General features: G+C 60.8%; 121 protein-coding genes, 2 pseudogenes and 1 other annotated feature (1 of these 124 cut by a window edge). Of the genes and pseudogenes, 88 read left to right on the plus strand and 35 right to left on the minus strand.

Features of this window, described 5'->3' with window-relative positions; genetic code table 11:
• From BM267_RS12745 to BM267_RS16610, 3 genes and pseudogenes are all read right to left on the minus strand, one after another.
• Positions 1–355, minus strand: a 355-nt coding sequence (locus tag BM267_RS12745) for a hypothetical protein (protein ID WP_459562113.1), incomplete at its 3' end; no start/stop codon positions are given.
• A gap of 11 nt (positions 356–366) precedes the next feature.
• Positions 367–675 carry a DUF1153 domain-containing protein gene (locus BM267_RS12750; RefSeq protein WP_036989911.1) on the minus strand — a complete coding sequence of 103 codons (309 nt, stop codon included), beginning with the start codon at positions 673–675 and terminating at the stop codon, positions 367–369.
• Between the two features lie 59 nt (positions 676–734).
• A pseudogene (locus BM267_RS16610) lies at positions 735–1,507 on the minus strand (IS3 family transposase); the annotation flags it as partial.
• Positions 1,098–1,229, minus strand: a sequence feature (AL1L pseudoknot). Its footprint overlaps the pseudogene before it by 132 nt.
• 41 nt (positions 1,508–1,548) lie before the next feature.
• On the opposite strand from BM267_RS16610, the gene BM267_RS12765 reads away from it, so the two are divergent.
• From BM267_RS12765 to BM267_RS12775, 3 genes are all read left to right on the plus strand, one after another.
• Positions 1,549–2,001 carry an MFS transporter gene (locus BM267_RS12765; RefSeq protein ID WP_051611112.1) on the plus strand — a complete coding sequence of 151 codons (453 nt, stop codon included), beginning with the start codon at positions 1,549–1,551 and terminating at the stop codon, positions 1,999–2,001.
• 123 nt (positions 2,002–2,124) lie between these two features.
• Complete coding sequence (locus BM267_RS12770; RefSeq protein WP_036991079.1) at positions 2,125–2,433, plus strand: putative quinol monooxygenase; 309 nt, start codon at positions 2,125–2,127, stop codon at positions 2,431–2,433.
• A gap of 134 nt (positions 2,434–2,567) precedes the next feature.
• On the plus strand, positions 2,568–3,281 hold the full coding sequence (locus BM267_RS12775) for a class I SAM-dependent methyltransferase (protein ID WP_036991077.1): 714 nt from the start codon (positions 2,568–2,570) through the stop codon (positions 3,279–3,281).
• A gap of 92 nt (positions 3,282–3,373) precedes the next feature.
• Here BM267_RS12775 and BM267_RS12780 read toward each other — a convergent pair whose 3' ends face one another.
• From BM267_RS12780 to queC, 5 genes are all read right to left on the minus strand, one after another.
• A complete protein-coding gene (locus BM267_RS12780) occupies positions 3,374–4,132 on the minus strand; it encodes a slipin family protein (RefSeq protein WP_036991076.1) in 759 nt (252 codons plus the stop codon).
• Positions 4,133–4,149: 17 nt separating this feature from the next.
• Entirely contained in the window at positions 4,150–5,583 is a 1,434-nt protein-coding gene (locus tag BM267_RS12785; RefSeq protein WP_083392526.1) for an NfeD family protein, read from the minus strand.
• Between the two features lie 99 nt (positions 5,584–5,682).
• Positions 5,683–6,399, minus strand: a complete 717-nt coding sequence (gene queE / locus BM267_RS12790) for a 7-carboxy-7-deazaguanine synthase QueE (RefSeq protein ID WP_074781105.1) — start codon at positions 6,397–6,399, stop codon at positions 5,683–5,685.
• On the minus strand, positions 6,396–6,752 hold the full coding sequence (locus BM267_RS12795) for a 6-pyruvoyl trahydropterin synthase family protein (RefSeq protein ID WP_036991070.1): 357 nt from the start codon (positions 6,750–6,752) through the stop codon (positions 6,396–6,398). The genes queE and BM267_RS12795 overlap by 4 nt, the downstream gene beginning before the upstream one ends.
• A complete protein-coding gene (queC, locus tag BM267_RS12800; protein WP_074781103.1) occupies positions 6,740–7,447 on the minus strand; it encodes a 7-cyano-7-deazaguanine synthase QueC in 708 nt (235 codons plus the stop codon). The genes BM267_RS12795 and queC overlap by 13 nt, the downstream gene beginning before the upstream one ends.
• Positions 7,448–7,652: 205 nt before the next feature.
• Between queC and BM267_RS12805 the strand changes: the two genes are divergently transcribed.
• The 5 genes from BM267_RS12805 to BM267_RS12825 are packed head-to-tail and all read left to right on the plus strand — an operon-like array spanning position 7,653 to position 10,461.
• Entirely contained in the window at positions 7,653–8,078 is a 426-nt protein-coding gene (locus BM267_RS12805; RefSeq protein WP_074781101.1) for a VOC family protein, read from the plus strand.
• A gap of 59 nt (positions 8,079–8,137) precedes the next feature.
• Positions 8,138–8,530 (plus strand): VOC family protein, encoded by a 393-nt coding sequence (locus tag BM267_RS12810; protein WP_036991064.1) that lies wholly within the window; start codon positions 8,138–8,140, stop codon positions 8,528–8,530.
• A gap of 38 nt (positions 8,531–8,568) precedes the next feature.
• Positions 8,569–8,964: a DUF1801 domain-containing protein gene (locus BM267_RS12815; protein ID WP_074781099.1), complete on the plus strand. Its 396-nt coding sequence runs from the start codon at positions 8,569–8,571 to the stop codon at positions 8,962–8,964.
• Positions 8,965–8,995: 31 nt separating this feature from the next.
• On the plus strand, positions 8,996–9,637 hold the full coding sequence (locus BM267_RS12820) for a Vat family streptogramin A O-acetyltransferase (RefSeq protein ID WP_074781097.1): 642 nt from the start codon (positions 8,996–8,998) through the stop codon (positions 9,635–9,637).
• Positions 9,634–10,461 (plus strand): AadA family aminoglycoside 3''-O-nucleotidyltransferase, encoded by an 828-nt coding sequence (locus BM267_RS12825; protein ID WP_074781095.1) that lies wholly within the window; start codon positions 9,634–9,636, stop codon positions 10,459–10,461. Before BM267_RS12820 ends, BM267_RS12825 begins: the two co-directional genes overlap by 4 nt.
• 141 nt (positions 10,462–10,602) lie before the next feature.
• Here BM267_RS12825 and BM267_RS12830 read toward each other — a convergent pair whose 3' ends face one another.
• Positions 10,603–12,462 (minus strand): carboxylesterase/lipase family protein, encoded by a 1,860-nt coding sequence (locus BM267_RS12830; RefSeq protein WP_083392525.1) that lies wholly within the window; start codon positions 12,460–12,462, stop codon positions 10,603–10,605.
• Between the two features lie 573 nt (positions 12,463–13,035).
• Between BM267_RS12830 and BM267_RS12840 the strand changes: the two are divergent.
• The 4 genes and pseudogenes from BM267_RS12840 to BM267_RS12855 form a co-directional block, all read left to right on the plus strand.
• Positions 13,036–14,745: pseudogene (locus BM267_RS12840) on the plus strand (ribonucleoside triphosphate reductase); the annotation flags it as partial.
• Positions 14,742–14,915: an anaerobic ribonucleoside-triphosphate reductase gene (gene nrdD, locus BM267_RS16935; protein ID WP_074781088.1), complete on the plus strand. Its 174-nt coding sequence runs from the start codon at positions 14,742–14,744 to the stop codon at positions 14,913–14,915. The pseudogene BM267_RS12840 and the gene nrdD, both read left to right, overlap by 4 nt.
• A complete protein-coding gene (locus tag BM267_RS12850; protein WP_235818286.1) occupies positions 14,905–15,510 on the plus strand; it encodes an anaerobic ribonucleoside-triphosphate reductase activating protein in 606 nt (201 codons plus the stop codon). Before nrdD ends, BM267_RS12850 begins: the two co-directional genes overlap by 11 nt.
• A 309-nt stretch (positions 15,511–15,819) precedes the next feature.
• Positions 15,820–16,410 (plus strand): anti-virulence regulator CigR family protein, encoded by a 591-nt coding sequence (locus BM267_RS12855; protein ID WP_074781084.1) that lies wholly within the window; start codon positions 15,820–15,822, stop codon positions 16,408–16,410.
• Positions 16,411–16,425: 15 nt separating this feature from the next.
• On the opposite strand, the gene BM267_RS16815 is transcribed toward BM267_RS12855, so the two are convergent.
• Positions 16,426–16,599, minus strand: a complete 174-nt coding sequence (locus BM267_RS16815; protein ID WP_169304580.1) for a hypothetical protein — start codon at positions 16,597–16,599, stop codon at positions 16,426–16,428.
• Between the two features lie 280 nt (positions 16,600–16,879).
• Complete coding sequence (locus tag BM267_RS12860; RefSeq protein ID WP_074781082.1) at positions 16,880–17,806, minus strand: 5'-nucleotidase; 927 nt, start codon at positions 17,804–17,806, stop codon at positions 16,880–16,882.
• A gap of 154 nt (positions 17,807–17,960) precedes the next feature.
• Here BM267_RS12860 and BM267_RS12865 point away from each other — a divergent pair, with 154 nt between their 5' ends.
• Together BM267_RS12865 and BM267_RS12870 are read left to right on the plus strand one after the other, a co-directional pair.
• Positions 17,961–18,692 carry a glucose 1-dehydrogenase gene (locus BM267_RS12865; protein WP_074781080.1) on the plus strand — a complete coding sequence of 244 codons (732 nt, stop codon included), beginning with the start codon at positions 17,961–17,963 and terminating at the stop codon, positions 18,690–18,692.
• 43 nt (positions 18,693–18,735) lie between these two features.
• Positions 18,736–19,230 (plus strand): GNAT family N-acetyltransferase, encoded by a 495-nt coding sequence (locus BM267_RS12870; protein WP_074781078.1) that lies wholly within the window; start codon positions 18,736–18,738, stop codon positions 19,228–19,230.
• Between the two features lie 50 nt (positions 19,231–19,280).
• Here BM267_RS12870 and BM267_RS12875 read toward each other — a convergent pair whose 3' ends face one another.
• Positions 19,281–19,829, minus strand: a complete 549-nt coding sequence (locus BM267_RS12875; protein WP_036991048.1) for a glutathione peroxidase — start codon at positions 19,827–19,829, stop codon at positions 19,281–19,283.
• A gap of 131 nt (positions 19,830–19,960) precedes the next feature.
• Here BM267_RS12875 and BM267_RS12880 point away from each other — a divergent pair, with 131 nt between their 5' ends.
• A complete protein-coding gene (locus BM267_RS12880; protein ID WP_074781076.1) occupies positions 19,961–20,359 on the plus strand; it encodes a GFA family protein in 399 nt (132 codons plus the stop codon).
• A 75-nt stretch (positions 20,360–20,434) separates the two neighbouring features.
• Positions 20,435–20,767, plus strand: a complete 333-nt coding sequence (locus BM267_RS12885; protein WP_036991265.1) for a DMT family transporter — start codon at positions 20,435–20,437, stop codon at positions 20,765–20,767.
• Between the two features lie 17 nt (positions 20,768–20,784).
• On the opposite strand, the gene BM267_RS12890 is transcribed toward BM267_RS12885, so the two are convergent.
• A complete protein-coding gene (locus BM267_RS12890) occupies positions 20,785–21,009 on the minus strand; it encodes a DUF2798 domain-containing protein (protein WP_036991045.1) in 225 nt (74 codons plus the stop codon).
• 130 nt (positions 21,010–21,139) lie between these two features.
• Between BM267_RS12890 and BM267_RS12895 the strand changes: the two genes are divergently transcribed.
• The 5 genes from BM267_RS12895 (at position 21,140) to BM267_RS12915 (ending at position 25,151) form a co-directional block, all read left to right on the plus strand.
• Positions 21,140–21,730, plus strand: coding sequence for a PadR family transcriptional regulator (locus BM267_RS12895; protein WP_074781074.1), 591 nt, complete (start codon positions 21,140–21,142; stop codon positions 21,728–21,730).
• Entirely contained in the window at positions 21,720–22,532 is an 813-nt protein-coding gene (locus BM267_RS12900; protein WP_074781072.1) for a siderophore-interacting protein, read from the plus strand. Before BM267_RS12895 ends, BM267_RS12900 begins: the two co-directional genes overlap by 11 nt.
• A 12-nt stretch (positions 22,533–22,544) precedes the next feature.
• On the plus strand, positions 22,545–23,870 hold the full coding sequence (locus tag BM267_RS12905) for an MATE family efflux transporter (RefSeq protein ID WP_074781070.1): 1,326 nt from the start codon (positions 22,545–22,547) through the stop codon (positions 23,868–23,870).
• 176 nt (positions 23,871–24,046) lie between these two features.
• On the plus strand, positions 24,047–24,364 hold the full coding sequence (sugE, locus tag BM267_RS12910) for a quaternary ammonium compound efflux SMR transporter SugE (protein ID WP_036991038.1): 318 nt from the start codon (positions 24,047–24,049) through the stop codon (positions 24,362–24,364).
• A gap of 37 nt (positions 24,365–24,401) precedes the next feature.
• Entirely contained in the window at positions 24,402–25,151 is a 750-nt protein-coding gene (locus tag BM267_RS12915) for a pseudouridine synthase (RefSeq protein WP_218144729.1), read from the plus strand.
• On the opposite strand, the gene BM267_RS12920 is transcribed toward BM267_RS12915, so the two are convergent.
• On the minus strand, positions 25,148–26,251 hold the full coding sequence (locus tag BM267_RS12920; RefSeq protein ID WP_074781068.1) for a DUF2855 family protein: 1,104 nt from the start codon (positions 26,249–26,251) through the stop codon (positions 25,148–25,150). The two genes, BM267_RS12915 and BM267_RS12920, sit on opposite strands and share 4 nt — an antisense overlap.
• Positions 26,252–26,324: 73 nt before the next feature.
• Between BM267_RS12920 and BM267_RS12925 the strand changes: the two genes are divergently transcribed.
• Positions 26,325–26,978, plus strand: coding sequence for a TetR/AcrR family transcriptional regulator (locus tag BM267_RS12925; RefSeq protein ID WP_074781067.1), 654 nt, complete (start codon positions 26,325–26,327; stop codon positions 26,976–26,978).
• On the opposite strand, the gene BM267_RS12930 is transcribed toward BM267_RS12925, so the two are convergent.
• The gene (locus BM267_RS12930; protein ID WP_074781066.1) at positions 26,957–27,544 is read right to left on the minus strand and encodes a DUF488 domain-containing protein; all 588 of its coding nucleotides are present in this window, start codon (positions 27,542–27,544) and stop codon (positions 26,957–26,959) included. The two genes, BM267_RS12925 and BM267_RS12930, sit on opposite strands and share 22 nt — an antisense overlap.
• A gap of 1 nt (position 27,545) precedes the next feature.
• The gene (locus BM267_RS12935; RefSeq protein WP_074781064.1) at positions 27,546–27,758 is read right to left on the minus strand and encodes a hypervirulence associated TUDOR domain-containing protein; all 213 of its coding nucleotides are present in this window, start codon (positions 27,756–27,758) and stop codon (positions 27,546–27,548) included.
• 148 nt (positions 27,759–27,906) lie between these two features.
• Between BM267_RS12935 and BM267_RS12940 the strand changes: the two genes are divergently transcribed.
• From BM267_RS12940 to BM267_RS12970, 7 genes are all read left to right on the plus strand, one after another.
• Positions 27,907–28,344 carry a VOC family protein gene (locus tag BM267_RS12940; RefSeq protein WP_074781062.1) on the plus strand — a complete coding sequence of 146 codons (438 nt, stop codon included), beginning with the start codon at positions 27,907–27,909 and terminating at the stop codon, positions 28,342–28,344.
• 15 nt (positions 28,345–28,359) lie between these two features.
• Complete coding sequence (locus tag BM267_RS12945) at positions 28,360–28,764, plus strand: putative signal transducing protein (RefSeq protein ID WP_036991031.1); 405 nt, start codon at positions 28,360–28,362, stop codon at positions 28,762–28,764.
• Between the two features lie 42 nt (positions 28,765–28,806).
• Positions 28,807–29,985, plus strand: coding sequence for an efflux RND transporter periplasmic adaptor subunit (locus BM267_RS12950; protein ID WP_074781060.1), 1,179 nt, complete (start codon positions 28,807–28,809; stop codon positions 29,983–29,985).
• A gap of 5 nt (positions 29,986–29,990) precedes the next feature.
• Positions 29,991–31,214 (plus strand): ABC transporter permease, encoded by a 1,224-nt coding sequence (locus tag BM267_RS12955; protein WP_036991026.1) that lies wholly within the window; start codon positions 29,991–29,993, stop codon positions 31,212–31,214.
• The gene (locus BM267_RS12960; RefSeq protein WP_407920285.1) at positions 31,183–31,917 is read left to right on the plus strand and encodes an ABC transporter ATP-binding protein; all 735 of its coding nucleotides are present in this window, start codon (positions 31,183–31,185) and stop codon (positions 31,915–31,917) included. The genes BM267_RS12955 and BM267_RS12960 overlap by 32 nt, the downstream gene beginning before the upstream one ends.
• Positions 31,918–32,007: 90 nt before the next feature.
• Positions 32,008–34,026: a TonB-dependent receptor gene (locus BM267_RS12965; RefSeq protein WP_074781057.1), complete on the plus strand. Its 2,019-nt coding sequence runs from the start codon at positions 32,008–32,010 to the stop codon at positions 34,024–34,026.
• Between the two features lie 66 nt (positions 34,027–34,092).
• A complete protein-coding gene (locus tag BM267_RS12970) occupies positions 34,093–34,404 on the plus strand; it encodes a YqfO family protein (RefSeq protein WP_036991022.1) in 312 nt (103 codons plus the stop codon).
• 57 nt (positions 34,405–34,461) lie between these two features.
• Here BM267_RS12970 and BM267_RS12975 read toward each other — a convergent pair whose 3' ends face one another.
• The 3 genes from BM267_RS12975 to BM267_RS12985 form a co-directional block, all read right to left on the minus strand.
• Entirely contained in the window at positions 34,462–35,421 is a 960-nt protein-coding gene (locus tag BM267_RS12975; RefSeq protein ID WP_051611137.1) for a cytochrome-c peroxidase, read from the minus strand.
• A gap of 150 nt (positions 35,422–35,571) precedes the next feature.
• The gene (locus BM267_RS12980; protein ID WP_074781055.1) at positions 35,572–36,060 is read right to left on the minus strand and encodes a L,D-transpeptidase family protein; all 489 of its coding nucleotides are present in this window, start codon (positions 36,058–36,060) and stop codon (positions 35,572–35,574) included.
• Positions 36,057–36,617 (minus strand): NUDIX hydrolase, encoded by a 561-nt coding sequence (locus BM267_RS12985; protein WP_051611098.1) that lies wholly within the window; start codon positions 36,615–36,617, stop codon positions 36,057–36,059. Before BM267_RS12985 ends, BM267_RS12980 begins: the two co-directional genes overlap by 4 nt.
• Positions 36,618–36,794: 177 nt before the next feature.
• Here BM267_RS12985 and BM267_RS12990 point away from each other — a divergent pair, with 177 nt between their 5' ends.
• Genes BM267_RS12990 through purT form a run of 4 tightly spaced genes read left to right on the plus strand, consistent with a single transcriptional unit; the run spans position 36,795 to position 39,326 of the window.
• Positions 36,795–37,403, plus strand: coding sequence for an NUDIX hydrolase (locus BM267_RS12990; RefSeq protein WP_036991258.1), 609 nt, complete (start codon positions 36,795–36,797; stop codon positions 37,401–37,403).
• On the plus strand, positions 37,403–37,927 hold the full coding sequence (locus BM267_RS12995) for a gamma carbonic anhydrase family protein (protein ID WP_074781053.1): 525 nt from the start codon (positions 37,403–37,405) through the stop codon (positions 37,925–37,927). Before BM267_RS12990 ends, BM267_RS12995 begins: the two co-directional genes overlap by 1 nt.
• Positions 37,927–38,139, plus strand: a complete 213-nt coding sequence (locus BM267_RS13000) for a DUF1289 domain-containing protein (protein ID WP_074781051.1) — start codon at positions 37,927–37,929, stop codon at positions 38,137–38,139. The genes BM267_RS12995 and BM267_RS13000 overlap by 1 nt, the downstream gene beginning before the upstream one ends.
• A gap of 5 nt (positions 38,140–38,144) precedes the next feature.
• Positions 38,145–39,326 carry a formate-dependent phosphoribosylglycinamide formyltransferase gene (purT, locus tag BM267_RS13005; protein WP_074781049.1) on the plus strand — a complete coding sequence of 394 codons (1,182 nt, stop codon included), beginning with the start codon at positions 38,145–38,147 and terminating at the stop codon, positions 39,324–39,326.
• Between the two features lie 99 nt (positions 39,327–39,425).
• Here purT and BM267_RS13010 read toward each other — a convergent pair whose 3' ends face one another.
• Both BM267_RS13010 and BM267_RS13015 read right to left on the minus strand, forming a co-directional pair.
• Positions 39,426–40,709 carry an HlyC/CorC family transporter gene (locus tag BM267_RS13010; protein WP_036991015.1) on the minus strand — a complete coding sequence of 428 codons (1,284 nt, stop codon included), beginning with the start codon at positions 40,707–40,709 and terminating at the stop codon, positions 39,426–39,428.
• A 33-nt stretch (positions 40,710–40,742) separates the two neighbouring features.
• A complete protein-coding gene (locus tag BM267_RS13015) occupies positions 40,743–41,543 on the minus strand; it encodes a cytochrome C assembly family protein (protein ID WP_036991014.1) in 801 nt (266 codons plus the stop codon).
• 156 nt (positions 41,544–41,699) lie between these two features.
• Here BM267_RS13015 and ffh point away from each other — a divergent pair, with 156 nt between their 5' ends.
• The 5 genes from ffh to rplS all read left to right on the plus strand — a co-directional run bounded on the left by ffh (position 41,700) and on the right by rplS (position 45,207).
• A complete protein-coding gene (ffh, locus tag BM267_RS13020) occupies positions 41,700–43,109 on the plus strand; it encodes a signal recognition particle protein (protein ID WP_074781048.1) in 1,410 nt (469 codons plus the stop codon).
• Positions 43,110–43,281: 172 nt separating this feature from the next.
• On the plus strand, positions 43,282–43,530 hold the full coding sequence (gene rpsP / locus BM267_RS13025; RefSeq protein WP_036991011.1) for a 30S ribosomal protein S16: 249 nt from the start codon (positions 43,282–43,284) through the stop codon (positions 43,528–43,530).
• Between the two features lies 1 nt (position 43,531).
• Positions 43,532–44,074, plus strand: a complete 543-nt coding sequence (gene rimM, locus BM267_RS13030) for a ribosome maturation factor RimM (RefSeq protein WP_036991010.1) — start codon at positions 43,532–43,534, stop codon at positions 44,072–44,074.
• A gap of 3 nt (positions 44,075–44,077) precedes the next feature.
• Positions 44,078–44,827, plus strand: coding sequence for a tRNA (guanosine(37)-N1)-methyltransferase TrmD (gene trmD, locus BM267_RS13035; RefSeq protein ID WP_074781046.1), 750 nt, complete (start codon positions 44,078–44,080; stop codon positions 44,825–44,827).
• Between the two features lie 32 nt (positions 44,828–44,859).
• Positions 44,860–45,207, plus strand: coding sequence for a 50S ribosomal protein L19 (rplS, locus tag BM267_RS13040; RefSeq protein ID WP_036991008.1), 348 nt, complete (start codon positions 44,860–44,862; stop codon positions 45,205–45,207).
• A gap of 75 nt (positions 45,208–45,282) precedes the next feature.
• Here rplS and BM267_RS13045 read toward each other — a convergent pair whose 3' ends face one another.
• The 7 genes from BM267_RS13045 to BM267_RS13075 all read right to left on the minus strand — a co-directional run bounded on the left by BM267_RS13045 (position 45,283) and on the right by BM267_RS13075 (position 53,846).
• Positions 45,283–46,626, minus strand: a complete 1,344-nt coding sequence (locus BM267_RS13045) for an ATP-binding protein (RefSeq protein ID WP_074781044.1) — start codon at positions 46,624–46,626, stop codon at positions 45,283–45,285.
• Positions 46,623–47,291 (minus strand): response regulator, encoded by a 669-nt coding sequence (locus BM267_RS13050; protein ID WP_074781042.1) that lies wholly within the window; start codon positions 47,289–47,291, stop codon positions 46,623–46,625. Before BM267_RS13050 ends, BM267_RS13045 begins: the two co-directional genes overlap by 4 nt.
• A 66-nt stretch (positions 47,292–47,357) precedes the next feature.
• Positions 47,358–49,646, minus strand: a complete 2,289-nt coding sequence (locus BM267_RS13055; RefSeq protein WP_083392524.1) for a heavy metal translocating P-type ATPase — start codon at positions 49,644–49,646, stop codon at positions 47,358–47,360.
• 3 nt (positions 49,647–49,649) lie between these two features.
• Positions 49,650–50,558 carry a c-type cytochrome gene (locus BM267_RS13060; RefSeq protein ID WP_456236216.1) on the minus strand — a complete coding sequence of 303 codons (909 nt, stop codon included), beginning with the start codon at positions 50,556–50,558 and terminating at the stop codon, positions 49,650–49,652.
• A gap of 233 nt (positions 50,559–50,791) precedes the next feature.
• On the minus strand, positions 50,792–51,613 hold the full coding sequence (locus BM267_RS13065) for a c-type cytochrome (RefSeq protein WP_074781032.1): 822 nt from the start codon (positions 51,611–51,613) through the stop codon (positions 50,792–50,794).
• Positions 51,614–52,246 carry a cbb3-type cytochrome c oxidase subunit II gene (locus tag BM267_RS13070; RefSeq protein ID WP_235818285.1) on the minus strand — a complete coding sequence of 211 codons (633 nt, stop codon included), beginning with the start codon at positions 52,244–52,246 and terminating at the stop codon, positions 51,614–51,616.
• Between the two features lies 1 nt (position 52,247).
• A complete protein-coding gene (locus BM267_RS13075; RefSeq protein ID WP_074781030.1) occupies positions 52,248–53,846 on the minus strand; it encodes a cbb3-type cytochrome c oxidase subunit I in 1,599 nt (532 codons plus the stop codon).
• A 237-nt stretch (positions 53,847–54,083) separates the two neighbouring features.
• Here BM267_RS13075 and dsbD point away from each other — a divergent pair, with 237 nt between their 5' ends.
• The 3 genes from dsbD to dsbG are packed head-to-tail and all read left to right on the plus strand — an operon-like array spanning position 54,084 to position 57,513.
• Entirely contained in the window at positions 54,084–55,895 is a 1,812-nt protein-coding gene (dsbD, locus tag BM267_RS13080; protein ID WP_235818288.1) for a protein-disulfide reductase DsbD, read from the plus strand.
• On the plus strand, positions 55,892–56,722 hold the full coding sequence (locus BM267_RS13085) for a TlpA disulfide reductase family protein (protein ID WP_074781024.1): 831 nt from the start codon (positions 55,892–55,894) through the stop codon (positions 56,720–56,722). Before dsbD ends, BM267_RS13085 begins: the two co-directional genes overlap by 4 nt.
• A gap of 2 nt (positions 56,723–56,724) precedes the next feature.
• The gene (gene dsbG, locus BM267_RS13090) at positions 56,725–57,513 is read left to right on the plus strand and encodes a thiol:disulfide interchange protein DsbG (protein WP_074781021.1); all 789 of its coding nucleotides are present in this window, start codon (positions 56,725–56,727) and stop codon (positions 57,511–57,513) included.
• A 45-nt stretch (positions 57,514–57,558) separates the two neighbouring features.
• On the opposite strand, the gene BM267_RS13095 is transcribed toward dsbG, so the two are convergent.
• Entirely contained in the window at positions 57,559–58,071 is a 513-nt protein-coding gene (locus tag BM267_RS13095; RefSeq protein ID WP_074781018.1) for a rhodanese family protein, read from the minus strand.
• Between the two features lie 13 nt (positions 58,072–58,084).
• Positions 58,085–58,399, minus strand: coding sequence for an ArsR/SmtB family transcription factor (locus tag BM267_RS13100; protein ID WP_218144728.1), 315 nt, complete (start codon positions 58,397–58,399; stop codon positions 58,085–58,087).
• A gap of 106 nt (positions 58,400–58,505) precedes the next feature.
• Between BM267_RS13100 and BM267_RS13105 the strand changes: the two genes are divergently transcribed.
• The 6 genes from BM267_RS13105 to BM267_RS13130 all read left to right on the plus strand — a co-directional run bounded on the left by BM267_RS13105 (position 58,506) and on the right by BM267_RS13130 (position 64,745).
• Positions 58,506–59,255 (plus strand): MBL fold metallo-hydrolase, encoded by a 750-nt coding sequence (locus BM267_RS13105; protein WP_074781012.1) that lies wholly within the window; start codon positions 58,506–58,508, stop codon positions 59,253–59,255.
• Between the two features lie 101 nt (positions 59,256–59,356).
• A complete protein-coding gene (xerD, locus tag BM267_RS13110; RefSeq protein WP_074781009.1) occupies positions 59,357–60,274 on the plus strand; it encodes a site-specific tyrosine recombinase XerD in 918 nt (305 codons plus the stop codon).
• Between the two features lie 47 nt (positions 60,275–60,321).
• Positions 60,322–61,041 carry a bifunctional protein-disulfide isomerase/oxidoreductase DsbC gene (gene dsbC / locus BM267_RS13115; RefSeq protein WP_074781006.1) on the plus strand — a complete coding sequence of 240 codons (720 nt, stop codon included), beginning with the start codon at positions 60,322–60,324 and terminating at the stop codon, positions 61,039–61,041.
• A 64-nt stretch (positions 61,042–61,105) separates the two neighbouring features.
• On the plus strand, positions 61,106–62,413 hold the full coding sequence (locus BM267_RS13120) for a homoserine dehydrogenase (protein ID WP_074781004.1): 1,308 nt from the start codon (positions 61,106–61,108) through the stop codon (positions 62,411–62,413).
• Positions 62,414–62,490: 77 nt separating this feature from the next.
• A complete protein-coding gene (gene thrC / locus BM267_RS13125; RefSeq protein WP_074781001.1) occupies positions 62,491–63,897 on the plus strand; it encodes a threonine synthase in 1,407 nt (468 codons plus the stop codon).
• Positions 63,898–64,310: 413 nt separating this feature from the next.
• On the plus strand, positions 64,311–64,745 hold the full coding sequence (locus BM267_RS13130) for a CopD family protein (RefSeq protein WP_074780998.1): 435 nt from the start codon (positions 64,311–64,313) through the stop codon (positions 64,743–64,745).
• A 26-nt stretch (positions 64,746–64,771) separates the two neighbouring features.
• Here the strand turns inward: BM267_RS13130 and BM267_RS13135 are convergent, their stop codons facing one another.
• Positions 64,772–65,251, minus strand: a complete 480-nt coding sequence (locus BM267_RS13135; protein WP_074780995.1) for a DUF2231 domain-containing protein — start codon at positions 65,249–65,251, stop codon at positions 64,772–64,774.
• 168 nt (positions 65,252–65,419) lie between these two features.
• Between BM267_RS13135 and coxB the strand changes: the two genes are divergently transcribed.
• The 17 genes from coxB (at position 65,420) to BM267_RS13220 (ending at position 83,779) form a co-directional block, all read left to right on the plus strand.
• On the plus strand, positions 65,420–65,995 hold the full coding sequence (gene coxB, locus BM267_RS13140; protein ID WP_218144727.1) for a cytochrome c oxidase subunit II: 576 nt from the start codon (positions 65,420–65,422) through the stop codon (positions 65,993–65,995).
• A complete protein-coding gene (ctaD, locus tag BM267_RS13145) occupies positions 65,988–68,492 on the plus strand; it encodes a cytochrome c oxidase subunit I (protein ID WP_074780992.1) in 2,505 nt (834 codons plus the stop codon). Before coxB ends, ctaD begins: the two co-directional genes overlap by 8 nt.
• A gap of 9 nt (positions 68,493–68,501) precedes the next feature.
• On the plus strand, positions 68,502–68,846 hold the full coding sequence (locus BM267_RS13150; protein WP_036990993.1) for a hypothetical protein: 345 nt from the start codon (positions 68,502–68,504) through the stop codon (positions 68,844–68,846).
• Complete coding sequence (locus BM267_RS13155) at positions 68,837–69,673, plus strand: cytochrome c oxidase assembly protein (protein ID WP_036990992.1); 837 nt, start codon at positions 68,837–68,839, stop codon at positions 69,671–69,673. The genes BM267_RS13150 and BM267_RS13155 overlap by 10 nt, the downstream gene beginning before the upstream one ends.
• Complete coding sequence (locus BM267_RS13160; protein ID WP_036990990.1) at positions 69,670–70,254, plus strand: exopolysaccharide biosynthesis protein; 585 nt, start codon at positions 69,670–69,672, stop codon at positions 70,252–70,254. Before BM267_RS13155 ends, BM267_RS13160 begins: the two co-directional genes overlap by 4 nt.
• A gap of 88 nt (positions 70,255–70,342) precedes the next feature.
• Positions 70,343–71,887 (plus strand): glucan biosynthesis protein G, encoded by a 1,545-nt coding sequence (locus BM267_RS13165; RefSeq protein ID WP_074780989.1) that lies wholly within the window; start codon positions 70,343–70,345, stop codon positions 71,885–71,887.
• A gap of 14 nt (positions 71,888–71,901) precedes the next feature.
• Positions 71,902–72,147 carry a hypothetical protein gene (locus BM267_RS13170; RefSeq protein ID WP_036990987.1) on the plus strand — a complete coding sequence of 82 codons (246 nt, stop codon included), beginning with the start codon at positions 71,902–71,904 and terminating at the stop codon, positions 72,145–72,147.
• A complete protein-coding gene (gene mdoH / locus BM267_RS13175; protein ID WP_083392523.1) occupies positions 72,147–74,273 on the plus strand; it encodes a glucans biosynthesis glucosyltransferase MdoH in 2,127 nt (708 codons plus the stop codon). The genes BM267_RS13170 and mdoH overlap by 1 nt, the downstream gene beginning before the upstream one ends.
• A 41-nt stretch (positions 74,274–74,314) precedes the next feature.
• Positions 74,315–74,806 (plus strand): MgtC/SapB family protein, encoded by a 492-nt coding sequence (locus BM267_RS13180; RefSeq protein ID WP_036991254.1) that lies wholly within the window; start codon positions 74,315–74,317, stop codon positions 74,804–74,806.
• A gap of 83 nt (positions 74,807–74,889) precedes the next feature.
• On the plus strand, positions 74,890–75,429 hold the full coding sequence (locus BM267_RS13185) for a YaeQ family protein (RefSeq protein ID WP_074780986.1): 540 nt from the start codon (positions 74,890–74,892) through the stop codon (positions 75,427–75,429).
• 5 nt (positions 75,430–75,434) lie between these two features.
• On the plus strand, positions 75,435–77,153 hold the full coding sequence (recJ, locus tag BM267_RS13190; RefSeq protein WP_074780983.1) for a single-stranded-DNA-specific exonuclease RecJ: 1,719 nt from the start codon (positions 75,435–75,437) through the stop codon (positions 77,151–77,153).
• 126 nt (positions 77,154–77,279) lie between these two features.
• Positions 77,280–78,375, plus strand: a protein-coding gene (gene prfB, locus BM267_RS13195) for a peptide chain release factor 2 (RefSeq protein WP_136869109.1) whose coding sequence is annotated in 2 segments (ribosomal slippage) — positions 77,280–77,351 and positions 77,353–78,375 — 1,095 coding nt in all. Because the reading frame shifts where the segments join, the coding sequence is not laid out codon by codon here.
• Positions 78,376–78,440: 65 nt separating this feature from the next.
• Positions 78,441–79,943: a lysine--tRNA ligase gene (lysS, locus tag BM267_RS13200; protein ID WP_036990982.1), complete on the plus strand. Its 1,503-nt coding sequence runs from the start codon at positions 78,441–78,443 to the stop codon at positions 79,941–79,943.
• A gap of 628 nt (positions 79,944–80,571) precedes the next feature.
• Positions 80,572–81,855 (plus strand): flavohemoglobin expression-modulating QEGLA motif protein, encoded by a 1,284-nt coding sequence (locus BM267_RS13205; RefSeq protein WP_074780980.1) that lies wholly within the window; start codon positions 80,572–80,574, stop codon positions 81,853–81,855.
• Between the two features lie 9 nt (positions 81,856–81,864).
• A complete protein-coding gene (locus BM267_RS13210; RefSeq protein ID WP_074780977.1) occupies positions 81,865–82,194 on the plus strand; it encodes a hypothetical protein in 330 nt (109 codons plus the stop codon).
• A gap of 2 nt (positions 82,195–82,196) precedes the next feature.
• The gene (gene ung, locus BM267_RS13215) at positions 82,197–82,889 is read left to right on the plus strand and encodes a uracil-DNA glycosylase (RefSeq protein WP_143063081.1); all 693 of its coding nucleotides are present in this window, start codon (positions 82,197–82,199) and stop codon (positions 82,887–82,889) included.
• A gap of 74 nt (positions 82,890–82,963) precedes the next feature.
• On the plus strand, positions 82,964–83,779 hold the full coding sequence (locus BM267_RS13220) for an enoyl-CoA hydratase (RefSeq protein WP_036990975.1): 816 nt from the start codon (positions 82,964–82,966) through the stop codon (positions 83,777–83,779).
• 9 nt (positions 83,780–83,788) lie between these two features.
• On the opposite strand, the gene BM267_RS13225 is transcribed toward BM267_RS13220, so the two are convergent.
• Both BM267_RS13225 and ygfZ read right to left on the minus strand, forming a co-directional pair.
• Positions 83,789–84,622: an HDOD domain-containing protein gene (locus BM267_RS13225; RefSeq protein ID WP_036990974.1), complete on the minus strand. Its 834-nt coding sequence runs from the start codon at positions 84,620–84,622 to the stop codon at positions 83,789–83,791.
• Positions 84,623–84,637: 15 nt separating this feature from the next.
• A complete protein-coding gene (gene ygfZ, locus BM267_RS13230; protein WP_074780974.1) occupies positions 84,638–85,627 on the minus strand; it encodes a CAF17-like 4Fe-4S cluster assembly/insertion protein YgfZ in 990 nt (329 codons plus the stop codon).
• Between the two features lie 146 nt (positions 85,628–85,773).
• Here ygfZ and BM267_RS13235 point away from each other — a divergent pair, with 146 nt between their 5' ends.
• Both BM267_RS13235 and BM267_RS13240 read left to right on the plus strand, forming a co-directional pair.
• Positions 85,774–86,028, plus strand: coding sequence for an FAD assembly factor SdhE (locus BM267_RS13235; protein ID WP_036990971.1), 255 nt, complete (start codon positions 85,774–85,776; stop codon positions 86,026–86,028).
• Positions 86,012–86,464, plus strand: a complete 453-nt coding sequence (locus tag BM267_RS13240) for a hypothetical protein (protein WP_051611091.1) — start codon at positions 86,012–86,014, stop codon at positions 86,462–86,464. The genes BM267_RS13235 and BM267_RS13240 overlap by 17 nt, the downstream gene beginning before the upstream one ends.
• Here the strand turns inward: BM267_RS13240 and nadB are convergent.
• Positions 86,433–88,046: an L-aspartate oxidase gene (nadB, locus tag BM267_RS13245; RefSeq protein WP_036990967.1), complete on the minus strand. Its 1,614-nt coding sequence runs from the start codon at positions 88,044–88,046 to the stop codon at positions 86,433–86,435. The genes BM267_RS13240 and nadB overlap by 32 nt on opposite strands.
• Before the next feature lie 290 nt (positions 88,047–88,336).
• Between nadB and rpoE the strand changes: the two genes are divergently transcribed.
• The 13 genes from rpoE to acpS all read left to right on the plus strand — a co-directional run bounded on the left by rpoE (position 88,337) and on the right by acpS (position 99,245).
• Positions 88,337–88,912, plus strand: a complete 576-nt coding sequence (rpoE, locus tag BM267_RS13250; protein WP_036990964.1) for an RNA polymerase sigma factor RpoE — start codon at positions 88,337–88,339, stop codon at positions 88,910–88,912.
• A gap of 52 nt (positions 88,913–88,964) precedes the next feature.
• Positions 88,965–89,588 (plus strand): sigma-E factor negative regulatory protein, encoded by a 624-nt coding sequence (locus BM267_RS13255; RefSeq protein ID WP_074780971.1) that lies wholly within the window; start codon positions 88,965–88,967, stop codon positions 89,586–89,588.
• Positions 89,588–90,544, plus strand: a complete 957-nt coding sequence (locus BM267_RS13260) for a MucB/RseB C-terminal domain-containing protein (RefSeq protein ID WP_143063080.1) — start codon at positions 89,588–89,590, stop codon at positions 90,542–90,544. Before BM267_RS13255 ends, BM267_RS13260 begins: the two co-directional genes overlap by 1 nt.
• Positions 90,541–91,014 (plus strand): SoxR reducing system RseC family protein, encoded by a 474-nt coding sequence (locus BM267_RS13265; RefSeq protein ID WP_074780968.1) that lies wholly within the window; start codon positions 90,541–90,543, stop codon positions 91,012–91,014. The genes BM267_RS13260 and BM267_RS13265 overlap by 4 nt, the downstream gene beginning before the upstream one ends.
• Before the next feature lies 1 nt (position 91,015).
• Entirely contained in the window at positions 91,016–92,440 is a 1,425-nt protein-coding gene (locus BM267_RS13270) for a DegQ family serine endoprotease (RefSeq protein ID WP_051611088.1), read from the plus strand.
• Between the two features lie 156 nt (positions 92,441–92,596).
• Complete coding sequence (gene lepA, locus BM267_RS13275; RefSeq protein ID WP_036990958.1) at positions 92,597–94,396, plus strand: translation elongation factor 4; 1,800 nt, start codon at positions 92,597–92,599, stop codon at positions 94,394–94,396.
• A 72-nt stretch (positions 94,397–94,468) separates the two neighbouring features.
• The gene (gene lepB, locus BM267_RS13280; protein WP_074780965.1) at positions 94,469–95,347 is read left to right on the plus strand and encodes a signal peptidase I; all 879 of its coding nucleotides are present in this window, start codon (positions 94,469–94,471) and stop codon (positions 95,345–95,347) included.
• Between the two features lie 96 nt (positions 95,348–95,443).
• Positions 95,444–95,821 carry a DUF4845 domain-containing protein gene (locus tag BM267_RS13285; protein WP_036990953.1) on the plus strand — a complete coding sequence of 126 codons (378 nt, stop codon included), beginning with the start codon at positions 95,444–95,446 and terminating at the stop codon, positions 95,819–95,821.
• On the plus strand, positions 95,818–96,507 hold the full coding sequence (rnc, locus tag BM267_RS13290; RefSeq protein ID WP_036990952.1) for a ribonuclease III: 690 nt from the start codon (positions 95,818–95,820) through the stop codon (positions 96,505–96,507). Before BM267_RS13285 ends, rnc begins: the two co-directional genes overlap by 4 nt.
• Positions 96,500–97,399: a GTPase Era gene (gene era, locus BM267_RS13295; RefSeq protein WP_074780962.1), complete on the plus strand. Its 900-nt coding sequence runs from the start codon at positions 96,500–96,502 to the stop codon at positions 97,397–97,399. Before rnc ends, era begins: the two co-directional genes overlap by 8 nt.
• 3 nt (positions 97,400–97,402) lie before the next feature.
• The gene (gene recO, locus BM267_RS13300; protein ID WP_074780959.1) at positions 97,403–98,122 is read left to right on the plus strand and encodes a DNA repair protein RecO; all 720 of its coding nucleotides are present in this window, start codon (positions 97,403–97,405) and stop codon (positions 98,120–98,122) included.
• Entirely contained in the window at positions 98,119–98,862 is a 744-nt protein-coding gene (pdxJ, locus tag BM267_RS13305; protein ID WP_036990946.1) for a pyridoxine 5'-phosphate synthase, read from the plus strand. The genes recO and pdxJ overlap by 4 nt, the downstream gene beginning before the upstream one ends.
• Positions 98,859–99,245: a holo-ACP synthase gene (gene acpS / locus BM267_RS13310; protein WP_036990945.1), complete on the plus strand. Its 387-nt coding sequence runs from the start codon at positions 98,859–98,861 to the stop codon at positions 99,243–99,245. Before pdxJ ends, acpS begins: the two co-directional genes overlap by 4 nt.
• A gap of 24 nt (positions 99,246–99,269) precedes the next feature.
• On the opposite strand, the gene BM267_RS13315 is transcribed toward acpS, so the two are convergent.
• Positions 99,270–102,038: an ATP-binding protein gene (locus tag BM267_RS13315; RefSeq protein ID WP_074781126.1), complete on the minus strand. Its 2,769-nt coding sequence runs from the start codon at positions 102,036–102,038 to the stop codon at positions 99,270–99,272.
• Between the two features lie 178 nt (positions 102,039–102,216).
• Here BM267_RS13315 and cysM point away from each other — a divergent pair, with 178 nt between their 5' ends.
• From cysM to BM267_RS13360, 9 genes are all read left to right on the plus strand, one after another.
• Positions 102,217–103,119, plus strand: coding sequence for a cysteine synthase CysM (cysM, locus tag BM267_RS13320; protein WP_074780956.1), 903 nt, complete (start codon positions 102,217–102,219; stop codon positions 103,117–103,119).
• Positions 103,116–104,462, plus strand: a complete 1,347-nt coding sequence (gene rlmD / locus BM267_RS13325; RefSeq protein ID WP_074780953.1) for a 23S rRNA (uracil(1939)-C(5))-methyltransferase RlmD — start codon at positions 103,116–103,118, stop codon at positions 104,460–104,462. Before cysM ends, rlmD begins: the two co-directional genes overlap by 4 nt.
• A gap of 5 nt (positions 104,463–104,467) precedes the next feature.
• Positions 104,468–106,714 carry a GTP diphosphokinase gene (relA, locus tag BM267_RS13330; protein WP_036990941.1) on the plus strand — a complete coding sequence of 749 codons (2,247 nt, stop codon included), beginning with the start codon at positions 104,468–104,470 and terminating at the stop codon, positions 106,712–106,714.
• Positions 106,711–107,529 (plus strand): nucleoside triphosphate pyrophosphohydrolase, encoded by an 819-nt coding sequence (gene mazG / locus BM267_RS13335; RefSeq protein WP_074780950.1) that lies wholly within the window; start codon positions 106,711–106,713, stop codon positions 107,527–107,529. Before relA ends, mazG begins: the two co-directional genes overlap by 4 nt.
• 275 nt (positions 107,530–107,804) lie before the next feature.
• The gene (gene adk / locus BM267_RS13340; protein ID WP_036991240.1) at positions 107,805–108,452 is read left to right on the plus strand and encodes an adenylate kinase; all 648 of its coding nucleotides are present in this window, start codon (positions 107,805–107,807) and stop codon (positions 108,450–108,452) included.
• A 95-nt stretch (positions 108,453–108,547) separates the two neighbouring features.
• Positions 108,548–109,222, plus strand: a complete 675-nt coding sequence (gene tsaB, locus BM267_RS13345; protein ID WP_036990937.1) for a tRNA (adenosine(37)-N6)-threonylcarbamoyltransferase complex dimerization subunit type 1 TsaB — start codon at positions 108,548–108,550, stop codon at positions 109,220–109,222.
• A gap of 68 nt (positions 109,223–109,290) precedes the next feature.
• On the plus strand, positions 109,291–109,590 hold the full coding sequence (locus tag BM267_RS13350; protein ID WP_036990935.1) for a hypothetical protein: 300 nt from the start codon (positions 109,291–109,293) through the stop codon (positions 109,588–109,590).
• A gap of 11 nt (positions 109,591–109,601) precedes the next feature.
• On the plus strand, positions 109,602–110,489 hold the full coding sequence (locus BM267_RS13355) for a DUF72 domain-containing protein (protein WP_074780947.1): 888 nt from the start codon (positions 109,602–109,604) through the stop codon (positions 110,487–110,489).
• 64 nt (positions 110,490–110,553) lie between these two features.
• Positions 110,554–110,683, plus strand: the 5' end (the start) of a protein-coding gene (locus tag BM267_RS13360) for a class I SAM-dependent methyltransferase (protein WP_036990933.1). The gene runs 656 nt beyond the window's last position; the window shows 130 of its 786 coding nt (coding positions 1–130); its start codon is at positions 110,554–110,556; its stop codon lies off the right edge, out of view.

The following is a 110,683-nucleotide window of genomic DNA, read 5'->3' on the forward strand; positions in this document are numbered from 1 at the left end:
GACCACACCAGACACGTGCAATGTCTGTTGCCCAGCGCTCATTCGGGCGCGAGGCCACCGAAGGTAATGCCTGCACCCGGGGGCGGGCTCCACTGCGGCGCTTGCGCACCTGCCAGCCCTTGATCTGGAACAGGCGCTGGATGGTGTTCTTGTTCTCACCCAACAGCCAGGCAACGGTACGGTAGCCAGCATACGGCAGATCGTTGATCACCCGCTTTACCCGCGCCGCCAAGTGCTCATTGACCCTGGGTTTGGCTTTGGTAGGCCGATAGTAATAACTGCGGCGGGACACACCGGCCCAGCGGCAGGCCTGCACCACCGTCACGACATAGCCTTGGGTAGCCATCTCGGCCATGACCTGATCGATCAATCGTCGGTCGAGTCGAGATGGCGCTGCAACTTTTTTCGGAACTTGAGCTCCAGCATGGCCTCGCCATAGGCTTCCCGGAGTTCGCGCAGCTGGGTTTCATACTGCTCGGCGATATCCTTGGGATTGGCCTTAAGGGCGTTTTCCATCCCGGCTTCGGCATCGTCCATCCACTTCTCGATCTCCTGCTGGGTGAGATCGTAGTGGCGCGCAGCCTCGGGCACTGTAGTCTGCCCTCGGTAGATCTGCTTGATCAGCTCCGCTTTGCGTTTGGCTGTCCAGCGCTTGATGTCGGGTTCTTGCGTCATGCTTCACTCCAATTTCTGAAGCGACTTTAGCATGTGCAGGTTTTCACTGGGTCATTACAGCCCTGCCACGTTGAAACGTAGGTAAAGTCTGAGACCCACAGCTCGTTTGGGCGACTGGCATGGAATTGGCGATTGACCTTGTCGAGCGGGCATACAAGCTTCCCATCAGGCACCGTAGTACGGATTATCTGGCCGCGGCGAACACCCTGTAACCCAAGCCGGCGCATCAACCTTTGCACCGTGCAACGCGCGACGTTGATACGCTCTCGATGTAGCTGCTTCCACACCTTCACGACGCCATAACACTGCATGTTGTCATCCCAGACGCGTTGGATCTCACTACTCAGCAGCTCGTCTTGTCTGGCCCGCATGCTGCGTAGCGCTGGCTGGCGAGCTCGAGCTGCATGCCGGTAGTAACCGGACGGAGCGATCTGCACCACTCGGCAGATCGACTCGACTCCGTAACGGTCACGATATTCGTCGACGAAGCCGTTCAGGGTTTGTTGCGGCGCCGGGGTGCCGGCCAGTCGGGCTCCGCCTGGGCAAAATAAGCACTGGCCAGGCGGAGGATCTCGTTCGCTTTACGCAGCTCACGATTCTCGCGCTCCAGGGCCTTGATGCGGTCCCGCTCCTCAGTCGTCTGACCGGGTCGCTGGCCGTTGTCGGTCTGGTGCTTGCGCACCCAGCCATGCAGCGTCTGTGGGACACAGCCAATTTTGGGTGCAATGGACTCGATGGCTGCCCACTCGGATGGGTAGTCCTTCAAGTTCTCCAGACCCATGCGCACAGCACGTTCACGGACTTCAGGGGAGTAGCTATTGGATTTCTTCATGCCTCATTCTCTCAAGAGTTGAGGCCTCCACGAAACCCGGTGTGATTCAGGTGGTTCCCTTCATACTGATGCTCTATGGGGCGGCAAACATAGTAGGGAATATCGTCACCGGGCATTTTGCCTTCCGGCATAGCCTGATCATCATGGTTATCGGGCTGGCAGTGCTGAGCATGTCGTTAACCGGTATGGCACTGCTGGCGCAATATACGTGGTTCGCTGTGGCCTTTGTCATTTTGATCGGGCTGTCCGGGGTGCCCATGAACCCTGCGATGATGGCACGCATCATCAGTGTGGCCCACCCCGGCCCGATGGTGAATGCAGTGCATACCTCTGTTATCAATATCGGCCTGGGCGGAGGGACTTTTCTCGCCGGCTTGGCAATCTCTGCAGGCTATGACGTTCGTGCTGCATTATGGATAGGTGCTGTCCTGGCGGTATTGGGGCTATGCTCAGTGCTGCCTTACCTGCGTCGCGGAAGAGTAGGCTGGACCTGAAATCAGCTGATTCCTGCAGATGATCGGTTCAATCTGTTCCGTTCGCTTCGCTTAATGGGACGGGCCAGATCCCGTCCGTTAACCAAATGTTAGGTTTTTACACGACATGATCGCGAGGTTCCAATGACGTCTTTCGCACTTATTGTTAGGCACCAAACCCAGCCCGGGAAACGGGATGAAGTCCGTAAGGTCTGGGAAAAGCACATGGCGCCGGCCGTAGCTGCCAATCCGGGGCATACCGCGTACTTTTACTGCTTTGATAATGCTGATCCGGATTCAATTTGCGCTTTCCAGCAATACGCCAGTGCTGAGGCGTCGCAGGAGTTCTTGAAGACAGACAGTTATGCGGCATATCTCGAAGAGGTTGAGCCGCTCCTGGCTGGCCCACCCCAGGTCACGGCTCTGACTCCGGTATGGACCAAAGAGGCCTGACAATGCATGCAAGCCGCGGTTGGAGCTCCGTCATGGGCAAAGTCAACTATCATGGGGCATTCGGCGTGAAGAGCTGACCGGGTGCTCCAGCCGACGGTGGGCATTTTGGTTGGGCCAGGAGACGGGAGAATGCAATGCATCCAAGCGAAATAAAAGCTCTGTTTGATCAACAAGCTGCAAACTACGATACGCAGTGGGCGAAAACGGCATCAATCCGCGACTGCCTGCACTTACTGCTTGGGTCACTGTTTGCAGAGCTACCTGCAGATGCAAGCATTCTCTGTGTTGGCGTGGGAACAGGAGATGAGCTGATCTATCTTGCGTCGAAGAACCCCGGCTGGCGTTTTATTGCGGTAGAGCCATCCGGCCCCATGCTCGATGTCTGCCGCCAAAGGACAGAAAAAGAAGGCGTGGCATCCCGCTGTACTTTTCACGAGGGTTATCTCAGCTCACTGCCGGTTATCGAGCAACAGGACGCAGCAACCTGTTTCCTGGTATCTCAATTCATCCTGGAAGAAGGTGAGCGCTCGACCTTCTTCAGTGAGATCGCAGAACGGCTCAAACCCAACGGCCTGCTTGCCAGCTCCGACCTGGCATCAGAAGTCGAGTCATCGGAATACGCTGTGCTTCTTCATGGCTGGATGAAGATGATGTCTGCGGCGGATATATCACCGGAAGCGCTTGAGCGTATTCGCAGAGCCTACGCCAATGATGTTGGTGTCCTTCCTCCGGCCAAGGTTGCCTCCATCATTGAGTCGGGAGGTTTTGAGCTTCCTGTTCAGTTTTTTCAGGCGGGATTGATTCATGCTTGGCTTTCAAAGCGAAGCGCAGGAATATCAGCGCCATAATTCGCAGGCTGATGTCGGGCCGAAGCAGGCGGCAGCGTTCCTTGCCGCCTGCGATCAGCAGCAGGTACTGGAACAGATGCCGGTGAACGAGTTCACGGATTTTTGGCACCTTTGACCAGGCTGTTAATCAGATCTATCGGCAACGGGAAAATGATCGTGGAGGTGTTGTCGGTACTCATGTCGGCCAAGGTCTGTAGATAGCGCAGCTGCATCGCTCCCGGCTCACTGGACATGACCCGCGCGGCTTCGACCAGCTTCTCCGATGCCTGCAATTCACCTTCAGCATGAATCACCTTGGCGCGGCGCTCCCGCTCAGCTTCGGCCTGACGGGCAATGGCGCGTACCATCGATTCGTTAAGATCCACATGCTTGATCTCGACGTTCGCCACCTTGATGCCCCATTCGTCAGTCTGGGCATCCAGAATCTCCTGGATATCCGAGTTGAGCTTGTCCCGTTCGGAGAGCATTTCGTCCAGGTCGTGCTTGCCGAGCACTGAGCGCAGCGTGGTTTGCGCCAGTTGGCTGGTCGCCTCGGCGAAATTCTCGACCTGAATGATCGCCCGCTCCGGATCTACCACGCGATAGTAGAGAACGGCGTTGACCCGTACGGTCACGTTGTCCTTGGATATGACGTCCTGGGCGGGAATATCCAGCGCGACCACCCGAAGATCTACCCGTACCATTTGCTGGATTCCGGGAAGAATGAAGATCAGGCCGGGGCCCTTGACGCCTTGGAAGCGACCGAGAAAGAACACGACCCCGCGCTGGTACTCAGGGAGGACGCGGATGGCCGATGCCAGAATGGCAAGCAGTACGATGAGTGGGGCTAGATAGGGTGCAAGGTCGAACATGATGGATTCTCCCGAGGTTATGGGACGCGTTGGTCATCGGTGGGCTTGAGATGCAATGTCAAACCCTCCACTTTCTCGATAAGGACCGGTTGTCCAGCCTGGACCGGCTGATTAGACACGGCATTCCAGCGTTCACCGCTGACTTGCACATGGCCGCGGTAGTGCCCAGGCGGGGCGCCTGCCCACGGCTGGAAGTTGTCGGCAGCGATACCGCCTCGTCCTACTATTTTGTCGATGCCACTGGTTGCCGGTAGGCGTCGGAAACGGGCAAGCCGGGTCAGGATCCACAGCATGAAGCCAGCAGCGACGGCAGCGATGCCCCCGATCATCGGTAGCGACACCTGCTGGTGTGTACCGTCCATCAGGATCACCGAGCCGATAATGAACGCAACGATCCCGCCAACACCGAGAATACCGAAGCTGGGGGCGAATGCTTCAGCCATGATCAGTGCCAGCCCGAGTATGATCAGCGCCAACCCGGCGTAGTTGACCGACAGGACCTGGAACGCGAACAGCGCGAGAATGAGACATACCGCGCCGAGAATACCGGGGAACAATTGACCGGGGTTCGACAGCTCGAAAATGATCCCGTAAAAACCGATGATCATCAGAAAGAAGGCGATGTTGGGGTTGGTGATGACCGACAGTAGCCGGGTCCGCCAGTTCGGGTCCACCTGCTTGATCACCAGATTGGCGGTCTCAAGGGTCTGGCTACCCGACACCATCACGACACTACGGCCGTTTATCTGTTGCAGCAGGTCGTCGACATCTGTGGCGACGATATCCACGACGTTGCGCTCCAGCGCCTGCTGCGCGTTCAGGTTGACTGCTTCGCGTACCGCTTCCTCCGCCCAGTCGGCGTTGCGACCATGGCGTTCAGCCAGGCTGCGGATGTAGGCTACCGAGTCCTCCAGTACCTTGCGCTCCATCGCAGTGCTACCCCGCCGGGGTTCGTCTTCACTCTCCTTGGCATCTGATTCAGTTGCTGGCTCCGGTTTGTCGGCGTTTGGCATCGGGCTCATCTGCACGGGCGTAGCCGATCCCAGATGCGTAGCCGGCGTCATTGCCGCAATGTGGCTGCCATACAGGATATAGGTGCCAGCACTGGCCGCACGAGCACCGGCGGGCGTCACGTACGTGGCCACTGGCACGGGTGAGGCCAGGATGTCACGGATGATCATGCGCATGGATTCCATGAGGCCTCCCGGGGTATCCATGCGGATGACCACCAACCCTGCCTGCTCTTCTTCCGCCTGTTCGATACCCCGTGCCACATAGTCCATCGTTGCCGGGCCGATAGCGCCTTCAACCGTGAGCACGATGGCACTGCGTTGGCTCTGCTGGGCCTGCGTGCTGGTCATCAGGCTGGCCAGCAGAAAGAGCATGCCCACACCGATAAGACTGGCGGCGAAGGCAAGCATGGCGCGATTGTCAGGGAGGTGGGTAGGCATGGCAGTAGCTCCCCGCTGAGCAGTGGGAGGTATTCATGTCAGCCTAGCAGATCATCCGGGGTATGCTCGAAAGCCCGGCCTGGTTTTCGACGAGGGGCGTCATACCCCCCGTTCGTTATTCCAGATCAACACATGCAACTGCGGCAGTACCCGGGGCCGATACCAATGGTCAGTGGTTACCCGCTCCACCAACCAGCGCAACTGGGTGTTCAGCGCATCCAAATCAGTTTCGCGTTCCGGTTGCTCGGGGGTAGCCGGAGCGGTATTGCATGGCTGCAGATACAGCGGCAGGTGCGGATAGTCGGCTGCCAGTGCTCTCGCCCATTGGTAATCCACCTCGTCGGCTATCACCAGTTTGAGACTGACGTTGGTATCGGCTCCGGCAGCCGCCAGACAGGATTCGAAGCGCTCTCGGCGAAAGGGCATATCAGAGGAGGGCGGTTTGGGGCTGAGGGTGAGGTGATCGAGCTGGTTGAACCAGGTCTGGGCCTTGCTGCCCTGGGTTTCCATGGCGAAGCGGTGGCCTTGTCGGTGGCCGAGTTGTAGCAGTTCCTCGAGCGGCTGCAGCGCTGGATTGCCACCGGAGAGAGTTACCAATATCGGCTCGCCGCCACTCAACTGGTTCACCTCTGTGAGGATTGCTTCGGCATCCATGCTCTGCCAATCCTTCTTGAAGCGAGGTTCCACCGCGTAGAGCGTATCGCACCAGCTGCAACGAAAATCGCAGCCGCCGGTGCGCACGAAAACGGTGGGCAAGCCGATCAGGGCTCCCTCGCCCTGAATCGTGGGCCCGAAGATTTCACTGACCGCGATCATGGCCGATACTCCGCCCAGGTCTTGGGCGTTTCCGAGACGGCCGCTGCAGTCACTTCAGGCCAGCGAGCCTGAGCCCATTCGCACAGGTGCCGAGCCAGACGCTCGGCAGTGGTGCATTCGTCTCCCAGCACGTCGTTCAGGTGGCGGTGATCCAGCTCGGCGTCGATGTATTCCTTGAACGCCTTGAGTTCCAGGTAATCCCGGACGAAGCCGTATTGATCAAGGGTCTTGCTCTGCAGCTCAAGCACTACCACGTAGTTGTGGCCATGCAAGCGGGCGCAGGGGTGCCAGTCGGGCATCTGCTTGAGCTGGTGGGAGGCGGAGAAATGAAACTCTTTCTTTATGGTGTACATGACTTCACCCTTGCGACTGCTTCCTGCCAGTACTGCTTGTCTTGATAAGGCGTGGGGTCGGCCATGCCGGCCAGAGCCATGGCTTCGATACGCTCCACGCAGGTGCCGCAGCGGCCGCAATGCAGCTCACCTCCTTCATAGCAGGACCAGGTATCGCCGACCGGTACCGCATAGCGCGCCGCGTCACGGGCGATCTCGGTCTTGTCGGTAGTGACATAGGGAGCAAGCAATGCCACTTCTGCCACGCCATCCAGCGCTTTGGTTTGCATCTCGCTGAACAGGCGGATGAAGTCGGGGCGGCAGTCAGGGTAGATGAAATGATCACCGCCGTGGACCGCCAGGGCCACGGTGTCATGCCCGCGGGCGGCGGCCACGCCGAAGGCGATGGTTAGCATGATGGCGTTGCGGTTGGGCACCACAGTCACCTTCATGTTCTCTTCGCTGTAATGCCCGTGGGGCACGGCGATGTCATCGGTCAGGGCTGAGCCAGACAGTTGGCGGCCGATATGGCCGATGTCCATTATCAGGTGGGGTACCGCGAGTCGCTCGGCGGCGAGGCGGGCGGCATCGATTTCCTTGCGGTGGCGCTGACCGTAGTCGAACGTCAGCAGGGTGCCGAGGGATTGCTCCGCCGCCAGCCGGTAGGCGAGCGTCACGGAATCGAATCCGCCGGAGCAGATCAGTAAAGCGTTCATCAGGTTTCCTTGTTTTGTCCGGGTAGGCTGCGACCGGGTAAAGCGGGGGCCATTGTAACGTCCGGATCGATCTTGTCCAACGTAATAGCAACCGCCAATCCGAGGTACGGCTCGCTGAGCTGCGGGGTTGTTGTGCAGCACGCGCAGCATTAAGCTCGAGCAAAGGTATGCGCGGCAACATCGTTAGTCTCCGGAGACCTCTGATATGAAAGCTCGAGTCACCGTTATCACGCTTGGCGTGGCTGATCTGGATCGCGCGCTTGCGTTCTACCGCGATGGCTTGGGGCTCCATACGGATGGCATCATCGGCCAGGAATTCGATCATGGCGCTGTTGCGTTCTTTGACCTCCAGCCGGGGCTGAAATTGGCGCTTTGGCCTCGCAAGAGTATTGCCCATGACTCTGGCCTGCCGCTGAGTGGCCCCAGCGCTACCGATATGACGCTCGGTCATAACGTCGCCTCCCGAGCAGAAGTCGATACCGTGATGCAGCAAGCGGAAGCGGCCGGAGCTGCGATCATCAAGCCGGCCCAAGACACTTTCTGGGGTGGTTATGCGGGGTATTTCCAGGATCTCGATAGCCATCTTTGGGAGGTGGTATGGAATCCCGAATTACTGCCTGACGGCGACTGACAGCTATTCCCGCCGCTGCACCGGGCGGGCACTCGACTATTCCGTCTGGGAGCTGAGTCATGAGAATCATCATAAACATCGATGTTCCGGAGCTTGAACCCGCCATTGCATTCTATTGTGGCGCCTTGGGGCTAGCGCACGAGCGTACGCTGGAGAACAGTGTGGCGGAGCTAACGGGTGGATCTTCGATCATCTATCTTTTGCACAATCCCCCTGGTTCAGATGCGACATCCAGCACATCGGAGGTGCGTCGGTATTCCAGGCATTGGACGCCAGTCCATTTGGATTTCGTTGTAGACGACCTCGCTCAGGCAACAGAACGGGCGCTGAAGGCGGGTGCGAAGCAGGAAAGCGAATGCATCGAATGGAAGCATTCCAGGTGTATCACTTTCTCTGATCCCTTCGGTCATGGGTTTTGTCTTATCGAGTTTGACGGAGAAACTTACAGTTAGATTGCATGCGGTTAGATACGGCAAGAGGAGGATATGCCATGGCGATTTCACCCAAACCAAAGTCGACGCGCAAGCCACCCGGACCTGCGGACAGTCACGCGGATATCGAAGACTGGATTGAGCAGGTGATGCCGAGGCTGCATCCCATTGTCAGGTATCTGGATGAATTGATCCGCGAGGCAATCCCCGGTCTGCAGTACGCCGTGAAGTGGAGAGAGGCCTATTACGGGTTGCCGGAACGCGGGTGGATCATCCAGATGGTTGCCTACGATGTTTCCGTTAATGTGGTGTTCTTCGGCGGCGCCGAGTTTGATGCGCCGCCCCCGCTGGGCGAAGGCTCCCGCTACGTGAAGGTGAGGAGTCTGGAGGAAGCGCAGGTGCCAGAGATGCGCCAGTGGATCCAGCAGGCAGCAAATGTGGCTGGTTGGAAATGACAATATAGCCAGGGGCTATTGAGGAAAAAGCGTGCAAGGTCCTGATCCAGATAATAAACATCCGATGCCAGGCTTTCCGCAGGTCTGCTTCATCAAGAACACCATCAGCAACCCGAACATCCTCGTCGGGGACTACACCTATTACGATGATCCGGATGACTCGGAAGATTTTGAGCGGAATGTGCTTTATCACTATCCGTTCATCGGCGACAAACTGATCATCGGCAAATTCTGCGCTATCGCACGTGGCACCCAATTCATCATGAATGGCGCCAACCACAAGCTGTCCGGTATCTCCACTTATCCGTTTCAGATCTTCGGTAATGGGTGGGAAAAGGTCATGCCCAAACCGGAAGAGCTGCCGTACAAGGGCGACACGGTAATCGGCAATGATGTCTGGATAGGCTACGACGCGCTCATCATGCCCGGTGTGCATATTGGCAATGGCGCTATCGTTTCTTCTCGCTCGGTTGTCGTTGCGGATGTGCCTGCCTATACCGTCGTGGGCGGCAACCCGGCCAAACCGCTCAAGCAGCGGTTCGATCCGGAGGTGGTCGCACGCCTGGAATCATTGGCATGGTGGGATTGGCCAATAGAAACGATCACGCAGCATCTTGAGTTGATCGTCTCTGGAAATATAGATGCACTGGCTGACGTTGCGCCCCGCCAATGAAGAACGTGCTCCCTGCCGAAGTTTCAACGCAACTGTCGCAGGTGCTTGATATGGTCGAGCATCACTTGGCGTCTGCGTTCGTGGCTGCGCATCTGTACGGCTCTGCGCTGGATGGCGGTTTGAAACCATACAGCGATATCGATGTGCTGGTTACCGCAGATAGGCGACTTGATGACGCCGTACGGCAGGCGCTGCTGCTTGATTTGCTGACTGTCTCGGCACCGCCCGGCCAAAGCGAAGCTCTCCGTGCGATGGAAGTGACAGTTGTTGTACGTAGCGATGTTGTGCCGTGGCGTTATCCGCCCAGGCGGGAACTGCAGTTCGGCGAATGGCTGCGCGCGGATCTTCTTTCTGGCATTTTTGAACCCGCTGGCGTTGATCCTGACCTGGCCATCCTCCTGACGCAAGCAAGGCGGCACAGCATGGCGCTGATCGGCCCAGCGGCAAAGGAGCTGTTTGATCCGGTGCCGGAAGATGATCTGTATAGAGTATTGCTCGACACTCTGAAATTATGGAATTCCTTCCCGGACTGGGAAGGTGATGAGCGAAATGTCGTGCTTACCTTGGCTCGCATCTGGTTCAGCGCAGCGACCGGAAAGATCATGCCGAAAAATATCGCTGCTGATTGGGTGATGGAGCGTCTGCCCATTGAACACCAGCCGGTACTGCGTGAGGCGCGGCAGGCCTATCTAGGGCAAACTGAGGATCGTTTGGCCTGTCGTGCGGATGAGGTGGCAGAGTTTATTCTGTTCGTAAAGCATAAGGTTATCGAGCTGCTCGGCACCAATGCGAACGCCTCAACCACCGATGGTAATAGCCCATAACGGTACATAGGTGGCACTGGATCTGTATTTTTCCGGTGCCCGGAGGAGTAGGTGCGCGAGTTTGATTGCGGAGTCGCTGCATCGGTATTGTTTCCCCAGCTGCTGTTACACAGCCGGGGAAGTTCTACTCTCCAAGGGATGTTACGGGGTGGAATAGTTCGCGGATTGGCCAAAGATCACCGGCAAGGTGCCGATCTCCAATGGCGTCAAGCCTGCCTCCGCAAGGGCTGCGGCCCAGGCGGCATTGACGCTGGCTAGCGTCAGCTCCTCGGCGGACATACTGACATCAGCCTCTTCTGCGGTGGCGTCAAATACGATGACCTTATTTTGGCCAGGTGCGAGCGTCCAACGACTCCATTCGGGCTGCGATTCGCTGTAGCTGCCGTTGGGATCACCGTCGCGGGCAAAATCCGCCAGATAATTCATCATCGACTCCTGCAGGGCGACCCGCCCTGGCTGGTTCTGCTCGGTAAAGGGCAATTCGAACAGACCTTCACCCGTGCCAAAGAAGAACGAGATATCCGCCGCGTGTCCTGCGCCGTAGATAAAGTTGAAGGGCGAGGGGCCTGATTGGGTGCCCCAACGGAAATCGTAGGCGTAGGTGGCGGGCTGATGCTCGCTGATCACGCGAGCCAGTTGGTCCACATATTTAGCGCGCCAGGCACGACCGCCATGGTAGCCGGTGAGTTCGTAGGTGTCCTTGTCTTTCTGGGTGGGCAGCACCTCGTCCAGGGTTTGGCTGCCTTCGAAGGCGACATCCAGCAAATCTAGCCAGGTCTTGTCCGGCGGCGAGGGCACGTCAGGCAGCGCACCTTTCACGGCAGCGCCGTACAGCGGCATGAAAGACTTCTGTTCGTACTCGTTGGCGCCCAGGATCAGTGGCACATTGTTGAAATCACCGCTGGTAAAGCTGGGAATCCAGCCGCCAGCGGGGATCACCGTACCGTCTTCAATGGCACCATAAGCGCTGAGGGAGCTGTAGTTGAAAACGGCCTGGTACAGATCTCTGCCTTCGGCCGCGCGAAGGTACTCGCCCAGTGTGCCGGTGGCTTCCATCTCTTCACGCAGCTGCCTGGCCTGGTCACTGGTTATGGGGGAGTCCGGCGTTTGACGGTCCTCCAGCAGGCGGATCAGCCATTCGATATGACTGTTGGCTGAACTGCGAGCGGCAGCGGGGCTGCGGGTGTTCATCGATCCGCTCTGTGACATGGCGCGGTGGAAGAGCCCGGTTGCCTCCGGTGAGGCCATCAGGTTGAGCACGTTGTGAGCGCCGGCGGATTCGCCAGTGATAGTGACGTTACTCGGATCGCCGCCAAAATCAGCGATATTGGTCTGCACCCATTCCAGTGCGCGAATGGTATCCAGAGTGCCGAAGTTGCCGGAGTCGGAGAGCGGGTCGGCGCCATCGGTCTGCACGTCAGGATGGAAGAACCAGCCCAACGGCCCCAGACGGTATTGGACGATCACGACGACCACGTCCGAATGATTGGCCAAAGTGCTGCCGTCATACTGCTTGGCGGTGCCGAAGTTGTTCGAGCCGCCATGGATCCAGACGTAGACGGGCAGTGCTTCATCCTCAAAGCCGCTGCGGTTGGGACGATAGATGTCGACAGTCAGGCAGTCCTCATCACCGACCATGTTTGAGGTGCGTTGCCATTGGGTGGTGGTTTCAGCCTGCACGCATTCAGGGCCGCGCTCGCGCGCATCCAGCGTGCCGCTCCAGTTTTGCGGAGGCAGCGGCGCTCGCCAGCGTAGCTCGTCGAGGGGTGGTTGGGCGTAGGGAATGCCGTGCCAAATCAGCGTATCGTCTGTGGCAAGGCCGATAACCTCACCATTGGCGAGCGTCAGTTTGGCGCGATCGCTTGGCTTGTCAGATGAACTGCCACCGCCGCCGAGACAGCCGGCTAACAGTAACGATCCGGCAGCCAGGGCGACGGCGGTAGCCAGTAGCTGGCGTTGTGGCGAGGTGGAGCGGGCACTACTTGTGCGACTAAACATCATGCTTCTCCTGGATATTATTTTTATGGACAGAAGGCAAGACAGTCCTTGGGATATGGCTTTTTCAACTAAGCCAGAATCAAGGTAGACGCGAATGATTGTTCATGAAGCTGGATAAGCGAGGGATATAAGGCCACTGATTGATTGGCTATGCTGGACATGGAATGTCACATCGGGGGATATCGATGGACCACTATAAGAATCTGAGCGGAGATTCGGGTGTGATCGCCTACGAACTCTCACCAGACGCCATTGTTGTGCAATTCAACAATGGTTGGAAATACGAATACACCAGTCATAGTGCTGGCGCCTCCGCCATTGCTACGATGCACCGTCTCGCGCAGGCGGGTAGAGGGCTCAGCGGCTTTATATCCGCCAATGTACGGGATGCTTACGCACGCAAGTTTCGGTAGCGAACGGGACTGAACACCAATTGACTCGCTGATGCTGTCCGCCCGGTTCTGAGATGAGGCCGGCTTACCCTGCCGGTAGAATTGATCAATATCAAAGTCACCCCCGTATTTGTGCATATATAGTGCGTTTTACTCCTATGCGCACAATATGTGGTGGTTTATGAAGACCTTTCTTGACGTTTCAAGCACCATCGACGAATACCTGAATCGCCAGGATTGGCGGGTCAACGCCAATGCCAACCAGGGCTATTCACTGGGTGGATTGATCCTCAATAGTGCCGGCAAGATTATCGCCAACTACTGGCTCAGCCATGTATACCCGGCGGCGATCGGCCACGCCCACCGCGAAGGCGATATCCATATCCATGACCTGGATATGCTCAGCGGCTATTGCGCCGGCTGGTCGCTGCGCACCTTGCTTAACGAAGGACTCAATGGGATACCGGGGCAGATCGAATCGGCGCCGCCAAAACACATGTCCAGTGCAGTGGGGCAGATCGTCAACTTCCTCGGCACCTTGCAGAACGAATGGGCCGGAGCCCAGGCCTTCAGCTCCTTCGATACCTATATGGCGCCATTTGTGCGCAAGGATCGACTCAGTTATGAGCAGGTCCGCCAGTACATGCAGGAGCTTATCTACAACCTGAATGTGCCGTCACGCTGGGGCACCCAGACGCCCTTCACCAACCTGACGTTCGACTGGGTCTGCCCTGAGGATCTGCGCGAGCAAGTGCCGGTGATCGGTGGAGAGGAAATGCCGTTCCGCTACGGCGAGCTGCAGGCGGAAATGGACCTGATCAACCGTGCCTATATCGAGGTGATGAGCCAGGGCGATGCGAAAGGTCGGGTGTTCACCTTCCCGATCCCGACCTACAACATTACCCATGACTTTCCCTGGCACAGCGAGAACGCCGAGCGGCTGTTCGCCATGACCGCCAGGTATGGTCTGCCTTACTTCCAGAACTTCCTCAACTCGGAGCTGCAACCGAATATGGTGCGCTCCATGTGCTGTCGCCTGCAGCTGGATCTGCGCGAGTTGCTCAAGCGAGGCAACGGCCTGTTCGGCTCGGCTGAACAGACCGGATCGCTGGGCGTGGTGACAGTCAACTGTGCCCGTTTGGGCTATCTGCACCGGGGTGACGAGGCGGGGCTTCTGCTAGCACTGGACAGGCTGCTGGAGCTGGGGCGTGACAGCCTGGAGATCAAGCGCCAGGTGATCCAGCAGCATATGGATGCGGGGCTGTTTCCTTATACCAAGCGCTATCTGGGCACCCTGCGCAATCATTTCTCCACCTTGGGCGTCAACGGCATCAACGAGATGATCCGTAATTTCACCGACGATGCTCAGGATATTACCCATCCTGAGGGGCATGCCATGGCCATCCGCTTGCTGGACCATGTGCGTCGGCGGATGACCGAATTCCAGGAGCAGACGGGGCATATGTACAACCTGGAGGCCACGCCGGCCGAGGGCACCACCTACCGCTTTGCCAAGGAGGATCGCAAACGGTTTCCGGAAATCCTGCAAGCCGGCTCGGCTGACCAACCCTATTACACCAACTCGTCACAATTACCGGTTGGTTTCACCAGTGATCCATTCGAGGCACTGCAGCGCCAGGAGCCGTTGCAGCAGAAATATACCGGCGGCACGGTGCTGCACCTGTACATGGCCGAACCATTGGCCAGCGCCGACGCTTGCCGCCGGCTGGTGCAACGGGCGCTGGCCAACTATCGGCTGCCGTACCTGACCATAACCCCGACCTTTTCCATCTGTCCGCATCACGGTTACCTGAGCGGTGAGCATGAGTTCTGCCCACGCTGCGATGAGGACATCCTGCTGAAAAAGCAAGCAACCCAAGGAGCAACAGCATGAACCAGCAAGCCATTACCACATTGCAAAACCACGAACGCGTACGTTGTGAAGTCTGGACTCGGGTCATGGGATACCACCGCCCGGTATCCTCCTGGAACCTCGGCAAGCAGTCCGAACATCAGGAGCGGCAGTTCTTCCATCCACAGGATGCCGCCGCCGGTGGCTGCTGAGTCACTGCGGGTGGGGGGCCTGGTGCCCCTCACCAGCATCGACTATCCCGGTGAGTTGGCTGCAGTGGTATTCACCCAGGGCTGTCCGTGGCGCTGTGTCTATTGTCATAACCCCGAGCTGCTGCCGGCGCGGGGTGATGTTGAAATACCCTGGAGCCAGATAGTCGAGTTTCTCGACAGCCGCCGCGGGCTGTTGGATGCGGTGGTGTTTTCCGGTGGCGAGCCGACCTCGCAGCCAGCGCTGCCGCAGGCCATCAAGCAGGTGCGGGCAATGGGTTTCAAGGTCGGATTGCATAGCGCCGGCAGCTATCCGCGCAAGCTGGAGAAGCTGCTGCCGCTGCTCGACTGGATAGGCCTGGATGTGAAGGCGAAACAGGCGGGGTACGACCTGATTACACGGACCCGCGATAGCGGAGAAGCGGCCTGGCGTAGTGTCGAACTGGTGCTGGCCAGCGGGATAGACCATCAATTTCGCATCACTGCCCACCCCAGGTGGTTGGAGAGCAGCGACGCCCTGTGGGTTCGTGATCGGTTGCGCGCCATGGGGGCTACATCGGTGGTGATTCAGCAGGGGCGGCCACAGACATCAGCTTGAGGCTCGCAGGGCTTTGCGTGCCATCGACCAGGCGAGTCCCAACCCAACCTCAGTCCGGCCAGCATGATCTGCCCCATCGCGATCACCAGTCCTATGGCGGCATTATTCCCATGCACATTGCCAGCGATTCACCCGATCAGTAACAGCCGGTTTGCCCACAGCAGCGGGACCGAGGCGATGGGCAAACCGAAGTATGTTGTTGTCGGTCACAAAGCGCGACGAGGAGGGCAGGAACGAAGCGCTGGTTGGCAGGTCTGATAATCCGAATGGTGCTTGCAGTGTTATAACCAGCTGGAATGAGGATTTGAAATGAAAAGCCGTATCGCGATAGCCGCATTCCTGGCGGCCGGTTTGCTGGGGGCTACGGCTTATGCTGGGCCGCCTGAAGGAAAAGGCCCTGGGCATAACCGGGGCGAGCACGCCGGACAGGCGGGTAAAGGCAACCAAGGGCAGGGGCAGGGGAGAGGCAACCAAGGCAATCAGGGCAATTCTGACCGTCACTCATCCCGCGAAAGTCGCAAGTATCACGATGACCGTGGGCGCTATTCCGGTTACTTCGATGATCGCCGAGACCGACAGGGGCATTATCGGGACAGGAACAGGGACAGGGAAATCATTGGCGATCTGATCGACGCTGGCATTACCGCGGCGCTCGCCAGGCAATATGCACACAGCGCCGGCTTCGATGGCTACTCCTCGCTACCTCCGGGTATCCGCAAGAACCTCATGCGGGGTAAGCCGCTGCCACCGGGAATTGCCAAGAAGGTGCGATCCGGTGCATTTCTTGAGCGCCTGCCACGGTATTCGGGGTATGAGTGGCAGGCGGCCGGAACGGATTTGATCCTGGTGTCCATCGCCACTGGGGTAATTGCCGATATCCTCTACGACGTCTTCGACTGATCATCAACCGGCTGTTCAGGGAATGAACAGCCGGTTGATGGTCACCGTCGGTGGGCCGCACATCACCGAGTTCGAGGAACACTTTGCGAGGTGACTGCCGGTAGCGCTATTGACCTCTACCGCCGCCACCAGGGTGATCAGCGAGACCATGGCAAATACTGGCCAGAACGGCCATCTTTTCATTTTCATGGTTGGCCCCTTTATTGTCGGGTGTTATTGGCACCATGCCGGATTTCTCCATTGCTTCGGAGCTTAGGCGCCCGGTCCAGACCCGGCCTCGTCCATTTGAGGTAGGCGTCGGTCAAAGCCGACCAGCGGTATTGATGGGCTGCGCGGATGATGGCGGCAGTGGTCAGGGGCGGGAACAGAGAGGAAGGTCAGGGGGCAGGTATTCCCGTGATCCGGAGCCAGTTAATCTCACGCGGATCGGCTGACCGCGCTGCCACCGGCATTTATGGCATAGGGCGAATCACCCCAGATTCGCCACGCCAAAGGGAATATGCACCATTGGGATATCCCCCGCTTCCGATTCCAGATGCGAGCGCTGGTCATCGAAGAACATGTGGGGTTTGAGCACGCTGAGTATCCGGTCCTTTCTCATGCCGCCCAGAAAGAACACCTCGTTCGCATTCACGCCCCAATGTTCCAGCGTGGTGATCACGCGCTCGTGGGAAGGCGCATTGCGAGCGGTGACGATGGCGGTGCGCAGGACGCGCTTGTAGTCAGGGGCCGCTTCCACGGCCTGATCTTCCAGGCGCTGCAGGTGCGACAGTTTGCGAAACAGGTCCGCCAAGGGCCCTGGAGTGTGGGGAATGTGCGAGTAGGATGTCTCATGGGCCTGGAAATCCGCCAGTGATCCCGTCTTGAATACCCGCTCCGACGCATCATCGGCAATCACGCCATCGAAGTCGAAGGCGATACGCAACTCCACATCGTCTACATCATCCACCACATGGCTGGGCAGGACAGTGCCGGCCGGGTGGTCATAATCGATGGCTTCCTGGACATCCGCTTCGTTGGCGCTGAGAAACAGCGAGGCATTGAAGGCCGGAATATAGGCATAGGGCGACTTGCCTTCCAGGAAGGCGGCGCGGGTGATGTTCAGCCCATGATGCACGATGGAGTTGAATACCCGCTTGCCGGTAATGGCCGAGTTGCGGGACAGCAGTACCACCTCAACCGGGCATTGCTCCGGGAATTTCTGATTGATACTCAGAAAGCGCCGCACAAAGGGAAAGGCCACGCCTTTGTCCAGCGGAATATGCAAATGCTCTTGCTGGTACGCCCGGTAGGCTTTTTCCCCTTGCTCGCGAAATACCTGATCGGATTCGGATAGATCGAACAACGCGCTGGACGCGACGGCGATCACCAGTTTCTGTTCGATGGGGTAGGACATAGAGGCGGTATACCGTCGGCTTGCAAGGGAAGACCATGGTAGCCGATCTGTATCCATTATCAGTAGGTGCTGGAGAAATCTGGCCGTTTTGCTTGACCAGCTTGGGCAAAGCAGCCACAACAACAGGAAGACTCCGATTCAGGTGAAGGAAACCATGGATAACGTTGTGATCGTGACGGGTGCGGGGCGGGGCATCGGCGCTGCTACCGCGAGATTGTTGGCGTCCCGAGGGTATGCGGTATGCGTCAATTACCGTTCCGACAATGCGAGTGCGGAGGCCGTGGTGGCGGCCGTCAGCGCAACGGGCGGTCGGGCCTTTGCCTGCCAGGCCGATGTCTCGGTCGAGAGCGAGGTGCGTGCGCTATTCGATGCTGCGGAGCAGCGTTTCGGCCCAGTAACGCATCTGGTGAATAACGCCGGCGTGCTGTTCTGCCAATCACCGCTGGCCGAGATGAGCGTCGAGCGTTTTAACAAGGTGCTGACGACCAACGTGACCAGTTGCTTTCTGTGCTCGCGGGAATTCGTGCAAAGGGCGAAATATCCGGGCGCTATCGTCAATGTCTCATCGGTGGCAGCAAGAACCGGCTCACCCTTTGAGTATGTGGATTATGCCGCCTCCAAAGGTGCTGTCGACACGCTGACCAAGGGCTTGTCGCTGGAGCTGGCTGCACGAGGTATCCGGGTAAATGGGGTGAGGCCTGGATTCATTCATACCGACATGCATGCCGATGGCGGCGAGCCGGAGCGCGTTGAGCGGCTGGCGCCCCAGATTCCCCTGCAGCGAGGAGGGGAGCCGGAAGAGGTGGCCAATGCCATCGCCTGGCTGTTGTCTGACGAGGCGTCCTACGTGACGGGCTCGTTTATGGACCTGGCTGGCGGTAAGTAGTAAAAAAGCAGGCCTTATCAGTGCGCAGGAGCAACTCAGCGTTATGAATATCAGAGAAGCCACGAAGGATGACTTCGATAGCATCTGGCCGATTTTCCACGAGGTCGCTGCGGCTGGCGATACCTATGCATATCCGCGTGATACCACTCGGGAGCAGGCGTTTGTGCTGTGGATGGATTACCCGCGAAAGACCTTCGTCTGCGAAGAAGACGGGCAGATTCTGGGCACCTATTACATCAAGACCAATCAGGCGGGCCCCGGCGATCATGTCTGCAATTGCGGGTACATGGTGTCCTCGGCAGCGCGGGGGCGCGGCTTGGCTTCGGCCATGTGCGAGCATTCCCAGGAAGTTGCCGTCCAGCTCGGCTATCAGGCCATGCAATTCAATTTCGTCGCCTCCAGCAATGAGGGCGCGGTGCGGCTGTGGAACAAGCTTGGATTCGCTACCGTGGGCCGTTTACCCAAGGCGTTCAACCATCCGTCCCTGGGCTATGTGGATGCGCTGGTCATGTACAAGTGGTTGGATGCACCCCAGTAAGGGCTGATCCGCGGGCGGCGGCAGATCACCACCCGCGGTAGCTGGTCGGCTCAGGCGCCTTTGGCCAGCTCCTGCTCGATCGCAGTGACCAGCCGCGGATCGTCCGCCGCCGTATCCGGTGCGAAACGTGCAACGACTTCACCGTTACGGTTGATCAGGAATTTCTCGAAATTCCACAACACGTCCGCGGGGTTTTCCGGGTTGACGCCGAAGCCCTTCAGGCGCTCACGGAACGGACCATCACCGATCGCCTGCGGCTGCTGAGCGGTCAACTGGGTGTACAGGGGATGCTGGTCATCACCCAGCACCGAGATCTTCGAAAACAGCGGAAAGTGCACATCATAGGTGGTGGAGCAGAAGTCGCGAATTTCTTCTTCCGTGCCGGGCTCCTGCCCCTTGAAATTGTTGGCTGGAAAGCCGAGCACTTCCAGACCCTGCTTGCGCTTGGCCTGATACAGCGCTTCGAGTCCTTCGTACTGAGGCGTCAGCCCGCATTTGGAGGCGACGTTGACTACCAGCAACACCTTGCCGCGGTAATCGGCCAGGCTGCCGGGCGTGCCATCGATCTTGTTCAGTGGAATGTCATACAGAGCAGTCATTTGTTTTCTCGTTTCTGGTTAGCAATCAGATATCGAAGGTAGCAGAACTTGTCGACGAGCAGCAGCTCACCGTGAAAATAGGCGTGCCGCTTTTGCACTAAGCTCAATGCATCAACAACGGGAGGTGGATCATGGCCTTATCAGGAAGCTGTCTATGCCAGGGGGTGCGCTATGAGATTCAGGGTGAGCTGAAGAATGTATACAACTGCCACTGTTCGATGTGCCGCAAGCTGCATGCGGCGGCGTTCCGGACCAGCGCCAAGATCCGCTCAGCGGACTGGAAAACCTTGCAGGGTCAGGAGTTGATCAGGTTCTACGAGTCGTCACCGGGTGAGCACAAGGCGTTCTGCTCGGTCTGCAGCTCCAGCCTGTTCACCCGGTTCGATGCCCAGCCTGACGTATATGGCTTTCCGCTGGGCACCCTGGATACCGACCCCGGCGTACAGCCGCAACGCCACGTGTTTGTCGGCAGCAAGGCGCCCTGGTTCGAGATTACCGATGACTTGCCGCAGCATCTCGAACTGGGCTGACCAGGGCATCCGGCCCGGGCGGGTCCGTTTATCTGCTGCTATTATCCGGGGCCGATAACGAGAGAGCGCTGGATGATGAAACACTGGATATTCCTGTCCGTGGCGATTGTCGCCGAGGTGATTGCCACCTCGGCATTGAAAGCTAGTGAGGGGTTCACCAAACCGCTGCCGACTATCGTGATGGCTGTCGGTTACGGCATTGCGTTCTACCTGCTGGCGTTGACGCTACGCACCATTCCGGTGGGCATTGCCTACGCCATCTGGTCCGGTGCGGGCATCGTGCTGATCACGGCAGCGGCATGGTTTCTATACGGCCAGAAGCTGGATGCGCCCGCGATTATCGGCATGGGCCTGATTGTCGCCGGGGTGGTGGTGTTGAACGTGTTTTCCAAGGCGGTAGCGCACTGATACCGGCTGGCTCTGCTTCACTTCTTCTGCAGACTGATGGCAAAGCGGCTGATTCTGGGTGCGCCAATGATGATCAGGGTGAATGCAATTGGCCAGGCGATATAGGCGGCGCGCCACCAACGCGACAGGAAGTTTTCGGTGAAGCCCGTGTTTGCCCAGGTGATAACGAAAGTCATGATCGAGACCATATAGATCGACATCAATATCGATGAAACCAAGGGTACGTAACGCGCATTGATCATTTTGCTCTCCACCACAAAAAAGCCCGAAAGTGTAAGCCATGCCGACCGACATTGACATACGCTGACTCGAGATATATCTTACGACTCATATGTATATCGTAAGATATATTCTGTGTCGAGAGAGAAGGCTATGCAGAAAGAGACCGGCCGGCAAGCACGCCAGCGTGGCAATCCACTCACGCGCGGGCGCAAATTCAGCGCCGATGAGCTGCAATTGACGCTGTTGTGGTTTCTGCGCGATGCACCAGCTCATGGCTACCAACTGATCAAGGGCTTGAGCGAACTGTCCCAGGGGTATTACAGCCCCAGTCCCGGCGTGGTGTACCCAGCGTTGACCCAGTTGCAGGAACGGGGCCTGGCTGAGGTGGAGCAGCAAGGCAAGCGCAAGAGCTACCGCATTTCTCCAGCCGGTCTCGACTATCTGCAGACGCACCACGAGCGGGTTGCGCTGTTGATCGCTACCCTGCGCCATGCGGCGAAAAAGATGCAATGGCTGACCCTGTCGGGCGAAAGCGAGGCGCAGGCGAGCGCCGCTACCGGCTGGTTGCCGGAGTTCATTCAGGCTCGCAGGGCGCTGCGTACCGCGCTGTTGGCCGGCGACGATGCCGACCATACCCAACAGCGCCGCATGGCTGAGATCCTGCAGCGCGCCGCAGCAGACATCCTGAGCGTTTCAGGCAATCCTGATTTCATCCGAGGCGAGGACCACCATGACCAATGACCTGCTGGCGGTACAGAAAGTACGGCACCCGATCAAGATACGTCTGCTGGAAGTCAAACGTGTCACCGAGTTGAGCCCCGCCATGCGCCGTATCACCCTGACCGGCGAGGATCTCCTCGGATTTCATTCCGCCTCCTTCGATGACCATGTGAAGCTGTTGGTACCGGAGCAGGCAGGTGTCAGCCCCAATATGCCCACTCTGGGCGACAAGGGCCTGGTGTTTGCCGAGGGCGTACCCAAGCCGGAGCTGCGCGATTACACACCACGCCGCTACGATCCGGTCAGCAACGAGCTGGATATCGACTTCGTACTGCATCATCAGGGACCCGCAACGGACTGGGCAACCCATGCCGAACCCGGTCATCTGCTGGGCATTGCCGGGCCGCGGGGCTCCTTCGTCATTCCGACGGCCTTCGACTGGCACCTGCTGGTCGGTGACGAGACCGCCATTCCGGCGATCGGCCGTCGTCTGGAAGAGTTGCCAGCTACGGCCAAGGCCGTGGTGATCATCAAGACGACAACCGAGCAGGCCAGAATCGACTTCGCCTGCGAGTGCGCGCTGGATGTGCGCTGGGTAACCGAATCGGCCCCCACAGAGGCCGGAATGGGTGCGCTGGAAGCCGCCGTGCGTGAGTTGACCCTGCCGGAAGGCGAGGGGTATGCATGGGCGGCGGGGGAATACAGTGACATCCGCGCGGTACGCCAGTATCTGTCCGAGGGGCTAGGGCTGGACAAGGGCCGCATTCGCGCCGCGAGCTATTGGCGCCAGTCGCAGGCCAACAGCCACGAGCACTTCGACTGACGTGGCCAGCCATTGAAGAACTTCACTGAAGGCTCCATCGCCAGACACCTGGGACGGTTTTCCCTGCCCATCGTTGTCTCCAGCCTGTTGCAGGTATCCATCCAGCTGATCAATGGCCTCTGGGTAGGTAACCTGCTGGGCAGTGCGGCCTTTGGTGCGGTGACGGTTGGGACCATCCTGATGATGGTGGTGTTTGCCTTTGTCATGGGCGTCAACCAGGCGACCCTGACGATCTTCGCCCAGCTGCGTGGTCGGGGGGATACGGACGCGGTCCACGCTTACCTGAGCACCTTTGCCATTATTCTCGTGCTGTTGTCGGCGCTGATCGGCATTGCTGGCTATGTGTTTGCCGATGCGCTATTGGCGCTGCTCAATACGCCCCCGGCGATTATCGATGAAGCACGGCTATATCTGCAGATCACCTTCGCCGGCACCTTGCTGTTGGTGGGCTACAACTTCATCAGTACGGTCTTGCGCGCCTTCGGCGATAGCCGTACGCCGCTGTACTTCGTGCTGTTGGCCACGCTGTTGATTATCGTGCTGTCGCCCCTGTTTATCGGTGTGTTCCAGTGGGGCATTGCCGGGGCGGCCAGTGCGGTGATCGCGGCCCAGGGCGGCGCTTTCCTGTATAGCCTGGTGCATCTGGCGCGCAAGTTTCCCGGCCATGGTTTCCACCTGCGGCTACCGCAGTGGCTGGAGGTACGAACCATCCTGCGACTGGGTATCCCATCCGGCGCGCAGATGGTGGTGATCCACGCTGGGACCACGGTGATTCTGTCGTTGGTGAACAGCCTCGGCGCCCATGCGGTCGCAGGCTTCGGTGCTGCCCAGCGGCTGGATCACCTCATCTTGCTGCCGGCGGTCGCATTGGGTACAGCGGTCACCGCAATGGCCGGGCAGAACATCGGCGCGCGGCAATGGCCGCGGGTAGCGCAGATCACCCGCGCCGGCATCGTCTACAATACGAGCATCATGTTGCTGTTGGCCAGCGTGCTGTATATCTGGGCGCAGCCGCTGGTCAGGCTATTCATCCAGGACGAGGCCAGCGTGGCCTTTGGCACCCATTATCTGAAGACCATCGCCTTCTTCTACCCCTTTATCGGGCTCAATTTTGTCTTCAATAGTGTGGTGCGCGGGGCGGGGGCGATGTTCCAGGTGCTGGCGCTGAATATCATCTCCCTGTGGATACTGCGGGTGCCGCTGGCTTACTGGGCTACCTCGGTCTACGGCGATACCGGCGTGGCGCTGGGTATCGGACTCAGTTTCATGCTCAGTGCGGGCTTTTCCTTCGCCTACTATCGGTGGGGACGCTGGCGGGACAAGCGACTGTTCAAGTGAGACTTGCACCGGTCAAACGGCCCTTGGTCCGCAGCTGCTAGCTGCCGGTGACCAGTGGTGTATAATCGCCCCCAGCGCGGCGGCTATCGGTTTGCCGCGCTCTGCTATTCAAAGCGTGAGGACGACCTCACCGCTATTATTCAAACGGGGACGGCCCCAGTCAGGAGATCTATCTGATGAATTGGGCCATCCTTGTTGTTGCCGGTCTGTTTGAAATTGGTTGGGCAGTGGGCTTGAAGTACACCGAAGGCTTCACCCGTCTGTGGCCGACGCTGGGTACGGTTGCTTCCATGGCGATCAGTGTCTGGTTGTTGGGTATAGCCATGAAGGCGTTGCCGATAGGTACGGCCTATGCGGTGTGGGTCGGCATCGGCGCGGTGGGTACGGTAATGCTGGGTATTCTGCTGTTCGATGAGCCGGCGAATCCCATGCGGCTGATCAGCCTGGTATTGATCGGCGCCGGTATCCTGGGGTTGAAGTTGGCTACCGCCTGAGTGCATCTACCTTGCTGTCGCCATGTCATGAGCGCCTTTGCCATTGAGTCTGTCTACCGATAATCCGCTCACTGAAATCTACCGCGACTCGTGGTTGTTGGCAGTGCACAAGCCGGCTGGACTGCTGGTGCACCGCAGCCCGATTGACCGCCACGAAACGGAATTCGCGCTGCAATATGCTCGCCGCCTCAATGGTGGCGAGCATGTCTATCCGGTGCATCGGCTGGATCGGCCAACCTCCGGTCTGCTGGTGTTTGCCCGTGATGCGGCAACGGCCAGTGTGCTGGGCAAGGCGCTGATGGCTGGCCAGGTGAGCAAGACGTATCTGGCCATGGTGCGCGGCTGGGCGCCGGAGCTGGGGCTGATCGACCATCCGTTGCGTGAACACGCTACTGATCGGCGCTGCAAGGATGAGCCGCAGCCACTGCGTGAGGCGTCGACGCGCTATCGGCGTCTGGCCACTACCGAGATTCCAGTTGAGATCGAAGGGTATCCCAGCAGTCGTTACAGCCTGCTGGCGCTGTATCCCGAGACCGGGCGCAAGCATCAGCTGCGCCGGCATATGCAACACATCAGCCATCCCATTCTTGGCGATACCAATTACGGGCGCACCCGCCACAACCACTACTTCGCCGAACGTTTCGGTTACAGCCGGCTGATGCTGGCTGCCACCGCAATGGCCTTTGTGCACCCGGTTACCGGCGCGCCGCTGGAGCTGCGCTGCCCGCCGGAGCCGAGTTTCATGCAGGTGCTATCGCTCTTCGGTGAGGATGTTCCGCTGGCTTAGTCCAGGGTCACCACGTGCCCGTCAATCGGTGCGATGCGGCCATTCACCAAGGTATCGATCAGCGGTTGTGCTGCCTTCAGGCCATGATGGGTTTCCAGCCGCAGCCAGGGTGACTGGCTGTCGCTGACTCGCTTGATGAAGCTCAATTGCGCTTCATTGAAACGCCGGGTCACTTCTGCCGGGCCCCAGTCAGCATTGCGCTTGCGAATCTGGTTCGGGGCGAAGTAACTCTGCGGTTGTGGACCCTTGAGAACCAGCTTCTGCTCGCTGATATGATCCTGGCTGTGCGCCGAGCCGGCGTAGCAGTCATGTACCAGCGATTGTTCAAAGTGTGCATGCACGCGCTGGCGCAGCTCGGCATTGCCGGAAAAATCCACATACAGCGTCGGGATCGACGCATCCAGTGACTCCAGCTGGTCGTAGGTGACGCTCTGCTGATAACAGCCGAGGCCATCTACGTAGGCCTGGTTGCTGGCCGAGGTGATGCCCACCACTTCAATGTCCTTGCCCTCCAGGCAGAACACGGTGCCAAAGGCGGTCTTGCTGGAGGCGCTGGACACCAGTACGCGTTTGGCGCCGAAGAAACCGTTGTCTTCCAGGTAGTCGGCCAGCATGAACGAGGTGATGAACAGTGGCCGCAGCAGCATCTGATAGTCTTCGTTCTCCGGGCGGTAGGCCGCATCGGTGCGGTTACGCTGGTACTGGTTGTAGGCCGAGGTCAGCTCCAGGCGATGGGCGCTGCCATCATAGAAGCCGCGCTCGGTGACGCGCACCGGTTCGACCACCAGGTGCGTCGCGATTGGCCAGTAGCCGTAAGAACGCTCACCAATCTCCAGACCCTCCACGGTGGTGCTGACCACCTCGGCAAAGCCCCAGGCGGGCATGTGTCCCCAGGCTGCATCATCGGTAGGGAAGAAGTCCCAGTAACGCAGGTGCGGCGTATCACCGAAGGCGGCATAGGTGATGTTATTGGTGGTCAACGCCAGGCGGTCGATCTTCAGCAGCGCCTGCCCGGCTTGCAGTTCACCGAGGGTTTGGGTGACGATGCGGGTACGCGCGAGATCGCTCTTGTCTGTTTGCAGGCTATGGATCTGGGTCATGATGAACTCCGGTAGACATAATGTGGATAGATAAACTGTACGCCAGCCAACGACTGGCCTGGTTCGGATAAGCATGAGCAACAAGACACCCCCGGTAAGCCGCAGTAAACCGCTGAAACGGCCCACTCAGGCCCGCGCACGCTTCACCGTGCAGGCGATATTCGATACCTATGTTCGGATTTGGCAGCGCGATGGCTGGGACAACCTGACCACCCGGGCCGTGGCGCTGGAAGCCGGCGTGGCCATCGGCACGCTGTATGACTACTTCCCGAGCAAGGAAGCGTTGCACTCAGCCTATGTGCGCCACTGCATCGAGACGCTGATCCAGGCGGTGGAGCAACAGGTGGTGCAACCGGCTGAGCTGGGCTGGCAACAGCGGATACGCCTGTTGATTCAGTTGCTCAGCGGTATGCATGAACTGTCCTGGTTCCATCCGGATATGCTGGCGCTGGAGCCCCGGGTCGCCGAGCAGAAACACCAGCAGCGCGCCTGCGCCGAGTTTCTCGCCATGTGGCGCCGGGTGTTCGACGCCTGTACCGATCTGCCACAGCAGCCCGCCGACAGCCTGGTCGAAGCCCTGCATCTGGCGGTGTGGGGTGGCCGCCGCTATGCCATGCAGTTGCGGCTGGACGAGATGCAGATGCGAACCTGGGCCGGAGAAATGGAGGCCATCTGCATCGCGCGACTCGCCCAGGAGCAAGCAAGTCAGAATTCCAACTGCTGCTGAATGCCCTGGCTCCGTTCCCTGGCATTGAGCGGCTCGCCTCGGGTGGCATCGTAGGTCAGTCGACCTTGATATAGACGAGCCGGGCTCGTGTATGGATGCTCATCGCAGTGCTGTTCGTCCTGGATATGCATGACCCGGGTGCCGCCCACCATCAGTACATCGGATACCAGCGAACGGTGACAGCGCCACCAGAGCACTTCCGCGCACATCATGCTGGTCCGGCGGCGTACCGCCAACTGCTGCAGTCGCTCCAGGCCGATGGCAAATTCGCGGCTGGCGGTATGGTCCGCGTAACCGCGGAACGATGCATTGCGCCAGGCCACGTTGACCGAATCGGCCGCGGCCCGTCGCCGGCCACCCAGTTCGGTGATCAGTTGATAGTCGATACCCGCCTCGTTCAGGCTGGCGCGCAGGGCCTCCTGGCCGAACTGCGGCAGGCGGCGGGAACCGGGGAAGCGCCGGACATCGGCGATGGCTTCGATCCGGTAGTGGTGGAGCAGGGCGATGAACTCTTCGATTGAGCGGGTCGAGTGGCCGATAGTCCAGATGGTCTCTGCCTGGGCCATGTCACTTGATCCTGGTCAGGGCATCTTCTCGGTGCATGGCGATGTGATCGGTCTTGTCGCTCTTGATCTCGTACTGCGGTGAGTCTTCGCTCGCTCTGCGCGGATGGCCCTTGTAGGTGGTGTCCGAGGTATGCACTCTGATGATGGTGCCGCTGACCCGCCCAGCCTCGGAATTCCAGCTGACGTGATCATCGATCTTGAACTTCTGACTCATGATCTCTCCCTCAATAGCCTGTTACTTCTGTGACCAGCGGCAGAAAGGAAGGTTTGTGCGGAATTGTCGGCATCTGGCAGGCTGTCGGTGAAAAAGCTACTCTTGGTCCGTTGTCATCCAATCCACACAGCACACCGGAGGTACCGATATGGAGACGCAAGAATTGCACCGTGGACGGCTGATTGACCATGTCCAACTGGTCGTCCGGGATCTGTCCGCTGCGCAGGGGTTCTACACCGCCATTGCCGATGTATTGAATATCCCCATCGGCGGCAGTGGCGATGGTTTTTTCTGGATCGATGAGCTGGTGGTGTCGGCAACCGACTCCGAGGCGGCGCTGGGCGAATTGACCGGCCGTCAACATCTGGCCTTCCAGGCGCAGGACCGTGCCATGGTCGACGCCGTTTACCGTGCTGCACTGGCCAATGGTGGGCGGGACAATGGGGCGCCGGGGTTACGCCCTTATCATCCCAACTATTACGCAGCGTTCATGCTGGACCCTGACGGTAACAATATCGAAGCGGTTTACCATGGGGAGGCCCGACGCAGTGCGCCCTCGGTGCACATCACCTTTGATGCCGAATAGAGCCGAGCCAAGGCCATGCTGGTAACCGTCTCCCGCTACAGCTTCCCTTACGAAGCCCATATCGCCCGCGCGCGGCTGGAGACGGAAGGTATTCCCGCCTTCGTCGCCGATGAGCACACCATCAATATGCAATGGCTGTATTCCAATGCGCTGGGCGGCGTGCGGCTGCAGGTGCCGGAGCCGTATGCGCAGGCCGCCCAGGCGATCCTGGCGGAAGATCGTGAGCCGGACCTGATCGAGCAGCAGGGGGAAGAGACGAAGGTCTGCCCGCACTGTGGTAGCACCAACACGGAATACCACCAGATCGGACGGCGCTGGGCCTTTCTCGTCTTCATCGGTATCCACTTTCCGCTGTTCCCGGTGCAGGACGGGATCAAATGCCGGGATTGCGGCAAAATATCAGCGCAGTCCGATCTGTAATATATTGATTGCTCACATTTCTCTGCGGCAAGGATCTGCGTTGTGCCCACCCCGTCACGCTGGTTGCTGATCGTATTACCTGTTCTGCTGCTGGCCGTATGGCTCGGCTGGCGCCACTGGCAGGGGCCTGAAGTATCCGGCTATCGGCTGGAAATGCGACCGCTGGTGCAACGGGTGGTGGCCAGTGGCGAGGTGGACAGTCAGTCGTTGGCCCAGGTGGGCAGCGAGATAACCGGTGTGGTGAAAGCGCGGCATGTGCGCGAGGGCGACCGCGTTCAGGCTGGGGACCTGCTGCTGGAGCTGCGCGACGACGAGCAGCAGGCGCGGCTGCGGGAAGCCGAAGCCGCCTTGCAGCAACTGGTGAGTTCCCAGCGGCCCCAGGCCCAGGCGGCGCTGCGCGAGGCGCAGAATAATCTGGCCCAGGCCACCCGCGAGCGGGAGCGGCGGGATGAGCTGTTCCAGCGCCAGTTGATCTCCGCCGAGCAGCGCGAACAGGCGCGCCAGGTGGAAATCAGCGTGCGGGTTGCCCGTGATCGTGCACAACTGGCCGCCAGCGCCGCTGCTTCCGGTGGCAGCGATGAGCAGGTATTGCAGCAGCGTCTGGCCGCAGCCCGCGCGGCGCTGGAGCGCACGCAGATTCGTGCGCAGGTGGATGGCGTGGTGCAGGTGCGCGACGTCGAGCCGGGTGATCTGGTGCAGCCCGGCAGCACCTTGCTGCAGGTTGCCCGAACCGACAGCCGCGAAATCATCGTCCCGCTGGATGAAAAGGATCTGGGGCCGGTCGCTGTCGGCCAGCCGGCGGTAATCATCGCCGATGCGTTTCCCCTTGAGACGCTGGCAGGGGAGGTCAGCTTTATCGCACCGGCCATCGATACCAATCGCGGCACCATCGATATTCACCTGGATCTGCAGCGGCCAGCGGACTTTCTGCGTCAGGGCATGACGGTCTCGGTGGATATCCGTACCGGGAATCGCGACCAGGCGTTGGTGGTGCCCAACGATGCGCTGTTCAGTCGCCAGGGCCAAGAGGCCGAAGTATTGCGCTGGACCGCTGATCGGCAGGTGGAGCGGGTGCCGGTGCAGCTTGGCCTGCGCGGCACCGGCCTGACCGAAATTACCGAGGGGCTGAGCGCGGGTGATGTCGTGCTGGCGGACCAGGCGGCGGAAGGGAAGCGGATACGGGTACGTATTGAGCCGATGCTGGTCGGCGACCGGGAGTAACGAGGATGCGACCGTTGCTGGCCAGCGCCTGGACCGAGTGGCTGATCGCGCTGCGCTTTCTGCTGGATAATCGCATGCAGACCCTGCTGATCCTGTTCGGCATTACCGTGGGCTCGGCGGTGATTGTATTCATCACCGCACTGATTACCGGGCTGCAGGAGAATGTGATCGAGCGCACCCTGGGTACCCAGGCGCACATCCGCATTCTGCCGCTGGATGAGTTCAACCGCCTTGCTCCGCTGCCGGATGATGCCGTATCGCTGGTGCTGGAAAGCCCGCGGGCCCAGCGCCTGCGCTCGATCAGCAACTGGCAGGATGTGGTGGCGGTGCTGGATCAACATCCGCGGCTGCCGGCGGTGTCGCCGGTGGTCAGCGGCCCGGCATTGGCGCTCAGCGGCGTGGCCCGCGCCTCGGTGGCGCTGATCGGTATGGATCCGGAGCGCTATGAGCGCATCATTCCGGTCAGCGATGACCTGATTGCCGGGGCATTTCGCGTGGGCGCAGGCCATGCGGTGATTGGTAGCGAGCTGGCCGGGGATCTCGGGCTGGATGTCGGCGACAAGTTGCGACTGGATGGCGGCGACGGCCGGGAAGCGGTGGTCGATATCGCCGGCATTTTCGAACTCGGCGTGCGTGAGCTGGATGCGCGCTATGTGTATCTCGACCTGAAACAGGCCCAGACCCTGCTCGCGCTGCCGGGGGGAGTGACGGTGATCGATACCCGGGTGGATGAAATCTTTGCCGCCGATGAACTGGCCAGGCGCATCGAACGGCTGACCGGATTGCAGGCCGAAAGCTGGATGCAGACCAACGGCCAACTGCTCAATGCGCTGACGTCCCAGAGCATGACGACCGAGATGATCCGCGTGTTCGTCGGCATTTCCGTGGCCTTTGGTATTGCCAGTGTGCTGGCGGTCAGCGTGGTGCAGCGGACCCGGGAAATCGGCATTCTACGCGCAATGGGCAGCCCGCGAGGGCAGATTCTGCGGGTGTTTCTGCTGCAGGGCGGATTACTCGGGCTGATCGGTTCCGGCATCGGTGGTGCGGTGGGTTGGGGGCTGGTGCAGATATTCAATATCTTCGGGCCGGGGTTGTTCTGGGTGCCAGTGGAGCCGGCGCTGGTGCCGGTGGCAATGCTGATCGCCACCCTGGCCGGCGTGTTGGCGGCAGCGGTGCCGGCCCGCCGTGCCGCCCGTTATGATCCGGCGGTGGCGATCCGTTATGTCTGATGAAGTGTTGTGTCTGCAGGGTATCGGCAAGACTTTCAACCAGGGTACGCCGCTGGAAAGCACCGTGTTGCGGGATATCGACCTGCGACTGGGTCGCGGCGAGTTGACGGCGCTGATCGGCCCGTCCGGCTCAGGCAAGAGCACCTTGCTCAATCTCATCGGCTTGCTGGACGTGCCCAGCGCCGGGGAGCTCTACCTGCAGGGCCGGCCAACCCGCGATAGCGATGACACAACCCGCACCCACCTGCGCAACCAGGCGTTGGGTTTTGTGTTCCAGTTCCACCATCTGATTTCCGCCTTCAGCGTGCTGGAAAACGTGCTCATGCCGTTGATCATCCGCAGTGGCCGCCCTTCGGCAGACGCCGTTGAACTGGCGCGCAGCCTGTTGCGTGAGGTTGGCTTGGAGGACCTGGCCGACAAGAAACCGACCGAGATTTCCGGTGGTCAGCAACAGCGGGTGGCAATTGCCCGCGCGTTGATTACCCGTCCGCCATTGCTGCTGGCCGATGAGCCCACCGGCAACCTGGATAGCAAGACCGCCGCCAGCGTGTTCGAACTGTTCCGGCGGATCAACGAGCAATTCGGCTGCTCGATTCTGGTCGTCACCCATGACCCCCGTCTGGCCGCCAGCTGCCCGCGTACCGTGCAACTGGTCGATGGCCGCATCGTCAGCGATGAATTGAGCAAATCATCCTCCGGCTAAAATAAAAACTTGATTGTTATAATATAACGAATAATACTTCCGCTCCTTCGCGGCCTGTAGTGGGTCGGTTCGTTCGATAGGGGAGGGATAATGGAAAAATCAGGTTACTGGTGGCTTGGCGCGGTTGCGTTGGCTGGACTGTCGGCGCCAGCGTCGGCGGCGGATGAAGCGGCAGCATTGCCGGATACAGTTGTGCGGGCGTCCGCCCTGAACAGTCAGGTGGGGGAAATGAGTTCGGCCAGCGTCGTACTGCAGGGCGAAGAGCTGACCCGGGGCCGGTCGGCAACCCTGGGCGATACGCTGTCCAGTCAGCCGGGCATTCATTCCAGTGGTTTCGGCCCGGGCGTGGGGCGGCCAGTGATTCGCGGCCTGGAAGGCAGCCGGGTCAAGGTGCTGAGTGATGGAGTAGACGTGCTGGATGCGTCCACCAGCAGCCCGGACCACGCCATTACCAGTGAGATGCAGTTGCTGGAACAGATCGAAGTGATCAAGGGACCGGCCACGCTGATGTACGGTGGCGGTGCGATCGGTGGGGTGGTCAACCTGATCGACCGCCGCGTGCCAACCTATGTGCCGGAGCGCGGTGTGGAAGCGGACCTGGAATTGCGCGGCAACACGGTGGCGGATGAGCGCGCCGGTGCCTTCGGCATCACCGCTGGTGCCGGCCAGTTTGCCGTGCGGCTGGAAGGCAGCAAGTTGGAAGCCGATCCTTATGACATTCCCGGCACGCCTTCCAAACAGGAAGGCGCATTCAACGAGTCCGATTCCGCCGGGCTGGGCCTGAGCTGGATTGGTGAGCGCGGTTACCTCGGTCTGGCCTACAGCGAGCAGAACCGCGAATACGGTCTGCTTGCCCATGAACATGCCGATTGCCATACCCACGGCCCCGATTGGCACTGCGGCGGTCATGACCACGATCATGATCACGGGCATGAGCATGGCGCTGCCTATATCGACATGCAGCAGCAACGCTGGGACCTGCGCGGCGAGTACCAGGAGCCCTTCGCCGGCTTCGACCGGGTGCGCCTGCGTATGGCCCATACCGATTACAGCCACCGGGAAATGGAAGGCAGCGAGGTGGGCACCCGCTTCGAGAATCAGGGTAGCGAAGCGCGTCTGGAGCTGACCCACAAGCCCGTCGCCGGCTGGCGCGGCGTGCTGGGTGGGCAGACCTCCCGACGTGATTTCTCCGCCCTGGGTGAAGAGGCCTACGTGCCCGCCACCCTTACCGCCAACCATGCGCTGTTCCTGGTAGAGGAGCTGGAATTGGGCAACTGGCGCTATGAATGGGGTCTGCGTCACGAGTGGCAGAATATCGACGTGAAACGCAGTGCCCGTGATGCATCCCACCGGGGCACCTCCGTCTCGGCCGGCGCCACCTGGCGCTTCGTGCCGGAATATGCCCTGTTCGCCAATCTGTCCCGCTCGCAGCGGCTGCCCACCGCCGAGGAGCTGTATGCCATGGGGCCGCATGCCGCGACCCGTACGGTGGAACTGGGTAACGCCAACCTGCAGGAAGAAACCGGTTACAACATGGAGATCGGCCTGCGTAAGCTCAGCGGCAGACTGACCTACAGCCTGAGCGCCTTCCGCAATCAGGTGGATGACTTCATCTACGCCGCCGATGCGGGCTACGATCCGGGTGGCGATTATCGGGTAGTCGAGTACCAGCAGAACGATGCGGTGCTGCAGGGGCTGGAAGGCAGCTTCGGTATCCAGGCCACCGAGAGTCTGCAGCTGACCTTGTTTGGCGATACCGTGCGCGGCAAGCTGCGTGACGGTGGCGGCAACCTGCCGCGTATTCCCGCCGACCGCTATGGACTGCGGCTGGAGCAGCGGCTGACCAGCCACATGGATGCGCAGCTGGAAGGTTATCGGGTGCGTCGCCAGGGTGATACTGCGGCCTATGAAACCGACACTGCCGCCTACACCATGCTCATGGCCGGGCTGAGTTATCACGGCTACAGCCAGAACGGCATGAACTACCTGTTGTATGCGCGGGCCAACAACCTGCTGGATGAGAAGGCGCGCCAACACACCTCCTTCATCAAGGATGAAGTGCTGTTGCCGGGACGTAATCTGACCGTAGGTATGCGCCTCAGCTTCTGATATTGATTGAGCGACGTGCTCCGGGCTGCAACACTGACACCAGTGTTTTCAGCCCGGAGTCATGCCATGTATAAGCTCTGCTTCTTTGTCCCTGAATCCCATCTCGAGCCGGTCAAGGCGGCGGTTTTTGCCGCCGGGGGCGGGCGTATCGGCGATTATGAGCATTGCTGCTGGCAGGTGCTGGGGCAGGGGCAGTTCCGACCAGGGCCGGGCGCCGATCCCTTTATCGGCAAAGCCGGTGAGCTGGAGCAGGTGCCTGAGTATCGGGTGGAGCTGGTATGCGCGGACGAGCTGATCGTGGCCGCCGTAGCGGCGCTCAAGCAAGCTCACCCCTATGAAGAGCCGGCCTATGATGTGTGGCAGTTGGCGGATATCTGACTTGCCGGCATAAAAAAGCCGCGCCCCGGATGGGACGCGGCCTGGTTTCGGCCGAGATTATTGCTTGATGCCGAACGGCTGGGGCCGCGGTGTGTCGTTGGTCGACGGCGGTAGTATCGGCATGGTGAAGGTCGGCTGATCACCGGTCAGTGTCTTCAGGAAGGCGACCACGTTGTCGATTTCCTGTTCATCCAGCTTACGACCCAACTGCAGGCGAGCCATGACGTCCGTGGCCTCTTCCAGGGTCCAATAGGCCCCGTCATGGAAGTAGGGGTAGGTCAACTCGACGTTACGCAGTGTCGGCACCTTGAAGGTGAAACGGTCCGCATCCTTGCCGGTGACCGCCGCACGGCCTTCCGCCGGATTGGAGGTCTGGTAGGGTTCGACCACGCCCATGCGCTGGAAGGACGTGCCGCCCGCAGCCGGGCCGTTGTGACAGGCTACGCAACCGATGGACTTGAAGGTGTTGTAGCCGGCCAATTCCTGTTCGGTGATGGCCTTGTCGTCACCCTTGAGCCATTGGTCGAAGCGCGAGTTGGGCGTGACCAGGGTTTCCTCGAATACCGCGATGGCGTCGGTGATATTGTCGATGGTCACATCGGCGCTGCCGTAGACCTTGGCGAATTCCTCCCGATACTGCGGAATGGAGTTGATCACATCCACTGCCAGCACATGGCTGGAGGCCATTTCCATTGGGTTGGCGATGGGTCCACCGGCCTGCTCCTGCAGGTTGGCGGCACGGCCATCCCAGAATTGCGCCACGCTCAGGCTGGAATTCAGCACGGTCGGCGAGTTGATCGGGCCTTGCTGCCAGTTGTGGCCAATGGACGTCGGCAGGTTGTCACTGCCGCCGGTACTCAGGTTGTGACACGAGTTGCAGGAGATGAAGCCGGACATGGACAGGCGCGGATCGAACCACAGCTTCTTGCCCAGCTCGACCTTCTCCGGTTCGGTAATGGTGGCGGGCTCGATGGGTTTGATCAGTTCAGTGCTCAGTCGGTCGGCATGCGCCTGCATGCTGAAACCGAACCCGGTGGCGATGGCGATAGTGAGTAGCTTCTTCACGGATAATGCTCCTTGATGCGTAGCACGACAGGCATGGTTCTGCGGCCATGCTCTTGATGTGGCTAGTGTCGCTGAGAGGAGCGTGAAGGGTGTTGATCTGTATCAAGGTCTTATTTCAACGAGGGTGCCGTCTGGGGCCAGCTCCCAGAGTTCCCGCATGCTGCGATTGTCCAGCGCGATGCAGCCATTGGTCCAGTCGAGCCCGGTGAAGAACCACTCGGGGTACTCCTCATCCACCGGTGTGCCGTGAATCATGATCATGCTGCCGGGGTCCACGCCGCGCTTCCAGGCTTCGGCGCGATCCTTGAGGTTGGGGTAGTCCAGATGCAGGCTGAGGTTGTAGCTGGGGCTGTGGTGACGCCAATCGATGCTGTAGATGCCTTCCGGAGTGCGGTTATCGCCGCGTTCCTGTTTATGACCGACCGGCTGTTTGCCCAGCGCGATCCGATAATGCCGTATCACCTGGCCGTCACTGATCACTTCCAGTCGGCGTTCCTGTTTATGGATCAGCAGTTTCTCGATGATCACGGTATCCGCCAGACAGCTACCGGCGAGCAAACCGAGCAGCAGCGCCGCGCACCAGCGACTCATGGATTGACGCCGTCGGCTAGACGCTGGGGCCAGACGATATCGCGCATGCGCACCGGGAACTCCTGGGTCGGGTAATCGAGGAAATACTGTTTCAGCGTTTTACCGATGGTCGGAAACGCCAACTGCTCCCAGGGAATTTCCGCCTCGCTGAACAGTCGGACTTCCAGGCTCTCTTCTCCGGCGGAGAAATCCATGTCGGCCAACTGGCCGCGGAAAAACATGTAGACCTGGTTGATGTGGGGCAGGTTGAACAGCATATACAGTTGCTGCTGCGCCACCCTGGCGCGTGCTTCTTCCCAGGTTTCCCGCAGCGCGGCCTGTTCGGTGGTCTCGCCGTTCTCCATGAAACCCGCCGGCAGCGTCCAGAAGCCATGGCGTGGTTCGATGGCGCGCCGACATAGCAATACATGTCGCTCATGGGTGACCAGGCAGCCAGCGACGATGCGTGGATTCTGATAATGAATGACCTGGCAATGCCCGCAGACGTAGCGTGGGCGGGTGTCTCCCTGCGGGATGGCTTCGCTGACGGCGTGGCCGCAATGGCAGCAGAATTTCATGTTCCGGCGACTCCCGGCTGAACAGTTTGATAGCTATCTTGCTGCGCAATTGCCGAAGGGTAAAGAGGCGCAGCCGCTTCAATGTGACGGCTATGGGATACTATTCAGGTATCGGCGGGGCGCTGGCCCGGTAATGATGATCATGACATGATGGGTAAAAACAACGAGGTAGGTTGCATGCTGGACAAAGTGCGCGAGCGGGTCCCGGAATATCGCCCGCGATTGGTTGAGGCTGCCGGTTTGCCGGAAGCCGGTGTACTGGTGCCGGTGACATGCGTGGATAACGAGCCGGAGATCATTCTCACCCTGCGCTCCAACAGCCTTTCAACCCATTCGGGCGAGGTCGCCCTGCCGGGCGGCCGCCGTGATCCGGGGGATGTGGACCTGGCCTATACCGCGCTGCGTGAAGCCCATGAGGAAATCGGCCTGCTGCCGGATCTGGTCGAGGTGGTCGGGCCGCTGGGCAGCCTGGTGTCGCGTTTCGGCATCAAGGTCACCCCCTACGTCGGCATCGTGCCGGACGTGTTCGATCTGCGGCCCAACGAGAGTGAAATCCAGGAAGTCTTCCGCGTGCCGGTCAGTTTCTTCCTCGGCGACAACCGCGAAATGACCCACCGCATCGATTACGAAGGGCGTAGCTGGTATGTACCCAGCTACCGTTATGAAGGTTTCAAGATCTGGGGGCTGACGGCGCTGATTCTGGTGGAGCTGATGAATGTGGCGTTCGACGCCCGCATCCCGCTGCGCACCCCTTCCAAAGACGCAATTCCGATCAAGGAGCAGTAATGAAATATCGACTGGGCGATGACCGGGTGGAAATGGCCGATGATGCCTGGATCGCCGATACGGCGGTGGTGATTGGCAAGGTGCGTCTGGAGGCAGGCGCCAGCGTCTGGTTCAACGCTGTGCTGCGGGGCGACAACGAGCTGATCCTGATCGGCGAGAACAGCAATGTGCAGGACGGGGCGGTGATGCATACCGATCCCGGTGCGCCGCTGACCCTGGGCAAGGGCGTTACCGTTGGCCACAAGGCGATGCTGCACGGCTGCACCGTAGGTGATTACAGCCTGATCGGCATCAATGCCGTGGTGCTCAATGGCGCCAAGATCGGCCGCAATTGCATCATCGGTGCCAACGCGCTGATTCCCGAGGGCAAGGAGATTCCCGATGGTTCGCTGGTCATGGGCTCACCGGGCAAGGTGGTGCGCCAGTTGAGCGAGCAACAGCAGCAGGCGATCGCCGCGGGCGGCGCCCACTATGTGCACAATGCCCAGCGCTTCCGCCGTGATCTGCAGCCGCAGGATGACTGATGAGCGCTGAGCAACAACCGGTCAGGTCCCCCTGCGTGTACGTCTGCTGTCTGGATGACAATGACATCTGCACCGGCTGCCAGCGCAGCGGGGCGGAAATCACCGAGTGGGGACGTGCCACTGATGAACGGCGCCGGGAAATCCTGCGTCTGTGTGAACGCCGGGCCCGCGAGCAGGGCGTCTGGATGAATATTGGAACTGTGAAAGGATAATCGGCATGCCCCGCATAGGAACACCACTGACCGGGAGTGCTACCCGTGTACTGCTGCTTGGCTCCGGCGAGCTGGGCAAGGAAGTGACCATCGAACTGCAGCGCCTGGGCTGCGAAGTCATTGCCGTTGATCGCTACGCCAATGCTCCGGCCATGCAGGTGGCGCACCGCAGCCACGTGATCAACATGCTGGATGCCGCCGCGCTGCGTCAGGTCATCGAGCTGGAGCGGCCGGCTTATATCGTGCCGGAGATCGAGGCCATTGCCACCGCGGCGTTGGTCGAACTGGAAACGGAAGGGTACACCGTCATCCCCACGGCCCGTGCCGCACGGCTGACCATGGACCGGGAGGGCATTCGCCGGCTGGCCAGTGAAGAACTGAAGCTACCGACCTCACCCTATCGCTTTGCCGAGGGTCATGCGGATTATCTGGCGGCGGTCCGCGAGATCGGTCTGCCCTGCGTGGTCAAGCCGGTGATGAGCTCCTCGGGCAAGGGCCAGAGTCTGCTGCGCAGTGAACAGGATATCGAGGCGGCTTGGGAATATGCCCAGTCTGGCGGCCGCGCCGGAGTGGGGCGGGTCATTGTCGAGGGTTTCGTCGATTTCGATTACGAGATCACTTTGCTGACGGTGCGGCATGCTGCTGGCACCAGCTTCTGCGCGCCCATAGGCCATCGCCAGGAAGGGGGTGACTATCGTGAATCCTGGCAGCCGCAGCAAATGAGCGAGCAGGCGCTGGCACAGGCTCAGCAGGTGGCGCGCAGCATCACCGATGCGCTGGGCGGTCGCGGTGTGTTCGGTGTTGAGCTGTTTATCAAGGGTGACCAGGTGTGGTTCAACGAGGTGTCGCCGCGCCCACACGACACCGGCCTGGTAACGCTGATCTCCCAGGACCTGTCGGAATTTGCCCTGCATGCCCGCGCCATTCTCGGACTGCCGATTCCACAGATCCGTCAGTTCGGCCCTTCGGCCTCGGCGGTGATCATGGCTGAAGGCTGCTCCGAGTCAGTCGGCTATGCCAATCTGCAGCAAGCGCTCAGTGAACCGGACACCCAGTTGCGACTATTCGGCAAGCCCGGGGTGGACGGATTGCGGCGGATGGGTGTGGCGCTGGCGCGGGATACGGATATCGAACTGGCGCGGGCCCGGGCCCGCCGCTCGGCGGAGGCGGTGCAGGTCGAGCTATAGATAGAAGCTGTATAGATAGAGGCTGCACTTTTCATCTGGGGGCAGCCTTGGCCGCGAACGGGCTCTCGCCGTCTTGAGCACGGCCGGAGTCTCTGATTATCAAGCCTCCGGCGTTTCCCGCGGACGCGGCTGCACCTGCCAGATGCGCACGCTCTTGACCATGTTGTCCTTGGTCTGCAGGATTTCCATGCGGTATTGACCAACGCTCAGGCCCACGCTGTTTTCCGGGATGCTCTCCAGGCGCTCGGTGATCAGGCCGTTGAGCGTCTTGGGGCCATCCTCGGGCAACTTCCACAGCAATTGGCGGTTGATCGCCCGCAGGGCCACGCTGCCGTCGATGACATGACTGCCGTCCGCCTGGGGGTGGATATCATGGTTCGCGGGCAGCAGATCGGTGGTGAACTCGCCGACGATCTCTTCGAGAATATCTTCCAGTGTCACCAGTCCGATCACATCACCATACTCATCCACCACAAAGCCGATGCGTCGCTTGTGCTTCTGAAAGTTCAGCAGCTGGGTGTGCAGCGGAGTGTTTTCCGGAATGAAGTACGGGTCCTTGCAGCAGGCGATCAGGTTTTCCTTGGTCAACTCATTGCGGCTGAGCAGGCGGGCTATGTGACGCATGTGCACCAGGCCGGTGACGTTGTTGATGTCGCCGCGAAATACCGGTAGTCGGGTATGGTGACTGGTGCGCAGCTGGTCAAGGATCAGCGGCATCTCATCGTCCAGATCGATGCCATAGGCCTCGTTGCGCGGCACCATGATGTCATTGACCGTCATCTTCTCCAGATCGAGGATGCTCAGCAGCATGTTCTGGCGCTTGCGGGTGATGCCCAGGCTGGCCTCGTTCACCACGGTGCGCAGTTCCTCGGCGCTGAGCTGGCCGCCATCGCTGCTGTTCGGGTTGACTCCCATCAGCCGCAGCAAGGCATTGCTTATCGAGCTGCATAGCCAGACCACCGGGTAGAGCACCCGTTGCAGCATCTGGAGGATGATACTGACGCGAAAGGCGATCATCTCTGGGTGCAATGCCGCCAGGGTTTTAGGCGTTATTTCGCCAAAAATGAGGATGACAATCGTCAGGGCAATGGTGGAAATGGCGATGCCGGCATCGCCCCATAACCGTACCGCGACCACGCTGGCGATAGAGGCTGCAAGAATGTTGACGATATTGTTGCCAACCAGAATGGTGCCCAGCAGGCGGTCGGGGCGGCTGAGCAGTTTCTCGGCCCGCTGGGCTGAGCGATTGCCCTTCTTGCTGACGTGTTTGAGGCGGTAGCGGTTGAGGCTCATCATGCCCGTTTCCGAGCTGGAGAAGAACGCCGAGAGGACGATGAGCACAGCCAGTATCAGTAGGAGAGCACCGATATTTGTATCATTCACGGGCAGCCCCGGTACGGTTGGTGAGTGTTGCCATCACATCGGCAGAATGAATTCGCTGACCAGTTTGCTGCCGAAGAACGCCAGCATCAGCAACAGGAAACCGCCCAGCGTCCAGCGGATCGCGAAGCTGCCGCGCCAGCCGCGAAAATGTCTGCCCCATAGCAAAATGCCGAACACCACCCAGGCCAGGCAGGACAACAGGGTCTTGTGCGCCACGTTCTGGGCAAACATGTTGTCGAGGAACACGAAGCCGGACAGCAGCGACAGGGTGAGCAGCACCTCGCCACAGAGCACGAACTGGAATAATAGCGCTTCCATGGTCTGCAGCGGCGGGAAGGTGCGGTTGAAACGCACCGGATTACGATGCTTGAGCTGGTTGTCCTGAACGGCCAGCAAGCCGGCCTGGAAGACGGCGATGGTGAAAATGCCATAGGCCAGGATCGACAGCATGACGTGGATCATCAACGCCGAATGGCCAGGAATGACCGCTGCGCCATGGGACGGAAACAGCCAGGCCAGCAGGTCGGTGATCAGCGCCAGCGGGAAGAGTCCGATCAACAGGCTGGTGACCGGTGCGCGCAGGCTGAATATCAGGGTGACCGCCAGTACCAGCCAGGCGATTAACGAGGATACATGGAAGAAGCCGAACGACAAGCCATTGCCGGTGAAGATCTGGACATAGAGACCGCCCGCGTGGCACAGCAGGGCGACCAGGCCAATACCGCGCAGCAAACCGGGGCTGGCACTGCGCCGCCGCATCAGGCAACGAATCTGGTAAAGCGTACCGCCAAGATAGAAAGCAGCGGCAAGCAGGCTGAATATCGGTGCTGTCATACGTCCTTGAAAATGCCTATCAATTAGAAGTGGAGTGTCGCACAAGCCGCGTTGAGGATAAAGCGCTTGCTGCATCCATACCAACCCCAATGTATACTGGCCGGCCAGTACGCCTCAACCCGTCACGGGGTACGCGGGGCAAAGGAGAATTCATCGATGTTTGAAAATCTTACCGAACGCCTCTCGGCGAGTCTGGCGGGGGTCACCGGCCGCGCCAAGCTGACCGAGGACAATATCAAGGACACCTTGCGCGAAGTACGCATGGCGCTGCTTGAGGCTGACGTCGCCCTGCCGGTGGTCAAGACCTTCGTGGACCAGGTGCGTGACCGTGCCGTGGGCCAGGAGGTGTCCCGCAGCCTGTCACCGGGACAGGTGTTCGTCAAGATCATCAAGACCGAGCTGGAAGCGGTCATGGGCCAGGCCGAAGGGCTGAACCTGGCGGTATCGCCGCCAGCGGTCATTCTGATGGCGGGCCTGCAAGGTGCCGGTAAGACTACCAGTGTCGCCAAGCTGGCCAAGACTCTGCGCGAACGCCAGAAGAAGAAGGTCATGGTGGTCAGTGCCGACGTTTACCGTCCGGCCGCCATCAAGCAGCTCGAGACACTGGCCACGGAAGTGGATGTCACCTTCTTCCCGTCGGATCTGAGCCAGAAACCGGTCGCCATTGTCGAAGCGGCCATGCGTGAAGCGAAGAACCGCTTCATGGATGTGCTGATTATCGATACCGCCGGCCGTCTGCATGTCGACGCCGACATGATGGACGAGATCAAGGCGGTACACGCGGCGGCCAAGCCCGCCGAGACGCTGTTCGTGGTGGACGCCATGACCGGCCAGGACGCCGCCAACACGGCCCAGGCGTTCAACGAGGCGCTGCCACTGACCGGGGTGATCCTGACCAAGGTCGACGGTGACGCGCGTGGTGGTGCTGCGCTGTCGGTGCGGCACATTACCGGCAAGCCGATCAAGTTCCTTGGTGTCGGCGAGAAGACCGATGCCCTCGAGCCTTTCCATCCGGACCGGGTCGCCTCGCGCATCCTCGGCATGGGTGACGTGCTCAGCCTGATTGAACAGGCCGAGCAGAAGCTGGACAAGGACAAGGCCGAAAAACTGGCCAAGAAGCTCAAGAAAGGCAAGGGCTTCGATCTGGAAGATTTCCGTGATCAATTGCAACAGATGCGCGGCATGGGCGGGCTGGGTTCGCTGATGGATAAATTGCCGATGATGGGCAAGATCAATCCCGCGCAGATGGAAACCGCCCAGACCCAGGCGGAAAAGCAGTTCAAGCAGATGGAAGCGATCATTAACTCGATGACGCCCGCTGAACGGCGCAACCCCGACATCATCAGCGGCTCGCGCAAGCGCCGCATCGCCGCCGGCTCCGGTAGCCAGATCCAGGATATCGGCCGGGTGATCAAGCAGCACAAGCAGATGCAGAAGATGATGAAGAAGGTCAGCGGCAAAGGCGGCATGGCCAAGCTCATGCGCGGTATGGGTGGCATGGGCGGCGGCGGTGGTGGTGGCATGCTGCCGCCGGGCGGCGGCATGGGCGGAATGCCCCGTTTTTGACGGGTAGATTCGGCCGGGCTCTGGCCCAAAGCCGTGCCAGCCGGCCCGCTAGCGGGTCGGGGCACAAAAGAGTTTCATTTGTTTGCGATATTCCGTAGAATACGCGACCTTTCGGGCTAGATGCTCGTAATGAATTTGTGAGTCTTACTCAAATACAGGAAATGATGTCCACATGGTAACCATTCGTCTTGCTCGTGGTGGCTCCAAGAAGCGCCCTTTCTATCACCTGACTGTTGCCAACAGCCGCAATGCCCGCGATGGCCGCTTTGTTGAGCGCGTTGGTTTCTTCAACCCGGTTGCTGCCGGTGGCGAGCCTCGCCTGTCCGTTAACCAGGAGCGCGTAAGCTACTGGCTGGGTCAGGGCGCACAGCCGTCCGAGCGCGTTGCCTCCCTGCTGAAGGAAGCTCAGGCCTCTGCCTGATATGACACGCCAGCCTGAGCCGGCTGGATCGCCTCTGGTGGTCCTCGGCAAGATCGTATCGGTTCATGGCATACGCGGAGCGGTGAAGGTGTATTCGCACACCGACCCGCTGGACAACGTGCTCGACTACCCCGAGTGGACTCTCCGCAAGGGTAGTGCGCAGCAATCGGTGTCCGTCGTTGCGGGACGTGTTCAAGGGCGCATTCTGGTGGTTCAGCTCAAGGGGCTGGATGACCGGGACAAGGCGCTTGAACTGGTGGATTGGGAAATCTGCGTGCCGCGAGCTGAATTGCCGGCGTTGGAAGACGGCGAGTTTTACTGGCATCAGCTGGAAGGACTGCAGGTAGTGACCCTTGAGGGTCAGCTGCTCGGTCGTATCGACCACCTGCTGGAAACCGGCTCCAACGATGTCATGGTGGTAAAGCCCTGTGCGGGCAGTCTGGATCAGCGCGAACGGCTGTTGCCGTATCTGCCGGATCTGTACGTAAAGCACATCGACCTGGCGGAAGGTGTCATGCAGGTCGATTGGGATCCGGAGTTCTGACCGGTGTGGGCCGGTGTGGTAACCCTGTTTCCCGAGATGTTCACGGCGCTGACCGAGCACGGAGTGACCGGCAGGGCCGTCAAGCGAGGGCAACTGACCGTCGAGTTCAGTAATCCTCGTGAGCATGCCCATGATCGTCATCGCACGGTCGATGACCGGCCCTTTGGCGGTGGTCCGGGCATGTTGATGAAAGTCGAGCCGTTGTTGGAGGCCATTGAGGCCATCCGGCAAAAGGCGCCTTCAAGCCCAAGGGTGATCTATCTGTCGCCCCAGGGTAAGCCGCTGACGCAGCAACGGGCCGAAGAGCTGGCCCAACTGGACAGTCTGGTCCTGCTGTGCGGCCGCTATGAAGGTATCGACGAACGCATTGTCGAGACCTGTGTCGACGAGGAGATTTCCATCGGCGACTACGTACTGTCCGGCGGTGAGCTGGGAGCCATGGTGCTCCTGGATGCGGTAACCCGACTGATTCCCGGCGTGCTTGGGCACGTGGATTCAGCGGCAGAGGATTCCTTTTCGGAAGGGTGGCTGGACTGTCCACACTACACCCGGCCGGAAGAGTTTGCGGGGCAGCGCGTACCGGAGGTGCTGCTCAGTGGTAATCATGCACTGATCCGGCGCTGGCGTCTCAAGCAGTCCTTGGGCAGAACCTGGCAACGACGCCCGGAACTGCTCGCAGAACTGACGTTGAGCAAAGAACAGCAGCAACTGTTGGCGGAATACATCCGCGAACAGGAAACCGATAACCATTGAAGCAAGTCCGGCGGCTTGTAGGAGTTTTAGAAATGTCCAACATCATTGCCCAGCTCGAAGCAGAGCAGATGACCCGTGAAGTTACCCCGTTCGCACCGGGTGACACTGTCATCGTCCAGGTTAAAGTGAAGGAAGGCGATCGTCAGCGTCTGCAGGCCTTCGAAGGCGTGGTTATCGGCAAGCGTAACCGCGGCCTGAACTCCGCTTTCACCGTCCGCAAGATTTCCAGCGGTGTCGGCGTCGAGCGTACCTTCCAGACCTTCTCGCCGATGGTTGACAGCATCACTGTCAAGCGCCGCGGCGACGTGCGCAAGGCCAAGCTGTACTACCTGCGCGCCCTGTCCGGCAAGGCAGCCCGCATCAAGGAAAAACTGTCCTGATCGGACGTTTTACCTGCAAACAGAAAACCGCCTTCGGGCGGTTTTTTGTTATATGCGATGGCTGCCAGGTGCCCGTCACGTTTTCGTGGCAGCCGAGAGGGGAATCATGATTTCCGCTATCAGACCACCCTCTGCCCGAGGCTTGAGGTCGAGCGTGCCGCCAAATCGTGCGGCAATAGCGCGCACAATGGAAATCCCCAGGCCTGCGCCATCCTGGTGCCCACGGCCTTGGTCGCCGCGCCAGAAACGTCGACCCATCTGGGACACCTGCTCGGGGCTCAACCCGGGCCCCTGGTCGGCAACGCTAAGCACGCAGCGCTGGGCGGAGTGGTCGAACGATGCCGTGACCTCAATAGTCGTGCAGTCGGGTGAATAGCGAAGTGCATTGTTCACCAGATTGCGGAGTGCGGTTTCCAGCATCGATCTGGGCATCGGTGTTCCGGTATCGGCGCCCGCCACGCTCAGAGTCAGGCGGCTTCGTTTAGCTTCGCTCACCTGATTGAGCACGCCATGTACCGCCTCCAGCACCGAAGTGCACTCGTCGCCCTTGCTGATAACGGCCTCGGTGCGCGCCAGTGTCATCATCTGATCAAGAATCCGCCGCAGCCGGCGCACCCCTTCCTCGGCACCAGCAAGGGAAGCCTGCGCTTCTTCCTTGTCACTCAGGCGGACGACCTGCAGGTGAGTGTCGATCACGGTCAAGGGCGTGCGCAATTCATGGGCAGCGGCGTCAGTGAAGGCGCGTTGACTTGCCAGCGCCTGGGCCAATCGTCCGAGCAGTCCATTCATCGCGTCCAGAACGGGACGCAGTTCAGTGGGCGATCGGTCGACGACAACTGGCGTAATATCGTCTGTTTTTCTGGCGCGCAATTGTTCGCGCAGGGTCTCCAGCGGAGCCAGGCCACGGCCGATACCAATCCAGAGTGCTGCCAGACCGCCAAGGAAGGCGATCAGGAAGGGCACGCCTGCCGCGCCGAGCAGGTCGTTGATCAGTACGTTCCGCTCATCGATGCGGTCCGCCGTGGTGATCTGATAACCGTTGTCATGCAGGATATAAATCCGCCACTGTTTTCCCTGCATTTCACGGGTACTGTACCCAGTGGGCAGGGTAGCGAAATCCGAGGAGGGGACGCTGCCAGTACTCGCCAGTACCTCGCCCCGCAGCGCTCGGATCTCGCAGGCAATGCCTTCCTTACCGCTGATGCGAACTGCCTCGGTGAAGTTCACCGGAGAGGCCGTGGGGTCTAGGGCCGCGCCTTCAAGCAGGCCCGCCACCATGCGGGCCGACATGGCCAGCCGGCCATCGAGGGTGCGGTCCAGGTTGGCACGCATGCCTTGCATCATCCAGGCTGCAGCGGTGGCCCAGAGCACCATCAGGGCGATGCCTGTAATTAGCACTGCGCGTAGACGCAGGCTCATGGGTTTGGTCTCCAGCCTAACCGGTAGCCCAATCCGCGGGTGGTCTCAATCGCTTTGGCGCCCAGTTTTCGCCGGATATTATGGATATGCACATTAAGCGCGTTGCTATTGACCTCCTCACCAAGGCCGTATAGGCGTTCGCTGAGCGCATCGGGGAGCACCCAGCGGCCATCGGCGGCGGCGAGGTGAATCAACAGATCGACTTCTCGGCGTGACAGAGTGACCGGTTCGCCATGAAGCCAGGCCAGACCGCTGTCGGGTTCCAGTCGAAAAGGTCCGGCTTCAATACTCTGGACAGCTCGGCCCTGGGTGCGTCTGACCAAGGCGTGCAACCGTGCGGCCAGCTCGCGTAGGTCGAATGGTTTGATCAGGTAGTCGTCTGCCCCACCCTGGAGACCAGTGAGCTTGTGTTCAATGGCATCCCGTGCCGAGAGGATGAGTACGGGCAGATCGGGTTCGAATGTCCGCATCCTGGCCATCAGCTCCATGCCGTCGCGATCAGGAAGACCCAGATCGAGCACCAGCGCCTGGAACGTATCATCCAGTTGCGCAGCCTCCGCGGCGGCTGCGGTACCGACGTGGTGCACTGCGATCCCGTGTTTGCACAATCCAGCGACAATGCCCTGCCCAATCAGGTCATCATCCTCCACCAGTAACACCCGCATCTCAGGCCTCCTATATTGCACAGAACGTCATCTTAGGCGAAGACGGCCTGGGGATCAGCCAAACATCTACAGCGTTTCCAGAACAGGGTTTCTGGTTATCGATAGACCGGCATCATTGCTGCCGGGCGACATGTTTGGATTAATAGTTCGTACCAATCGCGCCGAGTTGGCCACCACGCTCAGGCTGCTGCAGAGCATGGCGATGGCAGCGGCTACTGGCGGAATGACGCCACTGACGGCGAAGCCCAGTACACCTACGTTGTAGATAATGGAAAAGGCCAGGTTCTGGCGCACGATACGCAACGTGCGACGCGACTGCTGCCACGCCAGCACCACACCGTCGAGCCCGCCGTTGACAATGACTACGCCGGCACTGGCTACTGCCGGCGCCGAGGCGTCCTGCACGGCAATGCCGCAGTCGGCCGCAGCCAGAGCCAGCGAGTCGTTGGCGCCGTCGCCGACAAACACAACCGGACCGACCGCCGATTCCAGTGCCGTCACCTTGTCTTCCGGCAGACAGCCGGCCAGTACCTGTTCTGGTGGCAGCCCAACCGCTGTACCTACGGCCAGGGCCGTCTCTCGCCGGTCTCCAGTGACCAGACTCGCCGCAAGCCCTGCACGGCTCAACGTCGTAACGGCGTTCGCTGCATCCGCACGTAAACGGTCATGCAGAATCAGTGCACCCACCCACAGGCTGTCGCGGGCAACTTCGATCCGGGTTGTCCCCGGCGGAAGCGATTGTGTGAGGGGCGGCACCTGGATCCCTTGCTGCTGCAGCCAGGCAGCGGCGCCTACCATCGTGGTGGCACCGCTATCAGTATCGTACCAGCGAGTACCTTGACCAAAGCGTTGCGGCGCGCACTCAGGGTGCGCCTCCGGCGATATACCGTCGGCCCGGGCCGCTGCTGCGATGGCACGAGCCATGGGATGGGCGATGCCGACTTCAGCTTGTGCAGCCCAGGTCAGCAGCTGATGACGGCCGGTTCCAAGCGTATCTACCACTTCCAGCGCGCCGGCGGTAAGGGTGCCGGTTTTGTCGAATAGCACGCTGTGAGCACCCGCCAACGCTTCCATGGCGGCCGGGTCACGGAAAAGTACACCCTGACGTGCGGCGGTAGCTGTTGCGGTAGCGAAAGCCAGCGGTAACGCCAGGCCTACGGCGCAGGGGCAGGCAACAACCAGGACCGACAGCGCCCGCAATGCCGCCAGCTCGAAAGCGCCGGTGGCCAGGAAGCCCCAGAGGAAAGCCAGTGCGGCCAGGCAGAGCGCTGCCGGGACAAGCCAGCGGGCAAAGCGCTCGGCTTGCAGCGCGACCTGACTCTTGGTACCGGCCAGCTCGAGCATGCGCAGGCCGACGCGGTCAATGAAGCGTTCGCCATAGGGTAAACTCACCTCTATAACCAGTTGGCAGGAGAGGTTTACGCTGCCGGCTTCGACCGTACTCCCCAACCCGACAGCCGCCGGTAGCGCTTCACCGGTCACCAGCGCGCGATCCAGCTCGCTATCGCCCTCGACAACTTCACCGTCGACACTGATACGCTCACCGGCCCGTACCAGAACGCGCTCGCCGATCTGAATCTCGCTAACGCGTACTTCCTTGCTAGTGCCGTCGGCGCCCAGCCGTGTCGCGGTTTCCGGCACAGCCTGGCGCAGAGCAGCCACAGCTGCCGAGCTCCGGCGGCGGGTGTGCAGTTCGATGAGTCGACCGATCAACAGAAAAGTGACCAGCATGGTAGCGGTGTCGATGTACACTTCCGCCCGCCCTTGCAACAGCTGCCAGAGCGAGAGCGCGCTTGCCGCCAGGACGCCCAGAGAGATCATCGCGTCCATGCCAGGAAGGCCGGCGCGCAGAGTGCGCCAACCCATGCGGTAGAATGGCCAGGCGGCGTAGGTAACCACCGGCAGCGTTGCGGCCACCGCGCCGAATGCTATCCAGAAGCCGGCGGTCGAGGCTGCCACCTGTGGCTCGATATAGAGAATCAGGGAGCCGAGCATGCTCCACATGCCGAAAAACAGAGCCACTGCCAGTCGCAACCAGACCGCCTGCGTCTGCTCATCGATGCGCCGCTCCATTTCGTCCACTTCGATCAGCGGCGCAACCCTGTAGCCGAGCTTGGCTATGCGCTCGACAATGAGTGTTGGGTCGAAGTCGTCGCGGTCCCAGCGCGCCATCGCACTGCCGCCGGCGAAGCTGGTACTGGCGAAGGTCACGCCTGGAGTACGCGCAATGATGCGTTCCACTGTCATTGCACAGCCGGCGCACCACATCCCTTCGATGGAGACAACCAGCCGCCGAGCCCGGCGAACGCTCGCCAGGTCCAATTCCCCCAAGTTTGCCGTTGCTGTCGGGTTCATCGGCTACTCTGCAGCGACAGTGGTTCGGCTGACACCATGGCCAATGATCTTGCCGCGTACTTCCTTGCCGTAATAGCTCTGCTCATCCTTGTGGAAGGTCTGTCGTGCGTCTTCCAGCGTGCCGACCTGACGGGGGTCGGCCGGCCGCTCAAAACTGTTGATGTAGGAGGCAACGTCCCAGGCTTCCTGATCAGTCAGGGTCTGGCCCTGGCTCAGCGGCATGTTGTATTTGATGAAGGAAGTTGCTGTGTCGATACGAGCCATACCGGCACCCCAATTGTAAGCTTCCGGACCCCACAGCGGCGGGAAGCGGACGTTGCCGGCGGCCTCGATGTGGCCCTGCCCATCGGCACTGTGGCAGAGGGCGCAATTGGCGGCATAGACTTTTGCGCCGCGCTCATAGTCGTAGCCGAGCTCGGTCTTGGCCACTTTGGGGTAGCCAGCGCCGGGGAGGGTTTGCCCTGCCGGCGTGCCGTCAGCGAGCCAGAATGCGTAAGCCTCAAGGTCGAGATAAACCTGATCGCCTAGCGGCGGCGGTCCGCCTGCCGGGGATGCAGGGGCGTTCATCGAGTAGGTGAAACAGCCGTGCATGCGATCCTGGAAGGTGTTGACCTTCTTGTTCTTGCCGCGGTACATCGGATACTTCGGATAGGCCCCCCACAGCGGTGCCGAAAATACTTTGCGGCCGGCATCGAGATGGCAGTTCACGCATGATTGACTGTTACCCGAGTACTGCGCAGCGAACTTCGGTGTATTGTTAAAGATGTCGCGGCCGCGCAGAACGGCTTCACCGAAGGGGCCGTCCGGTATTTCATCGTCTGTGGGTGGGGCGAAGAAGCCATCGATGCCCACCGGGATATGGGGTGCGGCCACCTGGACATCTTTGGCCCAGGCGGCACTGGCGGCGTGCATGGCCGCGCGATTGGCTTGGGCTACCTCCGCGCCGGGAGCATCGGGCAGGTCGACATCGGTCCCGACAGCGGCAGCCAGGCGCTGGAAACTATCGGAATAGAACAGCGTCACGCCGATGACGAACAGCACCAGGCCGATTGCGCCCGCCATGCCAAAGCGGCGCAGTGCGCTGCCGAAGCCAGTATTTTTGAAATTCGCGCTCATTCGTTGTTACTCCATCAAACCGTCAGGGCTCACTGAATCTGCGATGCCGGCGCACCGTCGAGCGGCAGAGTGGCGAGATAGTCGGCCACCGCGCGCATATCTTCCGGGGTCATGGCCTGGCTGATCTTGTCCATCAGCTGCTGCGGCGAGTTGCCACGTGCGCCAGCGTGCCATTGCGCGAGCTGGGAGAATGTGTACTCGGGCTGCTGGCCAGCGAGCACCGGGAAGGAAGGCTCTACGCCCTCGGCGCCGGAGCCGTGACACTGCACGCAGGCGGGCACGTTGCGCTTCCAGTCTCCTTCATGGGTGATCTGGCGGCCGCGTTCGAGGTCACCATCCAGCCGTGGGCCGACCCGCGAGGGTAGGCGGATCTGGGCATAGTAATTCGCCAGTTCGTGCATCTCGTCCTCGTCCAGAGCCTTGGCGACGTAGATCATATGGGCGTTATCACGGGTGCCATCGCGAAAGTCGACGAGCTGTTTGAGCAGATAGTCGCTTAGCTGGCCCGCCAGACGCGGCGTGGTGGCAGTACCTTCGCCAGCGGCGCCGTGGCATGAGGCACAACTCCAGACATGATCACGCCCGGCCTGTACCAATGTAAGAGTCTCGGGGCTGGCGTTACCCAGGCCTTCTGCCAGTTCGGCGGCGGGCATGACCGGTTCGGCGCTTACCGGGGTGATACGGGAGACGAACTGCTCGGCGGTAGTCAGATTATCGATGTAGGTCAGTGCGCCCCAGATGGCCAGCGAGCACGCTACGGCAATCAACAGCAGCGGAACCGGCCGGTATGGCTCATAGGGCTCAAAGTTGCGGTCAACCTTGGAAAGGTCGCGGTGCTCATCATGCTGCATTTAACGATCCTCCAGACGCTTGGCGAATCCCTGATCGCGCACAGCATTCTTTTCGTTGTCTACCGGATAGCTGCGATCCAGACTCTGCAGGTAAGCCACCAGATCGAGCGCTGGCTGCCTGGCCACTATGGTCTTGCCATCGGGACGGAATTCAGGTGGTAGTTTGACCACCATGTCACCGGGCTCGGCCTGTGCTTTCTCTTCGAACAGGAAAGGGAAGGCCGGCATGTTGCTCCAGTCGAAGATTGCCCGTGGCTGGTAGAGGTGCGTCAGATGCCAATCGGCACTGGGCAGCCGGGCGCCAACATTGAGCAGGTCGGGACCAGTGCGCATGGTGCCGAGCTGGTGCGGTCGGTCATAAACGTAATCCGCCGCCACTGATGGACGGCCCCAGCCTTGAGCTGCGTCGGCGAGCGTCTGTTCATGGGAGCGCGGTTGCTGGCTATGGCAGTACACGCAGCCAAGATTGACGTACTGCTGGCGCCCGGCGAGCTCCTGGGCGGTATAAGGCTGGAGCCCTGCCGGCGCTTCCTCGATACGAATCTGGATGCCAGGCAAAATGACCAGCATCAAGGTGGCGAAGGCCAGGATCGCAATCGCCCCCACGGCGATTGGCAATAGACGGTTCATCATGTCAGACAGTCTCCGCAATAGCTGCCGGCTGCACCGAAGCGACCGATCTTACGGCCTGCTTGTTCAGCAGCAGCGCCGCAATGTGAACGGCGAAAATGAGATGGCCGAAGGTCATCAATATGCCGCCGATCGAACGGGCTTGAAGGTAGGGCTGCAACATTCGAGTGATATCACCGAACGGTCGCCCGACTTCAAGCAGGCCCATGCCTTGCAGCCAGCCGCCGATGGAAACGGCGAAAAAGTAAATCGAGAAGCCCACTACCACCAGCCAGAAGTGCAGGTTAAGCAGGCGCGGCCACGGCCATTCGCGCTTGGTCAATAGCGGTAGCATGTAATAAAAGGCGCCGAACATGACCATGCTGGTGAAGGCATAAGCACCCAGGTGCGCATGACCTACCGTGTAATGGGTGAAGTGCGTCACCGAGTTGATCGAGCGCAATGCTTCCAGCGAGCCCTGGAACGAGGCCAGGGTGTACATCAGTGCGCCGATGGAGACGAAGCGCAATGTCACCGACTGCTTGAATGCCCACAGGTTTGCGAGCACTGTGCCGTGCTGGTTGATCGCCACGGCGATCACCGGGATGAACATCATCATGCTGTGCACGATTGACAGCGTCACGACCCAGGTTGGCACCGGGCCGCCAATCAAGTGGTGAATGCCCACTTGGCTGTAGAACAATGCCAAACCCCAGAACCCGAGCAGGGATACTGCGTAGGAAAAGACCGGCTTACCGACGATCTTGGGAATCAGGTAGTAGGCTGTACCGACACCGAGCGGGGTCAGCCACAGGCCGAGTACGTTATGCGCAAACCACCAGTTGACCGTGGCATGCTGGACGCCAGCGTGCAGTCCCGGAAACTTGGCAATGAAGAAGAGGATCGGGAACCAGCACAAGCCGCCGATCAGATACCAGGCGGTGACATAGATGTGATGTACCTGACGGTGCCGAGCAGTATCCACCAGTGCGATGGCCATACAGGCACCACCGATGCCGAGCAGAATACCAACAGGCCAGGGCATCTCCAGCCACTCGGCACCCTCGCTGTACCCCAGACCGATGGCGATCACCGCCAGCGTGGTCGCCGTCATCCATACGCAAGCGCCGAAAAACGCCAGATTCGGGCGGCGCAGCGGGGTGCGGAACATGCGTGGCACCATCCACATTGCCGCAGCGATACCTGCCATCGACAGCCAGCCGTAGGAGACCAGGTTCAGGTGCATGGTGCGCACCCGGCCGAAGGTCATCACTGCCGAGTCAGCGAGAAAGTCAGGCAAATGCAGTTTGAACGAGGAGATCAGGCCAAACAGGGAGCCGACGATCAACGCCAGTACCGCACCTGCCACCATCAGCACTACTACCTTGTGACCGGCCTCGTCGATCCGAGCACGGGCAGCGTCAAAGCCTTGTTGCTTGGCGTCCTTGTGTGACTGAAACGCGGTGGAGTCATCTGGCGTGCCGATTTCCCCCGGCTCAAAGATGGAGGCGGCGTCCTGCTGGTTGACGGAGAACTGGCGATTGGCAATCGCCCAGATCAGAAAACCCAGTGCGCCAAGGGAGGCGACGAAGCTGAGTGCTAGCAAGAGCCCCATGGTGGTCATGGCGAGATTCACTCCTTGCAGGTTTATTGTTATGGATTGCCCTGCGGTATTCAGGGGTAATCATCGGCGTCTGTACTCAGACTGCTTGATCATATTCAGAAACAATTAAGCGAGAATTAACGAGGAGCGGCAGGCACTGGAGGAGCATGAGGAAATGCAGTAACGGCTTTAGTTTCGCTTAATCGGGCAGGTGCATCCTTGCTGAAATGCATTGCTGGGGAGGAGTCGAAATTGTCTGTGTATCGACGCGCGCTTGCGGTTGTTTTGCTGTTTTCATGTTTCTTTGGTAGCGCATGGGCCAATGATGGCCTGTTCACCTGGGGACAGGAGCCCGAGCTGCTGGAGGCAGCGGAGGTCTTCGAGCTGACTGAGCTTCACCAGCAGGGTGACAGGGTCGACGCGGTCGGGCATGTTACCGATGGCTACTATGTTTATCGCCATTCGCTGAAGCTTCTTGACGGGCAGGGCGACCCGGTTGAGCTGGAGCTCACTGCAGGCACGGCCCAGCACGATGAGTTCTTCGGCGACACGGAAATCTACACAGGCGATATGCTGCGCCTGGCTTTTCCGGCACAGGTATCAGGCCCGCTGACGCTGCATTGGCAAGGCTGCGCAGAGGTGGGCTTCTGCTATCCCCCGCAAACCCTGCAGGTCGATCTGCCGACCAGCGGAGCGGGCGCTTCCCCGGTTCAAGACTCACCCACGCCGTCCCCCAGCCCAGATAACGCAACCCCGCATGCCGAGGTGGGCGAGGACCAGCAAGCTGCGCAGCGCCTCGCGACGCTCGGGCCGGTGTCCGGCACGCTGTTGTTCTTCGGCTTCGGCCTGTTGTTGGCATTCACCCCCTGCACTTTGCCGATGATTCCTATCGTCTCTAGCATGGTGGTTGGCAGTCAGGCCAAGCCAGGACGCGCTTTCGTTCTCTCACTGTTCTACGTAGTGGCAATGGCGGCGACCTACGCGGCCGTCGGCGTGGCCGCCGGGCTTGCGGGTGCCAATCTTCAGGCGACGCTGCAGTCGCCATGGCTGCTGGGTGCGTTTGCGGCGTTGTTCCTGATCCTGGCCAGCGCGCTGTTTGGCCTGTTTACCCTGCGCCTGCCCTCGGCACTGATGAATCGGGTCGAGTCGGCAGGGCGCGATCGGGCCGGGGGCAGCCTGGTCGGCGCCGCTGCCCTGGGCTTTCTGTCCGCTTTGCTGGTGGGCCCCTGCATGACCGCGCCGCTGGCGGGTGCGTTGTTGTATATCGGGCAAACCGGCAGTGCGGTCTATGGTGGTCTGGCCCTGTTTGCCCTCGGCCTCGGCATGGGGTTGCCGCTGTTGGCAATCGCAACCTTCGGGGCGCGCATCCTGCCCAAGCCTGGCGCCTGGATGGAGCGGGTAAATATTGCCTTCGGCTACCTCATGGTCGGCATGGCCGTAATGATGCTGGATCGGTTCCTGCCCGGTACCCTGAGTCTGCTTCTGTGGGGCGCCTGGATACTGTCAATCGCCATCGGCCTTCTGGCCTGGGCTCAGGGCGCGCTGGCCAAGCCGCGCCTAGTATGGACACTGCGTACCGGCGCAGCCTTCGTCGGGCTGTGGGCGGTACTGATGCTGCTGGGCGCGGCGTCGGGGGGCAGCTCGGTACTGCAGCCACTGGTGCATCTGGGCGGCGGTACGGCGGTAGCCTCTGCGGCAACCAAGCCGACCTATATCCAGGCCAAATCAGTGGAGGATGTGGATGCCCGTCTGGCAGAAGCAGCGGCACGGGGCGAGTGGACGTTGATCGACTTTTACGCTGACTGGTGCATCAGCTGCCATGTGATCGAGAGCCAGGTATTTGGTGATCCGGTGGTGGCGGAGCGCTTGGCACGCATGCAGATCGTGCGTCCAGATGTGACGCTCAACGATGCGACCGACCAGGCCCTGCTCAAGCACTGGGGCGTTATGGGGCCACCCACGCTCATTCTTGTGGGGCCGGATGGCACCGAGCGCCGCGACCTGCGCATGGTGGGCGAGGTCAACGCGAGTGAGTTTCTGGAACGTCTGAATGCAGCAGGCACACCATGATGAGTATCGGTCCGTTTCCCGTCAAAATTGTCGGCGTCTTCGCTGCCATATTGCTTGCCTGGCTGGTGACCCGCGCGGTTGCCAAGCGCCTGGCAGATGTTTCTCCCAAGCTGGCTGGCGCGGTGCTGTTCGATGCCGTGTTCTGGGGGGTGATAGCCGCCAGGCTGGGCTATATCGCCCAATGGTGGGAAGACTACTTCGCAACCCCCATGTCGATGCTTGCCATTGGCGACGGCGGATACTCATGGTGGATAGGGGTGCCGGCGGCGTTGGCGTTTGCCTGGTGGCGTACCCGTACGATGCGAGTGCGTCGCCCGGTACTGACAGGAATCGCGACCGGTGTCGCGGCCTGGTTCACGACCGGCTTGGTAGTGGGTCTGCTGCATCATTCGCCGCCCCTGCCGGAGCTGCACCTGGCGACGTTGGAGGAGCAACCCATCTCGCTGCTGTCCTACCAGGGCCGCCCGACCGTGGTCAATCTCTGGGCCACCTGGTGCCCACCCTGTCGCCGGGAAATGCCGGTGTTCGAGCAGGCTCAAGCAGCGTTTCCAGGGGTGAATATCGTCATGGTCAACCAGGGAGAAAGTGCCCAGCAGGCGCAAGCTTTCCTGGAAAGCCAGGGTCTGACCTTGAGCGATGTGCTGCTTGATCCGTTTTCCCGAACCATGCACGCCGTGGGTGCAAGAGCATTACCTACCACCTTGTTTTTTGATGCCGAAGGGCAACTGGTGGATTCGCATATGGGGGAGCTCACCATGGCCAGTTTCAAAAGCAATATGTCGCGTCATTTCGCGCAATCCGCGCAACTTGCTACAGACGAGGAGTAATCATGTTTTCAGGAGTTGTATTCGGCCAACGGCCACGCGTTGTTTTCGGTCTGGCAGCCGGCCTGATGTTGGTGGCTGGCTGTACACAGGCAGAGAATGGAGACCGGCCGCCAGCCATCAAGGCGTTGGAGGCCCAGGGGTTGACCATAACGCAGGAGTTCGATGTGAGCGGCGACCTGCGTGCCTTCGCCGGTGTCGCCGGTGATCAACCCATCGCGGTGTACATCACCAGTGACGGCAAGGCGATTGTGGGTACGCGGCTGGATGCCAATGGTGAGCCGATCGATGCCGCGACGCTTCAGGATCTGGTGGCCAAGCCGATGAGCGACAAAACCTGGGCGCAATTGGAAGACGCCACCTGGGTGCTGGATGGAGAGGCCGATGCGCCCCGTGTCGTCTATACCTTCAGCGACGCGAACTGCCCTTACTGCAATCGCTTCTGGGAAGCGGCCCGTCCCTGGGTGGACTCGGGCAAGGTGCAATTGCGCCATCTGCTGGTGGGCGTCATCAAGGCGGACAGCCCCGCCAAGGCAGCAGCCATTCTTGAAGCTCCCGATCCGTCAGCAGCGCTGGTGGAAAACGAAACGCATTTTGCTCAAGGCGGGATCACGCCGGCCAAGGGCGTTTCCAATAAGGTGCAGCAGATCCTCGACGATAACCAGATGCTCATGCACGCCACCGGCTTCCGCGGCACACCGGGCATCATCGTTCGGGAGAGCGATGGCCTGATCAGGAAGTTCAACGGCATGCCGCAGCCGGGGCAACTGGTCGAGGTATTGGGGGAGCGCTGACACCTGTCGGCACTACCCCGCGTGATGCAATCCTGAGGCTGGGTATCATCGATTCCAGGGCATTTTCATGAGTACGCGAGCGAGGCCGCAAAAACCAGAAATGCCCGCGAATACCAGTCCTGCGCCGACGAAACCGGAGAGCACGAGAAACCACGGCGAAAGCGTAACGCCGAGTACCGTTCCAAGTACAACCATTGAACCGGCGGCAATCTGCACTTGCCGCTGCAGTTCCATCGGTTGCGAGGCATCGCGGGTGACCGGCAGCCCGGCTTTCTTCCAGGCATCCAGGCCGCCTTCAAGCACATAGGCTTCACCGGCCACACAGGCGCCCAATATGTTCGCATTCATCTGGGTGCGGTGGCCGGACCGGCAGTGAAAAATGACCGCTGTCCCATCCTTCAGTGCGGTCTTGTCCGTAGCCAGTTGCTCCAGCGGAATATGACGGGCCTCGCTAATGTGTTCACGGGCATATTCATCCGCCGAGCGGATGTCCACGAGTATGGCGCCCTGATCCAGGTATTGATGGATCGTATGCGGGGAAACAGTCTTCAAAGACATAGATGAGCTCCTGTTAAGTGCTGGGGGCCTGGCAATACAATCTGTACAGCACCTGCATGACCTCCATCGCCTGAGGGCTGGCGATGCTGTAGTAAACCTGCTTGCCCTCACGGCGGGTGTTGACCAGGCCGTTGTGCCGCAGGACGGTGAGCTGTTGGGACAGGGTTGGCTGCTCTATGGCCGTTGCGTTGGCGAGATCGCCCACACAGTATTCACCTTGTGCCAACTGGCACAGCAGCAACAAGCGGTCAGGGTTAGCCAATACCTTCAACAAGCCACAAGCCTCCGTCGCATTGCGGCGAAGCGTATCGATATCGAGATCTACCATGTGGCTACCTGTCATTGAATCTGAATGCGTTGACAATACAGTTTATCTATATATATTTCAATATATTGTTAATTGGATGCAACCTCACCACCAGTCGAGATCACCCATGATATTTCGCCAGCTGTTCGACCCCCTATCCTCCACTTACACCTATCTGCTCGGATGCGAGGACACCAGGCAGGCTGTCCTGATCGATCCGGTTATTTCCGCAACGGAGCGCGATCTGCATGAATTGGCCGGGCTGGGCTTGAAACTGGCGTTTACGCTGGAGACCCATATACATGCCGACCATATCACCGCCGCATTGGAGCTGAAGCGCAAGACCGGTTGTCGTATTGCAGGCCCCGCCCTTGACCAATTGCCATGCACGGATGTGGGGATAGAAGAGGGTACTCCCTTCATGGTCGGCAGTCTGTGCTTCACACCCTTGCATACACCCGGACATACGGATGGGCACTTTGCCTACCTGCTGGGGGATCGCCTGTTCAGCGGGGATGCCTTGCTCATCGATGGTTGTGGCCGGACAGATTTCCAGAACGGCAGTGCCGATGAGCTGTTTCACAGCGTCAGGACCAAGCTTTTCGCGTTACCGGATGACACGCTGGTTTATCCCGGTCATGACTACCGTGGCCGCCGGGTCACTACCATTGCCCAGGAAAAGCAATGTAATCCCCGGCTGGGGGAAGCAATATCCCTGGAGCGCTTCAAGGAAATCATGGCGAGTCTGGACTTGCCGCACCCCACCTTCATTGACCATGCGGTACCGGGCAATCGTGAGTGCGGTGTATGTCCACCTGATCTCACGGATAACCTGCGTCGCTATTGCGAACAGATCGAGCAGAGTCCGCAGGGTTGATGGTCTGCCATTGATGCCGCCGCATCGGCTTGGCCGGATTCTGTTGTTGCCTACGGTAAGAATTCTTATCAAGATGCTCGGCGAACCTGTTCGAGATCTCTATGAATACGCCCGACCCTAGCCCCCCCAGTGATGATGATCTGCGCGCCATTGGCCGCTATCTGGACAGCCTGTGGCTGGAGCGTGGATTGGCCGCGCATACGCTGGAGGCCTATCGTACCGATCTTCACCTGCTGGCCGGTTGGCTCGTGGGGCGAGGTGGGCTGTATGAGGTCAGTCGGGGGGATTTGCTGGAGCACCTGGCCTGGCGTATCAACGCCGGCTATCAGGCCCGCTCCACCGCCCGGTTATTATCCTGCCTGCGCGGCTTCTACCGGCATGCGCTGCGTGAAGGACTGATAAGGGAAGACCCGACCCTGGATATCGCTATGCCCCAGCTCGGCAGGCCATTACCCGAAACGCTCAGTGAGGCGGACGTGGAGGCGCTGCTGGCGGCGCCGGATATTGCAGACAGCCTCGGCCTGCGGGATCGCTGCATGCTGGAGGTGCTCTACGCCTGTGGGCTGCGCGTCAGCGAGCTGGTCGGGTTGCGGCTGGATCAGTTGAATCCGCGCCAGGGGGTGCTGCGGATTACCGGCAAGGGTAGCAAGGAGCGGTTGGTGCCGCTGGGTGAGGAAGCCCTGGTCTGGATCGAGCGCTACTGCGAGGAGGCGCGGCCGCCGCTGCTCAAGGGCAGACCCAGCGATGTGCTGTTTCCCAGTCAGCAGGCGCGGCAGATGACCCGGCAGACCTTCTGGCATCGGATCAAGCTGCATGCGCAGCAGGCAGGGATTCGCAGCCCGCTGTCGCCGCATACATTACGCCATGCCTTTGCCACCCATCTGCTCAATCACGGGGCTGATCTACGGGTGGTGCAGATGCTGCTCGGTCACAGCGACCTGTCCACCACCCAGATCTATACCCATGTGGCCCGACACCGGTTGCGCGAGCTGCATGCCAGTCATCATCCCCGTGGGTGAGAAAACCGTTTCATGATAAGCTTGCCCGTCATCAAGAGGATTGATCAATGCGACTGAAACATCTGACAGCCGGCCTGCTCGCCCTGTGCGCCACCCAGGTCTGGGCTGATGTGGAGCAGAGCATCCGGCAGAGTCTGGATAAGCTGAACTTTCCCATGGCGGTGTCGGCGATTTCCGAGACGCCGGTCAATGGTCTGTATCAGATCCAGTTGGATAACGGTCGCGTACTGTACGGCAGTGCCGATGGCAAATATCTGGTGCAGGGCGCGCTGATTGCCGTCAATGACGGGCAGCCGCGCAACCTGACCGCTGAAGTCGAGGCTAAGGCCATCGGCGAGGTGATCAATGGCATTCCGCGTGAGGATCTGGTGATCTTCGCGCCCGAGCAGCCGAAAACGCATATTACGGTGTTCACCGATGTGGATTGCGGCTATTGCCGCAAGTTGCACGAAGAAATCGGTGACTTGAACGAGCTGGGTATCGAAGTGCGCTACGCTGCCTTCCCCCGCGCCGGTGTTGATAGCAAGACCGCAGAAGTCATGGGCTCGATCTGGTGTGCGGACGACCGCCAGGCAGCAATGACCCGCGCCAAACAGGGCAAGTCGGTAACGCCGGTCACCTGCGAGAATCCGGTAGCCGAGCAGTATCAGCTGGGCGCGCAGGTCGGTGTGCAGGGCACGCCGGCGATCTTCATGGCCAATGGGACGCTGGTGCCCGGCTACAAGCCGGCGCAGGCACTGGCGCAAGAGGCCATTGCCAATCAATAACAGCTCATCACGGATGGGCTGATCAACGCAGTTACTACAACATAGAGAAACGTGGGGGCTTGGTTTGAAACCGGTCAAAGTGGGTATATGTGGTCTGGGCACCGTTGGCGGTGGCACCTTCAATGTTCTGCAGCGCAACGCCGAGGAGATTGCCCGCAGGGCAGGCCGGGCGATCGAGGTGACCCATATTGCCACCCGGCACCCGAACCCCTCCTGCAATGTCGGTGACCATGTCCAGGTATGTGATGACGCCTTGGCGCTGGCCAGCAACCCGGATATCGATGTCATCGTCGAGCTGATCGGTGGCTACGACCTGGCGCTGAAGATCGTCATGCAGGCGATTGCCAATGGCAAGCATGTGGTCACTGCCAACAAGGCGCTGATTGCCGTGCATGGCAACGAGATTTTCGCCGCGGCCCGCGAGAAGGGCGTGATGGTGGTGTTCGAAGCGGCGGTAGCTGGCGGCATTCCGATCATCAAGGCGCTGCGCGAAGGGCTGGCGGCCAACCGCGTCCAGTGGCTGGCGGGCATCATCAACGGCACCGGCAACTTCATCCTTACCGAGATGCGCGACAAGGGCCGGACCTTCGCCGATGTGCTGGCTGAAGCCCAGGCGCTGGGCTATGCCGAGGCGGATCCGACCTTTGACGTGGAAGGCATCGATGCTGCGCACAAGCTGACCATTCTGGCGTCGCTGGCGTTCGGTATCCCGCTGCAGTTCGACAAGGCCTACACTGAAGGCATTACCAAGCTGACCACCGCTGATGTGAACTACGCCGAAGCCTTCGGCTACCGCATCAAGCACCTGGGTATCGCCCGGCGCACCGCTGATGGTGTCGAGCTGCGCGTGCACCCGACGCTGATTCCGGCGGACCGTCTGCTGGCCAATGTACATGGCGTGATGAACGCGGTGATGGTCAACGGCGATGCGGTCGGCTCGACCTTGTATTACGGCGCCGGTGCCGGTGCGGAACCCACCGCGTCCGCGGTGGTGGCGGATATCATCGATGTGGCCCGCGCCATGGCCACTGAGCCGAGCAGCCGGGTGCCGCATCTGGCCTTCGGTGCCGACACGCTGTCTGATCTGCCCGTATTGCCGGTGGGCGACGTAGAAACTGCCTACTATCTGCGGCTGCAGGCGCAGGACCGCCCTGGCGTTCTGGCGCGAGTGGCAAGCATCCTGTCCGAGCGTGGCATCAATATCGAATCGATCATGCAGAAGGACGTCGAGGAACAGGACGGTCTGGTGCCGATCATCATCCTCACTCATCGGGTCCGCGAGCAGAGCATGAACGACGCCATCGCCGCCATGGAAGCTCTGGATGAAGTCGCCGGACCGCTGATGCGAATCCGCGTAGAACAATTGGACTAAACCGAGCTGGGAGTGGAGAGCCGACGTGCTGCCAGCGTCAGGCTCCTGCTTCAAGCCAAAACCTGAAGGGTTTTGTAATGCGTTATATCAGCACTCGCGGCCAGGCGCCGGCTCTGAATTTCGAAGACGTGTTGCTGGCCGGCCTGGCCAGCGATGGTGGCCTGTATGTGCCGGAGAACCTGCCGCGCTTCACCCAGGAAGAGATCGCTTCCTGGGCCGGCCTGCCGTACCACGAACTGGCTTTCAACGTGATGCGTCCGTTCGTTGCCGGCAGCATTGCCGATGCCGACTTCAAGGCGATCCTCAAGGATACCTACGGCGTGTTTGCCCACAATGCGGTGGCGCCGTTGCGTCAGCTGGATGCCAACGAATGGGTGATGGAGCTGTTCCATGGCCCGACCCTGGCATTCAAGGATTTCGCCCTGCAGTTGCTGGGCCGCCTGCTTGATCACTTCCTGACCAAGCGTGGCGAGCGCGCAGTGATCCTCGGCGCTACGTCCGGTGACACCGGCTCGGCCGCCATCGAAGGCTGCCGCCGCTGCGAAAGTGTGGATATCTTCATCCTGCATCCGCACAACCGGGTATCCGAGGTGCAGCGCCGGCAGATGACCACTATCCTCGGCGACAACATCCACAATATCGCCATCGAAGGCAACTTCGACGATTGCCAGGAGATGGTCAAGGCCAGCTTCGCCGATCAGGGCTTTCTCAAGGGCAACCGGCTGGTCGCAGTCAACTCGATCAACTGGGCGCGGATCATGGCGCAGATCGTTTACTACTTCCATGCTGCCCTGCAGCTGGGCGGCCCGCAGCGCTCCATGGCGTTCTCGGTACCGACCGGCAATTTCGGCGATATCTTCGCCGGCTATCTGGCGCGCAACATGGGTCTGCCGATCAGCCAGTTGGTAGTGGCTACCAACCGCAACGATATCCTGCACCGCTTCATGAGCGGCAACCGCTACGACAAGGACACCCTGCATCCGTCGCTGTCGCCATCGATGGACATCATGGTGTCGTCCAATTTCGAACGCCTGCTGTTCGACCTGCATGGCCGCAACGGTGCGCTGGTCAAGGAGTTGATGGACAACTTCAAGCAGACCGGCAAGCTGACCGTGGAGGATGAGCGCTGGACCGAGGCCCGTCGTCTGTTTGATTCACTGGCAGTGGACGACGCAGCTACCTGCGCGACCATCGCCGACGTCTATCGCGATTGTGGCGAATTGCTCGACCCGCACACAGCCATCGGGGTTCGCGCTGCCCGTGAATGCCGGCGCAGCATGGCCACGCCGATGATCACCCTGGGTACCGCGCATCCGGTCAAGTTCCCGGAAGCCGTGCGCAAGGCCCAGGTGGAGGAACCGCATCTGCCGGCGCATCTGGCAGATTTGTTCGAGCGTGCCGAGCGTTGCAGTGTGTTGCCCAATAGCCTGACCGACATCCAGCAGTTCGTGGCGGCCCATGGCAATCGGGGCAAGCCGCTGTAACGCGCAGCCGTACTTTGCCCGGGCTAGTAGCGTGCCTGTTCTGCAGAGGGGCACGCTGCAGGCCCGCACGTGTAGCGCAGGTGCGCGGCGCCTTCAAAACGGTGCGCTTTAAACGGGCGCATTGGTTGGCGGAAGGCTGGTCCGCTTTTCGGGTTGTCGGGCACCTGCTCGACGACGGGGCAGCAGAACACTGGTATGGCCGTGGTTCCTCACTACCGCTATGACCTCACGCCCCGTTGCACTCTCCATCTTCTGAAACTTTCTGCAACGCCCCACGCCAATTTCACTGGCACCAACCGCTGCCCTTCGTTGTCCGACATCTCAGGGAGGCTTTGAACAAGTCCAAGTCGTCTCCCCAGCCTCGCTCCCCGGCCAGGTTCACTGACTCGCGAGATGAGAGGAGTTGACTCGGCATGCTCTGGTTTCTGGTGCTGCACATCATTGCGCTGGTGTTCTGGGTGGCTTCGTTGCTGTATCTCCCGGCCTTGATTGCCGGACACGAAGCCCGACGCTCGCCGGTAGAAGTGCGCGTCAATCCCCACAATTCCATCGAACGCTTCGTTTTCACCCGGATTGCCACCCCCGCTGCGCTATTGGCGATCATCGCTGGCACCTTGGTATTTGTGGTTGATGGCACCGTGGATGGCTGGCTGGTGGCCAAGCTGACGGTGGTGACCGCGTTGGTGGTCTGCCATGTCCTGGTTGGGCTGCTGGTGTTGCGCATGGAGCAGAAGGAAGATCGTCCCCTGCGAGGCTGGTGCATCACCGTGGCGGTGGTCTGCTGTGGGCTTTTCTCGTTGATTCTCTGGCTGGTGTTGGCCAAGCCGGCCGTGGAGCTGCCGCTATGAGGGGGATATCGCGGCAGCTCAACCATTCATTCCGGCTGGGCCGGCTCCGGCGCTTCTTCAAAATCAACCCCGACGGCATGGTCATAGACCAATTGACCACCGAGCAGGCTGGTAGCGCCGATAGCCAGGCCGCTCAACACCGACAGGAACAGTCCCCAGGGCAGGATGGCCGCCTCGGCTTCGCCAATGCGCATCAGCCAGTTCAGCGACGCCAGCGACAACAGCATCACTGCCAGCACAGCATGGCACCAGGCGGTGATCAGCCGGCGGATCTGCGGCACGATCAACAGGTCCAGCAAGCCGACGGTGCCCGAGACCCAGCCGCCGAGCGTACCCACGCCGGCCAGCCAGAGCCCGGCCCTGGCCCAGAATTGATCGCCGGTAAGCACAAAGCCGATATCGGTGCCGATCAGCCCGATCAGCGCAGCGACGGGGAAGTGAATGAGCATGGGATGAATCGGGTGACCGCCAATCGACATTTTGCTGGCGATGGATTCGGACATCATGGAAAAGAACCTCCTGAACAACCAAACCGGCCACGTATTGGCCGGAGCCCTGCGTCAAGCCTAGCAGCCTGGGTCGGTCTCGGCCTGCTGAGTGGCTGCACTGGCCCATACTCGGCGCTGGACCCTGCCGGACCCTCTGCGGCCGGCGCGGCTGGATTGTGGTGGGCCATGGCCGGATTTTCCGTGGTCACCCTGGTGGTCGTGGCGTCGTTATGGCTGTATGCGCTGCGCCGCCGGCCGGGTGAGGTATCGGATGAACAGGCCCAGCGAATCCAGAATCGCTGGGTCATCGGTGGTGGGCTGATTCTGCCGATTGTCAGTATCACCGCGTTGCTGGCCTTCGGTATCCCCATCGGTCATCGCATGCTGCCGCTGCCTTTGGTCGAGGAAGAGCCTCTGCGTATCGATGTCACCGCACGGCAATGGTGGTGGGATGTCAGCTATCCCGCCAGTGGCATCCGCCTGCGTGATGAATTGCATATCCCGGCGGGTATGCCGGTGGACCTGCATCTGACCAGCGAGGATGTGATCCACTCCTTCTGGGTGCCGCGGCTGGGGGGCAAACTGGACATGCTGCCAGGGCGGACCAATGTGTTGCGCCTGGAGGCTGACGAGCCGGGCCTGTATTACGGTCAATGTGCAGAGTACTGCGGTACCGGTCACGCGCACATGAAATTCACTGTGCGGGCCCACGCGCCGGGCGAGTTCGACGCCTGGCTGGAAGGAGCGACGGTCGATGAGTGAGCAGCAGAAACACAGTGCCCAACTGCACGAGCAATTTGACCGGGTATGGGGCAACCTGCCGGGCTTCGGTCAGCTGGCGGCGGTCAACCACACCTCGGTGGGGCTGCGATTCGTTGTTACCGGGTTGTTCTTCTTCCTGGTCGGCGGCGTACTTGCCATGCTCATGCGGACGCAGTTGGCCTTGCCAGAGCAGGAGATCATCGGTCCCGAGTTGTACAGCCAGCTGTTTACCATGCACGGCACCCTGATGATGTTCCTGTTCGCCATCCCGATTCTGGAAGGGGTGGCGATGTATCTGATCCCCAAGATGGTGGGCGCCCGCGACCTGGCATTTCCCCGGCTTGGCGCCATGGGCTATTACTGCTACCTGTTCGGCGGGTTGATCATCCTGTCGAGCCTGGCCCTGAGCATTGCGCCGGATTCAGGCTGGTTCATGTATACACCGTTGAGCAGCAGCACTTTTTCACCGGGGCCGGGATCGGACTTCTGGTTGCTGGGCATCACCTTCGTCGAGATCTCTTCGATGACGGGGGCGATCGAACTGGTCATCTCGATTCTACGCACCCGTAGCAACGGCATGAGCTTGCGGCGGATGCCGATCTTCTGCTGGTACATCCTGGCCATGGCGCTGATGATCGTGTTCGGTTTCCCGCCGCTGATTCTCGGCAGTATCCTGCTGGAGCTGGAGCGGGCGGCGGGTCTGGTGTTCTTCGAAGTAGCCGGCGGCGGTGATCCGCTGCTGTGGCAACACCTGTTCTGGCTGTTCGGCCATCCGGAGGTGTACATCATCTTCCTCCCTGCGGCAGGTATCGTTTCGACCCTGATTCCGGTCTTCGCCCGGCGGCCCATTGTTGGCTATCGCTGGATAGTGCTGGCAGTCATCGTCATGGGCTTCATCAGTTTCGGGTTGTGGGTGCACCATATGTTCACGGTCGGCATACCGCAGCTGGCCCAGGCATTCTTTTCTATGGCCAGCATGCTGGTGGCGATCCCCACGGCGATTCAGGTATTTGCCTGGCTGGCCACCCTGTGGACCGGGCGGGTGGTGTGGAATCTGCCGATGCTGTGGATTCTCGGGTTTCTTATCATCTTTGTTGCCGGTGGCCTGACCGGGGTGATGCTGGCGCTGGTGCCCTTCAACTGGCAGGTGCATGACACTCACTTCGTGGTGGCGCACATGCATTACGTGCTGGTGGGCGGCATGCTGTTCCCGCTGATCGCCGGGCTCTATTACTGGCTGCCCCATGTGTCCGGCCGCATGCCCTCGGATATGCTGGGGCGCTGGGCTTTCTGGCTGGTATTCATCGGCTTCAATATGACCTTTCTGCTGATGCACCTCACGGGGCTGCTGGGCATGCCGCGCCGGGTCTACACCTACGAGGCCGGACTGGGCTGGGATTGGCTGAATCTGCTGTCGTCCATCGGTGGTTTCGTCATGGCCATCGGCATTGCCATGTTCCTGCTGGATATCTTCCTGCACTTTCGCTTCGGCCGCCGCGCACCACGTAATCCCTGGGGGGCGGATAGCCTGGAATGGGCGGTCGCCATGCCGGTGACCACCTATAACTTCATCAGCCTGCCGGATATCCGCAGCCGCCATCCACTCTGGCACAACCCGCAATTGCCCTTCGAGATAGAGGAGGGCAAGCATGCCATGGCAGTCATTCGCCACGGGCGGCGGGAGACCTGGGGTTCGGACGCGGTTACCGGGCGTGTGCGGGAGGTAGTGCACCTGCCGAGCCACTCCTGGATTCCGCTGCAGGCCGGGGTGGTGCTGGCCATTGTCTGCCTCAGCCTGCTGCTCAAGACCTACTGGCTGGCATTGGGCGCGACGCTGGTGGCCGCCTTCATCATGCTGCGCTGGAGCTGGGTCAATGGCGCTCATCCGGACATGGCGCCGGTGCGGGACGACGACCCAAGCGATCCGCCGCTGCACTCACGCACCCATGATGGTCCCGGCCGCTGGGGCATGCTGGTGACGTTGATGGCCAACGGCTCGTTCTACGCCTCCCTGTTGTTTGGCTGGTTCTACTTGTGGACGGCCTCTCCGCAATGGCAGGCGCCGGAGCAGGGGCCATTGGCGCTGATGCCGCTACTTGCCAGCGGGGTGCTGCTCAGTCTGGCGGTAGTCGTTTATCAGTGGCTGACGCAGCGGCTGCGCCGGGGTGTCACTCGTCATTTGCAGGGCGGCCTATGGATAAGCGCGGGGATCGGGTTGATTCATGTGGCGGTGCTGGTATGGCTGATGCTGGCTGCGGAGCTGACGCCTACCCAATCGGCCCACGATTCGGTCCTGGCGGTAATGCTTGGCTATCTGTTATTCCACGGGGCTCTGTCGGCAGTTGCGACGGCGATGCAGGCCGTACGGGTGCGCTTTGGCTACGTCAGTGCGCAGCTGCCCTACGAGCCGTTGGTGCTGCAGCCGTTCTGGAGTTACACGCTCGGCGTATTCTGGCTCAGCTTCGCTGCCTTCATTTTGCTGCCGATGGCCTGGTAAGGAGCGCCCATGACTTTTCCGCCCTGGCATCCCATCCACCTGATCACCGGCCTGACAGTATGGGCTATCTGGTTCGTGGTGCTCTATGGCGGGCTTTCAGTAGCCTGCGAAGTGGTGCCGCCGGACCCGACCCGGGGGCCGCTGAACTGGCTCAACGCGTTGCTCTGGCTATCCACTCTGGTGGTAGTCGGCGTGCTCGGCTGGGCTGCCTGGCATTGCGCTCGTGGCACTCCCGAGAACACCCAGCCGAACCGACGTTTCGTCGCCCGGACCTCGGCCGGGCTTTACTTTCTATCCGCCTTCGCCACGTTGGTAGTGGCGGTACCAGTCTGGTTTCTGCCGCCATGCATATGACCTATCGCATCCCATGCGCCATGGCCCTGGTCCTGCTGACGCTCAGTCCCAGGGCCATGGCGCACAGCCCCCTCGACAGTGACGGCTCCGACCTGATCAGTGCGCTGATCAGTGTTGGCATGCTGTTGACGTTCTGGCTGCTGTTCCTGGTTGGCCAGTTGCGGCGCCCGACACGCTGGTGGCAGTCGCTGTGCTTTCATCTGGGGTCAGCGATATGCCTGTTCGCCATCGCCGGCCCGCTGGATGAATGGGCTGAGACCAGCGCCTCGGCTCACATGACCCAGCACATGTTGTTCATGGTGGTGATCCCGCCGCTGTGGGTGCTGGCCCAGCCACTGGCACAGATGATCAGCAGCGGCGGCCAGCTGGTTCTGCTGTTCTATCGCGGGCTGTTGAAACTCGCGCACTGGCCGATGGCGATGGCCTGGTTGCATGGGCTGATCCTCTGGTTCTGGCACATGCCGTACTTCTATGTTCTGGCGCTGGAGAACCCTTGGTGGCACGCGGTGGAACATCTGATGTTCATTCTTTCCGCCGGGCTGTTCTGGTGGTCGGTGTTACAGAGCCGCCATTCGGGCGGACCGTGGGCGCTGCTTGCCCTGCTATTCACGCTGATGCATACCGGGGTGCTGGGCGCGATTCTCACCTTCGCCCAGGCGCCTTTCTACGGCGACGCCCGCGACCTGCAGGACCAGCAGCTCGCCGGACTCATCATGTGGGTTCTCGGTGGTCTGCCCTATATCGCGGCGTCGGCGTGGATCGGCCTGCGCTGGTATCGGCAGCTGGATCGCACGATGCGGTTGGGCGCCGGGGAGGACAATGCATGAAGCAGCAACCGAGCAGTCTGGAACAGTTGCTCGACCGCATGGACGAAGCCGGGGAAGGGGAGGAGGCGGTGTCGCTGGATAAGCTGATGGAAACCATCGGCAAGCGTTCCTTCGGCCCGATATTGCTGCTGATCGGTCTGATTCTCATATCACCGCTGAGCGGCATCCCCACGCTGCCTTCGACCATGGGAGTGGCGGTTTTCCTGATCGCGATGCAGATGCTGGTACTGCGTAAACACATCTGGCTACCGGGGTGGATTCTGCGACGCAAGATCGGGCAGCAGAAACTCGCCAAAGCGTCGCAATGGCTGCGGCGCCCCGCGCGTTTTGTCGACCGCCTGGTAAAGCACCGATTGAACATCCTGGTGGATGGCCCCGGCAGCTGGCCCATCGCGCTGGTCTGTCTGGTATTGGCGGTGACCCTGCCTCTGCTCGAGCCCGTGCCCTTCGCCGCGAGCAGCGCCGGGCTGGCATTGACCTGTTTCGGCCTGGCGATGACCGCCCATGACGGGGTACTGGCGCTGCTGGCTTACAGCATCACTCTCGGCGTCGGTTGGCTGATTGCCAATAGCTTCATGTAATGGGAACTGATACAGGGCTTGGCTACCTAAACCTTAGTATCGAAAACCGCAACGGTTTGCCGCTATATCGATTAAGGGAGACTGCAGGATGACGATAGGTTTGAAGCGCCTGATGTGTTCTATCTGGCTGGTGATACCGTTGACTGCCGGAGCGGAGGAATTTCAGTTCCAGGCGGTAATCGACAAGGCCGAGTCATTGGCAGACAGCGCCTGGAAGGCGCCCCCGCAAGTGCCGCGCTTTCTCCAGGAACTGAGCTATCACGATTACCAGAGTATCCGCTTCAAGCCCGAGAGCAGCCTGTGGCGAGAAGAAAAGCTCCCCTTCAATCTGATGCTGATTCCGCCGGGGTTGTTCTACCACCATGCGGTGCGCATCAACCTGATCGAGGGCGGCGAGGCGCAGCCGCTGGCCTTCGACAAGACGCAATTCAGCTATCCCAACAGCGAAGTGGAGAAGCTCATGCCAGCCGATCTCGGCTTTGCCGGCTTCAAGCTGACCTTTCCCTTCGATGCGCCGGATATCCAGAATCAGTTCCTGGTGTTTGCCGGTGCCAGTTATTACCGGGCGGTGGGTCGACACAACAACTTTGGCCTGTCGGGCCGGGGTATCGCCGTCAATACCGGCTTGCCCAGCGGCGAGGAGTTTCCTTCCTTTATCGAATTCTGGCTGGAGAAGCCCGCCGCAGACGCCGAGACGCTGACCTTTTACGGGCTGCTGGATGGCAAGAGTCTGACCGGGGCCTATCGCTTCACCGTGACTCCCGGTGATGAAACGGCGCTGCAGGTCGAGTCGGTACTGTTTCCACGCCAGGCCATCGAGCTGGCGGGTGTGGCGCCGCTGACCAGCATGTTCTACTACGGCCAGAACACGCTGCGCCCGGACGGTGAATGGCGACCAGAGGTGCATGACAGCGATGGGCTGCTGATCCATGACGGCGCCAGTGATGAATGGTTGTGGCGTCCGCTGAACAACCCGGCCACCCTGACCATGGACTACTTCGGCACTCACAACGTGCGTGGCTTCGGACTGTTCCAGCGTGACGCCGATTTCGGCAGCTACATGGACCCGGAAGCGGGCTACGACACGCGGCCCAGTGCCTGGATCGAGCCGCAGGGCGACTGGGGCAAGGGGCATGTGGTGCTGACCCAGCTACCGACGCCGGATGAGACCAATGACAATATAGTGGCGTTCTGGACTCCCGACGGTGGACTCTCGGCAGAAGGTCCGCACCGGTTCGACTATATCGCCCGCTTCGGCATGGCCGACCTGGTGGACAGCCCCATGGCTCAGGCGGTGGACAGCTTTCTTGGCGACGGCACTCGCATCGGCGGGGGAGATGTCGAGGGCGCAGTGCGGGTGGTTGTCGACTTTGCCGGCGGCCCGTTGTCGGACTATCCCACCGAGGCTCCGGTAGCCGCCGACGCCACCGCCCTGGAGGATGGTGAGCTGATCGAACAGTTCGTCGAGTATGTTCCCGCCCTTGAGCGTTGGCGGTTGTCGATGTTGGTGAAGCCGGCACCGGATCGTCCGCTATCGGTACGCGCCTTCCTGCGCGAAGGTGACCAGACCCTGAGCGAAACATGGACCTATCAGCTCGCACCCGGCAGTGATGTATTGAATGTCATCAAATAACCTGTGGAGACGGCATGCACACAACGGTTGCTGAATTCACCCTGCGCCGGGTACTCGCCTGGCTGCATTGGGCGGGCCGGGAGCCGACGCCGGAGGTGCAGGCGGCAGTCCTGCGGACCATGGCGGATAATCTGACGGTCCCTGCGGACGAATTGTTCGACCTCTGCCTGCAGCCCATGCGGAGCGGGATCGAGCCGCAGCCGATAGCGCCAGCGACTCCACCTCTGCGGCGTGGCAGTATCGGTTACGGGGATTACTGATGATGCCGGCTGCGGTGGAAACCGGCACGGCGGATGCCGTCGCGAGCCGTCGCCGCTGGCGTACAGCGGCCTGGTTGCGGCGCAGCTGTTTATTGGTACTGGTAATCGGGCAAACGCTGCTGGCCAGCTGGTTCATGCTGTCGATCCTGCCCTACAACGGCGGCAACGCCGTGGAAATCGGCATGCTGGGGTTGTTTGCTCTGCTGTTCGCCTGGATTTCCTTTGGCTTCTGGATCGCCGTTGCCGGCTTCGTCCTGCGGCGTCTGGGTGGTGATCGGCAGTCGCTGCTGCAACAACAGGACGCCGCTACCCTGGCCGCCACGCCGCTGGCGCGCACGGCAATTCTGATGCCGATCTATCATGAGCCGATCGAGCGCAGTCTGGGCGGGCTGAGCGCGGTCTACCGCAGTCTCGAACGCACCGGCCAGTTGGAACACTTCGATTTCTTCATCCTGTCTGATAGCCGGGAGCCGGACACCTGGCTGCGAGAGCAGGCGGCCTGGGCGCAGTTGGTGGACAAGCTGGGTGCGGCAGGGCGGCTGTTCTACCGCCGGCGTAAGCTCAACCTGAACTACAAGAGCGGCAACGTCGGCGACTTCCTGCGCCGCTGGGGGCGGGATTACGATTATATGGTGGTGCTGGACGCCGACAGCCTGATGGGCGGTGACACGCTGGTAACCATGGTGCAGTTGATGCAGCGCCACCGCATGGTCGGCATTTTGCAGACCAGTCCGCAACTGCTCAACGGCCGCTCGTTATTCGCCCGGATTCAGCAGTTCTCCAGTCAGTTATATGGTCCATTGTTCACTACCGGGCTGGCCGCGGTGCAGCTGGGCGAGGCGGCTTTCTGGGGGCATAACGCTATCTTGCGGATCAAGCCCTTCATGGCCCATTGCGGCCTGCGCAAGCTGCCGGGGTGGGGGCTGTTCCGTGGTCCGATCATGAGTCATGACTTTGTCGAGGCGGCTTATCTTGGGCGCGCCGGCCATGAAGTCTGGCTGGAACCGGGATTGCAGGACAGCTGGGAGGAGTCGCCGCCATCACTGGTGGATGAGCTGACCCGCGACCAGCGCTGGGTCAAGGGCAACATGCAGCATCTGTGGCTGATGCTCGGCAGTCGCCGGCTCCGGTTTGCCCATCGCATGGCCTTTCTCAACGGCATCATGTCCTATCTGGCGTCGCCACTGTGGCTGGCCTTTCTGGTCCTGACTACCATCGCTACCACCCGCATGGTGTTGTGGCCCATCAACTATTTCCCCGACCCGCACCAGTTGTTTCCGCTGTGGCCACAATGGCAGCCGTTGCGCGCAGCGACGCTGGTAGGCTGCACCCTTGGCCTGCTGTTTCTACCCAAGTTTCTCGGCCTGGCGGATGCGGCATTGACGCAGCGGGTTCGTGCGTTCGGCGGCTTCTTTCGGCTGTTGGGCAGCGTATTGCTGGAGATAGTGGTGTCGGCCATGCTGGCGCCGATCCGCATGCTGTCACATTCGCGGTACGTGACCGCGGCACTGTTCAATATCAAACTGCGCTGGGCCGGGCAGAACCGGACCAGCGAGACCGGCTGGGTCGAGGCCCTGGTCTATCAGGCGCCGGGCTCGATTCTCGGGCTGGCCTGGGCGCTGTTCGCGCTCTGGCTGAAGCCGATGTTCTTTTATTGGTCACTGCCGGTGGCGTTGCCGCTGATCTTCGCCGCGCCGATTTCAGTGATCCTCAGCCGGGTGCAGCTGGGCCAGCGCCTGCGCCGGCGTGGCTGGCTGATGACCGCCGAGGAAGCCTATGGCTCGAAGTTGCTCGAGGAGATGATGCGCAGCCCGCTGGAAGGCATCCAGCAACCCGGTTTCTGCGAATCGGTGATCCATCCCCGGCATAACCGGTTGCAGGTAGCGTTGGCTCGCGCTGCGCCGGCGGGGCCACGGCGTCAGCGGTTGGATGCTTTGGCGCAGCGCTGTCTGGAGCAGGGGCCCGGTGCGCTGGACCGTACCGAACAGAGCCTCCTGGCGCAGGATGCCGAAGCCATGGCCTGGCTGCATCACCAGGTCTGGCGCGTCGCACCCGGCACGGTATGGGGGCGCCTGCTGCGGCGGGAAATTACCCGGCAGCCAGTGCCGCGGCGGACGGTTTCCTGACTGCTATGCTGAGGGTTCCTACCGACGATGCGGACTCGGCAATGGACGTTTTCGATATCATCCTGGTTACCCTGGCCAGCGAGTTCTCCGACCTGACCGATGTGGAGCAAGCGACTCGGGTCGCGTTGCGGCTGCTGGTCGCTGCGCTGTTGGGTGGTTTGCTCGGTTACGAACGGGAAACCCATGGCAAGGCGGCCGGCATCCGCACGCATATGCTGGTGTGCATGGGGGCTGCATTGTTCGTGCTTGGCTCCGAACTGGTCGGTGCCGGTGATGATGCCATGAGCCGGGTGGTGCAGGGGATCGTCGCCGGCATCGGCTTTCTCGGTGTGGGCACCATCATCAAGGGCAGCAGCATGGGTGAGGTCAAGGGCCTGACCACTGCTGCCGGGGTCTGGATGACCGCTGCGGTAGGTGTCTGCGTGGGGCTCGGCCTGGAAGCCACCGCGGTGCTGGCCACTCTGCTGATGCTGTTCATCCTGCATGTCCTGCCGTATTTTCTCGAGGGAGTGGAACGCAAGCCGGATGAGTGACGCTGCCTTCGGCGGTGCTGGTAGGGCGAGGCAGGACGTTTTGCGCTACACTGCCGGCCCCCAGAACCAGGATATCCAGCCCCATGGCGCTCCAGTCCGTTCCCTGTAAAGTCCATCTCAATATCACCGATACCGATCGCGGCGTTTATGAAGATCTGCGTATCACGGTGGCTCGGCACCCATCGGAAACCGGCCAGCGCCTGGCCGCGCGTATTCTTGCCTACGCGCTCTGGTATCAGGAGCGGCTGGCTTTCGGGCGCGGCCTGTCCGAGGTCGACGAGCCGGCATTGTGGCACAAGAGCCTGGATGACCGGATCGAGCACTGGATCGAGGTTGGCCAGCCGGATGCGGAGCGCCTGACCTGGTGTTCGCGGCGTGCCGAGCGGGTCTCACTGCTGGCCTATGGCAACACGCGGGTGTGGGCGGGCAAGGTGATCCCCGCCGTGGCCAACCTGAAGAATGTGAATATCACCGCGCTCCCCCAGGAGCCGCTGGACGCCCTGGCCAATGAACTGGGGCGGACCATCGAATGGGGTGTGATGATTGCCGATGGTGTGCTCTACGTCAGCGATGCCGATACCCAGCACGAGTTCGTGCTCGAATGGTTGTTGGGAGAGCGCTGAGCACCATGCGTATCGAGACTCGCGTTGCTCCCGCCGAACTGCCGGACCTGGGAGAACTGCCACCGCTGCTGACCCGCCTGTACGCCGCGCGCGGCGTGCAATCGGCGGCGGAGTTGGACCGCAGCCTGAAAGCGCTGCTGCCCTGGACGCTGTTCAAGGGTATGGAGCAGGCGGTGGCGGTGCTGCGCGAGGCGTTGGAGCAGCACCAGTCGATATTGATCGTCGGCGATTTCGATTGCGATGGCGCTACCGCCAGCAGCGTTGCGGTACTCGGGCTGCGGGCGCTGGGCGCGGCCCAGGTCGACTATCTGGTGCCCAACCGGTTCGAGTATGGCTACGGCCTGACTCCGGAAATTGTCGAGGTGGCGCTGACCAGGCAGCCTGACGTGCTGGTGACCGTGGATAACGGCATTTCCAGCATCGATGGCGTGGCGGCCGCCAAAGCGGCTGGTCTCAAGGTGGTCGTTACCGATCATCATCTGCCCGCCGAGCAACTGCCCGCGGCCGACGCCATCGTCAACCCCAGCCAGCCCGGCTGTGATTTTCCCAGCAAGGCAATTGCCGGCGTCGGTGTGATCTTCTATGTACTGATGGCTCTGCGCACCGCGCTGCGCGACAGTGGCTGGTTCAATGCGCAGCGTCCCGAGCCGAACCTGGCCGAGCTGCTGGACCTGGTTGCCTTGGGCACGGTGGCGGACGTGGTGCCGCTGGATGCCAACAACCGCATCCTGGTGCATCAAGGGCTGGCACGTATTCGTGCCGGGCGTTGCCGGGCGGGCATTCGCGCGCTGCTGGAGGTGGCGCGGCGTCCCGCCGAGCGGCTGGTTTCGACCGATCTGGGCTTCATCATCGGGCCACGCCTGAATGCGGCGGGGCGGCTGGATGATATGAGCCTGGGTATCGAGTGCCTGCTCACCGACGATGAATCACTGGCGCGCGAGATGGCCAGCGAGCTGGACGGTTTCAACCGTGATCGCAAGAGCATCGAGCAAGACATGCAGAAGCAGGCACTGGCCATGCTGGATGCCACGGACCTGCAGGAAGCGGACCTGCCGTTCGGCCTGTGCCTGTTCGATGCCGAATGGCATCAAGGCGTCATCGGCATTCTCGCCTCGCGACTCAAGGATCGCTATCACCGCCCGGTCATTGCCTTTGCCGATGCGGGGGAGGGTGAGATCAAGGGCTCGGCCAGGTCGGTCGCCGGCCTGCATATCCGCGACGCGCTGGATGCCGTCGCCGCAGCCAATCCGGGATTGATCAGCAAGTTCGGCGGGCATGCCATGGCGGCGGGCTTGTCCCTGCCAGCCACCCATTTCGAGGATTTTCGCGCGGCTTTCGACCGCGAAGTGCGGCGCCAACTGAGCGCCGAGGATCTGACTGGCCGCCTGCTGAGCGATGGTGAGCTGGCGGTCGATGAGTTCAATCTGCAACTCGCGGCGCACCTGCGCGAGGCTGGGCCTTGGGGTCAGCATTTTCCGGAGCCGGGCTTCCATGGCGAGTTCAATCTGATCCAGCAGCGGCTGGTCGGCGAGCGGCACCTGAAGATGGTGCTGCAGCCCTGTGGCGGTACCGAGGTGCTGGACGCCATCGCTTTCAATATCGATTCCCAGGTATGGCCCGATCCCAACGTGCGCCGGGTGCGGTTGGCCTACAGCCTGGATATCAACGAGTACCGCGGACGACAGAGCCTGCAGTTGCTGGTACGGCACCTGCAGGCCTGCTGACTCGCGAGGCTCTGTGCCCCGGCGGTCGGCTCGGTTGCTGAACCGAAGCAACCTCCATGCTGATCACTGCACCGGGGCGGGGATTTCCGCTACAATGTCCCCTTTTTCCTGACGGGATTTGTCACCATGGAAATCAATCCGATTCTGAACACCATCAAAGACCTGCGTGGCCGCTCCGAGACCATCAGGGGGTATCTTTGACTACGATCACAAACATGATCGTCTGACCGAAGTAGAACGCGAGCTGGAAGACCCCAGCGTCTGGAACGAGCCCGAGCGGGCGCAGAACCTGGGCCGCGAGCGCGCCTCCCTGGCTGAGATCGTCGGTACGCTGGACGAGCTGCAAAGCGGCCTGAGCGACGCATCCGAACTGCTGGAAATGGCCGTCGAAGAAGATGATGAAGGGGCCGTTGCCGACGTGACCAGCGAGCTGGAGCGTTTGCAGAAGCGCCTGGAAGCGCTGGAGTTTCGCCGCATGTTCAGCGGCGAGATGGATGAGAACAACGCCTATCTGGATATCCAGTCGGGCTCCGGCGGTACCGAGGCCCAGGATTGGGCGAACATGCTGCTGCGCATGTATCTGCGCTGGGCCGACCAGAATGGTTTCGAAGCGACCATCATGGAGCTGACCGCGGGCGAGGTTGCCGGTATCAAGGGTGCCACCGTTCACATCAAGGGCTCTTACGCTTACGGCTGGCTGCGCACCGAAATCGGCGTACACCGGCTGGTGCGCAAGAGCCCGTATGATTCCGGCAATCGTCGTCACACCTCGTTCACTGCGGTGTTCGTGTCGCCGGAAATCGATGACAACATCGAGATCGAGATCAACCCGTCTGACCTGCGCATCGACACCTACCGCTCCTCGGGCGCTGGTGGTCAGCACGTTAACACCACTGATTCGGCGGTGCGGATCACCCACATCCCGACCAATACCGTGGTCAGTTGCCAGAACGAACGGTCCCAGCACGCCAACAAGGACACCGCGATGAAGATGTTGCGGGCCAAGTTGTACGAGCTGGAGATGCAGAAACGCACCGAGGCGTCCCAGGCACAGGAAGACAGCAAGTCGGATATCGGCTGGGGCCATCAGATCCGCTCCTATGTACTCGACCAGTCGCGGATCAAGGATCTGCGCACCGGCATCGAAGACAGCGATTGCGACGGCGTGCTGGATGGCGACATCAACGAGTTCCTTGAAGCCAGTCTGAAACAGGGCCTGTAACCGGGCCCTGACGACACTGCCGACACCCTGCACCATTACCGAATTGATTTACCCAGGACACCGAAATGAGTGAACAACCGCTGAACGAGCATGCACTGCAAGAGGAAGAAAACAGCCTGATCGCCCTGCGCAAGGATAAGCTTGCGGTAGAGCGCGCCAAGGGCAATGTTTTCCCGAATGATTTCCGTCGCGACAGTCTGGCCGGCGATCTGCAGCAGAAGTATGCCGACAGCAGCAAGGAAGAGCTGGCCGAGGCCGCCATTGCGGTCAAGGTGGCGGGGCGCATCATGCTCAACCGCGGTGCGTTCATGGTGCTGCAGGACATGAGCGGACGCATCCAGGTCTACGTTGACCGCAAGGGCTTGCCCGCCGAGACCCTGGAAGCGATCAAGACCTGGGACCTGGGCGACATCATCGCCGCCGAAGGCACGCTGGCGCGTTCCGGCAAGGGTGACCTGTATGTGCACATGACGGCGGTCCAGCTGCTGACCAAGTCCCTGCGCCCGCTGCCGGACAAGCACCACGGCCTGACCGATACCGAGCAGCGCTACCGCCAGCGCTACGTTGACCTGATCGTCAATGAAGAAGTGCGCGATACATTCCGCGTGCGCTCCCAGGTGATTTCCCAGATCCGCCGTTTCCTCAGCGAGCGCGGCTTCCTGGAAGTGGAAACCCCGATGCTGCAGACCATCCCCGGTGGTGCCGCAGCCAAGCCGTTCGAGACGCACCACAATGCGCTGGATCTGCCGATGTACCTGCGCATCGCACCGGAGCTGTATCTCAAACGGCTGGTAGTTGGCGGCTTCGAGAAGGTCTTCGAGATCAACCGCAACTTCCGTAACGAAGGTGTTTCGACCCGGCACAACCCCGAGTTCACCATGCTCGAGTTCTACCAGGCCTACGCTGATTACGAAGACAACATGGACCTGACCGAGGAGTTGTTCCGCGAGCTGGCCCAGGCGGTGTTGGGCACCACCGATGTGCCCTACGGCGACAAGGTGTTCCATTTTGGCGAGCCCTTTGCGCGGTTGTCGGTATTTGACTCTATCCTCAAATACAATCCGGAACTGAGCGCGGATGATCTGACCAATATTGACCGGGCCCGGGAGATCGCGAAGAAGGCTGGCGCCAAGGTGCTGGGCCATGAAGGGCTGGGCAAGCTGCAGGTGATGATCTTCGAGGAGCTGGTGGAGCATTTGCTGGAGCAGCCGACCTTCATCACCCGCTATCCCTTCGAGGTATCGCCGCTGGCGCGACGTAACGATGAAGACCCCAGCGTGACCGATCGCTTCGAGCTGTTCATCGGTGGCCGCGAGATCGCCAATGCCTATTCGGAGTTGAACGACGCCGAGGACCAGGCCGAGCGCTTTCACGCCCAGGTGGCTGAGAAAGATGCCGGCGACGACGAAGCCATGCACTTCGACGCCGACTTCGTCCGCGCCCTGGAATACGGCATGCCGCCGACCGCTGGCGAAGGCATTGGCATCGACCGCCTGGTGATGCTGCTGACCGACTCGCCGTCGATCCGCGATGTGATCCTGTTCCCGCATATGCGGCCTGAGGTTTAAGTATCGGGTAATTGCCCTTTACCCCGTCATTCTTCGCGAAGGCGGGGAATCCAGGGTTATGGGTTGGATGTTGGTTGTGGCTCTGTGCAAGGAAAGCGGATCAGGTTGGATTGTGGGTGGCGGGATTGGGGGCGAGCTATGTGGGACACGCTGCGAGTACGTCCCTGTAAGCTCGCGGTTGCCATCCCTGGCAACCGACGGTCCCACATAGCTCGCCCCCAATCCCGCTGTACGGTTTGTGTGATGATCCGCTTTCCGGGATGGTTTTATAAGGGCTGGTTTTTCAGGTTGTAGTGCATTGTGTATTGAAGACTTTTAAGTTTTCTGCCCGGTTGCAAGGTGTAGCGCGGGTGCGCTACATCCCGAAAAACGGACTCGCCGGAAACATTGATCCACACTGCGGCTTATGAGCCGGGTCAGGTACTGCCCAGCCCGGACCGTCGGTTGCCAGGGATGGCAACCGCGAGCTACATGGACGTACTTGCCGCGTGTCCGGGCTGGGCAGTACCTGATCTGGCCGCTCCACAAGCCAGCCAGATCAATGTTTCCCTGCACGACACCGAGCCGCCGAGCACTGAACACCGAGCATCGGCGACGAGCAAATGAGCGAGAACATAGGGAGCGCTGCATGGCGGTAAAACAGAGCGAGCAGTACCAACTGGTTATCCGCAGCCTGTCCGACCGTATTGTCGAGGCTCAGGCGCCGATTCGGGTGCTGGATGCTATCAAGTGGGATGACAGCATTCGCGATCAGTTCTTCCGTGATGGCTGCAAGAAGCTCCCGGATGTCGGTCCGGATTATTACAAGCGTCGCCCGATGGCCTTCGACCCGGCCGAGCGTTTGCAGGTGTTTCAGGATATCGAGCGCGATATCACCCGCCAGCTCGGCACCTTCAATCCGGTGGGCCAGATCATGCGGCGCATGTGTCGGGAATACCGCATGGTCATCCGCATGCTCGAAGCGCGCGGCACGCCCGAGATGGGGCGCATTTCCCAGGAGCTGTACGGCTCGGCCTCCGATGCCTTCCATGCCGGCGACCCGACCATCACCGATCTTGGCATCATGCTCAGCGAATCGCTGAGCAATATCGGCAATGATCTGGGCCATGAACCCAAGACCATCGCTGCGCCCGAGGCCGTCGCCATATTGCAGGCGCAGATGGATCAGGTGTTCCCCGATGATCGGGCGGTGCGCGTATTTGAATCCGACGGCATCGTCGCCGATGCTGCCGCTGGCGCCGACTACATCAAGATCCGCAGCGATGCGTTGTTCAACCAGCGCGATCTGAAGATTCTGGCCGTGCATGAGGGCATGGTGCATGTGGCGACCAGTCTGAATGGCCAGCATCAGCCGATCTGTACATTCCTGGCCAAGGGGCCACCGTCGTCCACGGTAACCCAGGAAGGGCTGGCGATCCTGATGGAGATCATTACCTTCGCCTCCTATCCTTCGCGCCTGCGCAAGCTCACCAACCGCACCCAGGCAATCCAGCTGGCCGAGTCCGGTGGCGATTTTCTCGATGTGTTCGGTTTTTATCGGGGTGAAGGCTACAGCGAGGACGACAGCTACAACAATGCCAGCCGCGTATTCCGTGGCTCGAGCAGCGATGGCCTGCCGTTCACCAAGGACCTGGCCTACCTCAAGGGTTTTATCCTGACCTACAACTACATCCAGCTGGCAGTGCGCCAGGGCAAGCTGCAACAGATTCCGCTGCTGTTTTGTGGCAAGACCACCCTGGAAGACATGCGCACCCTCGGGCAACTGGTGGAGGAGGGGCTGGTGGTGCCGCCGCGCTATCTGCCGGAACCCTTTGCCGACCTGAACGCATTGAGTGCCTGGATGTGCTTTTCCGGGTTTCTGACCAATCTCAGCCTCGATCGCATCGAGGCCGATTACGCCAATATTCTGTAGGAGTTTTGCATGAGTGAACAAACGGAAACCAACAAACTGCCTTATATCCTCACCGCCCTGGGCACTTTGTTTCTAACCATGGCCGTATTGCATTTCTACGGGTACCTGAATTTTGCGCGGGAGGAAGAAGGTCTGCTGGTGGCCGAATTCAGTCTGGTGACCATCGGCTCGGATGAGGCGGGGCAGTTGCAGGCCAAGGCCGCCAACCATACGGCCGAATGTGTGGATGGGGTGATGATCCTGCATGACACCCGGCATAACGGCCTGTCCGGCCTGCTGGTCGATAACCGCCAGCGCGTGGTGCGTTGCAATGCTCAATCCGTGCCGCTGGCGCAATGATCATGGGCAGCCGTTCGGTACAGTTGGCCGAGGACTGGAAACAGGCGCTGGGCGACGAGTTCGAACAGCCCTACATGCAGCAATTGCGTGAGTTTCTGCTGGCCGAGAAGGCTGCCGGCAAGGTGGTCTATCCGCCGGGGCCGATGATCTTCAATGCGCTGAATACCACGCCGTTGGATAAGGTGAAGGTGGTCATCATCGGTCAGGACCCGTATCACGGGCCTGGACAGGCGCACGGGTTGAGCTTTTCCGTGCAGCCAGGGGTGCGCCCGCCGCCGTCGCTGAAGAATATCTTCAAGGAGATCCAGCGCGATCTGGGGCATCCGATTCCAACCCAGGGCGACTTGCGGCCTTGGGCCGAGCGGGGTGTGCTGCTACTCAATGCGGTGCTCACCGTCACTCAAGGGCAGGCTGGTGCCCATGCCAATCGCGGGTGGGAGCGCTTCACTTCGCGGATTATCGATATCCTCAATACCCAATGTGAGCATCTGGTGTTCATGCTTTGGGGTAGCTACGCGCAGAAAAAAGGTCAGCAGATCGACCGCTCTCGTCACCTGGTGCTCCAAAGTGTGCATCCATCGCCACTGTCGGCCCACCGCGGGTTCATTGGCAGCGGCCACTTTTCCGCAGCCAACGCCTATCTGATCGAGCAGGGCCGCGAGCCTGTTGACTGGCGATTGCCTGAACCCCGCTAGTGAATCGGGGTCGGCTTGATGCCGGCGCCGGGATGTTCAATGATGAAGGCTCCGACATCTGAAAGGAGTCCGTCATGGAGCATGCTCTGCAGCCCTACACCGCGCTGGTTCCGCGTACCGACAAGCTGGTAGTGCAGAAGGCGGGGCATACCGCCCTGCTGACCATCGACAATCCGCCGGCCAATACCTGGGATACCGATACCCTGCATGGCCTGTACGAGCTTATTGGTCATCTCAGTGACGATCCGGATATCTATGCCCTGGTGATCATCGGTCGTGGCGAGCGGTTCTTTTCCGCTGGCGCCGATTTGCAGATGTTCGCCGAGGGTGACAAGGCCCATGCGCGTCTGGTGGCGCGACTGTTCGGTCAGGCATTCGAGGCGCTGAGGGATTTTTCCGGGGTAACCATCGCTGCCCTCAATGGCTATGCCTTGGGCGGTGGACTGGAGTGTGCGCTGGCCTGTGATATTCGCATCGCCGAGCGCCAGGCGCAGCTGGGGTTGCCGGAGGCCAGCGTTGGCTTGCTGCCTTGCGCCGGTGGCACCCAGGCACTGGCATGGCTGGTCGGTGAGGGCTGGGCCAAGCGGATGATCCTCTGTGGTGAGCGCATCGACGGAGTCAAGGCTGAGCGCATCGGCCTGGTCGAAGAGGTGGTGGAAGAGGGGCAGGCCCTGGCTACGGCGTTGCGCCTGGCGGCCCAGGTCAGCCGGCAGAGTCCGCAGGCGGTAAAGGCCTGCAAGCAATTGATCCAGGGCGCGCGCAGTCAGCCGCTCAATAGCCTGCTGTCGGCCGAGCGCGAACGCTTCGTCGATCTGTTCGATCTGGAGGATACCAGGGAGGGGGTGAGCGCTTTTCTGCAAAAGCGCCCGCCGCAATGGACCAACCGCTGAAGGTCGATTTCAGCCGAGTAGCAGCATGGCGGCTTCCATCTCTGCCGACAGGTCTTCCTGCTCCTGGTCGCCAGTCGGATCGAGGCCGAGGCGGTCGAAGGAGGAGATTTCACTCCAGTCGAGCTGCGCATGGGGGTGATCGCTATCGGCCAGGCTCTGCAGCATCGCGACCTGGACGATATCCGCGTAATCCGCCTGGCCCGGGTTGCGCTGAAAATCCAGGTGTTGGCTAGGCACGTGGCGCAGCGGCTCGGGAAAATCCCAGGCGGCCAGGATACGGTCACCCAGCACCGGATGAATCTGATCGATGATGATACCCAGGCTGATGGAGTCGTTCAGCAGTTGGCTGTGTTCTTCGGCATAGCTGAGAATCGGCAGCACGCCGATCTGATGTACCAGTCCAGCGAGAGTGGCCTGATCGGGCTTGAGGCGAGTGTAGTGCTGGCAGAGCACATGGCTGATGCCCGCTACCTCGGTGCTGCGTGCCCAGACCTCGCGCATCTTCCGGTCGATGACATCGGTGGTTGCCTGGAACAGCTGCGCCATCGCCAGACCGGTGGCCAGGTTGGCGGTATAGACGATACCCAGGCGGTTGACCGCCATGCTCAGGTCGGTTATTTCCTGGCGTGAGCGCAGCAGGGGGCTGTTGACCACCTTGATCAGGCGTGCGCTAAGGGCGGTATCGGTACTGATCTGCCGGACCAGCTCGCTGATACCGATATCCGGGTCCTCGGCGGCTTCGCGGATGCGCAGGGCGACCTCGGGCAGCGTTGGCAACACCAATTGGTCGCGCTCGATCGCCTGAATCAATTCTTCCTGTACGCGCAGGGCCAGATCCGTCATGACATTCTTCCTTGATTATTCGCCGGCAGCCTCGGCGGCCATTTGCTCTTCGTAAGGTAGCGTTGCCAACTCCAATGCTGGCTTGCTGATATCGGAGACGCTCAATGTCGCCAATTGTGCCGCTTCGTTCTGCAGTACCGCAAGCAGTTCGATGCATTCATCGCTGCGGGCCGCCGTCACCACTTCGCCTACGGCCTGGCCGCTGTTGCCGTCGATAATGGGGGTGGCGGGTTCCGGCAGGCTGTCGCCGGCCCAGGTCAGGCGATACATGCGACGCTTGAGCTTGCCCAGATACTGCATCCGCGCGACGATTTCCTGCCCGGTATAACAGCCTTTCTTGAAGCTGACACCGCCCAGTTGCTGCAGGTTGAGCATTTGCGGAATGAAGCTCTCCCGGGTCTGACTGCGCACCTGACCGATGCCGAGGCGGATCAGCCGCAGTTGCCAGGCATTCAGTGCAACGGGTTGGGCTTTATCGGTCAGAGCATTGATGATTTCCCTGGCGCGATCGGCTGGCACCCAGAGTTCCATGACGTCGTGACTCAAGGCAACCGCTAGTCCGGCATCAGCTTCGTCAGCGTTCTGGCCAAGATCGACGGCGGCCGAGGCATCGGCCGCTTGCGGGCCCCAGAGCCCCAGGCGTACCCATTGCTCGGTGCAATCATTGAGCTGCACCTTGAAGAAAACGGCATACTTCGCCAGATCCGCCTGTTGTGGCTCCAACAAGGGGGCATCCATCGCCAGCAGATAACGTTCATCCGACAGCTTGAGCAGCCGGAAGCTTGATTGCATCCGGCCCTTGGGGTTGCAGCGGGCCCCCAGGATGCTGCCGCCTGTGGCCAGGGCAGCTACATCGCAGGTGAGCTGGCCCTGAAGAAAGCGGGTCGCATCCACGCCGCTGACGTCAAGAACGCGTTCGTGATCCAGTAACGCCAGCGCGGTATCGGGGCTGGGCGCCGGTGACTGCTGGGGAAACAACGCGGACAGGTCTCTGGTCTCATGCATGATTCTGGCTGACTCCGGTGGACGGGAATGGCGGTGCATCTATTCTGTCACATGATAGGGGGCTGCTTCTGGCTTGTCAGTGCCTTGATCAAGCGCAGCGGGTATAATGCCGACCATGAAGGCGAATCAACCGATTGGAGATGGCAATGACGGCCGAGGTGGAAAAGAAGCGATTGTTCTGGCATAGCCGGCGCGGCATGCTGGAGCTGGACGTGCTGCTGCTACCCTTTCTGGAAGAGGTGTATTCGTCACTGGACGAAGAGGATCAGGCTCGCTACCGGCGACTGCTGGAATGCGAGGATCAGGATATGTTCGTCTGGTTCATGCAGCGTGGGGAGCCGGAAGATCCGGATCTCAAACGCATTGTGAGGATGATATTGGATCGTGTCCAACCCGACTGATTCACTGCTGCTCAAGCGCCAGCCGTCGCGCTGGCTGGGTGGCCTCATCATATTCCTGACCATGCTTGGTTGCATGGCCCTGTACCGCAGCGCGCTGCCGTTGCTGCCGGCCTCGCTGTGTGCCTTGCTGTTGTGGATGTATTGCCTGTGGATCTGGCCCCGGCAGGTCAGCCTGCGCCATGCCCACTCGGTGACAGGACTGCGGTTCGACAGCCAGGGCTGGCACGTGTTGCGCCGCGACGGCTCGGAAATGGGTGCTCGGCTGTTGGCCGATACCTATGTCAGCGCCTTGCTGACGGTGGTGCGTCTGCGCGAGCCGGGGCGGTTGCTGCCGGTATCGGTGATTCTGCCGGCGGACGCCGCCGCGGAGGATTCGCTGCGGCGGTTGCGTCTGCGCTTGAGGTTCAGTCGTCAGCGCTGGGCGGCTGCAGAATAGTATCCCGGGCTTCTGGCAGCAGATCCGGGTAGTCCAGCGTGTAGTGCAACCCGCGGCTTTCATGACGGAGCATGGCCGAGCGGATGATCAGGTCGGCCACGACCGCCAGGTTGCGCAGCTCCAGCAGATCCCGCGAGACGGTGTAGTTGCTGTAGAACTCGTGGATCTCCGCGAGCAACATATCGACCCGGTGCTTGGCTCGCTGCAGGCGCTTGGTGGTTCGCACGATGCCGACATAGTCCCACATGAAGCGCCGCAGCTCTTCCCAGTTATGCGAGATGATCACGTCCTCGTCCGAGTCGATTACCTGGCTCTCGTCCCAGTGAGGCAGGTCGGTGGGTAGCTGTGAGGTCGGCAGTTTCTGCAGAATGTCGCGGCTGGCGGCGCGGCCATAGACAATGCACTCGAGCAGGGAATTGCTGGCCATGCGGTTGGCGCCATGCAGACCGGTGAAGCTGGTTTCGCCGATGGCGTAGAGATTGTCGACGTCGGTCAGTCCGGTTTGCTCCACCATCACGCCACCGCAGGTGTAGTGCGCCGCCGGTACTACCGGGATGGGCTCGCGGGTGATGTCGATGCCGAAGCTCAGGCAGCGCTCATGCACGGTGGGGAAATGCTGGCGAATGAAATCCGCCGGTTTATGGCTGATATCCAGGTACACGCAATCCAGACCCAGGCGCTTCATTTCATGGTCGATGGCCCGGGCGACGATATCGCGCGGCGCCAGTTCGGCCCGTGGATCGAAGCGTGGCATGAAGCGGCTGCCATCCGGCAGCTTGAGCACCGCGCCCTCGCCACGCAAGGCCTCGGTGATGAGGAAGCTCTTGGCTTTTGGGTGATAGAGGCAAGTGGGGTGGAACTGGTTGAACTCCATGTTGGCCACCCGGCAACCGGCGCGCCAGGCCATGGCAATGCCATCGCCAGATGCGCTGTCAGGATTGCTGGTATAGAGGTACACCTTGCTGGCGCCACCGGTGGCCAGTACGGTGAAGCGAGCGCCGAAGGTCTCCACATGGCCGCTGCCACGATTGAGGATATAGGCGCCCAGGCAGCGATTGCCCTGCTGGCCGAGTTTGGTGCTGGTGATCAGATCGACCGCGACGTGATCTTCCAGTAGCTCGATATTGCTGTGGGATTGCGCCTGACGCAGCAGGGTATTGAAGATCGCTGCCCCGGTGGCGTCCGCAGCGTGAATGATGCGCCGGTGGCTGTGACCGCCCTCCCGGGTGAGATGGAAGTCATCGGTTTCGCTGCCATCTTCCCGCCGACCGCGGGTAAAGGGAACGCCCTGGTCCACCAGCCAGCCGATGGCATCCCGGCTGTCGCCGACGATCTGACGAACGGCGTCTTCATGGCAGAGCCCGCCGCCGGCAATCAATGTGTCCTGGACATGGGCATCTACAGTGTCGGCATCATCCAGCACCGCGGCTACACCGCCCTGGGCCCAGAAGGTCGAGCCCTCCGACAGCTGGCCCTTGCTGATCACGGCGATGCGCAGATTGTCCGCCAGATGCAGAGCCAGTGTGAGGCCTGCCGCGCCGCTGCCGATTACCAGTACGTCGTATTGCCGTTGTCGGGTCATTGGGATCTCTTGGTTCGGTTTCCGGTGAGCGAGCTGGCTGGCGGAAGCAGCCAGATACCGCGCTGTGCCGGGGTAGTATATATAAGGTAAGTAATTCACAATACTGCCACATGATGCCGGCGCGCGGTGTGAGTGAATGCCTGGATATCATCAATTGGCCATCGTGCTGCGGAACTTTTCTGTCGCCGCAGGCTCATACAGCTGAACCTGAGTGAGGGGAGAACTTTTGGTTACATCGCGGGTCTATCGCAATAGAATAAATCCGGCAGATAGTTGCGGTGGTGCCGGAAATGACTGAACAAACCGACCAACAACTGGTCGAACGGGTGCAACAGGGGGACAAGCGGGCCTTCGACCTGCTCGTACTTAAATACCAGCACAAGATTCTGGCTCTGGTCACGCGTTTTGTGCATGACTCCCATGAGGCGCAGGATGTGGCCCAGGAAGCGTTCATCAAGGCGTATCGCGCTTTGGCGAATTTCAGAGGGGACAGCGCGTTTTATACCTGGCTGTATCGGATTGCGATCAATACCGCCAAGAATTACCTGGTCGCCAGGGGACGACGTCCGCCCGATTCGGACATCGCCGCCGAGGATGCCGAATATTACGATGGTGACAGTGCACTCAAGGATATCCATTCTCCCGAGCGGGATCTGCTGCGGGACGAAATTGAGCAAGTGGTCAACAGAACACTGCAATTGTTGCCGGAAGACTTACGAATGGCGCTGACATTACGCGAATTCGAAGGTCTCAGTTATGAAGATATTGCAAACGTGATGGAATGCCCGGTGGGGACTGTGCGATCAAGGATCTTCAGAGCACGGGAGGCCATCGATAAAGCCCTGAAACCTCTGCTTGAAGCGTGAGGAAAGGGAAACGGTGACGCCCCAGCGGGGCCTATACAGTAGAGGTAGAGCAATGAGAAGCGAATCCTTGCGGGAGACTCTCTCCGCGCTCATGGATGACGAGGCAGAGCAACTGGAACTGCGCCGCGTCCTTCATGCCGGTGAACAGGATCCGGACGTCCGTCGTAGCTGGGAGCGTTACCAACTGGCACGGTCCGTCATGCACAAGGAGCCTTGGCAGCCGGGTGTCGACCTGTCTGCCGGTATCGCTGCGGCCTTGGCTGATGAGCCAGTTCCGGCGGCAGCTCCGACAGTGGCGCCAACGCGCTGGAAGATGCAGTTGGGTCGGGTTGCAGTGGCCGCCTCCGTTACCCTCGCGGTACTGGTGGGTGTACGCATGGTGAACCAGGAAGGCATGCCTGACAGCAGTAATACCATGGCGGCCATCGAGCGTACGGCACCTGCTGCTGGCACCTCGCCGGTAACCGCTGTACCTGCGCAAGCCCGTTCAGGCGCGGTGCTGGCTGGCTTCACTTCGCTTGCCGATCAGGCTGAACCGCAACCGCAGGCGTCTGGGCCATCGGCTTGGCAGGAACAGCGCATTGGCAGTTATCTGCGCCGGCATGCAGAGAACAGCGCCCAAGCCGCGCCGAACCTCGTCCCTTACGCCCGCGCAGCGAGCCTGGAAAATAATTAGTGTCACGATTGAAGTATGTGTTGGGGTGGTCGGGATTGGCCGCCCTGTTGCTGGCTCCAGGCCTCTCGGCTGAAGACAGCATCAAATGGCTGGAGCGTATGGATCAGGCTACCCGTGAGCAGAGTTACCACGGAGCCTATGTCTACGAGCGCTCCGGTATCTTTACCACCCAGAATATCTGGCGCCAGGTCGAAGACGGCAAGGTTCATGAGCGTCTGGTGCAAAGCGCGGGTCGCCATCAGGAGTGGGTGCGCCGCGATGGTCGTCTGGTCTGCGCTACCTCCCTTTCCCAGGGCAGAACGCCGCAAAATATTCCCCAACTGAACAAGAATCCTGCTGGTCTCACTGACTGGTACGGGTTGCGCGTGCTTGGAGATACGCGGATCGCCTCGCGCCCGGTGACTGTCATTTCCGTGCAGCCACGCGACGCCTTCCGCTACGCCTATGAACTCTATCTGGACCAGGAGACCGGGCTGCTGCTCAAGTCCCTGTTGGTGGATGACGGTCGCGAATTGCTCGAGCGTTTTCAGTTCACCACTATCAGCTTCGATAACCCCTCGGATCAGGATCTGCGGCCCGGCAGCTCGTGCCTGGAACTGGCTGCTGCCGAGGATGTGCCCACGGATGATGTGAATTTCTGGGAGCCGCTCTGGCTGCCGCCGGGATTCACCCTGGGGCATCGGCAGGTGCAGACGCTGAAGGACAGCGATACCCGCATCGCCACTCAGATCTATTCCGATGGCCTGGCCCGCTTTACCCTGTTCATCGAGCCTTTGGGCAAAGACAGCCTGGCCGAGGACCTGCGGGCGCAGCTCGGGCCCACGGTAGCGGTAAGTCGCCGCCTGGTGGCAGCGGATGACCTGTATCTTGCTACGGTGGTCGGCGAGATACCGCCAATAACCGCCGAGCGGATTGCTGAATCTCTCAGCCAGGCCGTGACCGGTGCGCAGCCGTGATTGAGGAGCAGGCTAGGGTGTTGAGCGTGGAGCAGGGTGCGGTCTGGGTCGAAACCATTCGACGCAGCGCCTGTTCCAGTTGCCAGGCCCGGGCCGGATGCGGTCAATCCCTGTTGCAACGCATGGGTGGCGCGCGTCGGGGCTTGATTAGGGCACTGGATGATCGGGCCTGTCGAGTCGGTGAGGAGGTCATCATTGGTATTCCCGAAAACGCCATGCTGCGCGGCTCATCTCTGATCTATATGGTGCCGCTGCTGGGGCTGTTCAGCTTCGCATTGCTGGCCCAGGTTTTCGGGGCTGGCGAGCCGTCGATTATTCTTGCCGGGTTTTCCGGCCTTGGTCTGGGATTCGTTGCCATGCGCTGGTATGCCGGTCGCCTTGATGCGGATCCGGATTTCACGCCGCAGGTAGTTAGCCGGGTGGGCAAGTTGAATGTTGTCAGCGGTACTCAAGAAAGGAGCAATTACTAATATGACTTCAGTACAGCGATGGTTATTCGGGATAGTCGGTGCCTGGCTAATGACCTGGCAGGCGCTCGCGGTGGCGGCGCAATTGCCCGACTTTACCCAATTGGTCGAAGAGGCCTCCCCGGCGGTAGTGAATATCAGTACCCGGCAGAATGTTACCCGGCGCGCGTCTGGACCAATGATGCCGGACCTGGAAGGTTTGCCGCCGATCTTCCGGGAGTTCTTCGAGCGCAGCTTTCCTGACGGTTCCCAGTCCGCGCCTCAGCGCCAGGCACAGTCGCTGGGCTCGGGTTTCATTGTCTCCAAAGACGGCTATGTTCTGACCAATAACCATGTGGTTGCGGGTGCGGACGAAATCTTCGTGCGCTTGTCCGACCGCCGAGAGATGGAAGCCGAGCTGATTGGAGCCGATCCCCGTTCGGATCTGGCCTTGCTGAAAATCGAGGCGGGCGCAGACCTGCCGGTCGTGCGGATGGGCAAATCCGCCGATCTGAAGGCCGGCGAATGGGTGCTGGCGATCGGTTCGCCCTTCGGTTTCGAGTACTCGGTGACTGCCGGTATCGTCAGTGCCAAGGGCCGCAGTCTGCCCAACGAAAGCTATGTGCCGTTCATCCAGACCGATGTGGCGATCAACCCGGGGAATTCGGGTGGCCCGCTGTTCAACCTGGACGGCGAAGTGATAGGCATCAATTCGCAGATATTCACCCGTTCCGGCGGCTTCATGGGTCTGTCATTCGCCATCCCGGTGGATGTGGCCATGGATGTGGTCGAGCAGCTCAAGAGTGACGGCACAGTACGCCGTGGCTGGCTGGGCGTGGTGATTCAGGAGGTCAACAAGGACCTGGCCGAATCCTTCGGCCTGGAACGTCCCGCCGGTGCGCTGGTGGCTCAGGTCATGCCGGGTGGCCCGGGTGATGAGGGTGGGCTGAAGGCCGGTGACGTGATCCTCAAGCTCAACGGCAACGACATCATCATGTCCTCCGATCTGCCCCATGCCGTCGGCCGTCTGCGCCCTGGCAGCAAGGCGACCATGGATATCATCCGTGACCGCAAGCGGCAGAAGCTGGAGCTGGAAATCGGTGCTCTGCCGGATGACGATGCGCTGGCAGCGAGCCCGGGTACGCTGTCGCCCAATGCCCCGGCGGCTACCGACAACCGCCTCGGTATCGCGGTGGTCGAACTGACCGACGAGCAGAAGAAAAACATGGATGTGTCGACTGGCGTAGCAGTCCGTGAAGTGCGTCCTGGCCCTGGTGCGATGATTGGTTTGCGCCCGGGCGATGTCATTACCAACCTGAATAATCGGGTGGTCGAGTCTGCAGCGGATTTTGCCGAGATCGCCAGTAAGTTGCCGGTCAATCGCTCCATTTCCATGCGGGTGATCCGTCAGGGGCGGGCGAGCTACATCACTTTCCGTCTGGCCGAGTAGGTCGCCTGACGCTGGCCGGGCGGATTGCGACAGGCTCCGCAATCCGCCCGGCACAGATAGCGCGGCGCAGTGTAATCGGGTAGACTTGCGGGCTGTTTTCGGGGTTAACCCCGGTCACCGCCATGTCTGGCAAACCACGTCTGGAAGAACCCTGCAGTGAGCGACCTGAGCCTGATCCGCAATTTTTCAATTATTGCCCATATCGACCACGGCAAGTCGACCCTTGCCGACCGCTTCATTCAGATCTGCGGGGGGCTGACCGAGCGCGAAATGGCCGCCCAGGTACTGGATTCGATGGATCTGGAGCGTGAGCGCGGGATCACCATCAAGGCTCACAGCGTCACGCTGTACTATCCCGCGAAAGACGGTAAGACCTACCAGCTCAACTTCATCGATACCCCCGGTCACGTGGACTTCCATTACGAAGTCAGCCGTTCGCTGGCTGCCTGTGAAGGTGCGCTGCTGGTGGTCGATGCGGCGCAGGGCGTCGAGGCGCAATCGGTAGCGAACTGTTATACCGCTATCGAGCAGGGCCTCGAAGTCATGCCGGTACTGAACAAGATCGACTTGCCCCAGGCCGAGCCCGAGCGAGTCCAGGCCGAGATCGAGAGCGTGATCGGCATCGATGCCACCGACGCGGTGACCTGCAGTGCCAAGAGCGGTCTGGGTGTCGAGGACGTGCTGGAGCGTCTGATCCAGGTGATTCCGCCGCCGCAAGGTGAGATCGAGGCGCCCTTGCAGGCGCTGATCATCGATTCCTGGTTCGACAACTACCTGGGTGTGGTGTCGCTGGTGCGGGTCAAGCAGGGCCGTATCAAGAAGGGTGACAAGGTGCTGGTCAAGTCCACTGGCCGTGTTCATCAAGTGGACAGCGTGGGTGTGTTCAACCCCAAGCACACCGAAACCGTGGACCTCAAGGCCGGTGAAGTGGGCTTCATCATCGCTGGTATCAAGGAGATCCAGGGCGCGCCGGTGGGCGACACCCTGACCCTGTCCAATACACCGGACGTGGACATGCTGCCGGGCTTCAAGAAGGTCCAGCCGCAGGTCTATGCCGGCCTGTTTCCAGTCAGCTCCGATGACTTCGAGGATTTCCGCGATGCTTTGGAGAAACTGACGCTGAACGATGCCGCGCTGCAGTACGAGCCGGAAAGCTCGGACGCGCTGGGTTTCGGTTTCCGGATCGGCTTCCTCGGCATGCTGCACATGGAGATCATCCAGGAGCGGCTAGAGCGCGAGTACGATCTGGACCTGATCACCACCGCGCCCACCGTGGTGTTCGAGGTATTGAAGAAGGACGGCGAGGTGATCTATGTCGACAACCCGTCCCGCCTGCCCGATCCCTCGCTGATCGACGAAATGCGTGAACCCATCGTGCGGGCCAATATTCTCGTGCCTCAGGACCATCTGGGCAGCGTTATTACCCTGTGTATCGAAAAGCGCGGCGTACAGCAGGACATGATCTTCCTCGGCACTCAGGTCCAGGTCATCTACGACCTGCCGATGAACGAGGTGGTACTGGACTTCTTCGACCGCCTGAAATCGGTCAGCCGCGGCTATGCATCCCTCGATTACGCCTTCGACCGTTTCCAGGCCGCCAAGCTGGTGCGGCTCGATGTGCTGATCAACAACGAGAAGGTCGATGCCCTGGCGTTGATCGTGCACCGTGACAACGCAGCGTTCCGCGGACGGCAGCTGGTCGAGAAGATGAAGGAATTGATTCCGCGGCAGATGTTCGACGTGGCCATCCAGGCCGCCATGGGCGGGCAGATCGTGGCGCGGTCGACCGTCAAGGCGCTGCGCAAGAACGTTCTGGCCAAGTGTTATGGTGGCGATGCCAGCCGTAAGAAGAAGCTGCTGGAAAAGCAGAAGGCCGGTAAGAAGCGGATGAAGCAGGTAGGTAATGTGGAGATCCCGCAGGAAGCTTTCCTGGCTGTCCTGAAAGTGGATAACTAGGATTGCTGATGCTGGTTCGTTATTGCAGCGGCGCGCTCATCAACCGACCCCAGGGGTAACGCAAGACCGATTATGCATATCAACTTTCCGCTGTTGCTGGTGATTGCCGTGGCTGTCACCGGCCTGTTGGCTCTGCTGGACTACCTCTGGCTGGCACCCCGGCGCCGCCGCGCGATGGCGGCCTATGAAGCCCAGGTGACGACTGTCGATCCCGTTACTCTGGGACGGCTGAACAAGGAGCCGTTGCTGGTCGAGTACGGCAAGTCCTTCTTCCCGGTGTTGGCGGTGGTGTTGGTGCTGCGTTCCTTCCTGGTTGAGCCGTTCCAGATTCCCTCGGGATCGATGAAACCGACCCTGGAAATTGGCGATTTCATCCTGGTCAACAAGTTCTCCTACGGTATTCGCCTGCCGGTGCTGGAAACCAAGATCATTCCGGTAGATGATCCGCAGCGGGGTGATGTCATGGTGTTCCGCTACCCGAACGACCCGCGGATCAACTACATCAAGCGCGTGGTGGGCCTGCCCGGTGACCATATCCGTTACGCCGACAAGCGATTGTTCGTCAACGGCGAGCCGGTGGAACGTGAGCTGCTGCATACCGTGGAAGATGATGAAGTGCCGGTTGGCCATCCGTTACAGGCAATGGCCAAGGTCGATCTGTACCAGGAACAATTGGGCGAGACCGCCCACCAGGCACGTTACAAGCGTCTGTCACAGACGCCGCCGGAGCGGGAATGGACCGTGCCCGAGGGGCATTACTTCATGGTTGGTGACAACCGTGACAATTCCAATGACAGTCGCTACTGGTCCTCTCCCGATATGCCGCGGGAGTTGTGGGGCATGGTTCCGGACAATTATATTGTCGGCAAGGCCTTCGCTGTATGGATGCACTGGCCAGAACCCAAACTGAGCAATCTGCCAAGCTTTTCCAGAGTCGGGCTGATCAACTAGGTACCGCGGCGTCACGCGCGATACCTAGCGGTGATCCTTCTGCCACGGAGACGGCAGTACATCAATAACATCAACAACGGACGTACGAGGTTATCCATGCGCGACTCTCAGAAAGGCATGTCTTTTTTCGGCTGGCTGGCGGTATTGGCCCTGCTGGTATTTGGCGCGGTCACTGCGATGAAGCTGGTACCGATCTACCTGGATCATTTTGCACTGCGCAAGATCGTCACCGCGGCGAATGAAGACCCTTCGGTCAAGATCAATTCCCTGCGCGACCTGCACTCGCATATCAACAAAGGGATGCAGATCAATGGTATTCGTGATCTCAAGGCGGAAGACGCGATCACCGTGACCGGCAGCGGAACCAATACCTATACTGTCGTTATCAAGTATGAGGTGCGTGCACCCATGCTGCGAACCGTGGACCTGTTGGTCCATTTCGATGAAACCCATATTGTCAGACCTCTAAAGTGAGCAATAAGCTAGACCGACTGGAAAGAAAGATAGGGTACAGTTTCAAGGACCAGGACCTGCTGGTGCTGGCGCTGACCCACCGCAGCCTGGGTGGGCGCAATAACGAACGCCTGGAGTTCCTTGGCGATTCAATTCTCAACTTTGTCGCTGCCGAAGCGCTCTTCGAGCGCTTTCCGCAAGCGCGGGAAGGCCAGCTGTCGCGCCTGCGGGCGCGCCTGGTCAAGGGTGTGACCCTGGCCGAGCTGGCCAAGGGTTTCGAGCTGGGTGAATATCTGCGACTGGGATCAGGCGAGTTGAAAAGCGGTGGCTTCCGTCGTGAATCCATCCTCGCCGACACCACCGAAGCCATCATTGGTGCCATCTACCTGGACAGTGGTATGGAGGCGGCCCGCGAGCGTATTCTGCTGTGGTTGACCGCGCATATCGAAACCCTGACCCTGGTGGATAACAACAAGGATCCCAAGACCCGCCTGCAGGAGTATCTGCAGGGGCAGCACAGCGAGCTGCCGCAATACGAAGTCATCGATGTCAGCGGCGAGGCCCATTGTCGGGTATTCCGCGTTGAATGCCGGGTGGCGTTGATGACTGGACAGACATTTGGCGTCGGCAGCAGCCGGCGTCTGGCCGAGCAGGAAGCCGCAAGAAAAGCCCTGGTCGCCATGGGCGTGGAGAAAGTCAATGAGTGATACCGCACCGCGCTGTGGCTACGTTGCCATCGTCGGCCGACCGAATGTGGGCAAGTCGACTCTGCTCAATCATATCCTCGGGCAGAAGCTGGCGATCACCTCGCGCAAGCCGCAGACCACCCGGCACACACTGCTCGGCATCAAGACCGACGGCGATGTGCAGGCCATTTATGTGGATACCCCCGGCCTGCACAAGGAAAACGACAAGGCGCTGAACCGCTTCATGAACAAGAGCGCCTCGCAGACCCTGCGCGATGTGGACGTGGTGCTGTTCGTGGTCGATCGCATGCGCTGGACCGACGAGGACGAATTGGTCTGGAACAAGGTGCGTCATCTGGAACGCCCGGTCATCCTGGTGGTGAACAAGGTCGACCGGCTGGATGACAAGAAGGACATGCTGCCCCATCTGGAATGGTTGACCCAGCAGCTGCCCAACGCCGAGGTGGTACCGGTTTCCGCGCTGCACGGGCGCAACATCGATCACCTGCAGGCGGTAATCGCCGGGCTGCTGCCCGAGGGCGAGCACTTCTATCCCGAAGATCAGTTGACCGACCGCAGTTCGCGCTTTCTTGCCGCCGAACTGGTGCGCGAGAAGGTCATGCGTCAGCTCGGTGCCGAGATCCCCTATCAGGTCGCGGTCGAGATCGAACAGTTCAAGCAGGAAGGCAAGGTGCTGCATATCCATGCCCTGATCCTGGTAGAGCGTGAAGGTCAGAAGAAGATCATCATCGGTGACGGCGGCGAGCGCATGAAGAAGATCGGCCAGGAAGCCCGTCTCGACATGCAGAAGCTGTTCGGCAGCAAGATCATGCTCAATCTGTGGGTCAAGGTACGCCGGGGCTGGTCCGATGACGAGCGCGCGCTGAATTCGCTGGGTTATCGATTCGACTGAGTCATGCAAGACTCCCTGAGTCCGGCCTACGTCCTGCATAGTCGCCCGTACCGGGACAGCAGTGCGCTGGTCGATCTTCTCACCCTGCACCATGGTCTGCAGCGCGTGGTCTGGCGTGGTGCGCGGGGCCAGCGGCGCAAACTGGCTCCGCAACCCTTCATGCCGCTGCTGGTGGGCATGGTTGGCCGCAGCGACCTGAAGACCCTGACCCAGGCCGAAGTCGCTGGAGGCTTCGCCCAGTTGCAGGGCCAGGTACTGTTCAGCGGCCTCTATCTCAATGAACTGCTGGTGCGCCTGCTGCGCACTGGCGATGCCCAGCCACTGTTGTTCGCCGCCTACCAGGGTGCCCTGGAACAACTGGCTCAGGGCGACCGCGTGGAACCCATATTGCGCCGCTTCGAATGGCAACTGCTGGCCATTCTGGGCTATGGTTTCAGCCTGACCGAGGATGCCAATGGCCAGCCGGTCGGTGCGCAGCAGCGGTATGTCTGGCACGCCAGCGATGGATTGCTGCCGATTCATGATCCGCTGCTGGCTGACGCCGGCCTGTCCGGTGCGGCGCTATTGGCGATGGCTGCCGATGACTGGAGCGCCACGACTACCCTGCGGGTTGCCAAACAGCTGATGCGCCAGGCACTCGGCGTGCATCTCGGCGATCGACCTTTGGTCAGCCGTCAACTTTTTGCCCGGCAACCTTCACCCCGTAAAGGAGATGAACAGTGACTCAACCGCAACGCGTACTGCTTGGTGTCAACATCGATCACGTGGCGACCTTGCGCCAGGCCCGTGGTACCCGTTACCCGGACCCGATCCAGGCGGCCATTGAGGCGGAGCAGGCAGGGGCGGATGGCATCACCGTGCATCTGCGCGAGGACCGTCGGCATATCCAGGAGCGTGACGTGCGTCTGCTGGCCGAGGTGCTGCAGACGCGGATGAATCTGGAAATAGCGGTGACCGAGGAGATGCTCGCCTTCGCCGACGAGATTCGACCGGCCCACGTTTGCCTGGTACCCGAGCGGCGTGAGGAGCTGACTACCGAGGGCGGTCTGGATGTGGCCGGCAACGCTGCGCGCATTCACCAGGCAGTGGAACGGCTGGCCGGCTACGGCTGCGAAGTGTCCCTGTTCATCGATCCCGATCCGCGGCAGATCGAGGCGGCACGGGATGCCGGGGCGCCGGTCGTCGAACTGCATACCGGGCATTATGCCGAGACCTCCGGCAGCGAGCAGGAACAGGCTCTGCGGCGCATCCGCGAAGGGGTGGCTTACGCCCGCAAGCTGGGGTTGGTGGTCAATGCCGGGCACGGTCTGCATTACCACAACGTCGAGCCCATCGCGGCAATTCCCGGCATCAACGAACTGAACATCGGCCATGCCATTATCGCCCGTGCGCTGTTTTCCGGTCTGGCGGGCGCGGTGGGCGAGATGCGGGCGCTGATCATGGCGGCAGAAGCGTCACAGTGATCATTGGTATTGGCACCGACCTGGTGCTGGTCAGCCGCATCGAGGCGGTACTGGGGCGGCAAGGGGAGCGCTTCGCCGAGCGCATTCTGACGCCAGCGGAACTGCAGCGGTTTCGCGCCCATTCCCAGCCTGCTCGTTATCTGGCCAAGCGCTATGCGGCCAAGGAAGCCATACTCAAGGCGCTGGGTACCGGCCTCGCCAAGGGCATGTCATGGCAGCACATGCAGATCGACAACGATGACCTGGGCGCGCCCTGCGTAGTGCTCAGTGGTGTCGCCCTGCAGCGCCTCCAGCAAGGCGGTGGTGGGCGCATGCTGTTGTCGATCAGCGACGAGCGCGAGCAGGCCCTGGCGTTCGCCCTGTGGTCAGTTGGGAACGCCTAGTTGGGGACGCCTAGTCGGGGACGCCTAGTCCGCTGACGTCTCGAGCAGCCGATCGATGGCCGCCAGCAGGGCAATGATCGCACTGCGACTGTCCTGGCCTTTCTTCAACAGCGTTTCCGCTTCCTGGCAGCACTCCCGCAATTCCGGCACGCCGCAATAGCGGCTGGCGCCGTGTAGCTTATGCACGCGATCAAGCAGTGCATCCTGCTGCTCCTGATCCATTGCCTGACGGATGGCCTGGTGATCCTCGGGCAGGCCTTGCAGCAGCATCTGCAGCAGGTCATCGGCCAGATCGGCTTTGCCGGCGGCCAGTCGCAGACCTTCTTCCGGATCGATCGCTGCCAATAGCTGCTGCTGCGGCTCGGCGGCGGTCGTCGTCTCGTCAATGCCGGCAACATCAGTGGGGGGGGATGCCGGTGCCGGCAGCTGCGCCGTCGGGGCCATGCCGGTCCACTTGTTCAGGCTATGGCGCAGTTGTTCGGTGGTGATCGGCTTGCTCAGATAGTCATTCATGCCGCATTGCAGCAACTGGCGGCGTTCACTGTTCAGCGCATGGGCGGTCAGTGCCACTATGGGTACTGGATCGAAGCCGGCAATATCCTCGCGCACACGCAGTTCGCTGGTGGTCTGGCGACCGTCCATGCCGGGCATCTGCACATCCATGAAGATCAGGTCGACCATCTGCTCAGTCAGCAGCTCCAGGGCTTCCTCGCCGCTGGTCGCCGACAGGGTTTCCACGCCCAGGTCCGCGAGGAAGGCCTCCAGGAGCTTGAGATTGGCCAGATTGTCATCCACGCACAGTACCCGCAGTGCATGGGGCCGCTGGCGTGGCAACGGGACCGTGGTCATGGGGTCGTCGCCCAGCAGATGCATCACGGCGCGGTACAATTTACGGGTGCAGACCGGTTTGGAGACTGTCTGGCACATGGAGCGCGGCAGTTGGTCGAGCAACGGGTAGTGCTCGGTGGTATCGGTCAGCACTATCGATTTGCAGATGCTGAATTCGGCCCACTGGCGCGCCATTTCCAGGGTGTCGCCCGGCGCGGTGGTGGTATGGCGCACGCTGACCAGCGCCAGCTGCAGGGAGTCGTCCCGGTTGGTGCGCGAAGTGAGTGCTTCGTGCAGCTCCTGGGGATTGTTGAACACCCGCACCGACAGGCCGAGGTCCTCCAGGCTGTGCAACAGCATCTGGCGGCTCAGCAACTGAGGTTCAACCAGCGCGGCGCGCATGCCCAGCAGGGGCTTTTCCGGTAATTCATCCTCGCCGTGGGCGGACCGGGTCAGCCGCAGGGTCAGCCAGAACTCGGAGCCTTCGCCCGGCTGGCTGCGCAGGCCGATCTCGCCGTGCATCTGCTCGACCAGACGTTTGGAAATGACCAGCCCCAGACCGGTGCCGCCGGTCTGCCGGGAAATGGAGTTGTCGGCCTGGCTGAAAGCCTTGAACAGGGATTTCTGCTGGGTCGGCGACAAGCCGATGCCGGTGTCGTTGACGCTGATGCGCAGCAGCACCTGGTCGGCGTCCTGGTGTTCGGCCATCACTCGCACGCTGACCGAGCCCTCATGGGTGAACTTGATGGCATTGCTGATGAGGTTGGCGAGAATCTGCTTGAGCCGCATGGGGTCGCCGCTCAGGCCCAGCGGTGTATCACGGTAGATGATGCTGACCAGTTCCAGGCCCTTGTCGTGAGCGCTGGGCGCGAGCATGGTCAGGGTGTCGTCGATCAGGTCGCGCAGATTGAACGACAGGTTCTCCAGGATCAGCTTGCCGGCCTCGATCTTGGAAAAGTCCAGGATCTCGTTGATGATCGCCAGCAGGTTGTCGGCGGATTTCTCGATGGTTGACAGGTACTCCTGCTGGCGGCCGCTCATCTCAGTGCGTTGTAGCAGGCTGCTGAAGCCGAGGATGCCATTCAGTGGCGTGCGCAGCTCATGGCTCATGTTGGCGAGGAATTCGGATTTGATGCGACTGGCCTCCTGGGCAGTCTTGCGCGCCAGATCCAGTTCGATGTTCTGGATTTCGATGGTCTCCAGGGTCTGGCGCAGGTCTTCGGTGGCCTGATCGATGTTCTGTTGGAGTTCGCCCTGGGCGCTCTGCATGGTCTGCGCCATGGTGCTCACGCCCAGCGCCAGGTCATCCAGCTCGCGGCTGCCTTGCTCGCCCAGGCGAATATCGAAATGCCCCTGGCTGATCTGTCGAATGGCGGCGTTGATCCGCGCCATCGGGTCGGTAATGCGCCGCCCCATGACGGTGACCACCAGGCCGGTGAGCGCGAGGCCGAGGATGATGGTCACCAGGGTCGCCAACAGGCTCTGGTAGCGGCGCAGCAGCATATTGCCGTGGCTCAGTTCTACCTCCAGCCAGCCCAGCAGGCTGTCGGCGGCAATCTCCGGGTGGGCCTGGCGGTTGGTCAGTTCCGGGCCGGCCAGCAGCGGCATGAGAAAGCGGCTGCTTTGCTTGCTACGCTGGATCTGCAGGCCGGTGCCGGCGGTAATGTCGATGCCGGTGAGTGGATCGCCGGCTGGATACATCAGCGGGCCGCGATGCTGCAGTGGTCGCATGTCGGCATCATGCAGGCTCAGCGAACGGACATCGGTATGGTTGAGGCCGGTATTGAGCAGCCTGCCGAAGCGGTCTATGTCGCCCTCCAGCAGAGCCTCGGCGGCGGGTCGCTGCAGGTACTCGATGGTCATTAGGCCACGATGCAGCAGTTGCTCTTCCACTTCACGCATCTGCTGCCAGGTAAAGTAGCCGCCCAGCGCCAGAGCTATCAGTCCGGTCGGGATGAGTGTCATCAGCAACAGCCTGGCCTTGAGGCCCAGGTTGCGGCGTGATCGTGCGGAAAGTTCGGCGGGCCCTGGCTTGTTCAATGTGTATATCCCTTTCCCTGTTGCCGGTATCATAGAGCAAAAAGCACCGCCGGACAGCGCATCCGGATTTCGCTCTAGTTTCGCTCTACCTGAAGGATGAATGATGAATAGCGAGTTTCCAACCATTGCCGACTGCATAGGCAATACGCCCCTGGTTCGGCTGCAGCGCATGGCGGGCGAGACCGGCAATACCATTCTGCTGAAACTGGAAGGCAACAATCCTGCCGGTTCGGTCAAGGACCGTCCCGCCCTGTCAATGATTCAGCTGGCTGAGCAGCGCGGCGACATCCAGCCCGGCGATACGCTGATCGAGGCGACCTCCGGTAATACCGGCATCGCCTTGGCGATGGCGGCGGCGGTCATGGGCTACCGGATGATCCTGATCATGCCGGAAAATTCCAGCGACGAACGCAAGTGGGCAATGTCGGCTTATGGCGCCGAGCTGATCCTGGTCAGCAAGGAACAGGGCATGGAAGGCGCCCGTGACCTGGCCGAGGCCATGCAGCGCGAAGGCAAGGGCAAGCTGCTGGATCAGTTTGGCAACCTGGACAACCCCGAAGCGCATTATCGCAGTACTGGCCCGGAAATCTGGCGGGACACCGGCGGTCGCATCACCCACTTCGTCAGCTCCATGGGTACCACCGGGACCATCATGGGCGTGTCCCGCTATCTCAAGGAGCAGAACCCGGCGATCCAGATCATTGGTCTGCAGCCCACCGAAGGCGCGGCGATACCCGGTATCCGTCGCTGGCCGCAAGCCTATCTGCCGAGCATCTTCGACGCCCAGCGGGTGGATCAGGTGGTGGACATGAGCCAGCAGGAGGCCGAAGACACCATGCGCCGGCTGGCGCGGGAAGAAGGTATCTTCTGCGGGGTGTCTTCCGGCGGTGCCGTCGCTGCGGCACTGCGGCTCAATGCCGAGGTGCGTGATGCGATCATTGTGGTGATCATCTGCGATCGCGGTGATCGCTATCTGTCCACCGGGGTATTCGACGACCGCTCATGAACAGATCCCGGGGCAAACCGCGGCGGGCGCCCGATGCGCCTGCCGCCGTAGGACAGCGAATCGAACTCACGCTGGAGCGTCTGACCCACGACGGTCGCGGTATCGGCCGTTGGCAGGGACGCACTGTCTTCGCCGAGGGCGGACTGCCCGGCGAGAAGGTCGACACGCGGGTAGTGCGGGCACGCAGCAAGTTGATCGAGACCCGAGTCATCAAGGTGCTTGAGGCCAGCCCGGAGCGGCAAGAGCCCGCTTGTCCGCACATTGCCCTGTGTGGCGGCTGCAGTCTGCAGCACATGCCTCGTCAAACTCAGCTGGACATAAAACAGCAGGCACTGGCCCAGCAATTGCAACACTTTGCCGGCCTGCAACCGGAGCGCTGGATGCCGGCATTGACGGCCGCAGACTACGGCTATCGCCAGCGGACCCGCCTGTCCATGCGCTGGGACCGACAGGCGCAGCGGTTGGTGGTGGGGTATCGTCAGCGCGCCAGCAGTGAATTGGTGGAGCTGACGCAGTGCCCGGTATTGGTGCCGGTGCTGGATGGCGTGCTCCGCGAACTGCCGGCGCTGCTGCAGCAGCTCGATGCCCGTGCCGGGCTCGGTCACATCGAGCTGATCGCTGGCGAGCATCCGAGCATGGTGGTGCGCCATATGCAGCCACTGTCGGCGGCCGATATCGACCGGCTGCACGGGTTGGCAACAGCCCACGGCCTGGTCTGTCGCCTGCAACCCGAGGCCGCGGGCTCGGCGCAGGCACTGCAGCCAGATGCGCCGGAGCCGGCCTACCGGCTGGCCGACCAGCAATTGGTGTTTCGCTTCGCGGCGGGTGACTTCACCCAGGTCAATGCCGAGGTCAACCAGCAGATGGTTAACCAGGCGCTGGACTGGCTGGCACTGCAGCCTGGCGAGCGGGTGCTGGACCTGTTCTGTGGTGTGGGCAATTTCGCTTTGCCCATGGCGCGCGCGGGTGCGCTGGTGACCGGCGTGGAAGGCAGTGCGGAGATGGTCGAGCGCGCCGGCAGCAACGCGCAACTCAATGGCCTGGCCGAGGTGCACTTTTTCCAGGCGGACTTGTCGAAGCCGGATGCACTCACGTGGAAAGATGATTATCAGGCAGCCCTGCTGGATCCGCCGAGGGATGGGGCTGCCGAACTCGTTGCCGTGCTGGCACAAAGGAAATTGCAGCGCATACTCTATGTTTCCTGCAACCCGGCCACGCTGGCGCGCGACGCGGGCATTCTGGCGGAAGCAGGTTACCGACTGGCGCAGGCGGGGGTGATGGATATGTTCCCCCAGACTGCCCATGTGGAAGCCATGGCACTGTTTGTGTCAGGCAAGGACTGAACGTAATGGTACAAGTCAGAGCAGATCATCCGATCAATCAGGATGGGACTGTCAATCTCGATGCCTGGATCGAGCGGATCCAGGAGCGTGTGCCGCTGCCCGAGCCCCAGATACTCAGGCAGGCCTGTGAATGGGCGGGTGAGCTGGAGGAGGCGGCCGCCCGCACCGAGCACCGTTGGGCCAACGGCGCCAGCAGTTATCGTACCGGTCTGGAAATGGCCGAGATCCTGGCCGACCTCAAGCTGGACCAGGATTCGCTGGTAGCGGCGGTCATCTATCGGGCGGTGCGCGAGCGCAAGACCGAGCTGGCGGAAGTCGAGCGTTGCCTCGGCCCCAACGTCGCGGCATTGGTCGACGGCGTGCAGCGCATGGCGGCGATCAGCGTGTCGCAGAACCCGCCCAAGGCCAATACCTTCAATACCCAATCCCAGGTGGAAAACCTGCGCAAGATGTTGGTCACCATGATCGACGACGTACGCGTCGCCCTGATCAAGCTGGCCGAACGTACCTGCGCCATCCGCGCGGTCAAGGATGCCGATGACGCGAAGCGCTACCGGGTGGCGCGGGAGGTGTTCGACATCTATGCGCCGCTGGCCCATCGCCTGGGCATCGGTCACATCAAATGGGAGCTGGAGGATCTGTCCTTCCGCTACCTGGAGCCGCACAAATACAAGCAGATAGCCCAACTGCTGGACGAGCGGCGGCTGGATCGCCAGGAATACATCGAATCGGTCATGGCCCAGCTGCGTAGCGAGCTGGAAGACGCGGGCATCGAGGGTGATATCTCCGGGCGGGTCAAGCATATCTATTCGATCTGGCGGAAGATGCAGAAGAAGGGCATTGATTTCAGCCAGGTCTATGACGTGCGGGCGGTGCGGGTGCTGGTCCCGCAGGTGCGTGACTGCTATACCGCGCTGGGCATAGTGCACAGTCTGTGGCGCCATATTCCCAATGAGTTCGACGACTATATCGCCAACCCCAAGGAGAACGGCTACCGTTCGCTGCATACCGCTGTAATCGGCCCCGGCGGCAAGGCGCTGGAGGTACAGATCCGTACCCATGCGATGCATGAGGAGGCAGAGCTGGGCGTCTGTGCGCACTGGCGTTACAAGGGCACCGATGTGGACAGCAACTCCACAGCCTACGAAGACAAGATCGCCTGGCTGCGGCAGGTGCTGGAATGGCACGAGGAAATGGGCGATATCGGTGGTCTGGCCGAACAGTTGCGCGTCGACTTCGAGCCGGATCGCATCTATCTGTTCACCCCCGATGGCCACGTACTGGATGTGCCCAAGGGCGCGACGCCGTTGGACTTTGCCTACCGCGTGCATACCGAAGTCGGTCACCACTGCCGGGGTGCCAAGGTCAACGGCCGCATCGTGCCTTTGACCTATGTGCTGCAGACCGGCGAGCAGGTCGAGATCATCACCGGCAAGGCCGGCGGGCCGAGTCGTGACTGGTTGAACGCCAATCTGGGTTATGTGCACACCTCACGGGCGCGGGCCAAGATCCAGCACTGGTTCAAGCAGCAGGATCGCGAGCAGAACGTGCAGGCCGGCAAGATCATGCTGGAGCGCGAGCTGACCCGCATGGCGCTCAATGGTGCCGACTATGCCAAGCTGATCGAGCGCCTGGGCATCCGCAGCCAGGAAGATCTGTTCGCCGCGGTCGGCTCGGGTGACATCCGCATGGCCCATGTGGTCAACGTTGCCCACCAACTGGTCGAGCCGGACCGCCACAGTGAGCAGTTGGATCTCATCCCGCGCCGCCCGAGCAAGCCTGGGCGGCGCGGCGACGTGCATATCCAGGGCGTGGGCAATCTCCTGACGCAGTTGGCCGGCTGCTGCCAGCCGGTGCCGGGTGACCCCATCATCGGCTATATCACCGTTGGCCGCGGTGTGACCGTGCACCGCGCCGACTGCGCCACCGCCATGCAATTGCAGGACCGTGAATCCGAGCGGCTGATCGAAGTCAGCTGGGGCGGCGAGCCGGTGCAGACCTACCCGGTGGAAATCTTCATCAAGGCCTATGATCGCTCCGGCCTGCTGCGTGATGTGTCCCAACTGCTGGCCAACGAGAAGCTCAACGTGTTGGAAGTCAGCACGCACACCAACAAGGATGACAATTACGCCAGCATGCTGTTGACCATCGAGATTCCCAACCTGCACCTGCTGGGTCGCCTGCTGGCGCGGATTGGCCAGTTGCCGAACGTCTTCGAAGTGCGGCGTAACCGCCAGGAGCGGCGTGCATGAGTTATCAACTGGATGATCTGCTGTATCTGATGGAGCGCCTGCGTGACCCCCAGCACGGCTGCCCCTGGGACCTCAAGCAATCCTTCGCCAGTATCGCGCCGCATACCCTGGAAGAGGCCTATGAAGTGGCTGATGCCATTGCCGAGGAAGATTTCGGCCAACTGGCCGGGGAAGTCGGCGATCTGCTGTTTCAGGTCGTGTACTACGCGCAACTGGGCCGCGAAGCCGGGCATTTCGACTGGAATGACGTGGTGGACGGCATTACCCGCAAGTTGGTGCGACGCCATCCCCATGTGTTCCCGGATGGCAATCTGCGCACCCCGCCGGGCACGTTGCGTCTGGAAGAGCAACAGATCAAGGAACGCTGGGAGCAGATCAAGGCCGAGGAGCGGGCCGAGAAGAGCGGCGCGCCGGAGCATCTATCGTTGCTGGAGGACGTGCCGCGTGCCTTGCCGGCGCTGACTCGGGCGCAGAAACTGCAGAAGCGCGCCGCAGCTGCGGGTTTCGACTGGCCTCAGGTGACTCCAGTGATCGACAAGATTGCCGAGGAACTGGATGAGGTGCGGGAGGCCATCGGCCGGCGCGAACACGACGCCGTCGAAGAGGAGCTGGGCGATCTGTTGTTCGCCATGGTCAATCTGGCTCGGCACTTGAAGGTCGATGCGGAAACCGCCTTGCGTGGCGGCAACGAGAAGTTCGAGCGGCGTCTGCGCTACATCGAACAGCAGCTCACCGCCGCTGGCGAGCGCTTTGCCGATACCCCACTGGAGCGGCTGGATGCACTCTGGGACGATGCTAAGGATGAGGGATTATAAGGTACAGATCTGCGCTTATCCCGCCGCGACATGATGTCGCGGCGGCCATCGAAACCTGAGCTTGCGTCAGGCCGGGCCAGCGCTACAGAGAATGGCGGCGCGCCATTGACAAAGCGCAACCGGCTTGTGCATAACCAGCTCTGCGTGTATGTTGAACCCCCTTTTCGTTTTGCGAAACGGTATCGCATTCTCTGTTTCCACCACTCGGTGGAGCATGCCAGCCTCCGATTGCAATCGTGGGCGGCCCCGGTTTCAGTCAGATTGAGGAGTTCAACATGCGCGTCATCCTTTTGGGTGCCCCAGGCGCGGGCAAGGGCACACAGGCCCAGTTCATTTGTCAGCGGTTCGGTATTCCGCAGATTTCCACCGGCGACATGCTGCGTGCGGCAGTCAAGGCGGGCACCGAGTTGGGCCTGCAGGTCAAGGAAGTCATGGACAGTGGTGGGCTGGTATCGGATGACCTGATCATCGGCCTGATCAACGAGCGCATCACCCATGGCGATTGTGCCAATGGTTTCCTGTTCGATGGTTTCCCACGCACCATTCCCCAGGCTGAAGCCCTGGTCGAGGCGGGTATCGACATCGACCACGTATTGGAAATCGCCGTGGACGACGAGGAAATCGTTGGCCGCATCTCCGGTCGCCGCGTGCATCCCGGCTCCGGCCGCGTCTACCACCTCGAGCACAATCCGCCGCGCGAAACCGGCAAGGATGACGTCACCGGTGAAGCGCTGATCCAGCGTGAAGACGACCAGGAAGAGACCGTGCGCAAGCGTCTGCAGGTGTATCACACCCAGACCCAGCCGCTGGTCCAGTTTTACCGCGGTCTGTCCGAAGCCAAGGGCACGCCCAAGTGCTCCCGCGTGGAAGGCGTCGGCACAGTCGAGGAAATCACCAGCCGGGTTCTTGCTGCCCTGAGCTGATTGCCTCGCACTGCATACCAGGCCCGTGTTGGCTTTTGCCGCACGGGCCTTGTCGTTTGTTACAATCGCCTTTTTGCTCCCACCGTGAAGATCCGATGACTGCCACTCTGCTTGCCCTGGATACCGCCACCGAAGCCTGTTCCGCCGCCTTGTTGCATGAAGGGCGCCTGTTCCATCGTGTCGAGGTGGCGCCGCGCATGCATGCTCAGTTATTGCTGCCGATGATCGACGAGCTGTTGGCCGAGGCGGGTATTGCGCTGGCGCAGGTCGATGCGCTGGTGTTCGGCCGCGGCCCCGGTGCCTTCACCGGCGTACGTATCGCCACCGGCATGGTGCAGGGGCTGGCCTTTGCCATTGGCAAACCGGTGATCGGCATTTCCAACCTGGCAGCGCTGGCCCAGCGGGCCTGGCGCGAACAGGGTGCCGAGCAGGTCTGTGCCGCTATCGATGCGCGCATGGATGAGGTCTACTGGGGCTGCTATCACCTGGTCGATGGGGTCATGACGCTGGCCGGTGCTGAGCGGGTATGCGCGCCGGAACAGGTTGATCTGGCGCCCGAGTTGACCACCCCGGTGGGTGCCGGCACCGGCTGGCAGTATGCCGAGCGCCTGGCGGTGCCGGTGCAGCGCAGCTGGCCGCAGATGTTGCCCGATGCCACTGACCTGATCAGCCTGGCGTTGCCCGCCTGGCGCGCCGGACAGGTACTGGACGCCGCGGATGCCCAGCCGGTTTATCTGCGGGACAAGGTTGCCACACCGAAGGTCGGGTGATTTTGCCTTTTGGGATAACCAGGATTAACCTTGGTCTTCTGTATTACCTGTGGAGTTGATCATCCATCATGCGTCTGGACGGTTACAATCCAGCTTCTGCGCTGCCGGTAAAGCCGTCGCGTCCTGCTGCGCCTGCGGCGGACAACATGGTGCCCAGTGCTCAGCCGGCGACTGCGCCACCGCCGGTCAAGGTCCGTGCGCCAGTGGTGCAGCAGCCCGGCGCCACAGGTGAGTATATTCCCGCCCGCCAGGGCGCGACGCAGCCGGTGCATGGCCATGCCAATCAGGCACTGGCCAGTTATCAGGCCATGGCCAGCCTGCCGGATGCCGAAGCCGATGGCTTCTTTGGTGTCGATCTGTTTGTCTGAAGTCCGTATTCATGTCTGATGTCGCTCCCCGCTTGATTCTTGGTTGCCCGTTATGGGCCGAACCGGCCTGGCGAGGTGCGCTGTATTCCAGCGGCGCCGATGCCGACCAGCGGCTATACGAGTATTCCCGGGTGTTTTCCGCTGTCGAGGGCAATACCACCTTCTATGCCTTGCCCGCGCCCGAGGTCGTGGCGCGTTGGGCTGAGCTGCTGCCGGCGGATTTCCATTTCTGTGCCAAGTTGCCCCGGGAGGTCAGTCATGGTGATCAACTGGACCCACGGAATATCGATCTGCTGCAGTTCTTCCAGCGTATGGCGCCTCTGGAGCAGCGGCTGGGGCCGATCTGGCTGCAACTGCCGGCGCGTGTCGGGCCGCAGCAGCTGGAACAACTGATCCGCTTTCTCGATGCGCTGCCGACGCACTATCGCTACGCTGTCGAGGTTCGCCATCCGGATTTCTTTCGCAAGGATGACAACGAGCGGCAGCTCAACCGCCTGCTGCATGAACGGGGCATCGAGCGGGTCATGTTCGATAGTCGCGGCCTGTTCGCCAGCACCGCCACGGATGCAGCAACCCTGGATGCCCAGCGCCGCAAACCACGGCTACCGGTTCACGCCGTTGCCCTGGCCCAGACGCCGACGGTGCGTTTCATCGGCGGCATGGATAATCAACAGAGTCTGCGCTGGCTGGAGCCCTGGCTTGCCAAGTGCGCGCAATGGCTGAATGAAGGCCGCAGCCCGATCCTATTCATGCACACCCCGGATAATTGCCTGGCGCCCGAGCTGGCACGGCTATTTCATGCGCGCTTGCAGGAACAGCTGCCTGAGCTGCCGCCCATGCCCGCCTGGCCGGGCGAGCAGCAATTGCTGGAATCGCCGCAGCAGGGCGGACTGTTCTGATCCGCCGCCGGGGTTGCGGTAAACTACCCGGCCATTTTGCCGTTCAGGAATTCGGACTCTATCCATGACTGACTCACCTTGCCGCGTGGCGGTTTGCTGGCTGTCGCCGGAACTGGAGCAGCCAGCGCAGGCATTGGCGATGCACCTGCAATTGCCGGTGCTGCCAGCCGGCAGCAGCCAGGCAGAATTGCTCT

Origin of the sequence: Halopseudomonas bauzanensis, assembly GCF_900114735.1 — a bacterium.
Classification (GTDB): Bacteria; Pseudomonadota; Gammaproteobacteria; order Pseudomonadales; family Pseudomonadaceae; genus Halopseudomonas; species Halopseudomonas bauzanensis.

What these genes read in the sequence shown, in the direction of transcription:
- BM267_RS13135 (WP_074780995.1), bottom strand. Translation starts at nt 65,251, where the DNA reads ATGATGTCCGAATCCATCGCCAGCAAAATGTCGATTGGCGGTCACCCG.
- BM267_RS12995 (WP_074781053.1), top strand. Translation starts at nt 37,403, where the DNA reads ATGAAATATCGACTGGGCGATGACCGGGTGGAAATGGCCGATGATGCC.
- era (WP_074780962.1), top strand. Translation starts at nt 96,500, where the DNA reads ATGAGTGATACCGCACCGCGCTGTGGCTACGTTGCCATCGTCGGCCGA.
- mdoH (WP_083392523.1), top strand. Translation starts at nt 72,147, where the DNA reads ATGATGCCGGCTGCGGTGGAAACCGGCACGGCGGATGCCGTCGCGAGC.
- BM267_RS12980 (WP_074781055.1), bottom strand. Translation starts at nt 36,060, where the DNA reads ATGAGTCGCTGGTGCGCGGCGCTGCTGCTCGGTTTGCTCGCCGGTAGC.
- mazG (WP_074780950.1), top strand. Translation starts at nt 106,711, where the DNA reads ATGAGTTATCAACTGGATGATCTGCTGTATCTGATGGAGCGCCTGCGT.
- BM267_RS13150 (WP_036990993.1), top strand. Translation starts at nt 68,502, where the DNA reads ATGACTTTTCCGCCCTGGCATCCCATCCACCTGATCACCGGCCTGACA.
- BM267_RS13160 (WP_036990990.1), top strand. Translation starts at nt 69,670, where the DNA reads ATGAAGCAGCAACCGAGCAGTCTGGAACAGTTGCTCGACCGCATGGAC.
- BM267_RS13220 (WP_036990975.1), top strand. Translation starts at nt 82,964, where the DNA reads ATGGAGCATGCTCTGCAGCCCTACACCGCGCTGGTTCCGCGTACCGAC.
- ung (WP_143063081.1), top strand. Translation starts at nt 82,197, where the DNA reads ATGGGCAGCCGTTCGGTACAGTTGGCCGAGGACTGGAAACAGGCGCTG.
- BM267_RS13050 (WP_074781042.1), bottom strand. Translation starts at nt 47,291, where the DNA reads ATGCGGGTGTTACTGGTGGAGGATGATGACCTGATTGGGCAGGGCATT.
- BM267_RS12785 (WP_083392526.1), bottom strand. Translation starts at nt 5,583, where the DNA reads ATGCCTACCCACCTCCCTGACAATCGCGCCATGCTTGCCTTCGCCGCC.
- BM267_RS12860 (WP_074781082.1), bottom strand. Translation starts at nt 17,806, where the DNA reads ATGTCCTACCCCATCGAACAGAAACTGGTGATCGCCGTCGCGTCCAGC.
- BM267_RS12770 (WP_036991079.1), top strand. Translation starts at nt 2,125, where the DNA reads ATGACGTCTTTCGCACTTATTGTTAGGCACCAAACCCAGCCCGGGAAA.
- BM267_RS12975 (WP_051611137.1), bottom strand. Translation starts at nt 35,421, where the DNA reads ATGCAGGCGCATGCCGACCGACTGAGCACTGAACTGATCAAACCCATC.
- BM267_RS12955 (WP_036991026.1), top strand. Translation starts at nt 29,991, where the DNA reads ATGCGACCGTTGCTGGCCAGCGCCTGGACCGAGTGGCTGATCGCGCTG.
- rpoE (WP_036990964.1), top strand. Translation starts at nt 88,337, where the DNA reads ATGACTGAACAAACCGACCAACAACTGGTCGAACGGGTGCAACAGGGG.
- BM267_RS12890 (WP_036991045.1), bottom strand. Translation starts at nt 21,009, where the DNA reads ATGATCAATGCGCGTTACGTACCCTTGGTTTCATCGATATTGATGTCG.
- BM267_RS12880 (WP_074781076.1), top strand. Translation starts at nt 19,961, where the DNA reads ATGGCCTTATCAGGAAGCTGTCTATGCCAGGGGGTGCGCTATGAGATT.
- BM267_RS13045 (WP_074781044.1), bottom strand. Translation starts at nt 46,626, where the DNA reads ATGAGCCTGCGTCTACGCGCAGTGCTAATTACAGGCATCGCCCTGATG.
- BM267_RS13130 (WP_074780998.1), top strand. Translation starts at nt 64,311, where the DNA reads ATGCTCTGGTTTCTGGTGCTGCACATCATTGCGCTGGTGTTCTGGGTG.
- dsbG (WP_074781021.1), top strand. Translation starts at nt 56,725, where the DNA reads ATGTTTTCAGGAGTTGTATTCGGCCAACGGCCACGCGTTGTTTTCGGT.
- BM267_RS13100 (WP_218144728.1), bottom strand. Translation starts at nt 58,399, where the DNA reads ATGGTAGATCTCGATATCGATACGCTTCGCCGCAATGCGACGGAGGCT.
- BM267_RS13235 (WP_036990971.1), top strand. Translation starts at nt 85,774, where the DNA reads ATGACGGCCGAGGTGGAAAAGAAGCGATTGTTCTGGCATAGCCGGCGC.
- BM267_RS13165 (WP_074780989.1), top strand. Translation starts at nt 70,343, where the DNA reads ATGACGATAGGTTTGAAGCGCCTGATGTGTTCTATCTGGCTGGTGATA.
- queC (WP_074781103.1), bottom strand. Translation starts at nt 7,447, where the DNA reads ATGAACGCTTTACTGATCTGCTCCGGCGGATTCGATTCCGTGACGCTC.
- BM267_RS12970 (WP_036991022.1), top strand. Translation starts at nt 34,093, where the DNA reads ATGTATAAGCTCTGCTTCTTTGTCCCTGAATCCCATCTCGAGCCGGTC.
- adk (WP_036991240.1), top strand. Translation starts at nt 107,805, where the DNA reads ATGCGCGTCATCCTTTTGGGTGCCCCAGGCGCGGGCAAGGGCACACAG.
- BM267_RS13270 (WP_051611088.1), top strand. Translation starts at nt 91,016, where the DNA reads ATGACTTCAGTACAGCGATGGTTATTCGGGATAGTCGGTGCCTGGCTA.
- BM267_RS13255 (WP_074780971.1), top strand. Translation starts at nt 88,965, where the DNA reads ATGAGAAGCGAATCCTTGCGGGAGACTCTCTCCGCGCTCATGGATGAC.
- lysS (WP_036990982.1), top strand. Translation starts at nt 78,441, where the DNA reads ATGAGTGAACAACCGCTGAACGAGCATGCACTGCAAGAGGAAGAAAAC.
- BM267_RS13015 (WP_036991014.1), bottom strand. Translation starts at nt 41,543, where the DNA reads ATGACAGCACCGATATTCAGCCTGCTTGCCGCTGCTTTCTATCTTGGC.
- BM267_RS13285 (WP_036990953.1), top strand. Translation starts at nt 95,444, where the DNA reads ATGCGCGACTCTCAGAAAGGCATGTCTTTTTTCGGCTGGCTGGCGGTA.
- lepB (WP_074780965.1), top strand. Translation starts at nt 94,469, where the DNA reads ATGCATATCAACTTTCCGCTGTTGCTGGTGATTGCCGTGGCTGTCACC.
- thrC (WP_074781001.1), top strand. Translation starts at nt 62,491, where the DNA reads ATGCGTTATATCAGCACTCGCGGCCAGGCGCCGGCTCTGAATTTCGAA.
- nadB (WP_036990967.1), bottom strand. Translation starts at nt 88,046, where the DNA reads ATGACCCGACAACGGCAATACGACGTACTGGTAATCGGCAGCGGCGCG.
- BM267_RS12875 (WP_036991048.1), bottom strand. Translation starts at nt 19,829, where the DNA reads ATGACTGCTCTGTATGACATTCCACTGAACAAGATCGATGGCACGCCC.
- rlmD (WP_074780953.1), top strand. Translation starts at nt 103,116, where the DNA reads ATGAACAGATCCCGGGGCAAACCGCGGCGGGCGCCCGATGCGCCTGCC.
- sugE (WP_036991038.1), top strand. Translation starts at nt 24,047, where the DNA reads ATGAATTGGGCCATCCTTGTTGTTGCCGGTCTGTTTGAAATTGGTTGG.
- BM267_RS12945 (WP_036991031.1), top strand. Translation starts at nt 28,360, where the DNA reads ATGCTGGTAACCGTCTCCCGCTACAGCTTCCCTTACGAAGCCCATATC.
- ygfZ (WP_074780974.1), bottom strand. Translation starts at nt 85,627, where the DNA reads ATGCATGAGACCAGAGACCTGTCCGCGTTGTTTCCCCAGCAGTCACCG.
- BM267_RS12985 (WP_051611098.1), bottom strand. Translation starts at nt 36,617, where the DNA reads ATGAAATTCTGCTGCCATTGCGGCCACGCCGTCAGCGAAGCCATCCCG.
- BM267_RS13095 (WP_074781018.1), bottom strand. Translation starts at nt 58,071, where the DNA reads ATGTCTTTGAAGACTGTTTCCCCGCATACGATCCATCAATACCTGGAT.
- BM267_RS12805 (WP_074781101.1), top strand. Translation starts at nt 7,653, where the DNA reads ATGAAAGCTCGAGTCACCGTTATCACGCTTGGCGTGGCTGATCTGGAT.
- BM267_RS12870 (WP_074781078.1), top strand. Translation starts at nt 18,736, where the DNA reads ATGAATATCAGAGAAGCCACGAAGGATGACTTCGATAGCATCTGGCCG.
- BM267_RS13155 (WP_036990992.1), top strand. Translation starts at nt 68,837, where the DNA reads ATGCATATGACCTATCGCATCCCATGCGCCATGGCCCTGGTCCTGCTG.
- queE (WP_074781105.1), bottom strand. Translation starts at nt 6,399, where the DNA reads ATGATCGCGGTCAGTGAAATCTTCGGGCCCACGATTCAGGGCGAGGGA.
- coxB (WP_218144727.1), top strand. Translation starts at nt 65,420, where the DNA reads ATGGCCGGATTTTCCGTGGTCACCCTGGTGGTCGTGGCGTCGTTATGG.
- purT (WP_074781049.1), top strand. Translation starts at nt 38,145, where the DNA reads ATGCCCCGCATAGGAACACCACTGACCGGGAGTGCTACCCGTGTACTG.
- BM267_RS12810 (WP_036991064.1), top strand. Translation starts at nt 8,138, where the DNA reads ATGAGAATCATCATAAACATCGATGTTCCGGAGCTTGAACCCGCCATT.
- rimM (WP_036991010.1), top strand. Translation starts at nt 43,532, where the DNA reads ATGACACGCCAGCCTGAGCCGGCTGGATCGCCTCTGGTGGTCCTCGGC.
- BM267_RS13355 (WP_074780947.1), top strand. Translation starts at nt 109,602, where the DNA reads ATGTCTGATGTCGCTCCCCGCTTGATTCTTGGTTGCCCGTTATGGGCC.
- relA (WP_036990941.1), top strand. Translation starts at nt 104,468, where the DNA reads ATGGTACAAGTCAGAGCAGATCATCCGATCAATCAGGATGGGACTGTC.
- BM267_RS13225 (WP_036990974.1), bottom strand. Translation starts at nt 84,622, where the DNA reads ATGACGGATCTGGCCCTGCGCGTACAGGAAGAATTGATTCAGGCGATC.
- BM267_RS12780 (WP_036991076.1), bottom strand. Translation starts at nt 4,132, where the DNA reads ATGTTCGACCTTGCACCCTATCTAGCCCCACTCATCGTACTGCTTGCC.
- recO (WP_074780959.1), top strand. Translation starts at nt 97,403, where the DNA reads ATGCAAGACTCCCTGAGTCCGGCCTACGTCCTGCATAGTCGCCCGTAC.
- BM267_RS12930 (WP_074781066.1), bottom strand. Translation starts at nt 27,544, where the DNA reads ATGGCCCAGGCAGAGACCATCTGGACTATCGGCCACTCGACCCGCTCA.
- BM267_RS13170 (WP_036990987.1), top strand. Translation starts at nt 71,902, where the DNA reads ATGCACACAACGGTTGCTGAATTCACCCTGCGCCGGGTACTCGCCTGG.
- xerD (WP_074781009.1), top strand. Translation starts at nt 59,357, where the DNA reads ATGAATACGCCCGACCCTAGCCCCCCCAGTGATGATGATCTGCGCGCC.
- cysM (WP_074780956.1), top strand. Translation starts at nt 102,217, where the DNA reads ATGAATAGCGAGTTTCCAACCATTGCCGACTGCATAGGCAATACGCCC.
- BM267_RS13210 (WP_074780977.1), top strand. Translation starts at nt 81,865, where the DNA reads ATGAGTGAACAAACGGAAACCAACAAACTGCCTTATATCCTCACCGCC.
- BM267_RS13075 (WP_074781030.1), bottom strand. Translation starts at nt 53,846, where the DNA reads ATGACCACCATGGGGCTCTTGCTAGCACTCAGCTTCGTCGCCTCCCTT.
- dsbC (WP_074781006.1), top strand. Translation starts at nt 60,322, where the DNA reads ATGCGACTGAAACATCTGACAGCCGGCCTGCTCGCCCTGTGCGCCACC.
- BM267_RS13065 (WP_074781032.1), bottom strand. Translation starts at nt 51,613, where the DNA reads ATGCAGCATGATGAGCACCGCGACCTTTCCAAGGTTGACCGCAACTTT.
- BM267_RS12965 (WP_074781057.1), top strand. Translation starts at nt 32,008, where the DNA reads ATGGAAAAATCAGGTTACTGGTGGCTTGGCGCGGTTGCGTTGGCTGGA.
- BM267_RS13350 (WP_036990935.1), top strand. Translation starts at nt 109,291, where the DNA reads ATGCGTCTGGACGGTTACAATCCAGCTTCTGCGCTGCCGGTAAAGCCG.
- BM267_RS12775 (WP_036991077.1), top strand. Translation starts at nt 2,568, where the DNA reads ATGCATCCAAGCGAAATAAAAGCTCTGTTTGATCAACAAGCTGCAAAC.
- tsaB (WP_036990937.1), top strand. Translation starts at nt 108,548, where the DNA reads ATGACTGCCACTCTGCTTGCCCTGGATACCGCCACCGAAGCCTGTTCC.
- BM267_RS12750 (WP_036989911.1), bottom strand. Translation starts at nt 675, where the DNA reads ATGACGCAAGAACCCGACATCAAGCGCTGGACAGCCAAACGCAAAGCG.
- BM267_RS12900 (WP_074781072.1), top strand. Translation starts at nt 21,720, where the DNA reads ATGACCAATGACCTGCTGGCGGTACAGAAAGTACGGCACCCGATCAAG.
- ctaD (WP_074780992.1), top strand. Translation starts at nt 65,988, where the DNA reads ATGAGTGAGCAGCAGAAACACAGTGCCCAACTGCACGAGCAATTTGAC.
- BM267_RS12885 (WP_036991265.1), top strand. Translation starts at nt 20,435, where the DNA reads ATGAAACACTGGATATTCCTGTCCGTGGCGATTGTCGCCGAGGTGATT.
- BM267_RS12960 (WP_407920285.1), top strand. Translation starts at nt 31,183, where the DNA reads ATGATCCGGCGGTGGCGATCCGTTATGTCTGATGAAGTGTTGTGTCTG.
- BM267_RS12895 (WP_074781074.1), top strand. Translation starts at nt 21,140, where the DNA reads ATGCAGAAAGAGACCGGCCGGCAAGCACGCCAGCGTGGCAATCCACTC.
- BM267_RS12815 (WP_074781099.1), top strand. Translation starts at nt 8,569, where the DNA reads ATGGCGATTTCACCCAAACCAAAGTCGACGCGCAAGCCACCCGGACCT.
- BM267_RS12795 (WP_036991070.1), bottom strand. Translation starts at nt 6,752, where the DNA reads ATGTACACCATAAAGAAAGAGTTTCATTTCTCCGCCTCCCACCAGCTC.
- rpsP (WP_036991011.1), top strand. Translation starts at nt 43,282, where the DNA reads ATGGTAACCATTCGTCTTGCTCGTGGTGGCTCCAAGAAGCGCCCTTTC.
- BM267_RS12855 (WP_074781084.1), top strand. Translation starts at nt 15,820, where the DNA reads ATGAAAAGCCGTATCGCGATAGCCGCATTCCTGGCGGCCGGTTTGCTG.
- BM267_RS12935 (WP_074781064.1), bottom strand. Translation starts at nt 27,758, where the DNA reads ATGAGTCAGAAGTTCAAGATCGATGATCACGTCAGCTGGAATTCCGAG.
- BM267_RS12920 (WP_074781068.1), bottom strand. Translation starts at nt 26,251, where the DNA reads ATGACCCAGATCCATAGCCTGCAAACAGACAAGAGCGATCTCGCGCGT.
- BM267_RS12825 (WP_074781095.1), top strand. Translation starts at nt 9,634, where the DNA reads ATGAAGAACGTGCTCCCTGCCGAAGTTTCAACGCAACTGTCGCAGGTG.
- BM267_RS13185 (WP_074780986.1), top strand. Translation starts at nt 74,890, where the DNA reads ATGGCGCTCCAGTCCGTTCCCTGTAAAGTCCATCTCAATATCACCGAT.
- ffh (WP_074781048.1), top strand. Translation starts at nt 41,700, where the DNA reads ATGTTTGAAAATCTTACCGAACGCCTCTCGGCGAGTCTGGCGGGGGTC.
- BM267_RS13085 (WP_074781024.1), top strand. Translation starts at nt 55,892, where the DNA reads ATGATGAGTATCGGTCCGTTTCCCGTCAAAATTGTCGGCGTCTTCGCT.
- BM267_RS13060 (WP_456236216.1), bottom strand. Translation starts at nt 50,558, where the DNA reads ATGCACGCCGCCAGTGCCGCCTGGGCCAAAGATGTCCAGGTGGCCGCA.
- recJ (WP_074780983.1), top strand. Translation starts at nt 75,435, where the DNA reads ATGCGTATCGAGACTCGCGTTGCTCCCGCCGAACTGCCGGACCTGGGA.
- rplS (WP_036991008.1), top strand. Translation starts at nt 44,860, where the DNA reads ATGTCCAACATCATTGCCCAGCTCGAAGCAGAGCAGATGACCCGTGAA.
- BM267_RS13105 (WP_074781012.1), top strand. Translation starts at nt 58,506, where the DNA reads ATGATATTTCGCCAGCTGTTCGACCCCCTATCCTCCACTTACACCTAT.
- BM267_RS12990 (WP_036991258.1), top strand. Translation starts at nt 36,795, where the DNA reads ATGCTGGACAAAGTGCGCGAGCGGGTCCCGGAATATCGCCCGCGATTG.
- BM267_RS13000 (WP_074781051.1), top strand. Translation starts at nt 37,927, where the DNA reads ATGAGCGCTGAGCAACAACCGGTCAGGTCCCCCTGCGTGTACGTCTGC.
- BM267_RS16815 (WP_169304580.1), bottom strand. Translation starts at nt 16,599, where the DNA reads ATGAAAATGAAAAGATGGCCGTTCTGGCCAGTATTTGCCATGGTCTCG.
- BM267_RS13180 (WP_036991254.1), top strand. Translation starts at nt 74,315, where the DNA reads ATGGACGTTTTCGATATCATCCTGGTTACCCTGGCCAGCGAGTTCTCC.
- BM267_RS13070 (WP_235818285.1), bottom strand. Translation starts at nt 52,246, where the DNA reads ATGATGAACCGTCTATTGCCAATCGCCGTGGGGGCGATTGCGATCCTG.
- BM267_RS13315 (WP_074781126.1), bottom strand. Translation starts at nt 102,038, where the DNA reads ATGACACTCATCCCGACCGGACTGATAGCTCTGGCGCTGGGCGGCTAC.
- BM267_RS13205 (WP_074780980.1), top strand. Translation starts at nt 80,572, where the DNA reads ATGGCGGTAAAACAGAGCGAGCAGTACCAACTGGTTATCCGCAGCCTG.
- BM267_RS12925 (WP_074781067.1), top strand. Translation starts at nt 26,325, where the DNA reads ATGAGCAACAAGACACCCCCGGTAAGCCGCAGTAAACCGCTGAAACGG.
- nrdD (WP_074781088.1), top strand. Translation starts at nt 14,742, where the DNA reads ATGAACCAGCAAGCCATTACCACATTGCAAAACCACGAACGCGTACGT.
- BM267_RS12865 (WP_074781080.1), top strand. Translation starts at nt 17,961, where the DNA reads ATGGATAACGTTGTGATCGTGACGGGTGCGGGGCGGGGCATCGGCGCT.
- BM267_RS12940 (WP_074781062.1), top strand. Translation starts at nt 27,907, where the DNA reads ATGGAGACGCAAGAATTGCACCGTGGACGGCTGATTGACCATGTCCAA.
- BM267_RS13055 (WP_083392524.1), bottom strand. Translation starts at nt 49,646, where the DNA reads ATGAACCCGACAGCAACGGCAAACTTGGGGGAATTGGACCTGGCGAGC.
- BM267_RS12830 (WP_083392525.1), bottom strand. Translation starts at nt 12,462, where the DNA reads ATGATGTTTAGTCGCACAAGTAGTGCCCGCTCCACCTCGCCACAACGC.